General features: G+C 58.6%; 110 protein-coding genes and 1 tRNA gene (2 of these 111 cut by a window edge). 53 read left to right on the top strand and 58 right to left on the bottom strand.

Features of this window, described 5'->3' with window-relative positions; genetic code table 11:
* Positions 1-1,785: the 5' portion of a M1 family metallopeptidase gene (locus tag ACIGGE_RS07710; RefSeq protein WP_397489873.1), read on the bottom strand. It extends 120 nt beyond the left edge of the window; only the first 1,785 of its 1,905 coding nucleotides appear in the window; its start codon is at positions 1,783-1,785; the stop codon falls past the left edge of the window.
* Between the two features lie 180 nt (positions 1,786-1,965).
* Here ACIGGE_RS07710 and ACIGGE_RS07705 point away from each other — a divergent pair, with 180 nt between their 5' ends.
* From ACIGGE_RS07705 to ACIGGE_RS07690, 4 genes are all read left to right on the top strand, one after another.
* Positions 1,966-2,829, top strand: coding sequence for a family 16 glycosylhydrolase (locus ACIGGE_RS07705; protein ID WP_397489872.1), 864 nt, complete (start codon positions 1,966-1,968; stop codon positions 2,827-2,829).
* A gap of 75 nt (positions 2,830-2,904) precedes the next feature.
* The gene (locus tag ACIGGE_RS07700) at positions 2,905-4,362 is read left to right on the top strand and encodes a cytochrome ubiquinol oxidase subunit I (protein WP_397489871.1); all 1,458 of its coding nucleotides are present in this window, start codon (positions 2,905-2,907) and stop codon (positions 4,360-4,362) included.
* Positions 4,352-5,359 (top strand): cytochrome d ubiquinol oxidase subunit II, encoded by a 1,008-nt coding sequence (cydB, locus tag ACIGGE_RS07695; protein ID WP_397489944.1) that lies wholly within the window; start codon positions 4,352-4,354, stop codon positions 5,357-5,359. The genes ACIGGE_RS07700 and cydB overlap by 11 nt, the downstream gene beginning before the upstream one ends.
* Positions 5,317-5,466 (top strand): DUF2474 domain-containing protein, encoded by a 150-nt coding sequence (locus tag ACIGGE_RS07690; protein ID WP_221597386.1) that lies wholly within the window; start codon positions 5,317-5,319, stop codon positions 5,464-5,466. The genes cydB and ACIGGE_RS07690 overlap by 43 nt, the downstream gene beginning before the upstream one ends.
* Here the strand turns inward: ACIGGE_RS07690 and hemF are convergent, their stop codons facing one another.
* Complete coding sequence (hemF, locus tag ACIGGE_RS07685; protein ID WP_397489870.1) at positions 5,467-6,324, bottom strand: oxygen-dependent coproporphyrinogen oxidase; 858 nt, start codon at positions 6,322-6,324, stop codon at positions 5,467-5,469. It abuts the gene before it with no gap.
* A 45-nt stretch (positions 6,325-6,369) separates the two neighbouring features.
* Between hemF and pdeM the strand changes: the two genes are divergently transcribed.
* The 5 genes from pdeM to ACIGGE_RS07660 all read left to right on the top strand — a co-directional run bounded on the left by pdeM (position 6,370) and on the right by ACIGGE_RS07660 (position 10,779).
* Positions 6,370-7,074: a ligase-associated DNA damage response endonuclease PdeM gene (pdeM, locus tag ACIGGE_RS07680; protein ID WP_397489869.1), complete on the top strand. Its 705-nt coding sequence runs from the start codon at positions 6,370-6,372 to the stop codon at positions 7,072-7,074.
* Between the two features lie 135 nt (positions 7,075-7,209).
* On the top strand, positions 7,210-7,728 hold the full coding sequence (gene infC, locus ACIGGE_RS07675) for a translation initiation factor IF-3 (RefSeq protein ID WP_103024566.1): 519 nt from the start codon (positions 7,210-7,212) through the stop codon (positions 7,726-7,728).
* Positions 7,729-7,797: 69 nt separating this feature from the next.
* Positions 7,798-8,382 (top strand): hypothetical protein, encoded by a 585-nt coding sequence (locus ACIGGE_RS07670; RefSeq protein ID WP_397489867.1) that lies wholly within the window; start codon positions 7,798-7,800, stop codon positions 8,380-8,382.
* Between the two features lie 196 nt (positions 8,383-8,578).
* Complete coding sequence (locus ACIGGE_RS07665) at positions 8,579-9,886, top strand: cystathionine gamma-synthase family protein (RefSeq protein WP_222827961.1); 1,308 nt, start codon at positions 8,579-8,581, stop codon at positions 9,884-9,886.
* A gap of 113 nt (positions 9,887-9,999) precedes the next feature.
* A complete protein-coding gene (locus ACIGGE_RS07660; RefSeq protein WP_397489866.1) occupies positions 10,000-10,779 on the top strand; it encodes a RimK family alpha-L-glutamate ligase in 780 nt (259 codons plus the stop codon).
* An 81-nt stretch (positions 10,780-10,860) separates the two neighbouring features.
* Here the strand turns inward: ACIGGE_RS07660 and ACIGGE_RS07655 are convergent, their stop codons facing one another.
* Entirely contained in the window at positions 10,861-11,394 is a 534-nt protein-coding gene (locus ACIGGE_RS07655; RefSeq protein ID WP_397489865.1) for a J domain-containing protein, read from the bottom strand.
* Positions 11,395-11,549: 155 nt separating this feature from the next.
* Between ACIGGE_RS07655 and ACIGGE_RS07650 the strand changes: the two genes are divergently transcribed.
* On the top strand, positions 11,550-11,699 hold the full coding sequence (locus tag ACIGGE_RS07650) for a hypothetical protein (RefSeq protein WP_397489864.1): 150 nt from the start codon (positions 11,550-11,552) through the stop codon (positions 11,697-11,699).
* 62 nt (positions 11,700-11,761) lie between these two features.
* Here ACIGGE_RS07650 and pal read toward each other — a convergent pair whose 3' ends face one another.
* The 7 genes from pal to galE all read right to left on the bottom strand — a co-directional run bounded on the left by pal (position 11,762) and on the right by galE (position 17,339).
* The gene (gene pal, locus ACIGGE_RS07645; RefSeq protein WP_103024562.1) at positions 11,762-12,271 is read right to left on the bottom strand and encodes a peptidoglycan-associated lipoprotein Pal; all 510 of its coding nucleotides are present in this window, start codon (positions 12,269-12,271) and stop codon (positions 11,762-11,764) included.
* A 74-nt stretch (positions 12,272-12,345) separates the two neighbouring features.
* Positions 12,346-13,743 carry a Tol-Pal system beta propeller repeat protein TolB gene (gene tolB / locus ACIGGE_RS07640; RefSeq protein WP_234003233.1) on the bottom strand — a complete coding sequence of 466 codons (1,398 nt, stop codon included), beginning with the start codon at positions 13,741-13,743 and terminating at the stop codon, positions 12,346-12,348.
* On the bottom strand, positions 13,740-14,594 hold the full coding sequence (locus tag ACIGGE_RS07635) for an energy transducer TonB (protein ID WP_397489943.1): 855 nt from the start codon (positions 14,592-14,594) through the stop codon (positions 13,740-13,742). The genes tolB and ACIGGE_RS07635 overlap by 4 nt, the downstream gene beginning before the upstream one ends.
* Positions 14,595-14,604: 10 nt before the next feature.
* Positions 14,605-15,081 (bottom strand): biopolymer transporter ExbD, encoded by a 477-nt coding sequence (locus ACIGGE_RS07630; protein WP_196847776.1) that lies wholly within the window; start codon positions 15,079-15,081, stop codon positions 14,605-14,607.
* The gene (gene tolQ / locus ACIGGE_RS07625) at positions 15,081-15,779 is read right to left on the bottom strand and encodes a protein TolQ (RefSeq protein WP_103024559.1); all 699 of its coding nucleotides are present in this window, start codon (positions 15,777-15,779) and stop codon (positions 15,081-15,083) included. Before tolQ ends, ACIGGE_RS07630 begins: the two co-directional genes overlap by 1 nt.
* On the bottom strand, positions 15,776-16,240 hold the full coding sequence (locus tag ACIGGE_RS07620) for a YbgC/FadM family acyl-CoA thioesterase (RefSeq protein WP_103024558.1): 465 nt from the start codon (positions 16,238-16,240) through the stop codon (positions 15,776-15,778). Before ACIGGE_RS07620 ends, tolQ begins: the two co-directional genes overlap by 4 nt.
* 88 nt (positions 16,241-16,328) lie before the next feature.
* Entirely contained in the window at positions 16,329-17,339 is a 1,011-nt protein-coding gene (gene galE / locus ACIGGE_RS07615; RefSeq protein ID WP_397489863.1) for a UDP-glucose 4-epimerase GalE, read from the bottom strand.
* 135 nt (positions 17,340-17,474) lie between these two features.
* Between galE and ACIGGE_RS07610 the strand changes: the two genes are divergently transcribed.
* Together ACIGGE_RS07610 and ACIGGE_RS07605 are read left to right on the top strand one after the other, a co-directional pair.
* Positions 17,475-18,083 carry a hypothetical protein gene (locus ACIGGE_RS07610; RefSeq protein ID WP_397489862.1) on the top strand — a complete coding sequence of 203 codons (609 nt, stop codon included), beginning with the start codon at positions 17,475-17,477 and terminating at the stop codon, positions 18,081-18,083.
* Positions 18,080-19,219 (top strand): M14-type cytosolic carboxypeptidase, encoded by a 1,140-nt coding sequence (locus ACIGGE_RS07605; RefSeq protein ID WP_397489861.1) that lies wholly within the window; start codon positions 18,080-18,082, stop codon positions 19,217-19,219. Before ACIGGE_RS07610 ends, ACIGGE_RS07605 begins: the two co-directional genes overlap by 4 nt.
* Before the next feature lie 9 nt (positions 19,220-19,228).
* On the opposite strand, the gene ACIGGE_RS07600 is transcribed toward ACIGGE_RS07605, so the two are convergent.
* The 5 genes from ACIGGE_RS07600 to ACIGGE_RS07580 all read right to left on the bottom strand — a co-directional run bounded on the left by ACIGGE_RS07600 (position 19,229) and on the right by ACIGGE_RS07580 (position 22,146).
* Positions 19,229-19,402: a hypothetical protein gene (locus ACIGGE_RS07600; protein WP_173830077.1), complete on the bottom strand. Its 174-nt coding sequence runs from the start codon at positions 19,400-19,402 to the stop codon at positions 19,229-19,231.
* 71 nt (positions 19,403-19,473) lie between these two features.
* Complete coding sequence (locus tag ACIGGE_RS07595) at positions 19,474-20,493, bottom strand: LD-carboxypeptidase (protein ID WP_397489860.1); 1,020 nt, start codon at positions 20,491-20,493, stop codon at positions 19,474-19,476.
* Positions 20,490-20,894 carry a cytidine deaminase gene (locus ACIGGE_RS07590; RefSeq protein ID WP_397489859.1) on the bottom strand — a complete coding sequence of 135 codons (405 nt, stop codon included), beginning with the start codon at positions 20,892-20,894 and terminating at the stop codon, positions 20,490-20,492. Before ACIGGE_RS07590 ends, ACIGGE_RS07595 begins: the two co-directional genes overlap by 4 nt.
* Positions 20,895-20,904: 10 nt before the next feature.
* Positions 20,905-21,633, bottom strand: a complete 729-nt coding sequence (locus ACIGGE_RS07585; RefSeq protein WP_103024553.1) for a glycoside hydrolase family 25 protein — start codon at positions 21,631-21,633, stop codon at positions 20,905-20,907.
* Positions 21,634-21,642: 9 nt separating this feature from the next.
* The gene (locus ACIGGE_RS07580; protein ID WP_397489858.1) at positions 21,643-22,146 is read right to left on the bottom strand and encodes a UPF0262 family protein; all 504 of its coding nucleotides are present in this window, start codon (positions 22,144-22,146) and stop codon (positions 21,643-21,645) included.
* Between the two features lie 139 nt (positions 22,147-22,285).
* On the opposite strand from ACIGGE_RS07580, the gene ACIGGE_RS07575 reads away from it, so the two are divergent.
* Positions 22,286-23,806, top strand: coding sequence for a replicative DNA helicase (locus tag ACIGGE_RS07575; RefSeq protein ID WP_196847771.1), 1,521 nt, complete (start codon positions 22,286-22,288; stop codon positions 23,804-23,806).
* Position 23,807: 1 nt separating this feature from the next.
* Here ACIGGE_RS07575 and ACIGGE_RS07570 read toward each other — a convergent pair whose 3' ends face one another.
* Positions 23,808-24,989, bottom strand: a complete 1,182-nt coding sequence (locus ACIGGE_RS07570) for a phosphatidylserine/phosphatidylglycerophosphate/cardiolipin synthase family protein (protein WP_397489857.1) — start codon at positions 24,987-24,989, stop codon at positions 23,808-23,810.
* Between the two features lie 108 nt (positions 24,990-25,097).
* Here ACIGGE_RS07570 and rpoZ point away from each other — a divergent pair, with 108 nt between their 5' ends.
* The gene (rpoZ, locus tag ACIGGE_RS07565) at positions 25,098-25,442 is read left to right on the top strand and encodes a DNA-directed RNA polymerase subunit omega (RefSeq protein WP_103024549.1); all 345 of its coding nucleotides are present in this window, start codon (positions 25,098-25,100) and stop codon (positions 25,440-25,442) included.
* Between the two features lie 108 nt (positions 25,443-25,550).
* Complete coding sequence (locus ACIGGE_RS07560) at positions 25,551-26,624, top strand: DUF3667 domain-containing protein (RefSeq protein ID WP_397489856.1); 1,074 nt, start codon at positions 25,551-25,553, stop codon at positions 26,622-26,624.
* 12 nt (positions 26,625-26,636) lie between these two features.
* Here ACIGGE_RS07560 and ACIGGE_RS07555 read toward each other — a convergent pair whose 3' ends face one another.
* The 8 genes from ACIGGE_RS07555 to ACIGGE_RS07520 form a co-directional block, all read right to left on the bottom strand.
* Complete coding sequence (locus tag ACIGGE_RS07555) at positions 26,637-27,347, bottom strand: 2OG-Fe(II) oxygenase (protein ID WP_397489855.1); 711 nt, start codon at positions 27,345-27,347, stop codon at positions 26,637-26,639.
* Between the two features lie 32 nt (positions 27,348-27,379).
* On the bottom strand, positions 27,380-29,338 hold the full coding sequence (gene ftsH, locus ACIGGE_RS07550; RefSeq protein WP_397489854.1) for an ATP-dependent zinc metalloprotease FtsH: 1,959 nt from the start codon (positions 29,336-29,338) through the stop codon (positions 27,380-27,382).
* Positions 29,339-29,431: 93 nt separating this feature from the next.
* Entirely contained in the window at positions 29,432-30,055 is a 624-nt protein-coding gene (locus tag ACIGGE_RS07545; RefSeq protein ID WP_397489853.1) for an exopolysaccharide biosynthesis protein, read from the bottom strand.
* 53 nt (positions 30,056-30,108) lie between these two features.
* Positions 30,109-30,558 (bottom strand): MaoC family dehydratase, encoded by a 450-nt coding sequence (locus ACIGGE_RS07540; protein WP_397489852.1) that lies wholly within the window; start codon positions 30,556-30,558, stop codon positions 30,109-30,111.
* On the bottom strand, positions 30,558-31,976 hold the full coding sequence (locus tag ACIGGE_RS07535; protein WP_397489851.1) for an aldehyde dehydrogenase family protein: 1,419 nt from the start codon (positions 31,974-31,976) through the stop codon (positions 30,558-30,560). Before ACIGGE_RS07535 ends, ACIGGE_RS07540 begins: the two co-directional genes overlap by 1 nt.
* Positions 31,977-32,001: 25 nt before the next feature.
* The gene (locus ACIGGE_RS07530) at positions 32,002-33,081 is read right to left on the bottom strand and encodes a CaiB/BaiF CoA transferase family protein (RefSeq protein ID WP_397489850.1); all 1,080 of its coding nucleotides are present in this window, start codon (positions 33,079-33,081) and stop codon (positions 32,002-32,004) included.
* 12 nt (positions 33,082-33,093) lie between these two features.
* A complete protein-coding gene (locus ACIGGE_RS07525; protein ID WP_397489849.1) occupies positions 33,094-34,260 on the bottom strand; it encodes an acyl-CoA dehydrogenase family protein in 1,167 nt (388 codons plus the stop codon).
* Between the two features lie 51 nt (positions 34,261-34,311).
* Positions 34,312-34,385: transfer RNA gene (locus ACIGGE_RS07520), tRNA-Gln, on the bottom strand.
* A 189-nt stretch (positions 34,386-34,574) separates the two neighbouring features.
* On the opposite strand from ACIGGE_RS07520, the gene ACIGGE_RS07515 reads away from it, so the two are divergent.
* The gene (locus ACIGGE_RS07515) at positions 34,575-35,792 is read left to right on the top strand and encodes a Ppx/GppA phosphatase family protein (protein WP_397489848.1); all 1,218 of its coding nucleotides are present in this window, start codon (positions 34,575-34,577) and stop codon (positions 35,790-35,792) included.
* On the top strand, positions 35,785-36,444 hold the full coding sequence (locus ACIGGE_RS07510) for an RlmE family RNA methyltransferase (RefSeq protein WP_196847727.1): 660 nt from the start codon (positions 35,785-35,787) through the stop codon (positions 36,442-36,444). Before ACIGGE_RS07515 ends, ACIGGE_RS07510 begins: the two co-directional genes overlap by 8 nt.
* 60 nt (positions 36,445-36,504) lie before the next feature.
* On the opposite strand, the gene ACIGGE_RS07505 is transcribed toward ACIGGE_RS07510, so the two are convergent.
* Positions 36,505-37,185, bottom strand: coding sequence for a cytochrome c family protein (locus ACIGGE_RS07505; RefSeq protein WP_103024541.1), 681 nt, complete (start codon positions 37,183-37,185; stop codon positions 36,505-36,507).
* A gap of 136 nt (positions 37,186-37,321) precedes the next feature.
* Between ACIGGE_RS07505 and ACIGGE_RS07500 the strand changes: the two genes are divergently transcribed.
* Positions 37,322-38,215, top strand: coding sequence for a prephenate dehydratase (locus tag ACIGGE_RS07500; protein ID WP_397489942.1), 894 nt, complete (start codon positions 37,322-37,324; stop codon positions 38,213-38,215).
* A 47-nt stretch (positions 38,216-38,262) separates the two neighbouring features.
* Here ACIGGE_RS07500 and ACIGGE_RS07495 read toward each other — a convergent pair whose 3' ends face one another.
* Positions 38,263-39,264 (bottom strand): isoaspartyl peptidase/L-asparaginase family protein, encoded by a 1,002-nt coding sequence (locus ACIGGE_RS07495; protein WP_397489847.1) that lies wholly within the window; start codon positions 39,262-39,264, stop codon positions 38,263-38,265.
* A 108-nt stretch (positions 39,265-39,372) separates the two neighbouring features.
* Between ACIGGE_RS07495 and ACIGGE_RS07490 the strand changes: the two genes are divergently transcribed.
* Positions 39,373-40,617: a mechanosensitive ion channel gene (locus ACIGGE_RS07490; protein WP_397489846.1), complete on the top strand. Its 1,245-nt coding sequence runs from the start codon at positions 39,373-39,375 to the stop codon at positions 40,615-40,617.
* 129 nt (positions 40,618-40,746) lie between these two features.
* Here the strand turns inward: ACIGGE_RS07490 and ACIGGE_RS07485 are convergent, their stop codons facing one another.
* Positions 40,747-41,748, bottom strand: a complete 1,002-nt coding sequence (locus tag ACIGGE_RS07485; RefSeq protein ID WP_397489845.1) for a zinc transporter ZntB — start codon at positions 41,746-41,748, stop codon at positions 40,747-40,749.
* 69 nt (positions 41,749-41,817) lie between these two features.
* Between ACIGGE_RS07485 and ispG the strand changes: the two genes are divergently transcribed.
* From ispG to ACIGGE_RS07470, 3 genes are all read left to right on the top strand, one after another.
* Positions 41,818-42,960, top strand: coding sequence for a flavodoxin-dependent (E)-4-hydroxy-3-methylbut-2-enyl-diphosphate synthase (ispG, locus tag ACIGGE_RS07480; RefSeq protein ID WP_397489844.1), 1,143 nt, complete (start codon positions 41,818-41,820; stop codon positions 42,958-42,960).
* A gap of 44 nt (positions 42,961-43,004) precedes the next feature.
* The gene (locus tag ACIGGE_RS07475) at positions 43,005-43,556 is read left to right on the top strand and encodes a TIGR02281 family clan AA aspartic protease (RefSeq protein WP_397489843.1); all 552 of its coding nucleotides are present in this window, start codon (positions 43,005-43,007) and stop codon (positions 43,554-43,556) included.
* Between the two features lie 61 nt (positions 43,557-43,617).
* Positions 43,618-44,325, top strand: a complete 708-nt coding sequence (locus ACIGGE_RS07470) for a murein L,D-transpeptidase catalytic domain-containing protein (RefSeq protein ID WP_103024600.1) — start codon at positions 43,618-43,620, stop codon at positions 44,323-44,325.
* A gap of 6 nt (positions 44,326-44,331) precedes the next feature.
* On the opposite strand, the gene ACIGGE_RS07465 is transcribed toward ACIGGE_RS07470, so the two are convergent.
* Positions 44,332-45,759 (bottom strand): L,D-transpeptidase family protein, encoded by a 1,428-nt coding sequence (locus tag ACIGGE_RS07465; protein WP_222828389.1) that lies wholly within the window; start codon positions 45,757-45,759, stop codon positions 44,332-44,334.
* Positions 45,760-45,899: 140 nt separating this feature from the next.
* Here ACIGGE_RS07465 and ACIGGE_RS07460 point away from each other — a divergent pair, with 140 nt between their 5' ends.
* Entirely contained in the window at positions 45,900-46,793 is an 894-nt protein-coding gene (locus tag ACIGGE_RS07460) for a DMT family transporter (protein WP_397489842.1), read from the top strand.
* On the opposite strand, the gene ACIGGE_RS07455 is transcribed toward ACIGGE_RS07460, so the two are convergent.
* The gene (locus ACIGGE_RS07455) at positions 46,790-46,960 is read right to left on the bottom strand and encodes a hypothetical protein (protein WP_196847718.1); all 171 of its coding nucleotides are present in this window, start codon (positions 46,958-46,960) and stop codon (positions 46,790-46,792) included. The genes ACIGGE_RS07460 and ACIGGE_RS07455 overlap by 4 nt on opposite strands.
* Before the next feature lie 215 nt (positions 46,961-47,175).
* Between ACIGGE_RS07455 and acnA the strand changes: the two genes are divergently transcribed.
* The 4 genes from acnA to ACIGGE_RS07435 are packed head-to-tail and all read left to right on the top strand — an operon-like array spanning position 47,176 to position 51,586.
* Entirely contained in the window at positions 47,176-49,851 is a 2,676-nt protein-coding gene (acnA, locus tag ACIGGE_RS07450) for an aconitate hydratase AcnA (RefSeq protein ID WP_397489841.1), read from the top strand.
* Complete coding sequence (locus ACIGGE_RS07445; RefSeq protein ID WP_397489840.1) at positions 49,848-50,267, top strand: rhodanese-like domain-containing protein; 420 nt, start codon at positions 49,848-49,850, stop codon at positions 50,265-50,267. Before acnA ends, ACIGGE_RS07445 begins: the two co-directional genes overlap by 4 nt.
* Positions 50,268-50,284: 17 nt before the next feature.
* Positions 50,285-51,004, top strand: a complete 720-nt coding sequence (locus ACIGGE_RS07440) for a prolyl hydroxylase family protein (RefSeq protein WP_397489839.1) — start codon at positions 50,285-50,287, stop codon at positions 51,002-51,004.
* Positions 51,005-51,064: 60 nt separating this feature from the next.
* The gene (locus ACIGGE_RS07435; RefSeq protein WP_397489838.1) at positions 51,065-51,586 is read left to right on the top strand and encodes a hypothetical protein; all 522 of its coding nucleotides are present in this window, start codon (positions 51,065-51,067) and stop codon (positions 51,584-51,586) included.
* A 592-nt stretch (positions 51,587-52,178) separates the two neighbouring features.
* Here the strand turns inward: ACIGGE_RS07435 and ruvB are convergent.
* The 3 genes from ruvB to ruvA are packed head-to-tail and all read right to left on the bottom strand — an operon-like array spanning position 52,179 to position 54,197.
* Positions 52,179-53,204 carry a Holliday junction branch migration DNA helicase RuvB gene (gene ruvB, locus ACIGGE_RS07430; protein ID WP_196847713.1) on the bottom strand — a complete coding sequence of 342 codons (1,026 nt, stop codon included), beginning with the start codon at positions 53,202-53,204 and terminating at the stop codon, positions 52,179-52,181.
* Positions 53,197-53,595: a GFA family protein gene (locus ACIGGE_RS07425; RefSeq protein WP_397489837.1), complete on the bottom strand. Its 399-nt coding sequence runs from the start codon at positions 53,593-53,595 to the stop codon at positions 53,197-53,199. The genes ruvB and ACIGGE_RS07425 overlap by 8 nt, the downstream gene beginning before the upstream one ends.
* Positions 53,592-54,197, bottom strand: a complete 606-nt coding sequence (gene ruvA, locus ACIGGE_RS07420) for a Holliday junction branch migration protein RuvA (protein ID WP_103024529.1) — start codon at positions 54,195-54,197, stop codon at positions 53,592-53,594. The genes ACIGGE_RS07425 and ruvA overlap by 4 nt, the downstream gene beginning before the upstream one ends.
* Positions 54,198-54,492: 295 nt before the next feature.
* Here ruvA and aroC point away from each other — a divergent pair, with 295 nt between their 5' ends.
* The 4 genes from aroC (at position 54,493) to katG (ending at position 60,513) form a co-directional block, all read left to right on the top strand.
* A complete protein-coding gene (gene aroC / locus ACIGGE_RS07415) occupies positions 54,493-55,560 on the top strand; it encodes a chorismate synthase (protein ID WP_397489836.1) in 1,068 nt (355 codons plus the stop codon).
* 240 nt (positions 55,561-55,800) lie between these two features.
* Positions 55,801-56,367 (top strand): alkyl hydroperoxide reductase subunit C, encoded by a 567-nt coding sequence (ahpC, locus tag ACIGGE_RS07410; protein WP_103024527.1) that lies wholly within the window; start codon positions 55,801-55,803, stop codon positions 56,365-56,367.
* Positions 56,368-56,535: 168 nt separating this feature from the next.
* Positions 56,536-58,125 carry an alkyl hydroperoxide reductase subunit F gene (gene ahpF, locus ACIGGE_RS07405; protein WP_397489835.1) on the top strand — a complete coding sequence of 530 codons (1,590 nt, stop codon included), beginning with the start codon at positions 56,536-56,538 and terminating at the stop codon, positions 58,123-58,125.
* A 195-nt stretch (positions 58,126-58,320) separates the two neighbouring features.
* Positions 58,321-60,513, top strand: coding sequence for a catalase/peroxidase HPI (gene katG / locus ACIGGE_RS07400; RefSeq protein WP_397489834.1), 2,193 nt, complete (start codon positions 58,321-58,323; stop codon positions 60,511-60,513).
* A gap of 99 nt (positions 60,514-60,612) precedes the next feature.
* On the opposite strand, the gene ACIGGE_RS07395 is transcribed toward katG, so the two are convergent.
* Genes ACIGGE_RS07395 through ACIGGE_RS07385 form a run of 3 tightly spaced genes read right to left on the bottom strand, consistent with a single transcriptional unit; the run spans position 60,613 to position 63,042 of the window.
* Entirely contained in the window at positions 60,613-61,173 is a 561-nt protein-coding gene (locus tag ACIGGE_RS07395) for a Smr/MutS family protein (RefSeq protein ID WP_397489833.1), read from the bottom strand.
* Positions 61,170-62,363, bottom strand: coding sequence for a murein transglycosylase A (locus ACIGGE_RS07390; RefSeq protein WP_397489832.1), 1,194 nt, complete (start codon positions 62,361-62,363; stop codon positions 61,170-61,172). The genes ACIGGE_RS07395 and ACIGGE_RS07390 overlap by 4 nt, the downstream gene beginning before the upstream one ends.
* A gap of 25 nt (positions 62,364-62,388) precedes the next feature.
* Complete coding sequence (locus tag ACIGGE_RS07385; RefSeq protein ID WP_397489831.1) at positions 62,389-63,042, bottom strand: Tim44/TimA family putative adaptor protein; 654 nt, start codon at positions 63,040-63,042, stop codon at positions 62,389-62,391.
* A 253-nt stretch (positions 63,043-63,295) separates the two neighbouring features.
* Between ACIGGE_RS07385 and secB the strand changes: the two genes are divergently transcribed.
* From secB to ACIGGE_RS07365, 4 genes are all read left to right on the top strand, one after another.
* Entirely contained in the window at positions 63,296-63,829 is a 534-nt protein-coding gene (gene secB, locus ACIGGE_RS07380; protein WP_103024521.1) for a protein-export chaperone SecB, read from the top strand.
* A 30-nt stretch (positions 63,830-63,859) separates the two neighbouring features.
* Positions 63,860-65,470: a murein biosynthesis integral membrane protein MurJ gene (gene murJ, locus ACIGGE_RS07375; protein ID WP_397489830.1), complete on the top strand. Its 1,611-nt coding sequence runs from the start codon at positions 63,860-63,862 to the stop codon at positions 65,468-65,470.
* Between the two features lie 10 nt (positions 65,471-65,480).
* The gene (gene trpS, locus ACIGGE_RS07370) at positions 65,481-66,494 is read left to right on the top strand and encodes a tryptophan--tRNA ligase (RefSeq protein ID WP_397489829.1); all 1,014 of its coding nucleotides are present in this window, start codon (positions 65,481-65,483) and stop codon (positions 66,492-66,494) included.
* A 166-nt stretch (positions 66,495-66,660) separates the two neighbouring features.
* Positions 66,661-67,353, top strand: a complete 693-nt coding sequence (locus tag ACIGGE_RS07365) for a DUF4136 domain-containing protein (protein ID WP_397489828.1) — start codon at positions 66,661-66,663, stop codon at positions 67,351-67,353.
* A gap of 127 nt (positions 67,354-67,480) precedes the next feature.
* Here ACIGGE_RS07365 and dut read toward each other — a convergent pair whose 3' ends face one another.
* Positions 67,481-67,966 (bottom strand): dUTP diphosphatase, encoded by a 486-nt coding sequence (gene dut, locus ACIGGE_RS07360; protein WP_397489827.1) that lies wholly within the window; start codon positions 67,964-67,966, stop codon positions 67,481-67,483.
* A 676-nt stretch (positions 67,967-68,642) separates the two neighbouring features.
* Positions 68,643-70,409: a glycosyltransferase family 2 protein gene (locus ACIGGE_RS07355; protein WP_397489826.1), complete on the bottom strand. Its 1,767-nt coding sequence runs from the start codon at positions 70,407-70,409 to the stop codon at positions 68,643-68,645.
* A gap of 269 nt (positions 70,410-70,678) precedes the next feature.
* Here ACIGGE_RS07355 and rfbC point away from each other — a divergent pair, with 269 nt between their 5' ends.
* The 6 genes from rfbC to ACIGGE_RS07325 all read left to right on the top strand — a co-directional run bounded on the left by rfbC (position 70,679) and on the right by ACIGGE_RS07325 (position 75,927).
* Positions 70,679-71,254 (top strand): dTDP-4-dehydrorhamnose 3,5-epimerase, encoded by a 576-nt coding sequence (gene rfbC / locus ACIGGE_RS07350; protein WP_397489825.1) that lies wholly within the window; start codon positions 70,679-70,681, stop codon positions 71,252-71,254.
* Positions 71,245-72,309 carry a dTDP-glucose 4,6-dehydratase gene (gene rfbB, locus ACIGGE_RS07345; RefSeq protein WP_397489824.1) on the top strand — a complete coding sequence of 355 codons (1,065 nt, stop codon included), beginning with the start codon at positions 71,245-71,247 and terminating at the stop codon, positions 72,307-72,309. The genes rfbC and rfbB overlap by 10 nt, the downstream gene beginning before the upstream one ends.
* Positions 72,306-73,196, top strand: coding sequence for a dTDP-4-dehydrorhamnose reductase (rfbD, locus tag ACIGGE_RS07340; RefSeq protein ID WP_397489823.1), 891 nt, complete (start codon positions 72,306-72,308; stop codon positions 73,194-73,196). The genes rfbB and rfbD overlap by 4 nt, the downstream gene beginning before the upstream one ends.
* 29 nt (positions 73,197-73,225) lie before the next feature.
* Entirely contained in the window at positions 73,226-74,101 is an 876-nt protein-coding gene (gene rfbA, locus ACIGGE_RS07335) for a glucose-1-phosphate thymidylyltransferase RfbA (RefSeq protein ID WP_397489822.1), read from the top strand.
* Between the two features lie 49 nt (positions 74,102-74,150).
* Positions 74,151-75,044, top strand: a complete 894-nt coding sequence (locus ACIGGE_RS07330) for a hypothetical protein (RefSeq protein ID WP_397489821.1) — start codon at positions 74,151-74,153, stop codon at positions 75,042-75,044.
* A 112-nt stretch (positions 75,045-75,156) separates the two neighbouring features.
* Positions 75,157-75,927 (top strand): class I SAM-dependent methyltransferase, encoded by a 771-nt coding sequence (locus tag ACIGGE_RS07325; protein ID WP_397489820.1) that lies wholly within the window; start codon positions 75,157-75,159, stop codon positions 75,925-75,927.
* An 18-nt stretch (positions 75,928-75,945) separates the two neighbouring features.
* On the opposite strand, the gene ACIGGE_RS07320 is transcribed toward ACIGGE_RS07325, so the two are convergent.
* The 9 genes from ACIGGE_RS07320 to ACIGGE_RS07280 form a co-directional block, all read right to left on the bottom strand.
* Positions 75,946-76,593, bottom strand: a complete 648-nt coding sequence (locus ACIGGE_RS07320) for an ABC transporter ATP-binding protein (RefSeq protein WP_397489819.1) — start codon at positions 76,591-76,593, stop codon at positions 75,946-75,948.
* Positions 76,590-77,372: an ABC transporter permease gene (locus tag ACIGGE_RS07315; RefSeq protein ID WP_397489818.1), complete on the bottom strand. Its 783-nt coding sequence runs from the start codon at positions 77,370-77,372 to the stop codon at positions 76,590-76,592. The genes ACIGGE_RS07320 and ACIGGE_RS07315 overlap by 4 nt, the downstream gene beginning before the upstream one ends.
* The gene (locus tag ACIGGE_RS07310) at positions 77,373-78,488 is read right to left on the bottom strand and encodes a capsule biosynthesis protein (RefSeq protein WP_397489941.1); all 1,116 of its coding nucleotides are present in this window, start codon (positions 78,486-78,488) and stop codon (positions 77,373-77,375) included.
* Between the two features lie 65 nt (positions 78,489-78,553).
* Positions 78,554-79,600, bottom strand: a complete 1,047-nt coding sequence (locus tag ACIGGE_RS07305) for a hypothetical protein (protein WP_397489817.1) — start codon at positions 79,598-79,600, stop codon at positions 78,554-78,556.
* Positions 79,597-81,501 (bottom strand): hypothetical protein, encoded by a 1,905-nt coding sequence (locus tag ACIGGE_RS07300; RefSeq protein ID WP_397489816.1) that lies wholly within the window; start codon positions 81,499-81,501, stop codon positions 79,597-79,599. Before ACIGGE_RS07300 ends, ACIGGE_RS07305 begins: the two co-directional genes overlap by 4 nt.
* A gap of 23 nt (positions 81,502-81,524) precedes the next feature.
* Positions 81,525-83,702 (bottom strand): hypothetical protein, encoded by a 2,178-nt coding sequence (locus ACIGGE_RS07295; protein ID WP_397489815.1) that lies wholly within the window; start codon positions 83,700-83,702, stop codon positions 81,525-81,527.
* A 221-nt stretch (positions 83,703-83,923) separates the two neighbouring features.
* Positions 83,924-85,072: a hypothetical protein gene (locus ACIGGE_RS07290; RefSeq protein ID WP_397489814.1), complete on the bottom strand. Its 1,149-nt coding sequence runs from the start codon at positions 85,070-85,072 to the stop codon at positions 83,924-83,926.
* Positions 85,073-85,934: 862 nt separating this feature from the next.
* Positions 85,935-86,612 (bottom strand): DUF5672 family protein, encoded by a 678-nt coding sequence (locus ACIGGE_RS07285; protein WP_397489813.1) that lies wholly within the window; start codon positions 86,610-86,612, stop codon positions 85,935-85,937.
* Between the two features lie 121 nt (positions 86,613-86,733).
* On the bottom strand, positions 86,734-88,314 hold the full coding sequence (locus ACIGGE_RS07280) for a glycosyltransferase (protein ID WP_397489812.1): 1,581 nt from the start codon (positions 88,312-88,314) through the stop codon (positions 86,734-86,736).
* A gap of 339 nt (positions 88,315-88,653) precedes the next feature.
* Here ACIGGE_RS07280 and ACIGGE_RS07275 point away from each other — a divergent pair, with 339 nt between their 5' ends.
* Positions 88,654-89,844, top strand: a complete 1,191-nt coding sequence (locus tag ACIGGE_RS07275) for a polysaccharide biosynthesis/export family protein (RefSeq protein WP_397489811.1) — start codon at positions 88,654-88,656, stop codon at positions 89,842-89,844.
* Positions 89,845-89,869: 25 nt separating this feature from the next.
* A complete protein-coding gene (locus ACIGGE_RS07270; RefSeq protein ID WP_397489810.1) occupies positions 89,870-90,184 on the top strand; it encodes a hypothetical protein in 315 nt (104 codons plus the stop codon).
* A gap of 11 nt (positions 90,185-90,195) precedes the next feature.
* On the opposite strand, the gene ACIGGE_RS07265 is transcribed toward ACIGGE_RS07270, so the two are convergent.
* Together ACIGGE_RS07265 and kdsA are read right to left on the bottom strand one after the other, a co-directional pair.
* Positions 90,196-91,239 carry a phytanoyl-CoA dioxygenase family protein gene (locus ACIGGE_RS07265; RefSeq protein ID WP_397489809.1) on the bottom strand — a complete coding sequence of 348 codons (1,044 nt, stop codon included), beginning with the start codon at positions 91,237-91,239 and terminating at the stop codon, positions 90,196-90,198.
* Between the two features lie 13 nt (positions 91,240-91,252).
* Positions 91,253-92,098, bottom strand: coding sequence for a 3-deoxy-8-phosphooctulonate synthase (kdsA, locus tag ACIGGE_RS07260; RefSeq protein WP_397489808.1), 846 nt, complete (start codon positions 92,096-92,098; stop codon positions 91,253-91,255).
* A 215-nt stretch (positions 92,099-92,313) separates the two neighbouring features.
* Here kdsA and ACIGGE_RS07255 point away from each other — a divergent pair, with 215 nt between their 5' ends.
* The 5 genes from ACIGGE_RS07255 to ACIGGE_RS07235 are packed head-to-tail and all read left to right on the top strand — an operon-like array spanning position 92,314 to position 97,728.
* Entirely contained in the window at positions 92,314-93,300 is a 987-nt protein-coding gene (locus tag ACIGGE_RS07255; protein WP_397489807.1) for an SIS domain-containing protein, read from the top strand.
* Positions 93,301-93,344: 44 nt separating this feature from the next.
* Complete coding sequence (locus ACIGGE_RS07250; protein WP_397489806.1) at positions 93,345-94,154, top strand: 3-deoxy-manno-octulosonate cytidylyltransferase; 810 nt, start codon at positions 93,345-93,347, stop codon at positions 94,152-94,154.
* A gap of 45 nt (positions 94,155-94,199) precedes the next feature.
* Positions 94,200-94,808 (top strand): histidine phosphatase family protein, encoded by a 609-nt coding sequence (locus ACIGGE_RS07245; protein WP_397489805.1) that lies wholly within the window; start codon positions 94,200-94,202, stop codon positions 94,806-94,808.
* A complete protein-coding gene (locus tag ACIGGE_RS07240) occupies positions 94,805-96,514 on the top strand; it encodes a beta-3-deoxy-D-manno-oct-2-ulosonic acid transferase (protein WP_397489804.1) in 1,710 nt (569 codons plus the stop codon). The genes ACIGGE_RS07245 and ACIGGE_RS07240 overlap by 4 nt, the downstream gene beginning before the upstream one ends.
* On the top strand, positions 96,511-97,728 hold the full coding sequence (locus ACIGGE_RS07235; RefSeq protein ID WP_397489803.1) for a glycosyltransferase family 4 protein: 1,218 nt from the start codon (positions 96,511-96,513) through the stop codon (positions 97,726-97,728). Before ACIGGE_RS07240 ends, ACIGGE_RS07235 begins: the two co-directional genes overlap by 4 nt.
* Here ACIGGE_RS07235 and ACIGGE_RS07230 read toward each other — a convergent pair.
* Positions 97,713-98,369 (bottom strand): sterol desaturase family protein, encoded by a 657-nt coding sequence (locus ACIGGE_RS07230; RefSeq protein ID WP_397489802.1) that lies wholly within the window; start codon positions 98,367-98,369, stop codon positions 97,713-97,715. The genes ACIGGE_RS07235 and ACIGGE_RS07230 overlap by 16 nt on opposite strands.
* A gap of 86 nt (positions 98,370-98,455) precedes the next feature.
* On the opposite strand from ACIGGE_RS07230, the gene ACIGGE_RS07225 reads away from it, so the two are divergent.
* Positions 98,456-99,247, top strand: a complete 792-nt coding sequence (locus tag ACIGGE_RS07225) for an SDR family NAD(P)-dependent oxidoreductase (protein ID WP_397489801.1) — start codon at positions 98,456-98,458, stop codon at positions 99,245-99,247.
* Between the two features lie 6 nt (positions 99,248-99,253).
* Here ACIGGE_RS07225 and ACIGGE_RS07220 read toward each other — a convergent pair whose 3' ends face one another.
* Positions 99,254-100,780: an LTA synthase family protein gene (locus ACIGGE_RS07220; RefSeq protein ID WP_397489800.1), complete on the bottom strand. Its 1,527-nt coding sequence runs from the start codon at positions 100,778-100,780 to the stop codon at positions 99,254-99,256.
* Positions 100,781-100,972: 192 nt separating this feature from the next.
* Here ACIGGE_RS07220 and ACIGGE_RS07215 point away from each other — a divergent pair, with 192 nt between their 5' ends.
* Positions 100,973-102,226 carry a capsule biosynthesis protein gene (locus ACIGGE_RS07215; RefSeq protein WP_397489799.1) on the top strand — a complete coding sequence of 418 codons (1,254 nt, stop codon included), beginning with the start codon at positions 100,973-100,975 and terminating at the stop codon, positions 102,224-102,226.
* Between the two features lie 27 nt (positions 102,227-102,253).
* Here the strand turns inward: ACIGGE_RS07215 and ACIGGE_RS07210 are convergent, their stop codons facing one another.
* Complete coding sequence (locus ACIGGE_RS07210) at positions 102,254-103,948, bottom strand: bifunctional phosphopantothenoylcysteine decarboxylase/phosphopantothenate synthase (protein ID WP_397489798.1); 1,695 nt, start codon at positions 103,946-103,948, stop codon at positions 102,254-102,256.
* A gap of 185 nt (positions 103,949-104,133) precedes the next feature.
* Between ACIGGE_RS07210 and ACIGGE_RS07205 the strand changes: the two genes are divergently transcribed.
* A complete protein-coding gene (locus ACIGGE_RS07205; protein WP_103024509.1) occupies positions 104,134-104,523 on the top strand; it encodes a hypothetical protein in 390 nt (129 codons plus the stop codon).
* On the opposite strand, the gene ACIGGE_RS07200 is transcribed toward ACIGGE_RS07205, so the two are convergent.
* Genes ACIGGE_RS07200 through ACIGGE_RS07185 form a run of 4 tightly spaced genes read right to left on the bottom strand, consistent with a single transcriptional unit; the run spans position 104,486 to position 108,972 of the window.
* Complete coding sequence (locus ACIGGE_RS07200; protein ID WP_397489797.1) at positions 104,486-105,571, bottom strand: hypothetical protein; 1,086 nt, start codon at positions 105,569-105,571, stop codon at positions 104,486-104,488. The two genes, ACIGGE_RS07205 and ACIGGE_RS07200, sit on opposite strands and share 38 nt — an antisense overlap.
* On the bottom strand, positions 105,568-106,701 hold the full coding sequence (locus ACIGGE_RS07195) for a hypothetical protein (protein WP_397489796.1): 1,134 nt from the start codon (positions 106,699-106,701) through the stop codon (positions 105,568-105,570). The genes ACIGGE_RS07200 and ACIGGE_RS07195 overlap by 4 nt, the downstream gene beginning before the upstream one ends.
* A complete protein-coding gene (gene ubiB, locus ACIGGE_RS07190) occupies positions 106,668-108,236 on the bottom strand; it encodes a 2-polyprenylphenol 6-hydroxylase (protein ID WP_397489795.1) in 1,569 nt (522 codons plus the stop codon). Before ubiB ends, ACIGGE_RS07195 begins: the two co-directional genes overlap by 34 nt.
* A 4-nt stretch (positions 108,237-108,240) precedes the next feature.
* Entirely contained in the window at positions 108,241-108,972 is a 732-nt protein-coding gene (locus ACIGGE_RS07185) for a class I SAM-dependent methyltransferase (protein WP_375246989.1), read from the bottom strand.
* A gap of 56 nt (positions 108,973-109,028) precedes the next feature.
* On the opposite strand from ACIGGE_RS07185, the gene mutM reads away from it, so the two are divergent.
* A complete protein-coding gene (mutM, locus tag ACIGGE_RS07180) occupies positions 109,029-109,844 on the top strand; it encodes a bifunctional DNA-formamidopyrimidine glycosylase/DNA-(apurinic or apyrimidinic site) lyase (protein ID WP_397489794.1) in 816 nt (271 codons plus the stop codon).
* Between the two features lie 44 nt (positions 109,845-109,888).
* Here mutM and ACIGGE_RS07175 read toward each other — a convergent pair whose 3' ends face one another.
* The gene (locus ACIGGE_RS07175) at positions 109,889-110,560 is read right to left on the bottom strand and encodes a glutathione S-transferase family protein (protein WP_397489793.1); all 672 of its coding nucleotides are present in this window, start codon (positions 110,558-110,560) and stop codon (positions 109,889-109,891) included.
* Positions 110,561-110,824: 264 nt separating this feature from the next.
* Positions 110,825-111,478, bottom strand: a complete 654-nt coding sequence (locus ACIGGE_RS07170; protein WP_397489792.1) for a Crp/Fnr family transcriptional regulator — start codon at positions 111,476-111,478, stop codon at positions 110,825-110,827.
* Positions 111,479-111,717: 239 nt separating this feature from the next.
* On the opposite strand from ACIGGE_RS07170, the gene ACIGGE_RS07165 reads away from it, so the two are divergent.
* Entirely contained in the window at positions 111,718-112,509 is a 792-nt protein-coding gene (locus ACIGGE_RS07165; RefSeq protein WP_397489791.1) for a response regulator, read from the top strand.
* Between the two features lie 64 nt (positions 112,510-112,573).
* Here ACIGGE_RS07165 and ACIGGE_RS07160 read toward each other — a convergent pair whose 3' ends face one another.
* Positions 112,574-112,779, bottom strand: the 3' portion of a protein-coding gene (locus ACIGGE_RS07160; protein WP_234036506.1) for a CHASE domain-containing protein. It continues 1,405 nt past the right edge of the window; only the last 206 of its 1,611 coding nucleotides appear in the window; the start codon falls outside the window, past its right edge; the stop codon is at positions 112,574-112,576.

The raw sequence follows: 112,779 nt of genomic DNA, 5'->3' as shown, positions 1-112,779 counted from the left end.
CTGAAACAGCGGGCGCACGAATTTTGCCCTGCCGACCTCAGCGAGAAACTCCTCTGCTGTCGGAACTGCGGGCTCGTATCGGTTCATCAGTCCAAGTTCGAGCCAGAGGAACAGGATCTCGTTGTTTCCAGCGTCAGACAGGCCGAGCGCGCTGTCGAGTGCGGCGAGTTGTTCGGCACTGCGTATTTTTGGAATGTTGTCTAGGAACCGCATCTGCTCCGCCGCGCTCCAGCCGCTATAGGCGGCAGGGATCGACCCATCGGCTGTATAAGCCGATACGGCCGCATCGACTTCAGCGAAAGCGGCAGGATCAGGGCGCACGACATTCGATGGCAAGCCTGGTTCGAAAATCCACTCACGAAGCTTCAGCGCTTGTGCTTCGGCTGGCGAAGTAACGAGGTTTGCAAGCATGTCTTCATAAATGAGCTCGCTCGTAGCAGGCTGGAAAGCGTGGTTGTCGAACCACTGGCGCAACCAGGCATCGAAGCGTTCGCGGCCTATGGTGCGTTCCAAGGTCCGCATGAAGAAATGGCCCTTGTCGTATGTGATCGCACTGCCGAGTTCGTCGGCACCGGGTTCGTGATGCAACGCACTACCAGGCGCGTCCATGCCGACTTCGGCCAAAGTCTCTTCGATCGCAGCGAATGAAAGAGCGGCCTCCTGCTCGGCGCGCTTCTTGCCGTAGACCGCCTCGACGATCCGGTTTTCGAAGTATGAGGTTACGCCTTCGTTGAGCCAGCTATCTTCCCATACGGCATTCGTCACGAGGTTGCCGGACCAGCTATGCGCCAATTCATGGGCAACGAGGCCGTTATTCGAACGGTCGCCCGCAATGAAAGTCGGTGTCAGGAAGGTCATGACCGGATTTTCCATTCCGCCATAAGGGAAGGAAGGCGGAAGCACGATCATGTCGTAGCGGCCCCAGCGATAATCGCCGTAAAGCTGCTCGGCAGCGACAACCATGTCTTCCGTATCGCCAACCTCTTTCCATGCGCGATCCAGCGTTGCAGGCTCTGCCCAGACGCCTGTGCGCGGTCCGATGGCTTTGAAATCGATATCACCGGCCGCGATAGCGATCAGATAAGGGGGGACCGGCTTGTCCATCACGAATTTGAACGCGCGGCGGCCATCGCCGAGATCTTCGGGCTCGCCCTGCCGCACGCCGCTCATCACAACGTCGAGCGGCTTGGGCGCGGTGATGCGCGCTTCCCAAGTCTGACGGATCCCGGGGCTATCCTGAGTTGGTATCCACGTGCGATTGAGAATGGCCTGACCCTGGCTGAACAAAAACGGATGAACGCCGCCCTTGGTCTGTTCGGGGCTCAACCATTGTAGCGCGTCCGCATCAGCAGACGCACGGTACTCGATGCGCAGCTTTTGCGCGCCGTCCAGCGCGATTGTCAGCGGCGCGCCCTTGCCTCCTTCGGCGATCGTCTCGCCGATCTGATATTGAAGCTCACGCCCCGCACCATCGGTTACGCGGGCGATTTCCAACCCGTTCGAGTCGAGCACAATCTCTTTGGCGCCGGGCTGTGCGAGCACATCGAGTTCGGCGGTGCCACTTACGCGTTTGGCATCGAAATCGAGCTCCAGATCGAGCGCAACGTGGGTAACTCGCGCTATCTGGGGCTTTGCATACGTCGCGCTGTCGACGGCATCCGGACGGGTCAGGATCGGTGAAACCATACGATCCGATGCAGGGTTGGCCATGGGCGGTGCGGTCTCCATCGTAGTGCAGGCGGTGCTGGCAAGTAACAGGGCGAGCGGGGCAGCTAGACGACGCATGGGGAAACTCCGGCTTGTTATAATACCGGATGCGCGATCCGGCCTCTTTTCGGTTCCGGGACTCTATTGCCGATCTGTCGAATGCGCGCCAGCCCTGCAGCCGAAATCATATCGAAGACACTGGCCAAATCCCTGATCCCATGCGATGAGAACGTTAACAAAGAACGAGGGAGAAATGTTGTGATCCGAACTGCACTCATATGCGCAGCGGCAGCCTGCCTTGCTGCACCATCGCTGGCGGCGCAGGAGCCAAGCGGTGATCGTACGCTCGTATGGTCGGATGAATTCAACCAGGCCGAACTCGATCGCACGAAGTGGGGCGTTATCGGCACGGACTTCTGGGTCAATAACGAACAACAGGCCTATGTGGATGACCCGGCCGTACTGTCGATCGTCGATGGGGTGTCGGGCGCCGATGGAGGCGCGCTGATGCTACGCCCCGTATTCGAGCCGGGCGTAGATCCCCATCCCGAACGCAAGGCGGATTTTCTATCCGGCCGGGTGGAAAGCCAGAACAAGTACGAATTCACATATGGCCGTGCCGAAGCCCGCATCAAAATGCCAGACGCGGATGGCGTTTGGCCAGCTTTCTGGCTGCTCGGCAACGATGCTTGGCCCGGCACCGGCGAAATCGACATCATGGAATATGTGGGCGAGAAGGACTGGGTTGGTGTAGCCCTGCACGGCCCTGGTTACTCCGGCGAAACTCCGCTGGTGAACAAGTTCTACTTTCCCGAAGGTGAAGATGTAACGGGCTGGCACGTCTATGCGGTTGAATGGAAAAAGAATGAGATCCTGTTCCAGGTCGATGGCCACACGCTGTACCGCGTGACGCGCCCTATGGTCGAAAATTACGGAAAGTGGGCATTCGACAATCCCAAATACCTGATCCTGAATTTCGCGATGGGCGGGGCCTATCCGTTCAAGACAAACGGCATAGAAAAACCCTACAACGGCGTTCCGCAATCTACGGTCGACAAGGTCAAGTCGGGCGAAGTGGCGATGCTCGTCGATTGGGTCAGGGTTTACGCGCCTGAAGAATAAGGTTGCGTTGCGCGCAACATGAGGTGCGTGCACATAGCTGGAAATGATTGGGGCGACCGGCTAGGGCGATAAACCATGTTCGATGGCTTTGACGCTTTGCTGCTCGCCCGGATCCAGTTCGCCTTCACGGTGAGCTTCCATTTCATATTTCCGGCCTTGTCGATCGGGCTGGCGAGTTACCTCATGGTGCTCGAGGGCTTGTGGCTGAAAACCGGCAAGCAACTCTATCTCGACCTGTTCAAATACTGGCTCAAGATCTTCGCAATCACTTTCGCGATGGGCGTCGTGTCCGGCATCGTGATGAGTTATCAGTTCGGGACGAACTGGGCCGTGTTTTCAGACAAGGCCGGCCCGGTAATCGGGCCATTGATGGCTTACGAGGTGCTTACGGCATTCTTCCTCGAAGCGGGTTTTCTCGGAGTCATGCTGTTCGGTATGAACAGGGTTGGGAAAGGCCTGCACTTCGCGGCCACATTCATGGTCGCGTTCGGCACCTTCGTTTCTGCATTCTGGATCCTCTCGGTCAATAGCTGGATGCAGACCCCGGTCGGGTTCGAGATAGGCGCCAATGGGCAGTTCCTGCCCGGCGAGAGCTGGTGGGATATCGTATTCAGCCCGAGCTTTCCCTATCGCCTGGTCCATACGGTGCTGGCTGCCTACCTTACCACCGCGTTCGTTGTTGGTGGTGTCGGCGCATGGCACCTGCTGAAAGATCGGACGAATGCGCACGCACGCAAGATGTTTTCGATGGCCATGTGGATGGCAGCATTGGTGGTGCCGATCCAGATATTTGCGGGCGACATGCACGGCCTCAACACTCTGGAGCATCAGCCACCAAAGGTGATGGCGATGGAAGGGCATTTCGAAAGCCATCCGGACGGTGCCCCGCTGTATCTCTTCGGCATTCCGGATCAGGATGCGCAAGAACTCAGATATGCCATCGGCATCCCCAAACTCTCCTCGCTCATCCTCAAGCATGATCCGGACGCGCCGCTGGATGGGCTGGACACCGTGCCGCGCGACGAACAGCCGCCAGTGGCTGTGGTTTTCTGGACCTTCCGCATCATGGTCGGCTTGGGATTCGCCATGCTTGGCGTAGGCCTATGGAGCCTTTTCGCCAGAATGCGGGGCAAACTATACGACTGGAAATGGTTGCACCGTGCCGCCCTGCTCATGGGGCCGAGCGGTTTTATCGCTGTCATCGCCGGCTGGGTCACCACCGAAGTCGGCCGGCAGCCGTGGGTGATTTACGGTCTTTTGCGAACAGCCGATGCGGCCAGCCCTCTTGATGCCCCGGCAGTCGGTGCATCTTTGCTCGCTTTCGTTATTGTCTACTTCACGGTTTTCGGGGTGGGCGTCTGGTATATCCTGCGACTAATGAAGGCACCACCTCATGCCGGGGAAAAGGGCGTGAAGCGAACCGAGAAGGGGCCCGTGCGGACCGCCGGTATCACACCCGGACCGACGCAGAATCCGGGTCATAATCCCGACACCCTTCCTTCGAACCATGAAGAGGCAGATGATGGCCGTTAACGTCGATCTTACCGTCGTCTGGGCCTTTATCATCGCCTTCGCGGTTTTCGCCTATGTGGTCATGGACGGCTTCGATCTTGGGATCGGCATCCTGTTTCCAAGCTTCGAAGTCGGACGCGAGCGAGACCGTGCGATGAATTCGATCGCACCGGTGTGGGACGGGAACGAGACGTGGCTTGTGCTGGGCGGCGGCGGCCTGTTCGCGGCCTTCCCCCTCGCCTACGCCGTAATTCTTCCCGCAACCTACCCACTCATCATTGCGATGCTACTGGGGTTGGTCTTTCGAGGGGTGGCTTTCGAGTTCCGGTGGCGCGATCCTTCGCATCGACGCCTCTGGGACTTCGCTTTTACCGGCGGCAGCCTGGTGGCTGCGATGGCCCAGGGGATGACCCTAGGCGCGCTGCTGCAAGGCATTGACGTCGTCGACCGGGCCTACGCGGGCAGCTGGTTCGACTGGTTCACCCCATACACGCTCCTTACCGGGATTGGCACGGTAGCCGGCTATGCGCTGCTCGGTGCTTGCTGGCTGGTATGGAAACTCGATGGCGATGCGCAGGCGCACGCCCGCACGCTGGCGAAGCGCGCAGCATGGGCCACTCTCGTGCTCATGGGCGGTGTAAGCATCTACAATCTCGGTCTGCGCCCCGAATATGCAGACCGCTGGCTGACCGCACCCGAAATCTATTTCGCTGCTCCCGTGCCGATCCTGACAGGACTTATAGCGCTCGCACTGCTTCGCTCGCTGTCGGTGGAGCGTCATTCAAAGCCATTTTGGCTCAGCCTTGCGCTGTTCTTTTTCGGCATGGCAGGACTGGGCGTTACCATGTGGCCGTACGTGGTCCCACCGGGGCTTACCATATGGGATGTTGCCGCGCCCGAACGCAGCCAGATATTCATGCTGATTGGCGTCAGCATTACCATGCCGCTGATTATCGCCTATACCGCCTGGGCCTATTGGGTGTTTCGTGGCAAGGTCGGAGACGAAGGCTACCATTGACGCAGGCTCCTCTCTGGAAGCGCCTCGCCTGGATGGCAGCGATCTGGCTGGCGAGCGTAAGCGTCCTCGGCGCGGTCGCTTACGTCCTGCGCTTTTGGCTTAGCTGATCAGCTCCACACCGCTTCGGGCGGCAGGCTCATCAGAATGGCGTCGATATTGCCCCCGGTCTTCAGTCCGAACAAAGTCCCGCGGTCGTAGACCAGATTGAATTCGGCGTAACGGCCGCGCCATTCCAGCTGAGTCTGCTTGTCTTCAGGTGTGAATTCGGTTTCCATTCGGCGGCGGACAAGCGAGGGAAAAACATCGAGAAAGGCCTCTCCCACGTCCTTCGTGTAAGCGAGATTGCGTTCGAATGCAGCCTCGTCTTCGCATTCCAAGTGATCGTAGAAGATGCCGCCAACCCCGCGATGCACACCACGATGCGGAATGTAGAAATAATCGTCGGCCCATTTTCTGAAGCGTTCGTAATAGGTCGGGTTATGTGCTGAGCAGGCGGCACGAAAACGCGCGTGAAATTGTTCCGTATCCTCTTCATACGGGATCGGGGGATTCAAGTCGGCCCCGCCCCCGAACCATGCCTTCCCTGTGGTCAGGAACCGCGTGTTCATATGTACCGCGGGAACATGTGGATTGGCCATATGAGCTACCAGACTGATACCCGTCGCAGTGAAGCCGGGGTTTTGGGCGCTGGCGCCATTGATCGTACCTGCAAACTCGGGCGCGAAATTTCCGCGAACAGTCGATACGTTCACGCCGACCTTTTCGAAGACCTTGCCTTTCATCAAACCGCGCGTACCGCCGCCGGGATCTGAATTGCCTTCTTCCTCACGGCTCCAGCTGTCGTATCGGAAACTTGCCTCCGACCCTGCCTCGCGCTCGATCGCTTCGAACTCGGCGCATATGCGATCGCGCAGGTTTTCGAACCATTTGCGGGCGGTGTCGGTTTGCTGTGTCCAGTCGGTCATGCCAAAGGCCTTGCCATCGCACTTTGGCTACGGCAATAGCGCGCTATGGTTCCCCTTTCGTTCGCCGGTGAGGAATGGCTCCTGACAGAGGGCCGCACGCTGTATTGGCCGCGTGAACGCGCGCTACTAGTCGCCGACCTGCACCTCGAGAAAGGGAGCTTCTTTGCAGGCCATGGGCAGATGATCCCGCCTTACGATAGCAGAGAGACACTGGAACGTGTTGCACTCGCCATTCGCGAAACAGGCGCGCGCCGCGTTATTACGCTTGGGGACAATTTTCATGATTCCGACGGATCTACGCGGCTCGAGCCTCATGCCTGCGGGATGCTCGAAGCTTTGACGAAGGCCGTGGACTGGGTGTGGATCACTGGCAATCACGATCCGCACATGGATGCGCGATGTGGCGGTGTTCTGGTGGAAGAACTCGAATTGGGAGGCGTTGTCTTGCGCCACCGAGCGCACAAGGGTGAAACCCGACCTGAGTTGTCGGGCCATTACCATCCGCGTCTGCAACTCAAAATCCGCCATCGCAACATCCGTCGGCCATGCGCTGTCGTAAGCGCGAACGACGGGGCGGACGGGAAGCCATCCGGTCGGATGATATTGCCGGCCTTCGGCGCTTATACGGGTGGAATGAATGCGGCCGATCCAGCCATCCTTGCGGCGCTTCAACCGGCCGAGCGGATCGATGCCGTGGTACCCGCAAAAGGCCAGTTGGCCCGGTTCAATTTGTGGAATCGCGCTGCTTAAGCGCAACGCCGCAGCGATAAACTGCGCCCCATTCGCATAACACACTTCCGAATCCTCGGAACAATGCCTACATGCGCCCTTTCTAGTACGGCCACCAAAGGAGATTGCCCCATAGCCCGTCCACCCCGCCGTAGCATGCAGATGCCCGTCAAAAGCGGCCCTCGCTACGATAACATGATCAATGTGCCGAAGGTCCGCGTGATCGATCACGAAGGTGAGAACCTCGGCGTTATGTTCACCCGCGAAGCTGTCGAGCAGGCCAACGAACTCGGCCTTAACCTCGTCGAAGTGTCCCCCAACGCGGACCCGCCGGTGTGCAAATTCCTCGACGTCGGCAAATATCGCTACGAGGCGCAGAAAAAGGCGAACCTCGCGCGAAAGACGCAAAAGACGCAGGAAATCAAAGAGATTAAGATGCGCCCGAACATCGATGATCACGATTACGATGTGAAAATGCGCAACGTCGTCAAGTTCCTCGAGAACGGTGACAAGGTAAAATGCACTCTGCGTTTCCGCGGTCGTGAAATGGCCCATCAGCAACTCGGCATGGACCTGCTCAACCGCGTTCGTGACGATGTGGAAGAAATCGCCAAAGTCGAAGCCTTCCCGCGGCTCGAAGGCCGCCAGATGGTAATGGTACTGGCGCCCAAATAGTCAGCCGACAACGCAATCAAAAGCGACGAACCGGGGAACGCGAATGCCGTCTCCCCGGTTTTTCTTTGCATGAAACAAGCCTCCATTCTCGCCATGGCCTGCAGTCTCGCGCTAACGGCATGCAACCAGTCCGAAACAGATCAAGACAGCCCGGCGACCACCCTGGCAAGTGGATCTTCCGTGGAGGTCGCCCTTCCTGCTCCGACCCAGGCTACTGGGCAGATGACAGGTGGAGAGAACGATGGTTCGCCCGATCTCTCCCCCGCCCCCCTGACTCCCAAAGCGGAACGCGGTGAAGCAGGCGCCCGCAACGTTCTGCTGTCCTTTGCCCGCGCCATTGAGCTGCGCGAGTTTGATCAAGCGTGGGAAATGCTTGATGAGGGTGATCAGCAAAGGTGGAGCAAGGCTCAATGGCGCGCCTTATTCGCCGATCTCGGCAAGATCACGGTCGCAGTCCCAGATGGCTCCATGGAAGGCGCGGCCGGATCATCCTATTACACCAGTGAAGCGACAATAACGGCAACCGACAAGGATGGTCGTCCCGTTCGATATGAAGGACCCGTCGTCCTTCGCCGCGTCAACGACGTCCCCGGCGCCAGTGCCGCCCAACTGCGCTGGCATATCGACAGCGTCCAGCTCGACTGGACACACTAGACTGTTGCAGATGCAATCCCGATCCTGCTCGCCATGCGCGGGCCTAGTTGAACGCGCTCACGAAGCAAACTAGTGGGATCGCTACAAGCGACGGTTGGCGGAGAAGCGTTCCTGCGGAGGTTAGGAGCGGGTGCCGCTATCCATTCGATCAGCTCCCGCCTTCCTGGGAGCGTGTTTTAGGAAGGATGCTCCCACAATGAGCGATCACGATATCGACCCCACCTCGCCCCGCATGGCGCCCAAGCCGGAAGTGACCAAGATCGGTGGCCGCGAACTCAAGCCCAGCACACTGATGATGGGTCACGGCTTTGACCCGGTGCTGTCGGAAGGTAGCCTCAAACCGCCGATCTTCCTGACGTCCACCTTCGCGTTCCCAAGCGCTGCCGATGGGAAGCGCCATTTCGAAGGCATCACCGGCAAGCGCCCAGGCGGTTCGGACGGTTTGGTATATTCGCGCTTCAACGCACCCAACCAGGAAATTCTCGAGGATCGCCTTTCCGTTTGGGACGGCGCCGAAGACGCGCTGAGTTTCTCGAGCGGCATGACGGCGATCTGTGTCCTGATGCTGGCCTATGCCAATCAGAATGATGTCATCGTGCATTCCGGTCCGCTCTATGCAGCGTCTGAAGGCTTCGTTGCCAAGGTGCTTGCACGCTTCGGCATCACCTATGTCGATTTCCCTGCCGGTGCCACGCGCGAAGACATCGACGCAGTGCTCAGCAAAGCGAAGGCGCAAGCTAAATCGCAGGGCGGCAACGTCTGCATGGTGTATCTCGAAAGTCCTGGCAATCCGACAAATGCTCTTGTCGATGTCGAAGCCGTCCGTGCGGCCGTCGACGAGGCTGGGCTCGAATGTCCGATTGCCATCGATAACACCTTCCTTGGTCCGCTTTGGCAGCGTCCGCTCGACCAGGGCGCGGACATCGTGGTCTATTCGCTGACCAAATATGTCGGCGGCCATTCCGACCTCGTCGCGGGCAGCATCGCCGGAGCGAAGAAATGGATGGACCCGGTCCGCATGCTTCGCAACACGATGGGCGGCATCTGCGATCCCAACACCGCATGGATGCTTCTGCGCTCGCTCGAGACGGTCGAACTTCGCATGCAGCGGGCCGGAGACAATGCAGCGCGGGTTTGCGATTACCTTGCCAAGCACCCCAAGGTCGAAGGCCTAGGCTATCTTGGCATGATAAAGGATGCCCGCCAGCAGGATATCTATGATCGCCATTGCAAGGGCGCCGGCAGCACTTTTTCACTACTGCTAAAAGGCGGAGAGGCCGAGTGCTTCCGCTTTCTCGACAGCCTGAAAATCGCCAAGCTCGCCGTCAGCCTTGGCGGAACAGAAACTCTGGCAAGTCACCCGGCTTCGATGACTCACCTTTCTGTCGCGGAAGGACGCCGCGCGGAACTCGGAATTTCCGATAATCTGGTACGGATCAGTATCGGGATCGAGGATCCGGACGATCTGATCGCCGACTTCGAACAGGCGCTGGAGGCAGTCTGACACGCATCGGCTTTCTCGCCTGCGCGGAAACGCTTCCCAATGGCGGCCCCCGTCGCGGAGATGCATTCGAACATGATCTCGAAGTCGGCGCCCTGCGGCCGGCCTTCGAGACCGTGGGGCTCACGCTGGTCGAGATCGACTGGCGGGCCCCGCTCGAAGATTTCGACGACATTGCCCTGGTGCTGCTCGGAACGGCATGGGACTATCAGGATCACGCTCAGGATTTTCTTGCCAAACTGGATGCTCTTGCGGATCGCGGCGTCCTAATATGCAACTCCCCCGAGATCGTTCGCTGGAACGCGAACAAGCGGTATCTGGAAGAGCTAGCGGATGGAGGCGCCACGACGGTCCCGACACTCTGGCTCGACGATGTCGATCGTGCCGGCATCATCCGCGCGATGGATGAATTCGACACCGATCGCATCGTCGTGAAGCGACAGATTGGTGCTGGGGCTCTCGGCCAGCATAGCTTCAGCCGAACTGAACTGCCCCGAGAAGATTGGGCAATGAGGCATGCCTGCATGGTACAGCCCTTCCTCCCGAGCATTGTGCAGGAAGGCGAATATACCTTTGTCTTCATCGAAGGGTGTTTCAGTCACAGTGTGCTGAAGCGCGCAGGAGAAGGGGACTACCGGATCCAGTCGCTCTACGGCGGCATCGAATGCGATTATGTGCCGAGCGAACAGGATCTCGCGACAGCAGAGGCAGTGGTAGCTGCGCTACCCTTCGACCGCCCACTCTACTGTCGCATCGATATGGTCCGGCTCGCTTCGGGCGAACTTGCGGTCATGGAAGCGGAAATGATCGAACCCTATCTCTACCCCGAGCAGGGACCGCAGTTGGGCGAGAAGATGGCCAAAGCGATTCTCACGCGCCTGACTGACCTGCCCTGAAAGAAGACGCCAGGAACCGAACCCCAAAGATACCTAAGTAACACTAGGCACTAACTCAGCTTGGCGCCGAGCGCCAACGTATTAACCCCGCCATTCGCGGCGCTCTTCCGCCGATTTCAGCACTTCGTAAGCCAACTGCAGCTTCTGGAACTCTGCCGCGGCCTGCTTGTCGCCGGGCTTCACGTCGGGATGCACCGTTTTGGCTTTTTCGCGCCACGCTTTCTTGATTGCACCGAACTCGACATCGGCTTCGAGTTCGAGAACTTCGAGCGCGCGCATTTCGTCCGCGCTGCGCGATCCGTCGCCGCTGCCGCTCCAGCCATAATGTTGGGCTTCGGCATAACCTGCGTTCTCACTGCGCTCGGTCTGCGCGCGTGCTTCCTTCTCGGCTTTGTCGAGTCCTTCGAAATAGTCCCACTTCTGATTGTATTCGGCGGCATGCTTCTGGCAAAACATCCATCGTTCTGGGCTGTTCGGCGCCTTCGGGGCGGGACAAGTGCCAGGCTCTTCACAGCCATGCCGATCGCACAGCCGCACGGTGGTAGCTTCGCGGGCGGAGCCATATCCGCGCCAGCGCGGAAATCCCCAATCGTTGGACCTACGCGGTTTAGCCACGGCGAATATATGTCGTTTGTCGATTGGGCATCGCGGTCAATCTAAGGGCGCTGGCAAAAGGTACAAGATCGGTTAATTCAGTTTCATTATGAAATGTTGCAATGCAACCAAGACAAATTATATGATTGGCAGCAACGCATCGAACGGATGATACAATGAGCAGACAGCTGACGATTTCCGCACTGGCGGCGTCGATATCGATGGCATTGTTCGCACTAAGTGCAGGTTTCGGCGCATTCTCCATCGAAAATCCGGCGCACATTGCCGGCAAAGCGCCGCTAATCGAACTTTACGCCGGTCAGTAACCCGGCATTACAATTCAACCGGATGTAAAAGGGCTCCCAACTCGGGAGCCCTTTCGTCTTAGTCAGTTGATCGTGACCGTCGCTGCGCGGCGGTTCTGTGCCCAGGCAGCCTGGTTCGACCCCAGGGCAACCGGACGTTCCTTGCCATAGCTGATCGTGCGGATGCGGTTGGCCGGGACGCCGACCGAAACGAGATAGTTCTTTGCGGCATTTGCGCGGCGTTCACCCAGCGCGAGGTTGTACTCACGCGTGCCACGTTCGTCGGCATGTCCTTCGATGGTGAAGTTCACCTGCGAATACTGGCTGAAATACTGCGCCTGACGCTGCAGTTTGGCCTGGTCTTCGGCATCGATATTATATTGATCGGTATCGAAGTAGACGACCGTGTTCTGCTGTCCCACTGCATCGATGAAATGCTGCTGCGAACCAACACCCGGACCAGAGGGTGCCGGTGCCGGAGCCGGCGCAGTTTCTGTCGGCGGCGGCGGAAGTTCTTCCGGTGCTTTCTTCTGGCAAGCGGCAAGCGCGATGGTCGATGCAAGCATCAGGCCGGTGGCAACACGAGTATTCATAGGCTGTCCCCTTTTAAACAGCTTGGTTGATCGTTATCCGCCAAGGATCCATTCCCTGTCATAACTCAATGCAGTTATGGCAGAATCGGTCCCCAAGCCGGATCGGATGCATCGACGGGCGTCGGGAGCTGGCGTAGGTTTTCACCCGTAAGATCGACTTGATACAGCGCTGCCTTGCCGCTGTTGCGTTCGGTACGGAAGAACTGGATGATGCGGCCGTTCGGCGCCCAGGTCGGGGCTTCATCCTGCCAGCCATTGGTCAACACCCGAACATTGCCGCCGGATGGTGTCATGACCGAAATGTTGAACGTGCTTGAGTTGGTGAAAGCAATCTGGTCGCCGCGCGGGCTCCACTCCGGGGTCGCGCAGCGCGAACCGCCGAAGCTGATCCGGCGTTGGTTCGTCCCGTCGGCATTCATGACATAGCATTGCTGTGCGCCGGACCGATCGCTTTCGAAAACGATCTGGCGACCATCGGGCGAATAGGAGCCGCCGATATCGATGCCCGGCGTGTCGGTCAGGCGAATGCTCTCGCCCCCACGAGCGGAAACGCGATAAATGTCGGTATTGCCGCCCACTGCCATTGAATAGAGCAACCAGTTTCCATCAGGGCTCCAGCGCGGGGCGAACGTCGGGTTGTCGCTCTGCGTGATCAACGTCTGACGACCGGTTCCGATGTCATAGACGTAGATGCGCGGATTGCCGTCGACATAGCTGAGGTAGGACAGCTTCTTGTAGTCTGGCGAATAGCGCGGCGTCAGCGCCGTCGAACGACCGGTCGTAATGAACCTGTGGTTGGCGCCGTCGCTATCCATGATCGCCAGGCGTTTGCTGCGATTATCCTTCGGTCCGGTCTCCGCGATGTAAGCAATCCGGCTGTCGAAGAACGGGCTTTCGCCGGTCAGACGTGAATAGATAAGGTCGGAACACTTGTGCGCCGCGCGCCGCCAATCTGCTGGGGGAACCACCCAGCCTTCACGAACGAGTTCGCTCCGCAGCGCCATGTCGTAGAGATAACAGCCGACCGTAAGCTTGCCGTCGGTGCGTCCGCGCACATAGCCGTGAACGAGCATTTCTGCCCCGCGGTTCGACCAAGTCGGAAAATTCGGCGAAGTGATTTCGTTGAACGTGGGTTGCGGAAGGGAATCAGGACCTGTTGGCTTGAATAGCCCGTTGTTACGCAAGTCGGCCGTGATCACCCGGGCCAGTTCCTTGCCGAGAGCTGCCGTTCCGGACGAATTGGCAGGCGTCGATACATCGCGATCGGTCGCGAAGCCCGGAATGGCTATGCCAAGATCGTCGAGATTACCCTCGAAACTGACCGATCCCGAAAGGCCTTCTCCCTCATCGATGGTTTCGACCACTCCTCCTTCGGGAAGCGGTTGCCCAAGATCCTGGTTCTGAACCGCTTGATCCTGGGCGGAAAGGGGGGCGGCGAGAAGCGCCGCGGCGGCAAAGAGAACATACTTCACTGGGCCAATCTCCAGTCGAAATCCACGGTGATGACTTTCCATGCCTCATAATACTCTTGAGGCAGATCGAAGGGTGCAGCCAATTGAACGGCTCTTACAGCTTGCTCTCCATGGCGGCCGGCCTGAGCGCGGTTGATGTCGGTGACACCCCGTTGCCCGGCGACGCTCGGGGCACCGGCCAGCGAACCGTCCGGATTGAGGCTGAAGCGTACCTTGGTGACAATCTTTTCGACATCGGGACCGCTCGGCGGCTGCCAGTGTGGCCGAAGCTGCCGGGCGACAGCCTGGAACAGCGAAGCCTTCGTGCTGGCGCCGATTTGCGATGCGGGGGCTCGCGTTTCGTTTGTGCGGCTGCTGTCCCCGGCGCCTTCAAGGAAATTGTCGCCCAGACGCGAGCCGCCACTGCGCTGGCTGGTCTGGCGTTGAGGCTGCGGTTGCGGCTGCGCGCGCGGCGGTTGTGCCTGGGGCTGCGTCCGTTGCGGTTCCGGCCGACGCGCCCTTGGCGCTTCCGTACGAGGTTGCGGCGATGGCGCCCGCGTTTCGCGCTGCGGCTGCGGCGCCGGAACCGGACGTTCCACCCGAGGCGGCGCAGGTTGTTGCTGCTCCGGTGCCGGAGCCGGATTGACGTCCATGGTCGGCGCCGTCGAGGCGCGACTTTCCGTTACCGGGTCGGGCGCCGTTGCTTCCATGCCGACTTCTTCCGCCAGACTTACGGTCATTCGCTGCGGTGGATCGATAGCTGGTGCCGGAAACAGGCCTTGCACGATAAGAATGGCGAGAAGCGCGACATGCAGCACGACCGCGACGATCAGCCCGGTCCGCTCCTCTGCTCTGATGCCCACTCTCTCCATCGGCATGCGGCTATTCCGCGCCAGATGAACGGTTGTTGACCGATGCGGGGGTTGCGCTGTTTGTGATCAGCGAAATCCGATTGAGACCCGCACGGTTCAATTCCCCCATCACTGCCATCACCCGCCCGTAATCCAGCGCACGATCGGCACGCAGGGTAATGTCGGGGCCTTCCCCGCCCGCACGAGGCAGACTTTCGAGCGCCTGCGGCAAACCGCCGAGTTCGACCGGTGCGTCGTCGATATAGACATAGCCGGCCTCGTCGATGCTGATGGTCACCTGCTGCTGCTCATTGGAAAGCTGGGCGGCGCGGCTGTCGGGCAGGTCGATCGGCACCCCGGCCGTCAATAGCGGGGCAGTGACCATGAAAATGATCAGTAGAACCAGCATGACATCGACGAACGGGGTGACGTTGATCTCGCTCATGGGGCGACGGCGACCGCCGCGCCCGCGTCTCGCACCGCGAGATGAGGCTAGCCCCATCGCCATCAGCGCGCCTCCAGCTGGCGGCTGAATGTTGCGTTGAGTTTGTCTGCGAAGCGCTGCAGACGCGCTTCGTAACGATCAACGCGGTGGCTGAAGCGGTTGTAGGCGATGACAGCCGGTATTGCGGCGAACAGGCCGATTGCGGTCGCGAACAGGGCTTCCGAGATACCGGGAGCGACGACGGCCAGCGAGCTGCTTTCCTGCGCGCCGATCTGGAAGAAGCTGTTCATGATGCCCCAGACCGTACCGAAGAGGCCCACGAACGGCGCAACCGAACCCACGGTCGCGAGGAAATTCAACCGCTCGGCGATCTCGTCGGTTTCATGGGCGATCTGGCTGTCCATGGCGGTCGTGATACGACCCCGGAGCGCTTCGGGATCGCGCACCGCCGTCTTGGTAGAGCGGCGATATTCGGACACGGCGGCCTGGGCCACGCGGGCAACCGGGAGATCCTTCTTTCCGCGTTCGGACGCGAAGCTGTCGAAGCTGTCCGCCTGCCAGAACTCGCTCTCGTATTCGATGGTTTTGGTGCGCAGCTTGGCGACGCGCAGGCTGAAGCTGACTATGATCATCCATACCCATATGCTGGCGAGCAGCAGGCCGGTCATGACCAGCTGGACGACGATGTCGGCATCGAGAAAGAGACGGATCGGGTCGAGCCGGGTCGGTGCCGCGGCGGCCAATAGTGTAAGCGAGCTCATTGTTCCCCTTGCTCGGCAAATTGCGCGAAAGCCGCGCGCCATTCCTCAGGCTGGCGTTTGGGCCGGCCTTCGGGTGAAACGAAGCCGACGCGCAAATGTGCCTCGGCCAGAAGTTCGCGCTGTTTACCCGCCAACCTGAACGCAAGCTGGTGCATGCGGCAGGAGGCCGCCTTCAGCTCGGTACAGCGCGTTTCGATGAGTACATCGTCATCGAGCCTGGCGGGGCGCAAATATTTGAGATTTATCGCCGAAACGGCATACGCCCCCTCCCCCGCCTCGATCGCGGCGCGCTGATCGATGTCGAGGCGGCGCAGCAGATCGCTGCGGGCCCGTTCGAACCAGCGCAGGTAATTGGCGTGGTAGGTGATCCCGGACAGGTCCGTGTCTTCGTAATAGACGCGTACGGCATAAAGGTGGGTATCACCTTCGAGCGTTCCGTCCGGGAGATTGGGCAGTGTCATGGGCAAGGGCGCCCTTTAGACGAGGCTGGAGTCCTGCGGCAATGGAGAACGACGAACCGACGTGTTGGCGCGGCCAAGCGGGAATCCATCACTTTCCGCGCAGGTCGGAGAGCTTGCGTTCCCATTGCAGCGCATGCGTGATGATATCGTCGAGATCGGCGTATTGCGGCTGCCACGGCAGGACCGAGCGGATGCGCGAAGGGTCCGAAACCAGTTCGCCCGGGTCCCCCGCGCGACGCGGCACCAGATGTCGATCAAACGTATGATTGGTCACCCGAACAACGGCATCGAGCACTTCGAACACCGAAAAACCGCGCCCATAACCGCAATTCATGGTCAGCGAACGGTCGGGCTCGCTGATGAGAGCTTCGAGCGAGAGCAGATGAGCGGCGGCCAGGTCGCTGACGTGGATGTAGTCGCGCACGCCAGTGCCATCGCGCGTTTCGTAATCGGTGCCGAAGACGGACACGCTGTCCCGCTTGCCCGTTGCCGCTTCGCAGGCGACCTTGATCAGATGTGTTGCCCCAGCCGTCGACTGGCCGGTGCGCCCCTGAGGATCGGCGCCCGCGACATTGAAATACCGCAGCGCGCAATAGTTGAAACGATGCGCCGCGCTGGCATCTGCGAGCATCTGTTCGGTCATCAGCTTGGACCAGCCGTATGGGTTGATCGGCTGTTTGGGGCTGTCTTCCGAAACCGGCGAGACTTCGGGCGTGCCGTAGGTCGCAGCAGTGGAACTGAAGATGAAATGCCGGATGCCGCCAGCAACCGCCGCTTCGATCAGCGCGCGGCTTTTGACGGTGTTGTTGTCGTAATATTTCAGCGGATTTTCGACCGATTCCGGGACCACGACGGACCCTGCAAAATGCATGATGGCCGCGATGCCCTGTTCTGCGAAAATGCGCGTCAACAGGGACGCATCGGCAATGTCGCCTTCGTAAAGTGGCACATCGTCAGGCACGGCAAAGGCAAAGCCGGTCGACAGATTGTCGATCACCGCCACCGGCCAACCAGCATCGCGCAAGGCAAGGACCGCGTGACTGCCGATATACCCGGCCCCGCCGGTCACCAGGACGGGCACTTTTCGAACGTCGTTCATGGCGCGCGGAGTTAGCACAAGATCAGGACGCGGCAACGCTTCACGCAAGCCTCGACGGTTGGCGGTGCAGATTTGCCTGGCCATGCGTTGCAGGGAAAGACAGAAATCTCAGACAGACGTGAGAAGGATCGCCACATGAAACCTCTACCCATTGCTCTTGGCCTTGCCGCTGCACTGACGCTCGGCGCCTGCACCACCACGCCCACGGGTCCCGTCGAGGTAACCCGGTTCGTTGCCGCCGATCGCACGGCCGAGCTGGGCCGCGGGAGCATCTTCGTAGAGAGCGCCGCCGGGCTGGAGGGCGATAGCCTGACGCTGTCACCCTACAAGGCGGCCGTTGCCGACGAGCTGCGCCGTCTCGGCTATACCGAAAGTGCGCGCGAGCGCGCAGGTCAGGTCGCGCAGGTTTCGGTGGAACGCTACATGCTGGGCAGCGGTGGACGCCGCAGTCCGGTCAATGTCGGCGTGGGCGGTTCCACGGGCAGCTACGGGTCGGGCCTGGGACTTGGGATCGGCATCAATCTGGGCGGCGGACAGAAGGATCGGCTGGGTACGGAAATGGCCGTAACCATCCGCGACAAGGCAACCGGCGAGAGCATCTGGGAAGGCCGCGCCGATTTCCAGGCGCCTGAAGATTCGCCCCTTGCACGCGGACCCGCGAACGCCCAGACGGTCGCCTCCGCGCTGTTCCGGGACTTCCCCGGCAACAATGGCGAAACAATAGAAGTAGAGGTTTCCGAGTGAGTGATATCCGGATCGATTCCGCGTTCGACAGCGGCAATATCGAAGTGCTGTCGGTAAACGGCGCCAGCGCCAGGCTGGCGATCCCGAAAGACACGAACAGCGATTTCAAACAGTGGTTCCACTTCCGCGTTTCGGGCGCGGCAGGCCGCGAACTGGAACTGAACATCACCGGGCTGGAAGAAAGCGCCTATCCCGGCGGCTGGCCCGGTTACGATGCCTGCGTGTCCGAAGATCGCGATTACTGGGGGCGCGCAGCGTCCAGTTACGACAAGAATGTGGACGGCGGTACGCTGACGATCCGCTATCTGCCGGCAAGCGACGTGGCGTGGTTTGCCTATTTCGCGCCCTATTCGATGGAACGCCATCACGATCTGATTTCGGAAGCGGCCGCTTCGGAAGGCGTCGACTACGTTCACCTCGGCACCACGCTCGACGGGCAACCGATCGATTGTCTCGAGATGGGCGAAGGCGAGTTCAAGGTTTGGCTCTATGCCCGCCAGCATCCCGGCGAAACGCAGGCGGAATGGTGGATGGAAGGTGCACTGGAGGTGCTGACCGACCCCGCCGACAGCGTGGGCCGTCTGCTGCGCGAGAAGTGCCGCCTGCATCTGGTGCCCAACTGCAACCCCGATGGTTCGAAGCGCGGCAATCTGCGCGTCAATGCCGCCGGTTCGAACCTAAACCGCGAATGGGCCGAGCCCAGCGCGGAAAAATCGCCGGAAGTGCTCGCCATTCGCAACCGGATGGATGAAACGGGCGTCGATTTTGCCATGGATGTCCACGGCGACGAGGCGATTCCGGTCAGCTTCCTGGCCGGTTTCGAAGGCATCCCGAGCTGGACCGACCAGCAGGGCGATGGATATTACCGCTATGAGGCGATCCTCGACCGCCGCACACCGGATTTCCAGACCGAACAGGGCTATACCAAATCGGCCCCCGGCAAGGCCAATCTGGCGATGAGCACCAATCAGGTGGCCGAACGTTTCGGCGCCACGTCGATGACGCTGGAAATGCCGTACAAGGACAATCCGGCCAGTCCCGAACCGGAACAGGGCTGGAGCCCCGAACGCTGCAAGATGCTGGCGCGCGACTGCCTGGCCAGCCTGCTCGAATGGCTGGAAACCCGCGAGGGCTGAGCGAAATGCTCAGCCTTCGAGGATTTTCTGGGCGACCTCTTCGATCGAGCCGGTAACGAGAAGCGGCTGGCCACCGACGATCCCGACGGTGGTCTGGCCGTTCTCGGCCGCGCGCAGCCACGCGATATTCGAGGCGACGACGAGATAGTTCCCGCCGCGCGAATTGAGGGCAACGAATTTCATAATTGGGGGGTCTCCTGATACAGCGGGAATATCCTGCATCGCTCAAGGAGCGGTTAACGGGGATACCGTAATCAGGCCACGGCGGGATGGAGCATCCGCAGGGTTCGCGCCGTAGCATCGAATTCCACGTCGACGCCGACCGGCAGGCTCAACTGGTTACCGACGTGGCCGGTGTCGAAGCCGGCAATTGCCGGTTTGCCAAGCGCACCAAGGTATTGGTCGACGACGTCGTCGAGCGTGAAGGTATCGCTGCCCGGTGCCGGGGAACCGCAGCGGGTGCACTGGCCGAAGATCACCCCACCCACACGGTCCAGGATTCCGCCAAGCTTCAACTGCTGGAACATGCGATCGACGCGATAGGGGTCTTCGTTGATGTCTTCCACGAAGAGGATTGCACCGTCAAAGTCGGGCAACCAGCCCGTGCCCATCAGGGTCGACAATATGGTGAGATTTCCCCCGAGGAGGCGCCCGCGGGCCGTGCCGCCGGTCAGCGTGCGCGCCGGGCGACCGACGGCATCTTCCACATCCGCCCCGCCGAGGACCGGCGTGCCCGCGGCAAATGCGATCTGCCACAGGCTGTCCCAGCTTTCCTTCTGCCAGCTGCTCGCCCCATTGGGTGCGTGCAGGGTCGCAAAGCCGGCCCGGGCAGCGATGGCAAGATGCAGCGCAGTCGTATCGCTGTAGCCGATCAGCAGCTTGGGATTGTCACGAATCCCGTTCCAGTCGAGCATGGGCAGGATGCGCGCCCCGCCCCAGCCCCCGCGTATAGCGAAGATGGCGCGGACATCCGGATCGGCGAACATTGCATCGAGATCGCTTGCCCGTGCGGCATCGGTCCCGGCAAGGTAGCCATATTGTTCGCCGACATGCTGCCCCAGCTTCGGCACCAGCCCCATGCCGGTGATCCAGTGGATGGCACGGTCCAGTTCGTCCGGCAGGGTCAAAGCACTGGCAGGAGCGACCAGCCCGACCGTATCGCCTGCCCGCAGGCGCGGCGGTTTTCGGCCAGCTTTCGCAGACAAGGAACCCGGCATGAGCGCCGCCCCCGCCAGCCCACCCAGCAGGCCAAGCGCGGTGCGGCGCGCGATCATGCGAGGCTCGCAGGGCCGAATGCGTGCGGCAGCAGATCCGACAGGCGCAGCCTGCGCACTTCGTCCGGACCAACACAGAGAATTTCCGGATCGGTCCCGCCAAGCTGTGCAAGTTCGTTCAGCACCTGGCGGCAACGACCGCAGGGCGTGATCGGTTCTGTACCGGGGCCGGTCACAGCGACCGCTTGCAGCGCGCCGCGCGCGCCATCGGCCATGGCCTTGGACACCGCGACCGTTTCCGCACACAGGGCCAGGCCGTAGCTGGCGTTTTCGATATTCGTTCCGGTGACGATGCTGCCATCTGCAAAACGTAGCGCCGCGCCGACGGGAAATTTCGAATAGGGCGAATAGGAGTGTTGCGCAGCCTGGCGCGCGGCATCGATAAGTTCCTGGTCGGTCATCGTTCAGTCCTCAGGGCCGGACAACGACCCAGCGCAGCGGTTCCTGCGCAGCTTCGGTCTTGTACCAGCGATTGGCGGTCCACATCAGCCACGGCCTGCTTGCATAATCGGGTTCGACCCAGCTGCGGGTAAGCCATAGCTGACGGTCGAAACGGCGCGACGGCGCATAGGCGGCTTCGAATTCTTCTACGGGCGCGAGGATGGCGGGTTTGCCGCTGTGCGCCTCGATCTGGTTGACGAGCGTGGTCAGCTCGCTCTGCACCGCGGCATCCGACACGCGCGACGGGCACTGGTCGGCCGTCGTTTCCAGCAGAATGACCGGAGGCAGGAGGTCGCTGTCGCGCGGTACCATGGTGACGAAATTGGCCGACTGGCCATCGGCCACGGCGCAGGGATCGAAACGGTGCGTCGCCCCCACCGCGAGCCCTGCGGTGCGTGCACGGGCGAGGTTCTGCCCGAAGGCGATATCCTTGCGCCCGGCCCCGTCGCTTGCTTCCAGATAGACGAATTTGGCGCCAAGGCCCGCAATGGTGCCGAAATCGACCGCGCCATCGGCGGCGCCTACCAGCGCGCCCTGATCGGGCCAGACCGCCTCGTCCGGCCGCCAGCTGCGACCCTTGTGCCAAGCATAGGCACCGGCGACGAGAAGCAGGACCAGCACCAGCAGCACGATCTTTCCCACCCGCGGGAACAGTCTTTTCGCCCCGGCCCTGCGCCGTCCGCGTCCGCGCTTAGCCATACTTACCCCTCAGCCCTTGATATGCAGTACGCAGATGAGCGTGAAGAGGCGCCGCGCAGTGGCGAAATCCGTTTCGATCTTGCCCTCCAGCCGCTCGACCAGCAGCTCTGCCGCGCGATTGTGAATGCCCCGGCGCGCCATGTCGATCGTCTCGATTTCCATCGGCGTCGCTTTGCGAATGGCCTGGTAATAACTGTCGCAGATGGCGAAATATTCGCGGATCGGCCGCCGGAAGCGCGCCAGACCGAGCAACAGTTCTTCCAGCAGCTGATCGTCGTGATCGGCGATCCGCATAAGCAGGCGCCCATCGCGAACCGCAAGGGTCAGGCGATAGGGCCCGGCCGCGCCGCGCTCTGCCGCGCGCACCGGCTTGAACAGGTTTTCCTCGATCAGATCGAAGATGGCGATCCGCCGTTCCTGCTCGATATCGGCATTGCGCCAGATGATCGTCTCTTCATCGAGCTCGATATGCGCGATGCTATGGTCGCCCGGAGAAGATGCTGAATCGGTCATGCCTGCACGCTGCTTTCGCAGAGATAGGCGGGTTGCGGCAAGGGGCTCGCGAAGTGTCCCCACTATCCACAGGGCGAAATGAAAATTTAGCGGCCTAATTTCCTTGTCACCACGACCCCGCGGCAGGCATCAGACACGCATGGCCGATACCGATCTCCTCTTCCGCACCGACGATTCGACCGATGCCAGATCGGCGAAAGGTCCCGTGCTGCCCGCCAACCTGGAAGCGGAAGCGGCCTTTCTGGGCGCCGTGCTGATCGACAACAAGGTGATCGAGGAACTGACCACGCCGCTGATGGCGGATCATTTCCACGAGCCGGTGCACCAGCGTATCTATGAACGCGTGCTCAAGCTGCTGGACCGCAATTCGGTGGCGACGCCGGTTACGCTCAAGCCCTATTTCGAGAGCGACGAGGCGCTGAAGCAGCTGGGGGGCACGACCTATCTGGCGCAGCTGACGGCCGACGGCCAGGGCCTGCTGCACCCGCGCGAACTGGCCGACCAGATCTATGACCTCGCGCTGCTGCGCGAACTGGTGAGCGTGGGGCGCAATCTCGTGGAAGGGGCGCTGGACACGTCGGACGAGGTCGAACCGCTGCGCAAGATCGAGATGGCCGAGGCCGATCTCTACCGCGTGGCCGAAGGCGCGACGACGGGCAGCGAGGCGCAGACCTTCCGCAAGGCGGCGTTCGGCGCGCTGGAAGTGGTCCAGGCGGCGATGAATTCGGGGGGGCGCTTTTCGGGCAAGACCACCGGCCTCGACACGATCAACGACAAGACGAGCGGACTGCACAATTCGGACCTCGTGATCCTGGCCGGGCGCCCCGCCATGGGCAAGACCTCGCTCGCCACCAACATCGCCTTCAATGCGGCGCGGCGGCTGATGGACGATCTCAAGACCGGGATCGAGGCCGACAAGTCGCCCGGCGCGGGCGTCGCCTTCTTCAGCCTGGAAATGAGCGCCGACCAGCTGGCCACGCGTATCCTGGCCGAACAGGCGGAAATCTCGAGCGAAAAGCTGCGTTCGGGCAAATTGAGCCGGGAGGAATTCCAGCGCCTGTCCTTCGCCAGCCAGGAGCTGACCGATCTGCCGCTCTATATCGACGATACCCCGGCGCTGACCATCGGCGCGCTACGGACGCGGGCGCGGCGCCTGAAGCGGCGCCACAATATCGGCCTGGTGATCGTCGACTATCTGCAGCTGCTGCAGGGTTCGGGCCGTGCCAGCGACAACCGCGTGAACGAAATCTCGGAAATCAGCCGCGGACTGAAAACGCTGGCGAAGGAACTGCACGTTCCGGTGATCGCCCTGTCCCAGCTTTCACGCCAGGTCGAACAGCGCGAAGACAAGCGCCCGCAGCTGGCCGACCTGCGCGAATCGGGTTCGATCGAGCAGGACGCCGACATGGTGTGGTTCATCTTCCGAGCCGAATATTATCACAACGCGACCAAGCCCGACACGCCCGACGAAACCAGTTCGGAAGAAGTGCGGATGAAATACGCCGAATGGGAAGCGCGCCATCTGGAACTGGTCAACAAGGCAACCCTGATCGTGGCCAAGCAGCGGCATGGTTCGACCGGCAATGTTCCACTGCTCTTCCACAGCGAGTTCACCAAGTTTTCCAGCCCGGAAGTGCGGAACTACGAGGAATACGAGTAACTCAGATCCCCAGGTTGAGGCGCCTGGTAACGGTGTAGTCGATCACCGATACCAGCAGCCAGCTGAGGTTCCAGCGAATGCGGTTCCAGACCGTCGCGCGCTGCTTGTGAAGCGGTATCGAAATGCGTTCGGACGCCTCGATATGCCAGCTGATGAATTCGCGCATGCGATCAGCGAGGGCGGCATCGTCCACCTTCAGCACCAGTTCGAGATTGATGTAGAGGCTGCGCATGTCGAAATTCGCGCTGCCGAGATAAACCGAATCGTCCAGCACGATCAGCTTGGTGTGCAGCTTGCACGGCGCGAATTCCCAGATCTGCGCCCGTTTCGAAAGCAGATAGCCATAGAGCGAGCGGCTGGCGCCGATCGTGGCGCCATTGTCCGATTTGCCGGCCATCACGAGGCGCGTCGCACCTTTCTGCGCGATCCGGCCCATCCTGCGCAGCAGCTTCCTGGGCGGGCTGAAATAGGCCATGAACATATCCAGGCGATCGCCGGACACGAGATCGTCCGACACGCAGCGCGCCCAGCTGGATAAACCACGCGTCGGACCGCCGACCAGCCATGTCGTGCGGGCCTGTTTCCATTCCCAGTCGCGGACCGTGCGTGCGATTTCCCGGGCGTGCTGTTCTTCACGTTCGGTCCATTGGCGCAGTTTGGAATACCAGTCGTTCAGGCCTTCGACGGCAGATCCTTCGATGACGATGCCGAGATCGTTCCACCCGTTCTCGGCCGGAGGAGCAAAGTAATCGTCGGCGATGTTAAAGCCCCCGAACATCGCTTTCCTGCCATCTGCGATGACCATTTTCTGGTGGTTGCGGATGAGATAGCGCCGGGTCCACTTCGCCGAGAAACACAGGAATTCGCCGCCCGCTTCGACCAGAGGCTGCAGAAATGCATCGGTCGCATCGGCACCGAAGCGATCAACGATGAGGGTGACCCGGACCCCGCGCCTTGCCGCCGCAACGAGCGCATCGCGAAATTGCGTGCTGACCGTATCCTCGGCAAATATGTAAAAGCAGACGTCGAGACTTTTCCGTGCGCCCGCAACGAGATCGAACAACGCCTTACGCCTGTCCTCCCCGCCCGGATAGAAAGCGAGATGCTGGCCCGCTGCATCCATTTCGAAAGGCTCCGGATCGGTAAAGTCCGCGCCGGGGCTGGCCGTTTCGATGTCTCCCATACTTCCGGCCTTACTCGCTTGCTGACGGGTGGCAATCCTTGACTGCCGAGCCCCGAACGCTTAAGTGGCGCGCTTTCCCGGAATCACTTGATTTGCATCGGAGTGCCAATGGCGCGCGTTACTGTCGAAGACTGCGTAGACAAGGTCCCCAACCGTTTCGATCTCGTCCTGCTGGCTGCCCAGCGGGCGCGTGAGATTTCTGGTGGTGCGGAAATGACCGTCGATCGCGATCGCGACAAGAATCCGGTCGTTGCCCTGCGCGAAATCGCCGAACAGACGGTCAAGCCGAAGGAACTGCACGAAGCTGCAGTGACCAACCTGCAGAAAATCCTTCCGGACGACGATGACGAGATGGATGAAGTGGGTTCGCTGAGCCAGTCCGCAGAAGCACTGCGGATCACCGCTTCGGCACCGACCCGTTCGACCTCGATCGGCGCCGACTACGACGGCTGATCCGAGCAGGCTTGCTGAAAAATAGTGGAAAGGCCGCCCTCTGGGCGGCCTTTTTGCGTTGCAGCGAGGATGTCGCTGGCCTTATCCTGCAACCGGACAGGAGGGCATATGAGCGAGTTCGGCGACGCATTCGGGACTGCAGTCGAAGGCGGCCTTTTCGCCAAGGCCGTGGGCCGCGGAAGCAAGGGCCTGCCAGAAGCTGCAGAGCTGCAGGCTGGCCACTTCGACGAAGGGGCATGCCTCAATTGCGGAACGGCGCTGACGGGCAACTATTGCCACGCCTGCGGCCAGAAAGCGCATCTGCACCGTACGCTGGGCGCCTTCTTGCATGATCTTCTGCATGGCGCCCTGCACTTCGAAGGCAAAACCTGGAAGACCCTGCCGAAGCTGGCACTGAAGCCCGGCGAGCTTACCCGTCGCTACATAGAAGGCGAACGGGCAGCCTTCGTTAGCCCGATGGGCCTGTTTCTGTTCTCCGTCTTCCTGATGTTCGCGGTTTTCCAGATTGCGGGGATTGGACTTTCTACCCCGGCGCAATTCGGTTCTGCCAGCCGCGACATCACGCACGCCATCGAAAATCTCGAACGCGAGCGCGCCGACTTGCGCGCAGAGCTTTCGGCGATGGAGCCCAACGACCCCGAGCGTTCCGAAACACAGGCGGATCTGGCCCGAGTGGAGGAACAGGTGACGACGCTGAACTCGCTGCCGGTTATGGGCGCCGGCGCGAAAGGACAGACGCAATGGAAATCCGGCATCGGGTGGTTCGACAAGACGATCAAGAAGTGGAACGATAACCCGAACCTGATGCTCTACAAACTGCAGAGCAACAGCTACAAATTCAGCTGGCTGCTGATCCCGCTGTCATTGCCGTTCGTCTGGCTTCTGTTCTTCTGGAAGCGCCGCTTCCGCGCCTATGACCACGCGATTTTCGTGACATATTCGATCGCGTTCATGTCGCTCCTGTTCATCGTGATTTCGATCTTGGTGAAGGTCGGGGCGCCCGAGTGGTTATCGGCAGGCCTGGCGTTTATCGTGCCACCGATCCACATCTACAAGCAATTGCGCCATGCATATGATCTGAACCGCTTTTCGGCTTACTGGCGGCTGGCGTTGCTACTGATCTTCATCACCATCATTGCCAGCCTCTTCATCCAGCTGGTGTTCTTCCTCGGCGCATTCTGACCCAAGCCCCGATTACCGCCGCAACCATCCCGTGAGCGCATAGCGGCGGAAGGGGCTGGCCTGACTCACTTCGCTAACACTATGAACTTGGGGGACACGGAAGAGATTGAGGCGGTTGAAACCCGGAATAATAGCAGCCGCACCATGGCCCTCTGCCTCATGCATCAACAATAGCCCGCCCCATTCGACCCGCCATTCAGGGCACAGCGATAGAACATAAGCAGCGCTTCGGTTCTTACCTGCAACATCATCGTCGTGACGTGTCAGGAAATCGCCAGGGGAATAAGCCGTTGCTTGTGCATCGGCAAACCCGATCGTGTTATCGCCAGTGATCTCACGTAACAAATCCCGCGCTTCTCCATTAGACAACCAAGACGCATATTTAGCCAGAACGTCCGTAGACCGCGACCGGACTTTGGGATCATCTGAGATACGGATCGTCTCGTAGCGAAATTGGAAGCCTCGCCGAGCGCCAGCGTAAACCGCTTGATCAAGCGACCTTATTCGACCTGCGCTCATGCTGCGCCGAGTATTGCGATCCAGCTCAAATAGCTTTTCCCCGCTGTTAATGACCTGGCACCAATCAGAGCGGGAGCGTAAATTTTCGTGCAGCAATTCAGCACCCCCGCGCGCCAAGAACCGTTCGATCGTGACACGCCCGGTGGCGGCGAAGCGTCGCGCCAATTCAGAGGTGTCGATAGAAGGATCTAGCGCAAAAGGCATTGCCGTGAAGGTAACATTAAACGAGAAAAGAATTACGCACTCTGCGGCGCAGTGCCCCCGCCGAATTTCCTGCCGGCCTTAGGGACAGCGGCCCCTGCCAGCGGCTTGATCGTGACGGAACTCTTGGGTTCGTCCGGCCGGTCGATCTTGCCATCTTTCATCAGCTGATCGATTTCTTCCCCGGTCAGCGTCTCGTATTCGAGCATAGCCTGAGCAAGCAGGTGCAACTTGTCCTCCTGATCTGTCAGAATTTCCGTTGCCCGCTTCAGACCGTTTTCGACCAGATCCTTGATTTCGGCATCGATCAGCTTGTTCGTTTCAGCACCGCCCATGGTACGCGCGGTCTGTCCCATGCCGAGATAACCTTCCTGGCTCTGTTCGTATTGCAGGGGACCGAGCTTGTCGGACATGCCCCACTTGGTGACCATATTCCGGGCGAGATCGGTGGCGTACTGAATGTCGCCGCTGGCACCGCTCGATACCTTGTCGTGACCGAAGATGATCTCTTCTGCGACGCGGCCGCCCATAGCGACCGCCAGGTTCGCGTGCATCTTGTCACGGTGGTAGGAATAGCTGTCCCGTTCAGGCAGACGCATGACCATGCCCAGCGCGCGACCGCGCGGAATGATCGTTGCCTTATGAATGGGATCGGATGCCGGCTCGTTCAGCGACACCAGCGCGTGGCCGGCCTCGTGATAGGCGGTCATCTTCTTCTCATCCTCGGTCATGACCATGCTGCGGCGCTCCGCACCCATCATGACCTTGTCCTTGGCGTCTTCGAACTCCTGCATGGCGACCAGGCGCTTGTTGCGGCGCGCGGCAAGCAAGGCCGCTTCGTTACACAGGTTGGCGAGATCCGCGCCCGAAAAACCGGGTGTTCCGCGCGCGATCGTGCGAGGATTGACGTCGGGCGCCAGCGGCAGCTTCTTCATATGCACGGCGAGGATTTTCTCGCGGCCGTCGATATCCGGCACCGGCACCACGACCTGACGGTCGAAACGACCCGGACGCAGCAGCGCAGGATCGAGCACATCGGGGCGGTTCGTGGCGGCGATGATGATGATGCCTTCGTTCGCCTCGAACCCGTCCATTTCGACCAGCAGCTGGTTCAGCGTCTGCTCGCGCTCGTCGTTCGAATTGCCCAACCCATGGCCGCGTGAACGGCCAACGGCATCGATTTCGTCGATAAAGAGGATGCACGGGGCATTCTTCTTCGCCTGTTCGAACATGTCGCGCACGCGGCTTGCACCAACGCCGACGAACATTTCGACGAAGTCTGACCCGGAAATGGTAAAGAAAGGCACGCCCGCCTCGCCCGCAATGGCGCGAGCCAGCAGTGTCTTACCGGTACCGGGCGAGCCGACAAGCAGCGCACCCTTGGGAATCTGGCCGCCGAGCTTGGAGAAGCGCTGCGGATCCTTGAGGAATTCGACGATCTCTTCCAGCTCTTCGCGGGCTTCATCGATGCCGGCGACATCGTCGAACGTAACCTTGCCCTGGCGTTCGGTCAGCAGCTTGGCTTTCGATTTTCCGAAACCCATCGCCCCGCCAGCGCCGCCGCCCTTCTGGACCTGTCGCAAGGCGAAGAACGCGATACCGAGGATCAGCACGAATGGCAGGATCTGGATCAGTGCGTAGAGCAGGATATTGCCGTTATCGGCTTCCGCGCCCGAATAGCGCACGCCATTGTCTTCGAGCAGCTGGGGCAGCGATGTGTCGTTGGCCACGGGAATGGTCGAAAACTGTTCGCCATTCTTCATTTCACCCACGATCTGCGTTTCGGAAATCTGCACATTGGCAACCGAGCCTTCGGCGACCTTGTCGCGGAAGTCGGAATAAAGCAGCTGCGTGCCATTGCCGCCGCTGCTGCCACCAAAGAACGAGACGACCATCAGCAGGGCGAGAAAAATGCCGCCCCAGATCATCAGGCTCTTCACCCAGGGGTTGGGTCCGTTGCCTTCGGGCTCGGGGGGAGAATTCTGCTCGCTCATTCGCGGGTTCCTTTCATTCCCGAGTATGTAGGATACCACAGGTGAATGGCAAGTTGACCCGTGCCCGCAATTTTACGTGTGCCGCAGCACGGTTCACAGGAACGGCAGACCGCCGCCATTGCCCGAAGAATTCAGGAACATGTAAACGCCCGCTCCGGCCGCAATGGCGGTGAAGACAAGCGCAGCAAGGACGAGTGCACCGTCCCGCACGGTAAGAGCCAGTCCCAACACCGCGATGGCGAGCATCGGGAAGGAACTGGCGAAGGGCAGAAATTCGAGGGGCGGCACCGTACAGCACAGTGCGATGATGAGGATCGCGACCAGTTTGATAGCGATGCCTTCGGTCAGTATTTCGAGGCGACCTTCGCTGTGCCGGTCGAGAAATTTGCCGATACCGCGAAGCTTGCCGACCGCCTTGTGAAGTTTCCTGGAGCCGACCGCCCGATTCTGCACGAACTGCGGCATCCAGACATGGTCGCGCCCAATGAGGAGCTGAACCGCTATCAGCGCGATGAACAGCGCGAGAGCGGTTGGCAGTCCCGGTATGCCGCCGATCGGCGAAAGTTCGAGCAAGGCCGGAAGCATTATGAAGGGGCCGAAGCTGCGTTCGCCGAAATCGTCCAGAACATCCGCGACGCAGACCTTGTCGCCGTGCGAAGCAAGCTCGTCGAGCTCGCTGAGCACTTCGGTTACGCTGGATGGTTCGTGATGCGCCAACTGCAACTCCCTCGCGCACGAAACGCCCAGACGGCGAAAAGGTTACGCGCGGATCATCCCGTTTTCTTCAGCAAAGCCGAACGTTCGCAGCGGCATACCACTTCGCCGCGCTGGTTCACGGCTTCATGCAGGAAAGTGACGATCCCCGTGTCCGGCCGCGATTTGCTTTCGCGCAGAGCGATGATTTCGCTGGTCGCATGAAGCGTGTCGCCGATGAAGACCGGCTTGGGCATGACCAGCTTGTCATAGCCGAGATTGGCGACCAGCGTGCCGAGCGTGGTATCCCCCACGCTCAACCCCACCATCAGCGAAAAAGTGTAGGTCCCGTTGACGAGGATCTGCCCAAATTCACTCTCCTTGGCCGCTTCGACATCGAGATGAAGTGGCTGGGGATTGTGAGTCATCACGGTGAAGAAGAGGTTGTCCGCTTCCGTCACCGTGCGCCGTATTTCATGCGTCAGCTTGTCGCCGACCATCCATTCATCGAAGTGCCTGCCTGCCATCAGCTATGACCCATGACGGCCTTCACCTCGAGGAAGTCGTGGAAGCCCCATTCCCCCCATTCACGGCCATTGCCCGATTTTTTGTAACCGCCGAAAGCCGCGTTCATGTCGTAACCGCCATTGATCGCGACCCGCCCGGCACGGATGCGCTTGGCGAGGCTGCGGGCGAATTCGATATCTTCGCCGGTGATCGCGCTGGCGAGGCCGTATTCGGTATCGTTCGCGATGCGAATGGCATCATCGTAATCGTCGTAGCCCAGAATGCAGAGCACGGGACCGAAGATTTCTTCGCGCGCGATGGTCATGTCGTTATCGACATCGGCGAAGACGGTCGGCTTGACGAAGTGACCTGTTTCGAGGCCCTCCGGCTTGCCGGGACCGCCAGCGACCAATGTCGCGCCTTCCTCGATGCCTTTTTCGATCAGGCCCTGGATTTTGTCCCATTGGGTACGGCTGACCACCGGTCCGATCGCGGCATTGCCCTTGGGATCGCCGGGAATGACACCCTCTGCCGCCTCCCTGGCGGCAGCCTTGGCTTCCTCCATGCGCTTGTGCGGCACGAGCATGCGCGAAGGGGCGGTACAGGTCTGGCCCGAATTGCCCATCATCGCGACGGTGCCCTTGGCGACAGACTTTGCAAACGCCCCGTCATCGAGGACGATGTTCGGGCTCTTGCCGCCCAGTTCCTGCGCCACGCGCTTGACCGTATCGGCCGCGTTCTTGGCAATCAGCACGCCGGCACGGGTCGAGCCGGTAAAGCTGACCATGTCGATGTCGGGATGACCCGAGATCGCCTCGCCGACACCTGGACCGTCGCCGTTGATCAGATTGAAGACACCGGCAGGCACACCAGCCGCGTCGAGGATTTCAGCGAATATGTAAGCGTTGAAGGGTGCAATCTCGCTGGGCTCGAGGATCATGGTGTTGCCCGTCGCAAGCGCCGGGAAGACCTTGCAGGCGATCTGGTTGAGCGGCCAGTTCCACGGAGTGATCATGCCGACGACGCCGATCGGTTCCCACACGTGAAGCGTCGGGCCATCCTGGCGTTCAAACTCGAAGCCCTCGAGAATCTCGATGGCCTTTTGGCAGTGGCCGGCCAGCAAGCCGACATGCGGGCCGTTGGCGAGGCTCATCGGGGCGCCCATTTCATCGCTGACGGCAGTGGCGAGTTCTTCCTTGCGGCTTTCGATCTCGGCCTGGATCGCGCGCAGCAGCGTCAGCCGTTCTTCCCTGCTCGTCTGGCTGAAGCTTTCGAAAGCACGGCGTGCTGCCGCCACGGCCTTGTCGACATCGGCCTTCGTGCCGAAGCTGATCTGGCCGATCGTTTCCTCGGTCGCCGGGTTTTCGACGTCGACGGTGTTTGCAGCCTCGGGGGCGACCCATTGGCCATCGATGTAGAATTTGGTGCAATCGCGCATGGGAATCTCTCCTTTGCGCGGTTCACTAGCCTCCTTCGGACCAGCGCGCCACCACTGCATCGCCATCCTGAACACTGTCACGGATGGTCGCAGGCGTCCGGTCGAAACGCGGCGCAGGTGCCGTATGCCATCGCCCGCCATGTTCGACGAACGCACCTCGCGCCTTCATATGCGGATGGTCTTTCGCGTGATCGAGCGGGACGACCGGCGCGAAACAGGCATCGGTTCCTTCGAGCAATTCACACCATTCGTCCTGCGTTTTCGTGGCGAACAGATCCGCAAGATCCTCGGCGTAGCTGCCCCATTTCGACGGATCCATCTGCGCTTCCCGCAGGTGATCGGGCGCATCGGCACGCTGAAGCAATTCGGCATAGAATTGCGGCTCGATGGCCCCCACGCTGATTTCCTTCCCGTCCTTGCAGGTATAGCAGCGGTAGAAATGCGCGGCCCCGCCCAGCAGGCCCGCGCCGCGATCGACCGTGCGCAAGGCGCTGTGCGGTTGGCCGTAGAAGAAACTCATCAAGCTGGTGACGCCATCGACGATCGCCGCATCGACTACCTGACCCTTGCCGCTGCTGGTCCGTTCGAACAACGCCGCAAGGATGCCCATGGCGCAATACATCGACCCGCCGCCGAAATCGCCGACGAGGTTCTGTGGCGGCACCGGCAGTTCTCCGCGCTTGCCGATCGCATCCAGCGCGCCGGTGATGGCGATGTAGTTGAGATCATGCCCGGCTGCTTGCGCCAAGGGGCCGTCCTGTCCCCAGCCGGTCATGCGGGCGTAGATGAGAGCCGGATTGGCCGAGAGCAGATCATCGGGTCCGAGACCGAGCCGCTCCATCACTCCTGGACGAAAACCTTCAATCAGCACATCGGCGTGCTTCAGCGCTGTCTTGACGAAGGCCTGACCATCCTCGCTCTTCAGATCGAGCGCGACCCGGTGGCGCGCGCGTTCGACTACGGGATTCATCGGCTGATGGCCGGACCGTTCGATCCGCACGACTTCCGCCCCCATGTCGGCCAGCATCATTGCGACGTGGGGCCCCGGGCCGATGCCCTGGAATTCGACGACCCTGAGGCCGGTCAGCGGACCGTTGCTCGGCATATTGTTCTCTCCCTAGAAGCTTTTCGGCAGATCCAGCACATGCGTTGCCACATGGCTCAGGATCAGATTGGTGCTGATCGGCGCGACCTGGTACAAGCGCGTCTCGCGAAACTTGCGCTCGACATCGTATTCCTCGGCGAAGCCGAAGCCGCCATGCGTCTGGATGCACATGTCGGCCGCAAACCAGCTCGCCTCGCTCGCCAGCATCTTGGCCATGTTCGCCTCCGTTCCGGCGCCTTCCCCGGCGTCGAACATACGCGCGGCCTTGGTCACCATTTCGGCAGCTGCGGAAAGCTGGACGTACGCGCGCGCAATAGGGAACTGGATGCCCTGATTTTCGCCGATCGCGCGGCCGAAGACATTGCGATCCTTCGCGTAAGCCGAAGCGCGGTCGATGAAGAAGCGGCCATCGCCAATGCATTCGCTGGCGATAAGGATCCGCTCGGCATTCATGCCGGAAAGGATGTAGCGAAAGCCCTTCCCCTCCTCCCCGATCAGTGCGCTGGCTGGTACGCGCAGATCGTCGAAGAACAGCTCCGTCGTCGCATGATTGAGCATGGTACGCACGGGCCTCACGGTCAGCCCGTTGCCAACCGCCTCGCGCATATCGACCAGAAGCACGCTCATGCCATCGGACGGCTTGGCGCATTCGTCGCGCTGGGTGGTGCGGCATAGCAGCACCATCAGGTCGGAATGCTCGGCGCGGCTGATCCAGATTTTCTGACCATTGACGATGTAGTCGTCGCCCTCCCGCCGAGCGAAGGTCGAGATACGGGTGGTGTCGGTACCGGCAGCCGGCTCGGTCACACCGAAGGCTTGCAGGCGCAATTCCCCGCTTGCGATCTTGGGAAGATAGGTGCGCTTCTGTTCTTCCGATCCATGCTTGAGAAGCGTACCCATCGTGTACATCTGCGCATGGCAGGCCCCGCCGTTCGAGCCTGAACGATGGATTTCTTCCAAGACGGCGCATGCCGCCTCCAGGCCAAGGCCCGATCCGTCATATTCTTCCGGGATCAGGACCGACAGAAACCCTGCCTCGGTCAGTGCAGTGACGAACTCGGTCGGATAGGCGCGCTCACGATCGAGCTGTTGCCAGTACTCGCCTGGAAACTTCGCACATAGTCGCCGGACCGCATCGCGGATTTCCGGAAAGGTCTCGCTCAAAACTCCGTCTCCCATTGCAACCTGTCTGGCGCGGGAATTCGGCTTTGGCAACGGTGATGGGAAGAATGGATGCCCCGTGAGGATTCGAACCTCAATTGACGGAGTCAGAGTCCGTAGTCTTACCATTAGACGACGGGGCATCAGCCGCCGGGGCAGCGAGAATCGCATGCTGCTCCGGGACGGGAGGCCGCGCATCTAGTTTCGTCGCGGAACAAGGTCAACCCCGTGCAAGACGGGTGCCCTTGCCCTGCCAACTGTTCACCGCTAGCATCTCGGTCAAGTCCCCGCGTACGGTGGTTTATGCGGGAGGAAAAAAGAAAGCTCTCGAAATGGCGGATCATTCTCCGCCGGACACGACAAGAGGGCACGGGACACAACGGGGCGGCAAGTCCGGCAAGGTAGCCGATTTCCGCTACAAGCGCCCCTCCCGGCCCGAAGCCAAGCAAGGCGACAGGCGCAATGCGCCGCGCCGCGATGGCGGTTTTGTATCCCGGCCAACGTCCAAATTGCACGATCAAACGGGGCAGCTTCCGCGCAAACAGGCCTATGCTGCACTGGATCTTGGGACCAACAATTGCCGCCTTCTGATAGCGCGCCCTTCGGGCGAAAATTTCACCGTGATCGACGCTTTCAGCCGCGTCGTAAGGTTGGGCGAAGGTCTCGCCGCAAGTGGCAAGCTTTCCGATGAAGCAATGGAACGCACTCTGGCCGCGCTGCACGTTTGCGCGGAAAAGCTGCGCCGCCGCAATGTTCGTCTGGCGCGTTCCGTAGCGACGGAGGCCTGCCGCAGAGCATCGAACGGGCCGGCCTTCATCAGGCGCGTGAAGCGCGAAACCGGCATCATGCTCGACATCATTTCAGCCCAGGAAGAGGCCCGGCTCGCGGTTCTAGGGTGCCACGTCCTGCTGGAAGAAGGTAACGGCCCGGCTATCATCTTCGATATCGGCGGTGGCTCCACGGAACTGGTTCTGGTTCAACCGGGCGAAAAGGTGCCCCGCATCCTGGATTGGCTGAGCGTGCCCTGGGGCGTCGTGTCGCTTACCGACACGGTCGCTGGATCGGACGAGACGCACGACCTGCGGCTCGATCGTTACATGAACATGCGCCGCACAGTGGGGCGCAGCTTCGCCGAATTCGCCGAACGCATCCGCGATTACACGCGTTCGACCGAGCCGATCCGCCTTTTGGGTACGAGCGGCACCGTGACCACCCTTGCCAGTCTGCATCTGGAACTGCCCCAGTACGACCGCCGCGCGGTCGACGGCCTGATCGTTCCGTCGATCGCCATGCGCGACATTTCCAACCGCCTCTCACGCATGAGCGGCCCGGACCGGAAACGCTTGCCTTGTATCGGCGACGACCGAGCGAATCTGGTCATCGCCGGATGTGCTATTCTCGAATCCATTCTCGACATCTGGCCGGCAGAGCAACTCGGTGTTGCCGACAGGGGAATTCGCGAGGGTATCTTGCGCAGCCTGATCGCCGCCGATGTAGAAGGCGACCGCAGCCGCGCAACTGTGCAAAGAATGCGAGAACAGGATGTCTAGGTCAGGAAAAGACCGCGAAACGCGCGTGCGAACTGCAAAAAAACGCACCGCGAGTTCGACCCGGTGGCTGCAGCGACAACTCAACGATCCTTACGTCAAACAGGCCAAGGCCGAAGGTTATCGCAGCCGTGCCGCTTACAAACTGATCGAGCTGGACGAAAAGTTCGGTTTGCTCAAGGGCATCGAACGGGTCGTAGACCTCGGCATTGCGCCGGGCGGATGGAGCCAGGTCGTGCGCAAGGTAAAGCCCAAGGCGCATGTGGTCGGCATCGATCTGCTGGAGGTCGAGCCAATCGAAGGCGTTACCATTTTCCAGATGGATTTCATGGATGACACTGCACCGGCGGTCCTGGAAGAAGCTCTGGGCGGAAAGGCCGATCTGGTAATGAGCGACATGGCCGCCAATACGGTCGGCCACAAACAGACGGATCACCTGCGAACGATGGGCCTAGTCGAAGCTGGCGCATGGTTCGCGGTCGAAAATCTGGCGCCCAACGGCACATTCCTCGCCAAGGTTCTGGCTGGCGGTACCGATAATGATCTGCTGACGCTGCTCAAGAAACACTTCAGGACGGTGAAGCATGCCAAGCCCCCGGCTAGCCGGAAAGGCTCGAGCGAATGGTATGTCATCGCGCAGGGGTTCAAGGGCTGAAGCACAAATGAAAAGGCCCCGCAGAAGCGGGGCCCTTACTTACCGTAGACTGTTCCGGGCTTATGCGCCCGGCTTGACGCCGCCAGCCTCCGTAGCGGCATTGTCCGCCGCAACCGGTTCATCGGCTGCCATCGCGCCCGCGGCTTCGGCATCGGTGGGCGTTTCGCCGCCAAGGTCCACAGCATCGTCAGCTTCGTCGGCCTCGGGAGCTACAGGGGCCGGCTTGGCCGGAGCACCGCCGTTGGCTGCCAGATATTCCATGACGTTGGCGCGATCTTCCGGCTTGGACAGACCAGCGAAGCTCATCTTGGTGCCGTTGGCGAATGCACGAGGGCTGGTCAGCCAAGCATCCATATTTTCCCAAGTCCAGGTTCCGCCATGATCGCTAAGCGCGCTGGAGAAGGCGAACCCGCCGTGCCCCGTGCCGATCGTTTCGCCCATGACGCCGTAAAGGTTCGGACCGATGCCATTTGCACCGCCCTGTTCGATGGTGTGGCAAGCCGTGCACTTCGCAAAAACCTTTTCGCCGGCTGCCGCATCGGCACTGGCAAGCAAGGTGCCGAGATCGGGCCCGGCATCGGCACCACCATCTTCGGCTACGCCCTCGATGAAAAAGCCCGGCTCTTCGACATGCGCATGCTTATCCGCAGTGAAATACATGCCTGAAACGATGGAACCTCCGAGCGCAACGATCCCTGCGAAGAGGACCCAGCCCGCGGCGGTGTTGAAACGATCATCCATTACGTAAAATACCCGGCGAAAATCGGTTGGTCTGATGGTTGCGCGCCGCTCTAGTGTGCAAGGCGGGCTTTCGCAAGTGCGCAAGCAGCAATAGCGCTTGATGCGCGAGAAAGGCCGCCTTAACGCGCCGGACATCATGCGTCAGTTCGCCAAACCTGCCCTCGCCCTTGTCGATTCGATGCGCTCCGCTGCGGCGGAGCAGCCCGGACAGGCGATTGCTTTTGGAGGGGCGCCGGGTTCCAATTCGCATCAGGCGGCGATGCAATTTGCACCCGATGCACTGCCCCTGCCCTGTTTCAGCTTCGAAGATGCGCTGGACGCGGTTGAAAATGGCGTAGCGGGTTGCGCCATGATCCCGATCGAAAACAGCCAGCATGGCCGGGTGGCCGATATTCACTTCCTGCTTCCCGAAAGTGGCCTGTCGATAGTGGCAGAACATTTCATGCGCATAACGCATTGCCTGATGGCACTGGGCAAGGGACCATTCGAGGCCGCCTATAGCCATCCGCAAGCGCTCGGCCAGTCTCATAAATTCCTGTCAGACCGCGGGATCGTCGGCCTTAGCCATGCAGACACGGCAGGTGCCGCTGCCTTCGTTGCGGAAAGCGGAAAGACCAATGTCGCTGCGATCGCCCCGTCACTGGCAGCAGACCTTTACGGCCTCGAGATCGTGGAGCGGGAAGTCGAAGATGCTCCCGACAACACGACCCGCTTTGTCGTTCTGGCCAAAGATTCACTGGATCCGGCCAACCTTGCCGGCGCCCAGGCGATGACCACCTTCATTTTCGAAGTGAAGAACATTCCAGCCGCGCTCTACAAGGCGCTCGGTTGTTTCGCGACCAATGGCGTGAACATGACCAAGCTCGAAAGTTACCAGAAAGGCGCCAGCTTCGCGGCCACGCAGTTCTTTGCAGATATCGAGGGCGCGCCGGGCGAAGCGCGGGTCGATGCGGCGCTCGAAGAGCTGGCCTTCCAGACCAATGGCGTCAGACTGCTCGGCAGCTATGCGCAGGTCCGCAAACGCGGGTAGAGACCGACTTCAGCCGGTTTTAATCCGCCGCTTCAATCATGACAGCTCTATTCGTCGGCGTAGATCGCCACTTCGGACGAGCCTTCGCTGGTCGCACGACCGCGATACATGCCGCTGGTATTCATCGAGAATAGCGCGGCGCCGCTGCGATCCACTACGATGACGCCGCCGTCACCGCCCATTTCTTTTACTTCGGCGATGACCGTATCCGCTGCGAGTTGCGCGTCCTCACCTCCGAGGTCGATACGCGCGCAAATCATCCGGGCGACGCCAGCGCGAATGAAGAATTCACCCCACCCTGTCGCAGACACTGCACAGCTGCGATTGTCGGCATAGGTTCCTGCGCCGATGATGGGTGCATCGCCGATGCGACCCCAGCGCTTTCCGGTCATTCCGCCGGTCGACGTACCTGCCGCCATATTGCCATCCTGGTCGAGAGCCACTGCCCCGACGGTGCCGAACTTGACGTCGACGTCTATCGCCGAAAGCTTTTCTGCCTTCATGCGTTCGAGCGATTCCCGCCGGCGCTCGGTTTCGAACCATTCGCTGGGCATGTTTTCGATCCCCTGCTCCGCCGCGAATGTCTCCGCGCCTTCGCCGGAAAGCATGACATGCGGGCTGTCGGTCATCACCTTGCGCGCAAGCTGGATCGGATGCCTGATCCCGCGCACCCCGGCGATTGCGCCTGCATCGCGTGTGCGCCCGTCCATAATCGATGCGTCCAGCTCGATATCTCCGTCCCAGGTGAACACCGCACCGCGCCCGGCATTGAATAACGGATCGTCTTCCATAGGCTCAATTGCGGCTTGGATCGCATCCATCGCCGTGCCGCCTTCCCGTAGGACCTTGGCGCCGGCGTCGAGTGCCTTGCGCAGCGCTTCGCGATAGGCTGCATCCTGTTCCGGCGTCATGTTATCGCGCGCGATGGTCCCGGCACCGCCGTGGATGGCGATCGACCACCGCCCATCTTCCTGTGCCGCTGCGGGCATGGACAGAACGATTGAAAATGCGGCCAGCAAACGGACCAGGGGCGCGAAAAATCCACTCATGGGAATGGGATAGCAGCCGCAGTTATCCACTCAACCCCTCGACCGATTTTGTTCACGCGGCTCGGCATGATACGCTCGTCCGACCGAGCACCAACGGGGAGAGGCTTGATGATTTTCGACCGTTATCGTTTCAACGAACAGTTGGCGATGGATCTGGGGGAGAAAATTCTTCTCGCCCTGATCGCGCTTGTCGTGACTTGGCTTGCCGCACGCGCGGCTAAATGGGCATTCGCCAAGCTCGTCGACACTGTGGATTTCTTCAGACGCGGAACCGGTAACGGCCAGTCGCTAGGAGAATCCCTTGGGAAAATCGTCAGCCTACTGATCTGGCTGTTCGGCCTGCTGGTCATTCTCAACATCCTCGATCTCGGCGGCGTGTCCGGACCGATCGACAGCCTGCTTCAGAATGTCGTGGCATTTCTACCTAACCTTCTTTGGGCGGGACTCATTTTCTTCATCGGCATGATGGTCGCACGAATTGCGCGCGACCTTGTGGTCACGACCTTGCAGACCGTCGACTTCGACAAATGGGCCAATCGCGGCGGGGTCGACAATGTCACCGGCAACCCCGCCATCAGCAAAACCATCGGCACGATCGTCTACGTCCTGATCGCAATTCCCGTTGCTATTGCAGCGCTTGAGCAGCTCGGTATCGAATCGATCAGCAACCCTGCATCGCGCATGCTCGAAATGATCTTCTCGGCCATTCCCAACATAATCGGGGCCGCCGTTCTGCTGGGCATCGGTTATCTGATCAGCAAGTTCGTCGTGCAGATCCTGAAGGAAGTTCTTCCGGGGCTTGGCGTCGATAGGGCATTGGCGGAAAGCGGTCTTATCACCGAGGGCACCACAGCATCGGCAATCATCGCCCGCGTCGCCCAGGTTGCGATCCTGCTGTTCTTCGCCATCGCGGCGACGAGGCTGCTCGGCTTTCCCGAACTGACGGCGATCCTCGACCAGCTCCTCGAATTGGGCGGACGGGTCATCTTCGGAGCGGTGGTCATCGCCTTTGGCTTCCTGATCGCCAATCTGCTTGCCCGCCTTATTGCGGGCGATGCAGGCGGAACGACCGCGGCGACCATCGTGCGATGGGCAACGATCATCCTGTTCGTCTTCATGGGCCTGCAGTTTACCGGCATTGGCGGTATGATTCCGGCCAATGCGCTGACGATCCTGATTGCCGGCGTGTCTGTCGCAGGCGCTCTGGCCTTCGGCCTTGGCGGTCGCGACTGGGCCGCACGGAAGCTTGAGCAGATGGATAACGATCTGGGCGGAACTAGTTCTGCGCCAACGCCGACACCGCGTCGCAAGGCTGCGTCGAAGTCGACCGATCCCTTGCCGCCGGGCGCCTGATCCAGCCGACCTTTCTTGAATACACGCAAAGGACGCGGGGCCAACCACTCCGCGTCCTTTTCCTATTCAGTCTCGTCGGGAAATAGCCGGTATGGCGTCACCCCGTTGCGGGCCGCCCCCGCGAACGCATCAGAGCCAACGCAGGCGTCGAAAGACGACGAGCAGCCCTACGAAGAGCAACGCGCACAAAGCGACGACAGCCCAGAAAGCCTCCGGGTTATTCATGCCCGGCATGCCTCCCACGTTGATGCCAAGGAGGCCAGTCAGGAAGCTCAGTGGCAGGAAGATGCCCGCCACGATCGTAAGCATGTAGGTTGCGTGTTCGCTGCTGGCGAGGCTGCGCGCGCGCAGTTCGTCCTGCAGGACAACCGCGCTCTCCTTGCTGATATCGATATCGTCCAGATAGCGACGCAGGCGCGCGATGCTTTCGGCTATCTCGCGCCGATCGTGATCCTCGAACCAGGCTGGTGCATCGCGGCTGATCTGTTCGAGTGCCTCGTGTTGCGGGGCCATGTGCCGCTTGAGGGCGAGCGAATTGCGACGAATGCTCGAGATCTTGGTGAGCATCTGATCCGCGTGCTCGTCGGGATCGTCGTCTTCCAGAAGATCGAGAACCTCGTTCATATCGACGATGGACTGGCTCATGCGGGTGATTAGCAGTTCGGCGAGCAGCGTTATGGTGGCGCCCGCGTCTGGCGGGCCTTCACCGCGATCGAGCAACGATACGATTTCGCGCGGTGTCTGGAGGGGATGACGGCGCAGCGTCACCAGCCGTCTTCCGTCGCACCAGAACTGCATGGAGATCATGTCTTCCGGCTCTGCGCCCGGGTTGAAGTTGATCCCCCTGAGCGTGCCGACCAGATTGGTGCCTTCGCGAAACGCGCGCGGCCGGGTCTGGTCGCTGGTCAGCAGTTCTGCGGTGGGCTCGGGAATCCGGAGATGATCTTCGAGCCAGTCCTTCACGCCATCCCGAGTGCGGCAAATGTGGATCCAGAGCACTTCGTCGGGAGTGGACGGTTGCCAGCTTTGGACCTCGTCCCAGTGGATCGTCCGTGCGCTGCCCGTTCCATCGAGCACACGCCCGAACAGCAGGGGAGTATCGGTGTCGGCGGCATCGGTTTCCTGACTCATCGGCCCATCATGCAACAAGGAGCCGCCGCTGTCATTGCCCCTTAATGATCGGGCGACTATATCCGTGTCATGTCCTCCGTACGCCCATGGCGCGATATCATGCGCCGCCAGTCCCGCCAGATCATGGTCGGCAATGTCCCCGTGGGGGGCGATGCGCCGATCACCGTGCAGACCATGACCAACACGCCGACCGAGGATGTGGGCGCGACGATCGACCAGATCCGCCGCTGCGAGGATGCCGGCGCGGACATCATCCGCGTGTCATGCCCGACGGCGGAAGCGACCGAACATTTCGACAAGATCACCAAGGCGGCCAACGTTCCGATCGTCGCCGACATCCATTTCCATTACAAACGGGCGCTGGAAGCGGCGGACAAGGGCGCAGCGTGCCTGCGCATCAATCCCGGAAACATCGGTTCGTCCGAACGCGTCGCCGAAGTCGTCCGCGCAGCCAAGGCCAATGGCTGCGCGATCCGCATTGGCGTCAATGCGGGCAGTCTCGAGAAGGACCTGCTCGAGAAATATGGCGAACCATGCCCCGAAGCGCTGATCGAGAGTGCGCTCGACCATATCAAGCTGCTGCAGGATCACGATTTCCACGAATTCAAGGTGGCCGTCAAAGCCAGCGACGTGTTCCTGGCAGCGGCGGCCTATCACGGCCTCGCGGACGCGGTGGATTGCCCCTTGCATCTGGGCATTACCGAAGCGGGCGGTCTCGTGGGCGGGACAGTGAAAAGCTCCATCGGGATCGGCAGCCTTCTGTGGGCCGGTATCGGCGATACGATCCGCGTTTCGCTTTCGGCAGAGCCCGAGCAGGAAGTGAAGGTCGGCTACGAAATCCTCAAGAGCCTGGGCCTGCGTACCCGCGGCGTGCGGGTCGTCTCCTGCCCCAGTTGTTCGCGCCAGGGCTTCGATGTGATCCGTACGGTCGAAACGCTGGAGAAGCGGCTCGAACATATCAAGACGCCGATGAGCCTGTCGGTGCTCGGCTGTGTCGTGAACGGCCCGGGCGAGGCTCGGGAAACCGACATCGGCATTACCGGCGGCGGTAATGGCAAGCACATGGTCTATCTGTCGGGCGTGACCGATCATCATGTGAAAAGCGACGACATGCTCGACCACATCGTCCGCCTCGTCGAAACCAAAGCCGCCCAGATCGAGGCGGGCGAAGCCGTAGCCTTCGATCCGCATGCCAGGGAAGCGGCGGAGTAACCCGCTTTACACGAAATTAAGCTTGATCGGCCATCCTTGCGTTTATGCGTGAGGCCGCCCTTCTTGCCGTTGCAGTACTGGCTTTCATCGGCAGTGCCTTCGTTCCCGGAGGTGCGTTCGATGCGGCGACGCACAGCGCGAACGCCGAACCCACTGACAAAACCACGGCCAGGGATTTTGCGCGTGAGCAGCCGAAGCCCGAAACGCTCGACTACGCATCATGGGTGGCTGGCACGACGGAACTCGCCCGCGCAGGCGATGGACATTTCTATGCCGATGCCATGGTCAACAATTCGCGGATCCATTTCCTGATCGATACTGGGGCCAGCGTCGTGGCACTGACTGGCGCCGATGCCCGCGCGGCAGGATTGCACTGGTCGGCTGCCGATGTCCGGCCTATCGCGCGCGGCGCATCCGGTCCGGTTTTCGGGGTCGCACTCACGCTCGATCATATTTCGCTGAACGGGCACGAGGCGAATAATGTCAGTGCGATCATCGTGCCCGAAGGCCTGGACACATCGCTTTTGGGTCAAAGTTACCTTTCGACCATTCAGCCGGTCCGGATCGAACACGACAAAATGGTGCTTGGCGAATAGGTCTTTCGTTCCGGCGCAATGTTCATGGCGCGGCCAGAACCGTGCTGATAGGGTGACCGACATGAAACGACGGGACCTTCTCAAAGGATCGCTGGCCGCCGGCGCAGCCGTAGCCCTACCGAGCCGACTGTTCGCACAGTGGAATCCCACTGCCACGCGCGATGCCAAGCTTATGGACATCGCCCGCGAAGAACTGGCCAGGGTCGGCGGAAATATCTGGCGCAAGGACATCGTCGCCATCGCAGATTTCGGACTGCATTCGGCCCGGCGACGCTTCCATTTCGTAGACCTCGAGAACGAACGGGTGGCAAGCTATCACGTCAGCCATGGCACGGGTTCGGATAGCGAACACGACGGCTGGCTGAAACGGTATTCCAACATCGAAGGCAGCGAAGCATCGAGCCGCGGCGCCTTCATGACCCGCAGCTGGTATGTCGGCCGATATGGCACGTCGATACGACTGGACGGCCTCGACCCGACCAACTCCAACGCCCTCCCCCGTGCGATCGTCATGCACAAGGCAAATTATGCGACGCCTGAGCATGTCGAACGATACGGTCGCCTCGGGCGGTCCAACGGATGCTTTGCCATGGGGCCGGACCAGTTCGACCGCGCGTTGATCGATCTTGCCGGGGGGCGCCTGCTGGTATGTGGCAGTTACGGTCTGGCGGAAGACGGCACCACCGTTACGCCGCCGATCGCGCAATACGATCTGCTGCGTAACGAATATGGCGGAACCTACGAACGGACCAATCCCGGCGCGTTCTAGGCGGCGTCAGCTGGTCTGCAGGTCGTCGACGATTTCGACCACTTCTTCGCTTGTCTGACGTGCACGATCGCTCTGGCGCGGAGCGTCCAGTGCCGCGAGAACCGGCGCATCACGATCATATATGTCGGCAAACTTCGTCAGGTTTCCGTTCACATCCACCCCGTAGGTGAAATAAGTGATGTAGACCGGCCACTGCTTCGCCATCGGATAGCGCGTGTATTCCCTGCCGGCGGTGATTTCAGACACTTCCTGCTGAATTGCCGGCAATTCGTCACGATTGGCGGCATTACCGAGCATCGACATGGTCATCGCCAGTTCGCGAGCGCCCTGCACCCGGATACAGCCGTGACTGAGGGCGCGGCTGTCCTGATTGAACAACGCCTTGGCCGGCGTATCATGCAGGAAGATCGCGTGTTCGTTAGGCATATCGAGCTTCATCAGACCGAGCGAATTGCCCGGTCCCGGCTGCTGAACGACGGTTACCCAGCCGTTGGCGCCCTTGGTCGCTTTGTATCCGTTGGCACGCGCCCACCCCGGATTGTTGAGTACCTTCGCACCCAGACCTTCACCCTTCACGATGGACTGCGGAACCGTCCAGGTGGGATTGAAGATCACGGCCTCGACCATTTCGGCCAGCTGAGGCGTCGCGGTACGTCCGGGCTTGCCCACTACCACGCGGTAGTTCTTGATGATCTTGTTATTTACCGTGAGGCGAAGCTGATATTCGGGCACGTTGGTCAGCAGATATTGCTTGCCAAGATCGCGCCCCAGCCAGCGCCAGCGATCCATGTTGGCGCGGATCAGCTTGCGCTTGGCCGGATCGGTCGTTTTGGCGAGTTCTTCCTTCAGCCGCGCATAGTCGGGCGATACCGGGTTGAGTGCGGTCAGCGTACCGGCAATATCGCCCGTCTCTACAGCCGTCAGGAGCAAGCGATCCGAAGGCAGGACGTCGGGATCGGGATCCACGACAAACCATTGACGGCGAGCGTCCATAGGGGTGCGTCCGTCGCGCAGGTCTTCCACCAGCCATACGAAAATCTCGCTGGCTGTTTCATTGAGCGCGGTGCCGGGACCGTTTGCAATCGCTGCGGAAAGCTCGTCGGCACGATAATCGGCGGGCGACAGGCCTTCGGCCTCCACCGTGGGGATGAACGCGAGCAGTTTTTTCGCCTGTGGAACGGACCATTCGCGAACATAGACAGGAAGCTGCTGGACGATTTCGCGCGACGATGTGCGGATATCGTCGAAGCTTTCATCGACACTTGGCGTAGCAGGCTGCTGCGGGGCTTTATTGCGGTAATCGGGAAGCTTTTCCGTCACCTTGGCCGGTTCGGGAGGGACGAGGTTTTCCGGCGCGTTGTCCTGAGCCAGGACAGAAGTCGCGCAAAGGGCCGCCCCCATTGCAGTACCGAAAATCAAACGAAAACGTGTCATAAGTCCTACCAGATGCGCCCCGCGCCGTTCAGCGCGTTTGGCCGGATAATAGCCCAATGCACAGGGCTAATCCAATATCCCTTCTTTCGCAGGCCTGAATTGTCGGTGACTATAGCAGAAAGGGCGCATAGGGCGTGGCGATGAACCGGGACCATGCCTTGCTGCCAGTCTTTGCGGCTGCGTTCGCGGTCGCCTGCCTGTCCCTGATGGACGCCTTCATGAAAAGCGCGGCCCTGGCGGTGGGTGCGCTGACGGCAGCATGGCTGCGTTCGGTCATTGCAACCGGCATTGCGCTTCCGCTATGGCTTGTGCGCGGCCGCGCCCGCTCGCCGCGTCCCGAGGTACTCAAACTTCATCTGCAGCGCTCGGTCATAGCGACATTCATGGCGCTGACGTTCTTTTACGCGATCACCAAACTGCCGCTGGCCGAAGCGATTGCGATCAGTTTCGTGGCACCGCTGATCGCGCTCTATCTTGCGCGCGTAATGCTGGGCGAGGCGATCCGGCGAGAGGCAATCTATGCCTCTATCCTCGGCTTTATCGGCACACTGATCATTATCGGCGGCAAGATCGGCCAGGCGGATTTCGATGCCGACACGGCGCTGGGGCTCACATCGATCCTGGCGTCCGCGTTGCTCTATGCCTACAGTTTCATACTGATCCGGCGGCAATCGCAGGTTGCCGGGCCCGCCGAAATCGCGACCTTCCACTCCGGGGTATCGGTAATCATCCTGGGGCTGGCGGCGCCGTTCCTGTTCGAAATGCCAAACCTGGAAATATTGGGCGATCTGGCCGCTGCTGCCTTCCTGACCGTGGCCGGGGCGATGGGTCTTGCCTGGGCTTATGCGCGCGCCGAAGCGCAGGTGCTGGTGCCGCTGGAATATTCGGGCTTCTTGTGGGCATCGCTGTTCGGCTGGCTGTTCTTCGCCGAACCGCTGACCATGCCGACGACCATCGGCACCGCAATTATCATCACATCATGTTGGGTAGCGACCCGGAAACGTCGCGTCGCGATCGTGCCAGAGGTTCCCTAGCGGCTTGGTCGCTGTTCGGTAGATCGCTCGGTCTCGCCAGCCTGGGCGGGCCCGTCTGCAAAAGTGAAAGCAGCAGCAAAGCAACCGACAATGCCAAGCGCGGCAGCGATTACTGCAAAACGAAGCGGACCACGTGAGCGTTCGCCCGCATCCGATAGCGGAGACATGTGAAACTCCCTCATTCAGCCTTTTGGCCAATACGGCCTTATTGCCATGATTTAGCCTTAATAACCAGAGAAAGCTGCGCGAAGTTCCGTCAAAGCCGCACACCACCCTGCCGCGCACTTGATTTTTGCGCAGGTTCAGCGCAGGTGCGCGGCACATTCTGCCGCTCTGTCCATTGGTCAGATGACGGCTCTCAACTGAAAGGACAGACGCGCGCATGACTCAGGTCGGCAAGGACACGCTCGGAACCCGCTCAACCCTCACCGTGAACGGCAAGGATTACGCCTATTACTCCTTCGCCAAGGCGGAGAAGACAATCGGCGACGTGTCGAAGCTGCCCTTCAGCCTGAAGGTCCTGCTCGAGAACATGCTCCGCTTCGAAGATGGCGGCTTCACCGTGTCCACCGACGATGCGCAAGCGATCGCGGACTGGCAGAAGAACCCCGCCACCGGCAAGGAAATCCAGTATCGCCCGGCACGCGTGCTGCTGCAGGATTTCACCGGCGTCCCCTGCGTGGTGGACCTTGCCGCAATGCGTGACGCCATCAGCAAGCTGGGCGGCGAAACGTCCAAGATCAATCCGCAGGTTCCGGTCAATCTGGTGATCGACCACTCGGTCATGGTCGACGAATTCGGCCACCCCAAGGCGTTCGAAAAGAACGTCGAACTCGAATACGCCCGTAACGCGGAACGCTACGACTTCCTCAAATGGGGTTCGAAGAGCTTCCGGAACTTTACCGCAGTGCCCCCGGGTACCGGCATCTGCCACCAGGTGAACCTGGAATATCTGGGCAAGGGCGTGTGGTCGTCCGAAGGCGATGATGGCAAGCTGGTCGCCTATCCCGACACCTGCGTCGGCACGGACAGCCACACCACCATGATCAACGGTCTCGGTGTGCTGGGCTGGGGCGTCGGCGGTATCGAAGCCGAAGCCGGAATGCTCGGCCAGCCGGTTTCCATGCTCATCCCCGAAGTCGTCGGCTTCAAGCTGACCGGCGCCATGGCGGAAGGCGTGACCGCCACCGACCTGGTGCTGACCTGCGTTCAGATGCTGCGCGAAGTCGGCGTGGTCGGGCGGTTCGTGGAATTCTACGGCGAAGGCGTCGCCAACCTCACGCTCGCCGATCGCGCGACGATCGCCAACATGGCGCCTGAATATGGCGCAACCTGCGGCTTCTTCGGCATCGACGAGAAGACCCTCGAATACATGCGCCTGACCGGGCGCGACGAAGAAACGATCGCGCTGGTCGAAGCCTATTCGAAAGAACAGGGCATGTGGTTCACCCCCGAGAACGAGCCGGTCTTCACCAAGACACTCGAACTCGACATCGCGAAGGTCGTGCCCAGCCTTGCCGGGCCCAAGCGCCCGCAGGACCGCGTCGCGCTGCCGCAGGTGGACGAGCTGTTCAACAGCGATCTCGCCACGGTGTACAAGAAGGACAAGCCGGCGCGTGTCGAGGTCGACGGCAAGGACCATGACATCGGCGACGGCGACGTTGTCATTGCTGCCATCACCAGCTGTACCAACACGTCGAACCCCGATGTGCTGATCGCAGCCGGCCTCGTGGCCAAGAAGGCTAATGAAAAGGGCCTGAAGCCGAAGCCCTGGGTCAAGACGTCGCTGGCCCCCGGATCGCAGGTCGTCACCGACTATCTCGAGAAGAGCGGCCTGCAGACCGATCTCGACGCGCTCGGGTTCGATCTCGTCGGTTATGGCTGCACCACCTGCATCGGCAATTCGGGCCCCCTCGCTCCGCCGATCTCCAAGGCGATCAACGGCAACGATATCGTTGCGGCGTCCGTCCTTTCGGGCAACCGCAATTTCGAAGGCCGCGTATCGCCCGACGTGCGCGCGAACTTCCTCGCCAGCCCGCCGCTCGTGGTCGCTTACGCCCTCAAGGGCACGGTGACGGAAGACATCACCGACACGCCGATCGGCCAGGATCAGAACGGCAATGACGTGATGCTGGCCGACATCTGGCCGACCAACGAAGAGGTGCGCGAGCATCGCGCGGCCAATATCGACCGCGAAATGTTCGTCACCCGCTATGCCGACGTCTACAAGGGCGACGAGCACTGGCAGGCGATCAATGTCGAGGCGTCGGATACCTACAGCTGGAACCCGACCAGCACCTATGTAGCGAGCCCGCCGTATTTCGAAGGCATGGGCATGGAGCCTGCGCCGGTCACGGATATCGCCGGTGCGAAACCGCTGGCAATCCTCGGGGATTCGGTAACGACCGATCACATCTCGCCTGCCGGTTCGATCAAGGAAGACAGCCCGGCCGGCGAATACCTGAAGAGCCATCAGGTCTCGAAGCAGGACTTCAACTCCTACGGTTCGCGTCGCGGCAATCACGACGTGATGATGCGCGGCACCTTTGCCAACATCCGGATCAAGAACGAAATGGTTCCGGGCGTCGAAGGTGGTTACACCACCTACAATGGCGAGCAGATGGCGATCTACGACGCCGCCATGAAGCACAAGGCCGATGGAACGCCTCTGGTGGTCATCGCCGGCAAGGAATATGGCACTGGCTCAAGCCGCGACTGGGCGGCCAAAGGCACCATCCTTCTGGGCGTTCGCGCGGTTATCGTCGAAAGTTTCGAGCGCATCCACCGTTCGAACCTCGTCGGCATGGGCGTGCTTCCGGTGCAGTTCAAGGATGGCGAAACCCGCGCTTCGCTCGGCCTGACTGCGACGGACAGCTTCTCGATCACAGGGCTGGCCGATCTGAAGCCGGGCCAGGATATCGAAGTCGATGTGACCCGTGAGGACGGATCGACATTCACCTTCACCGCGCTGTGCCGCATCGATACGGCGAACGAGATGGAATATTACCGCAACGGCGGTATCCTCCAGTACGTCCTGCGCAACCTGGCAGCGGCTTGATCGCACGGTCGCTCCTTGCAGTAGCGGCGGCGGGCGTGCTCGCCGCCTGCTCTGCGGGCGCACCAACCGATGCGGACGCCGGATCGCCCCAGGACGAGGCTGGCGTTCTCCTGATCGAGCCCAAGGCGCTCGCGCTGCGGCTTGATGCCGGTGACGCAATCCAGCTTATCGACGTGCGCACGCCGGAAGAGTTTGCGGATGGCCACATCGAAGGGGCGATCAATATTCCGGTCGATCAATTCGATCCAGCCACCCTGCCCGATCCGCAAGGTGCCGAGCGCATCCTCTACTGCCAGTCCGACCGTCGTTCCGGTATCGCGGCAGAGAAGCTGGCGGCAAATGGCGATACGGCCGTGCATATGAAGGGTGGCATCCGGGCCTGGGAAGGCAACCACCTGCCGGTAACGCGTGACTGAGCGGCCAAGTATCTGACATGGCGATCCTTGGCCGCCTGTCCCGGCTATTGAGGCGCGAGCCTGTTGATGAAAGGGCCGATCCGACGATCCTTGCTGCGATCGGAACCGAGGTTCGCGAGAGGGTACAGGCCCATCCGAAAACTCAGGCCATAGGCGGCGACAAGGCCGATCTGTTTCTGCTTCCAGGACTGTTGTCTCCCAAGCAGTGCCGCAAACTCATCGCAATCATCGACAGTCGCATCCAGCCGTCAGTTCTCTTTTCGGAAACAGTCGCGCCGAGGGGACGCACCAGTTCCACGCACTTCTTCTCGCAGGATCTGCCGGAAACGAGGGCACTTGCCGCCAAAATCAGTGAGATAACGGGTATCGGTCCGCACCATGCCGAGCCGCTGCAGGGTCAGCGATATCGTGTGGGCGAGGAGTATCGCCATCATCGCGATCACTTCCGGATCGACAAGCCGCATTGGCAGATCGAGCGGCGGCGCGGTGGCCAGCGCACATGGACCGCCATGGTCTACCTCAACGCGGTCGAGGAAGGCGGCGAAACCAACTTTCCCGAACTGGATTTGAAGATCGTACCCGAGCCCGGCTTACTGGTGTTGTGGGACAATATGGACCGCCAGGGCATGCCCAATCCTGCAACGCGGCATGCCGCCCTGCCCGTTCTGGCGGGACGCAAGCATGTGGTGACGCAGTGGTATCGTCAGGGCGAATGGAGCATGCAGCAGCGCGGCTGACACTGCCGCCGGGCGAAGTGTCAGCTGGCGCGCTTGATCCGAAACCTGCGGCGGCCGAGAATGGCTGCAGCGGCCATACCGAAAAGAGCCATCATCGGCGGTGCCGGAACATCGGTACCGCTCGTTGTTCCACTGGTCGTACCCGAACTGGTCGAGGTGCTGGTCGACGAGCTGCCCGACGTCGACGAACTGGTCGATGAACTGGTGCTGCTGCTCGTGCTACTGCTGGTCGACGAGCTCGTCGAACTGCTGCTGCTTGTGCTGCTGGTGATATTGCCTGAGGTCGACGTGCTGGTCGAAACATCGCCGGAGGTCGAGCTGGTCGAGCTGACTTCGCCGGTGGACGTGGAGGACGACGTCGTGGTGCTTACTTCACCGCTGGAGGACGACGAAGAGCTGCCGCCACTCGAGGTCGAGCTCGAACTGCCCCCGGTGGAGGTGGATGTCCCGCCGCTTGAAGTCGAAGTAGAGCTGCCCGAGGTGGTCGAAGTGACGACGACGCTTCCGCCGCCGCTGGAGCCGCTGAAGAATCCGCCGAAGAACCCGCCGCCAAAGCCGCCGCCGAAACCGCCACCACCATAGCCACCGCCCGGAATGGAGCGCGCGGAGCCGCCGCCGCCGATCGGTGCCGCTGCAGGCAACGGCGGTACCGGTACAGGTACCATCGCCTGACGATAGACGGGCGGACAGATGTTATTGGGATCGTAGGCCGCTTGCGGAGAATCTGCGGGCACGCATTCAGCCTGCCGCGGAGGAATGGTGCGAGCGCGCGGCACGGTCGGCCGGGGGACGGCGCGCGGCTTCTGCTTCACATATTTGGCCTGCTTGACCGACTTGGTCTTGTATTGCGGACTGTCGGAAATCGGCTTCTCGGCAACGTGGACCGCGCCGCCTGCAAGCAGGGCGCCGCCCGCTGCAGTGGCCGATAGTTTGGCAAGAGCTGACTTGACCGACATCGCTTCGAATTCCTTTTACGACCGGGCGAGGATGTTTGGGAAGCCCCCATCCCCGCCGCGATCCTATAGTGTTTTCGCGAATCCCCCCGGGTCTTCACGCATAATTACTGATCGCTATTGCGCCCAGAAAGTGAATTTTCTCGACAAATGCGAGGCTTGAAGACGACCCGTCCCGTTTCGGGACCAAATCCACCCCTTGGTTAAAACCGCCGATGCGCTCACTTGTCGAACATGTCGGACTGCGGTTTCGATGGTGCCGCGAGGCCCAGGTGCAGCCATCCGCCATCGTTGAGGCAGCGCCCCCGCGCCGTGCGAGCAATGAGGCCGAGCTGGATGAGATAGGGTTCGATCACCTCCTCCACCGTATCGCGCGGTTCGGAGAGGCCCGCCGCCAGCGTCTCGACGCCGACCGGCCCACCCTTGTAGGTCGTTGCGATCATGGTGAGATAGCGCCGGTCCATCGCGTCGAGGCCGAGACTGTCGACCTCGAGCCTGGTCAGTGCCTCGTCGGCCACTCTGGTGGTTACGACCGGCTCTTTAAGAACCGATGCGAAGTCACGCACGCGTCGCATAAGGCGGCCTGCCACGCGCGGCGTGCCGCGCGATCGGCGGGCGATTTCACGGGCGCCGCCTTCGTCGATGGCCATGCCCAGCAATCCTGCCCCGCGGCTGACGACCTTGAGCAGTTCGTCTTCGGTATAAAAATTGAGCCTGACGGGAATGCCGAACCGGTCGCGCAAGGGAGTGGTCAGCAAGCCCTGACGCGTGGTCGCCCCCACGAGCGTGAACGGGGGCAAGTCGATCCGCACGCTGCGCGCGCTCGGTCCTTCGCCGATGATGATATCGAGCGCGCGGTCTTCCATCGCCGGATAGAGCACCTCCTCGACCACCGGATTGAGCCGGTGAATTTCGTCGATGAACAACACATCGTTGGGTTCGAGATTGGTCAGCAGAGCCGCAAGATCGCCCGCCTTGGCAATCACCGGGCCGCTGGTGGCGCGAAAGCCCACGCCGAGTTCCTTGGAGACGATCTGCGCCAGCGTGGTCTTGCCCAGTCCCGGCGGCCCGAAGAAGAGCACATGGTCCATTGCTTCGCCGCGCCCGCGTGCGGCCTCGATGAACACCCGAAGGTTCTCGCGCGCCGCTTTCTGGCCGACGAACTCGCTGAGCGACTTGGGCCGCAGCGCCGCGTCCGGATCTTCCGGCTGCCGCTCGGGCGAATGCAGGGGGACGGGTTCAGTCAAAATGTTCGGTACCCTCGCTGGTGATCGCTACCCAGCCGTGCTTGCGTTCTTCGTAAACGGAATATTCCGGCGGCGGAAATGAAGGATCGGCGAAGCGCCCGATCGGAATCGCCATCATGTCGGTAAAGGGCTGCGCGATATACCACAGTTCCGACCCGCAGACCGGGCAGAAATGATGTTCGCTGGTTCGGCCGCTTTCGGCTTTCCGGGTGAATATCTGAGCCTTGCCGGACGTCGTCACCCTGTCAGCCGGAAACCGGGCCTGAGCGGCAAAGGACGATCCGCTGCGCTTCTGGCAATCTAGGCAATGGCATACGGAAATGCGGAATGGCTCACCATCGCAGGTCGCGGTAAGCTGACCACACATGCAAGTGGCGGTGCGGACGTTCATCCGGCTGCCTTTTTCAAAGCGACGCGGATCAATTCGCCCTCGCCAGCGCCCTCGCCCAGCTCGCCCTGAGCTGCGGCGACTGCACGGGCAGCTACGGCCGGTTTGAAGCCGAGGTTTTCCAGCGCGCTCACCGCGTCGGCGCTGGCGCCGCCAGCAGGGGTTGGTGCCAGGGCGGCGCTTCCCATGCCGCCGCCGGGCAAGGCTCCTGCCTTGTCCTTGAGTTCGTTCACGATGCGGCCCGCCAGCTTGGGCCCAACCCCCTGGGCCCTTGCGACCATGGCAGCATCGCCATTGGCACAAGCCTGCTGCACCTCGCCCGTAGAGAGTGCGGAAAGGATCGCCAGCGCGACTTTGCTGCCGACCCCCTGCACCTGCGTGAGAAGGCGGAACCAGTCCCGCTCTGCCGCCTCGGCAAAGCCGAGCAAGCGCATGTCGTTTTCCGAAACCTGAAGATCGGTATAGACCGTGCACGCTTCGCCCACATTGCCGAGCGCGTTCAGGGTCCTGGCCGAGCAATGGACAAGATAGCCGACGCCGGAGACGTCGATCACCGCCCAGTCGACACCGGTTTCGTCCAGCAGGCCCTTCAGCTTAGCAATCATGTTTTGTTCCTGCCGAATCGCCACCAATTTGGCTAGCCCTGCCGCGCATTTGTACGCGGCATAGTATCTGTCGATTGTTCAGATCCCTGCACGTGGAGCCGAGACATGGACCACGTGTTACACTGTACAAGGCGAAAAAACTCCGCTGGCGTGAAAGCCCTTTCGCGCGATGATACCGAAGGACGAATGGTGCGACGAGGAAGGCATGGCGGCATCATGCCAGGTTGACGGGATGTAGGAAAATCTTCGCTGCTCCACCGCTCGACAGCGGCCACACTTGCGCTAAGACAACCGCATGAGCTGGAACACCTTCGGACGCGTGCTGCGCTTCACCACCTGGGGCGAAAGCCACGGCCCCGCCATCGGAGCGGTGGTCGACGGGTGCCCCCCCGGCATCGCACTGGCTGAAAGCGACATCCAGCCCTTCCTCGATGCGCGCAAACCCGGGCAGAACAAGTTCACGACCCAGCGTCAGGAACCCGATGCGGTCCGGATCCTGTCGGGCGTCTTCGACGGCCAGACGACGGGCACGCCGATCAGCCTGATGATCGAGAACACCGATCAGCGGTCGAAAGACTATTCGGAGATCGCCAACACCTATCGCCCGGGCCATGCCGATTATGCCTATGACGCGAAATACGGCTTTCGCGACTATCGCGGCGGCGGACGCAGCAGCGCGCGCGAAACCGCAATGCGCGTGGCGGCGGGCGCGGTGGCCCGCAAGGTCATCGGCGAAGTTTCGATCATTGCCTATGTCGCGGAGATCGGCGGTGACGCGATCGATCCGGCCAATTTCGATGTGCAGGAAATACAGCGCAATCCCTTCTGGTGCCCGGATGCGGATGCGGCCAAGCGCTGGGAAGCGCTGGTCGACAATGCGCGCAAGGCCGGGTCATCGCTTGGCGCGGTAGTGGAATGCGTGGCAACGGGTGTCCCGGCAGGATGGGGCGCGCCGATCTATGCCAAGCTCGATGCCGATCTTGCTGCTGGCATGATGAGCATCAACGCCGTCAAGGGCATGGAGATCGGCGACGGCTTTACCGCTGCGCGCCTGACCGGCGAACAGAATGCCGATCCCATGCGGCCCGGTAACGACGGGCCGCGGTTTGAAGCCAATCACGCCGGCGGCATTGCAGGAGGCATCTCCACCGGACAGCCCGTGACCTGCCGCGTAGCGTTCAAGCCAACCAGTTCGATTTTGACGCCCGTCGAGAGCGTGACGCGCGAGGGCGAGGCGACCAAAGTGCGAACCAAGGGCCGTCATGACCCCTGCGTCGGCATTCGTGGTACGCCCGTAGTGGAAGCCATGATGGCTCTCGTACTGGCGGATCACAAAATCCTGCATCGCGCGCAATGCGGGTGACCGACGTCTAAGCCCTGAAGCGAGAAAGCCGTTCTGCAGCGCGATAAAAGACCGCGGAAACCGGGTGCTCGGTTGCGCTAAACGCAACCGACTGACGACAAGCTTGCGCTTTATGAAAGTTCCATCGGATTGATCGATTATTCCGATGCTCGCAATCGCAACATATCGCTTTTGTGCATCGCAACACACCCTATCTGTGGTTCGAGAGTTTCAACCCGAACACACGGAGAATCAGATACTATGGGTATTATCGGAAGCCAGATTAAACCGTTCACCGCCACCGCGTTCAAGGCCGGCGAAGACTTCTACGACGTCACCGACGAAGACGTGAAGGGCAAGTGGGCAGTCTTCTTCTTCTACCCTGCCGACTTCACCTTCGTCTGCCCGACCGAACTTGAAAATCTTGGCGAGCAGTACAGCATGCTCCAGAAGATGGACGTCGAGGTCTATGCCGTGTCGACCGACACGCATTTCAGCCACAAGGCATGGCACGATACGTCGGAAAAGATCGGCAAGCTCAACTTCCCGTTCCTGGGCGACCAGAACCACGTTCTTGCCCGCAACTTCGACGTGCTGCGTGAAGGCGTGGGCCTTGCCGACCGTGCGACCTTCGTGGTCGATCCCGATGGCGTGATCCAGATCATGGAGCAGACCTGCGAAGGCGTTGGCCGTAATGCCAATGAACTTGCCCGCAAGATCAAGGCTGCACAGTATGTCCGCGCCAACCCTGGCCAGGTCTGCCCGGCAGCGTGGGAAGAAGGCAGCGACACGCTTGCTCCTTCGCTCGACCTCGTCGGCAAGATCTAAGCGTTAATTCGCCAGACAGATCGGAAGGCCTAGCGGCCTTCCGTACAAAAACCCGAGCCTGACTCGGGTCGCTGGAAGGCCCGGGGCATCCCCCTCCCCCCCGCCCCGGGCCTTTTCACTCTCCCCGATTTTCAAATCCATTGTCCATCCGACACCCGGAGTCCGCCCATGCTCGATGCAACGATGACCCAGCAGCTCAAGACCTATCTGGCCAATTTGCGCGAGCCCGTCGAACTGGTCGCCTCGCTCGGCGAAGACGCCAAGAGCGTTCAGACCCGGGAACTGCTCGAGGAAATTGCGCAACTGCACGACCTCGTCAGTGCCAGCTTCGACGGGACCGATGCACGCAAGCCCAGTTTCGTGATCCGCCGCGCAAGCGATGCGGAAAAATGGGTGCGCTTTGCCGGTCTGCCGATGGGCCATGAATTCACCAGCTTGGTGCTTGCACTGCTGTGGGCCGGCGGACATCCGCCGAAAGTCGATGCCGATCTGCTCGAACAGGTCCGCGGGCTGGAAGGCGATTTCAATTTCGAGATGTATTTCTCGCTCAGCTGCCACAACTGCCCGGACGTGGTGCAGGCCCTGACGCTGATGGCGCTGGAAAATCCGCGCATAACGGCCACGCTGATCGAAGGCGGCACGTTCCAGGAAGAGGTCGACGAGCGCGAGGTGATGGCCGTGCCTGCCACGTTCCTGAATGGCGAGCCCTTTTACAACGGCAAGATGGAACTGGCCGAGATCCTCGCCAAGATCGACACCGGAAGCGAAGAGAAAGCGGCAGAGAAGCTTTTGGCCAAGGCGCCGTTCGAAGTTCTCGTCGTCGGCGGCGGCCCTGCGGGCGCGGCGACAGCAATCTACACCGCACGCAAGGGCTTCAGCACGGGTATCGCGGCGGAACGGTTCGGCGGGCAGCTGCACGACACGCTCGGCATCGAAAACCTTCCGGGTACTCCCTACACCGAAGGCCCGAAGCTTGCGGGCGAATTGAAGCGTCATGTCGGCGAATACGACATCGATCTGATGGATCTCGCCAAGGCGGTGAAGCTCGTTCCTGCGAAGGAAGAAGGCGGGCTGCACACGGTCGAATTCGGCAATGGTGCCAGCCTGAAAGCCCGCAGCCTGATCCTTGCGACCGGTGCGCGGTGGCGCAATCTGGGTGTTCCGGGCGAAGCGGAATACCGCAACAAGGGGGTTGCCTATTGCCCTCACTGCGACGGACCATTGTTCAAGGGCAAGCGCATCGCAGTGGTTGGCGGCGGTAACTCCGGGGTTGAAGCGGCGATCGACCTGGCGAAGATCGTCGGCCACGTCACGCTGATCGAATATGACGAGAAGCTGCGTGCCGACGAAGTGCTGCAGAAAAAGCTTCGCAGCATGAGCAATGTCGATATCGTCACCAGCGGGCAGACCACGGAAATCACTGGCAAGGACGGCAAGGTGAACGGCCTTGTCCTGAAGGACCGCAAGAGCGGCGAAGAACGCCGGGTCGAGCTGGAAGGCGTGTTCATCCAGATCGGACTGGTCCCGAACACCGAATGGCTGAAGGATTCCGGCCTCGAGCTGACCAAATTCGGCGAGATCGCAACGGACGAGGAAGGGCGCACCAGCCTGCCGGGCGTATTCGGCGCCGGCGATGTGACCGATGTGCCTTACAAGCAGATCGTCGTCGCCATGGGCGAAGGGTCGAAAGCGGGCCTGTCGGCGTTCGACTATCTCATCCGCACCGAACCGGTCGAGGATATCGCGCAAGCCGCGTGACCCGTCATCCAACGGCCATGAAAGCGTCGCCAATCCATGTGGATGGCGGCGCTTTTCGCATGTGGAGCACTACTGGCCGCTTCATCGCTTAAGGCTATCAATTCGACGCATTTAATCGATTGGACGCATTAGCACCGAGGGCGCATCCTTTCTCCACAATATCACCCTGAGTCTTGTAGAGTGGAGAGACGAACGATGGATGCGAAGACAGGCGAAATGAGCGGTTGCCCGATGCATGGCGACGGCGGGATGCGGGCGCTTCTGGGACGTACCAACAAGGATTGGTGGCCCGAGATGCTGGCAACCGAAATCCTCAACCCCAATGGTCCGTCGAACCCGATGGGCGACGATTTCGATTATGCCGAGGCCTTCAATGCACTCGATTACAAGGCGCTGAAAGAGGATCTCCACGCGCTGATGACCGACAGCCAGCCATGGTGGCCGGCAGATTACGGCCATTACGGCCCGTTCTTCATTCGCATGGCGTGGCATGCGGCAGGCACCTATCGCACGGCCGACGGACGCGGCGGCGCCAATAGCGGGCAGCAGCGCTTCGCGCCGCTCGACAGCTGGCCGGATAATGGCAATCTCGACAAGGCGCGCCGCCTGTTGTGGCCGGTGAAGCAGAAGTACGGCCAGCACATCAGTTGGGCCGACCTGTTCATCATGGCAGGCAATGTCGCGATCGAAAGCATGGGCGGACCGATCTTCGGCTTTGGCGGTGGCCGTGCCGACGTGTTCGAACCGGAACGCGACATCTACTGGGGAAGCGAAGACAAATGGGTCAACGAAGGCGTGCAGACACGCATTGCACCTGAACACGGTTTCGAACAGATCGAAGGGCCGCTCGCCGCGATCCAGATGGGTCTCATCTATGTCAATCCCGAAGGCCCCGGCGGCAACCCGCATGACGATGAAGGCGCTGCGCGCGACCTTCGCGAAACCTTCAAGCGCATGGCAATGAATGACGAGGAAATCGTCGCCCTGACCGCCGGCGGACACACATTCGGCAAGGCCCACGGCAATGGCGATGCATCGACGCTGGGTGCAGCACCAGCGGGCGGAGATCTTGCAGCGCAAGGCTTCGGCTGGGTTTCGGGCGAGGAACACGGCGGCATCGGCGAGCATACCGTGACCAGCGGTATCGAGGGCGCCTGGACGAACACTCCCGACAGGTGGAGCGAGAATTACTTCCGCCTGCTGCTCGATTACGATTATGAGCTGGTGCAATCGCCTGCTGGCGCGAACCAGTGGCAGCCGATCGACCAGAAGGAAGAGGACATGGCCCCCGCGGCCTGGGATTCTTCCAAGAAGGTCCCCACCATGATGACCACTGCCGACATGCAGATGAAGCGCGATCCGGGCTTCCGCAAGATCAGCGAGAAATTCCGCAACGATCACGAAGCATTCCGGGATGCCTTTGCCCGCGCGTGGTTCAAGCTGACCCACCGCGATATGGGTCCCAAGATCCGCTACCTCGGCCCGGAAGTGCCGCAGGAAGACCTGATCTGGCAGGATCCCGTGCCCGAGGGCACCATGCCATCGGACAGCCTCATCTCCGAAGTGAAGGCCAAGATCGCCGATAGCGGCCTGACCGTGAGCCAGTTGATCAAGACGGCCTGGGCGTCTGCAAGCACATACCGCAAGTCCGATCATCGCGGCGGCGCCAATGGCGCGCGGATCGCTCTCAGCCCGCAGAAGGACTGGGACGTGAACGAGCCTGCGAACCTGCAAAAGGTTCTCAGCACGCTCGATAGACTGCGCGGCGACATGAGCCTTGCCGATGCGATCGTTCTGGGCGGTGTGGTTGCGCTGGAAAAGGCTGGCGCCACGGATGTGCCTTTCACCGGCGGGCGCGGCGATGCAACGCAGGAACAGACCGACGTCGAAAGCTTCGACTGGATGGAGCCGGAAGCCGATGCCTTCCGCAATTACCGTCCGAAGAAGATGGGCGTGAAGACCGAGGAAATGATGCTCGATCGCGCCAGCCTGCTGGGTCTTTCAGTACCTGAGATGACGGTATTGATCGGCGGCCTTCGCGTGCTTGGTGCCAACCACGGCGAACGCGGCCATGGGCACCTCACCGAACGTTCCGGTCAACTTACCAACGACTTCTTCGTCCATCTCTACGACATGACGAATGTCTGGAAATCGACTGACGACAGCGACGAGGAATATGTCGCAACCGACCGGGCTGAAGGCCGCGAAAAGTGGCACGCGACCCGTGCCGATCTGGTCTTCGGTTCGAACGCCGAACTCCGTGCGGTGGGCGAAGTATATGCCCAGAAGGGCGGCGAAGAGAAATTCAAGAAGGATTTCGTCAAAGCCTGGACCAAGGTGATGGATGCCGACCGTTTTGACATTTCCTACCGGAAATATCATAGTTAATTCCTAGACGGCCTGATTGGTCGACCACCGAGGAGCCCCCGACACCGCGTCGGGGGCTTTTCTGTTTCAGGAAGCACTCGTAAGCCGATCCGACCCCGGTCAGCGTTCGCGTTTGAGGACGATGTAAAGGGCCCCGTCACCGCCATGGCGCTGATGCGCGCGCCGGACTGCCGCGATCGCGGAATGATGACTGGAGGCGGCCAGCCAGTCCAAGACCTTGGCACGAATTGCGCCGCGCTTCGCCCCTCTATCGGCAGCTTCGACAGGGCGCGGCTTGCCCGTCACCAGCAGGATGGTTCGCGCCCCGATTGCGCGTGCCTGTGCGACGCCGCTCATCAGGCGGTCGTATGCTGCATCGAGATTGTGGCCATGAAGGTCGAGCGTGAGCTCCGGCTGCAACTGGCCTGCCTTGAGCCGGCGATCCCAATGCGAGTCCAGCCCACGGTCCTGCACTTGCGCAACCTTGGATGGTGGTGGCTTCGCGGCACGCGGCACGCGGGGTGGTGTGGCGATATTCGTTGGTGAAGAACGGACCGGCGGTTGGGGCCGATGATCGGGTTTCGGCTGGATAGGCTTGAGCGGGTGCAGGCGCTTCACCGTTGCGGCGAGCTTGTCCCATGCCTCGACTTCATCGGCAGACAGGCCCCGCGGCGCGTTCACCTGCCCGTTTCGTGACGCTGGACGGTGCCCTTGGGGACGAGAATGAGAGCCGACCCGCGCGAACTCATGCCGCCAGCGATCCGGCGTGCATCCTCACCATTGCCCCAGAAGGTGTCGAACCGATTGGCCCCTTTGATCGCCCCGCCAGTATCCTGCGCGATCCAGAGGCCATCTGCCACATCATGTTCGAGATCGAGATAGACAGGCGCACCGTAGGGTACATAATTGGGATCGACCGCGACCGAGGATTCCCGGCGAACCGGTACGCCGAGCGACCCGAGCGGACCGTCGGTGTCGAGGGGGCGGAAGAAAATCCAGCTCTTGTTGAGCCGCATCACTTCCTGTCCCTGAACGGGATTATCGCGAATGTATGCCATGATGCCCTGCATCGAGGTGGCGTAGGGGGTACCGGGACCGATCATTCCGCGTTCCCGCATGACACTGCCGATACCGACATATTCACGCCCGTTCTGCCCGGCATAACCGATCCGCATCAGCGAATTGTCTGGTAGCCGGAGCAAGCCGGACCCCTGAATCTGCAGGAAGAAGAATTCCACCGGATCCGCCGCCCAGGCGATTTCCAGTCCGCGATTGGCGAGCGCCCCCTGTTCGATCTCCGCCCGTTCGTAAAACATCACGAATTTGCCGCTCGCGTCACGGCGCCCGAGCGGGGGACGGCCCGTGCGTTCACTCTGGGCCATGTCGTCCGGCCAGTCACGCACGAGTTCGGGAGGCATTGCATAAACGGGAACGTCGTAACCCGGTGCGCGCGCGCGGCTGCCACGGATTTCCGGCTCGAAGTAGCCAGTAGCGAAGGCCGCTCCATCGCCGACCCGCGCCGTTTCGAAATAGCTCGTGAAAAAGCGCCGCGCGTCTGAGACGGGCCAGGAAGTCACGGCCTGACATGCTGGGCGCCAATCGTCGGTACGGGTCAGCCCGCTCTGATCTTCGCGCTTCAGAATGGCAGGGCAGGATTCGCGAAACGATGCAAGCGCCGTTGTGGCATCATTGGCGCCGATGCCGAGCGAACCGATTTCCGGCCCGCGCGAAAGCCGCGCCAACGAGGCGCTCGGCACGGTCGTGGTGGGGGGAGGAACGGGAACCGTGCTTTGTGGTGGGCGAGCATCGGGCACGACCCGGCCACATGCGGCAAGAGCGATCGTTGCCGCAACCACGAGCAGATAACGCATATTCCCTCCCGGAATGCGAAAGGCGTCAGCCTTCGTCGGTTTCGTCGAGTATCCAGTTGGGATCGGAAGAACCGACATTACGGGTGAATGTCCAAACGTCGCGGCTCTCGATCGCATCGTCGAGCGATCCGGCAATGACATTGCCTTCCGCATCGCGAGTGACCGCTGCGATATCGGCGACAAACAACACGGCGATGCGCGCGGTCCGTCCATCGAGTTCCGCCGAACGAACGGTCGCATCCTCGATCCGGATCAAACGATTTTCAAGCGTTTCGCCCGCTTTGTCGCGTGCGTCGATCGCCCCTGCAAAGCTCCGATACACATCGTCATCGGCCAATTCGCGCAGCGTTTCCCGGTCGCCTTTCCAGAAAGCTTCGAGAACCATGGCATACGCGCCCTTGGCCCCTTCGAGGAAGCCAAGCAGATCGAAGCCCTGGTCCGCCGCAGCGATGGCGCGAATACCGGTTTCGTTAGCGGGCGCGCGCTCGTCACCCGAACGCAGGACCACCGGCTGCCGTACAGCCTGCGGTGCATTGTCCGACTGCGGCGGTGTCTCGCTACGTTCGAAACGGCGCGGCACGATTTCTTCCTCGTGCTCCGAACGACGCCCGAGCACAGAATAGAGGCGCAGCCCCAGAAAGGCTGCGATCATGGCAAGGATGACGATCTCGGTGATCACTTAAATAACCTGCTTCCCGACTTGATTTGCAGAGGGGCAATCCGCCCCGACAGTCCAATCTGCGTCCTGCCCTAAAAAGGGAAGAATTACAAACCGACAATGTTCCTGCGATGAACGATGTCGATGACGCGGGCGTGATGCACGGCGCATTGATACGCGTGCCCGACAGTGCTAGGCGCGCGCCGCACTGGTCCCGCGCTTCATCAATAACGCGCAGGTCCATCGAATTCGGAAATTTGGAAAGCGACTGCACATGGCCGACGAAGGCGACGTTCTCACCGACATCAACCCCGATCCCGCAGCAGGAGCCAATGGCGCCGACAATCTGCCGAGCGCCGGTGTGATTTCGCAATACATCAAGGATCTCTCGGTCGAGAATCCCAACGCACCGCAGTGCTTCCAGTGGAACGAGCAGCCGCAGCTCGATGTGCAGGTCAATATCGCTTCGGAAAAGGTTTCGGACGAAGTACATGAAGTGACCCTGAAGGTCACCTGCGCTGCCAAGACCAGCCAGGGCAGCCTTTATCTCATCGATCTGGACTATTGCGGCCTGATGGGTATGCGCAACCTGCCCGACGAGCACGCACACGCGTTTCTGTTCGCCGAAGCGCCGCGCATCCTCTTTCCTTTCGCGCGCCGCGTAATCGCCGATGCCAGCCGCGATGCAGGCTTCCCCCCGCTGATGCTCGACCCGATGGATTTCGGCGCTCTCTACCAGCAACAGCTGGCCGCCCGCGCTCAGGAACGGCAGCAAGGCGAGGGTTCGCCCCCCGCTGGCGAAGCCTGAGTTAACGACATGCAGCAAAGGCTCTGACAGATGAGCCTGGTCAAGAATGTCGGCACCATCGGCGGACTGACTGCAGTCAGCCGTGTGTTCGGCTTCGTTCGCGACATGCTGCTGGCCCGCGTCCTCGGCGCGGGTCTGGCGGCCGACGCCTGGCAATTGGCCTTTACCCTGCCGAACACGTTTCGCCGCCTGTTCGCAGAAGGCGCATTCAGCGTTGCCTTCGTGCCGATGTACACGCGGAGGCTGCATGCCGAGGAAGATGGCGGCGACGAAGCCGCGGACCGGTTTGCCAGCGATGTACTCTCGGTATTCGTTTGGGTTCTGCTGGGCTTTTCGGCGCTGTGCATGATCGCCATGCCAGGGATCGTCTGGCTCCTCGCGCGCGAGTATCAGGATGTCCCCGGCAAGTTCGAATTGTCGGTCATGCTCAGCCGGGTGACTTTCCCCTATCTCGCACTGGTTAGCCTGGTGGCCATGCTGTCGGGTGTGCTCAACGCCCGCTCGAAGTTTGCTCCGGGCGCAGTGGTGCCCGTGCTGCTCAACATCGTAATGATCGGCGGCATCCTGACCGGATGGTATTTGCGCGGAGATAGCGCAGACGACCTTCCCGTGGCCTGGGCGCTGGCGATATCGCTGGCGTTCGCTGGCGTGGCTCAATTGATCTACATGTGGTGGGCAACCCGGCGCGCAGGCGTGAAGCTGCAGATCAAGATGCCGAAGATCACGCCCGACGTTAAACGCTTGATGATGCTGATGCTGCCGGCGACCTTCGGAGCCGGAATTTACCAGATCAGTCAGCTGGTCGACACCTTCTTCGCCACCAGTCTGCCGCAAGGATCGCTCACGCTGCTGAAACTTGCCGACCGACTGAACCAGATGCCGCTCGGCATCTTCGGGATTGCACTGGGCACCGCGATCCTGCCCATGCTCGCGCGTCATATCCAGTCGGACAACCATCGCGAAGCGCAGCGCCTGCAGGGCAATGCGGTCGAGATAGCCATGCTGCTTTGCCTGCCCTGTGCCGTGGCACTTTCGATCTGCGCAGAAGCATTCACCGCCGGCATATTCCAAGGGGGACGCATGGCGCCCGAAGACACCGCGATCATGGGCAATATCGTAATTGCGCTGGTTTGCGGTCTGCCTGCCTATGTGCTTGTGAAAGTGTTCCAGCCGGCATTTTTCAGCCGTGAAGATACTCGCACTCCGGTGTTCGTTGCGGCCGGTGCACTGGCGATCAACATCGCGCTGAATTTCTATGTGGTGCCTCGTTATGGCATTGTGGGCCTCGCGGCAGCGACCGCGATCACCGCGACGCTCAACGTGCTGACGCTTTACGCCATTCTACAAATCCGTGGCTGGTTTCATGTGACCGGCAAGCTGGCCGGAAGAATCGTGCGCCAGATAATCGCAACGGCGGTGATGGGCTCTCTGCTGTGGTGGATGACGCCGGCGTTGGAGCCATACTGGCGGGGCGGCGCATTCGACCGTATCTGGTCGCTTGTAGCCCTCGTTATTGCAGGTGCAGCCGTATTCTTCGCCACGGCGTATCTGGTTGGCGCCCTCGACAAGGACCTCATTGCGCAGCTACGGCGCAAACGCGCGGTGCCGGCGAGCGACGGACCGCCAAATCTTTCGGAATAAGTGAGTAAACATGCGCGTAGTGTCCGGCATTCAGCCCACCGGCAACCTTCACCTCGGTAATTATCTTGGTGCGATCCGAAACTGGGTGCGCATGCAGGATGAGATGGCCGAGGGACAGGAATGCCTGTTCTTCCTTGCCGATCTCCATGCGATTTCCATGCCGCACGATCCGGCCGAACTAAAGCGGGCAACGCTGGAAATGACCGCGGCGCTGGTCGCTTGCGGAATCGATGCGCAGAAAAGCGTGTTGTTCAATCAGGCACAGGTTCCCCACCACGCAGAGCTGCAATGGCTGCTGAACGGCACAGCGCGGATGGGCTGGCTGAACCGCATGACGCAGTTCAAGGACAAGAGCGGCAAAAACCGCGAGGGCGCCAGCGTGGGCCTGTTTACCTACCCTGTTCTTCAGGCTGCCGACGTGCTTCTGTATCAGACCACGCATGTGCCAGTGGGTGAAGACCAGAAGCAGCATCTAGAGCTTGCCCGCGATATCGCTCAGAAGTTCAATAACGACTTCGCATCCGATGACGCTCCCATCTTCACCCTGCCCGAACCGATCAGCCCGCCGCAGGCGGCGCGCATCATGAGCCTGCGCGACGGATCGAAGAAGATGAGCAAATCGGATCCGTCCGAAATGAGCCGGATCGAGCTGGTCGACGATGCCGACACGGTAATGAAGAAGGTCAAGAAGGCGAAGACCGACCCCGAACCTCTCCCCAGCGAGAGTGCCGGACTGTTAGGCCGACCCGAAGCCCTGAACCTCGTCACCATTTACGCCGCCGTTTCCGATATCACCGTCGATGACGTGCTGCGCGAATATGGCGGCGAAGGGTTCGGCAAATTCAAGCCGGCGCTGGCCGAATTGCTCGCCGACACGCTTCGACCAATATCGTCGCGTTTCAATGAATTGCTGACCGATCGCGAAGCACTCGACGCGATCCTTGCCCGCGGTGCTTCGCGGGCGCGCGAACTCGGCCGACCTACGCTCGACGCCACCTACGCCGCGCTCGGTTTCGTCAGATAACCCTTTCCGAACTTGCAACAAATGTGAATCGGGATATTCAATCCGGGTTCATCCCCGTTCGTCTAGAAAAGCGCACAGTAACTGGCAGTGTGCCTCAGGGGGGCGGTAGGCTGCATGATTCGGTGTAAGCATGATATGCACATCGATGTTCGAAAAAGGACTGAGCATGACCGACCGCAAAAAAGGTTGGGGGCGCAAACTTAAGCTCGCCTCCGTACCGATAGTACTAGCTAGCCTCGCTGCCTGCGCGACACCTTTCAACGCTGATGTGTCGCGTTTCCAGACGCAGCTTCCGGCACCGCAGGGCGAAAGCTATTTCGTCGTCGCAGACGATCCGGCCCTGGCTGGTGGGCTCGAATTCGCGCAATATGCCGATCTCGTGGAAGCACAAATGTCGCGCCTCGGCTATGCGCAAGCTGCCTCGGCTGAAAACGCATCGCTGCTGGTCCGTTTCGATTACGGCGTCAGCACTGGGCGCGAACGGGTACGGACCACCGGTTTCCGCGATCCTTTCTACGATCCGTGGTTCGGATCGCGCTGGGGAAGGTCGCGCTTCGGCTATGGACGCCCTTTCTACGGTAGTCGCTGGGGCTTCGGTTTCTACGATCCCTGGTTCGGCGGTCCGGACGTTAGCAGCTACACGGTGTATACCAGTGGGATCGACATGAAAATCGATCGCGCGGCAACCGGAGAGCGACTGTTCGAAGGCAAGGCACAGGCCATTTCCACCTCGAACCGTCTGCAGTATCTGGTGCCCAATCTCGTCGAGGCGATGTTTACCGATTTCCCTGGTAATTCGGGTGAAACGCTTCGCATCTCGATCGCACCGGAAAAAACGACGGTACGCCGCGTCGATTAATCGCGCGCTTCCGAGCGGTATGATGTTGAAGGGCGGCTCCGGATCGGGCCGCCCTTTTTCTTGTTCGGCCAAATCCAAGCCAGATTAAGACCAGTCCCTACTGATGGGCTGACTTTGCATCGCGCCCTTAGCTGTCCTTGCCGGAGACTCCGGTAGAGCCGAAACCGCCCTTGCCGCGTTCGGTATCGGCTGAAAACTCGGAGACGACATCGAATGTCGGTCGCAGGATCGGCACGAAGACCAGTTGCGCGATCCGGTCTCCCGGGTTGATCGTCAAGCTGTCACTTCCCGGCGGGGTTCTAAGCCACGCGCTGATGAAAATTTCGTTTGTATAATCGGCATCGATCGTGCCCACCGATTGCCCGAGGACCAGGCCCTTCTTATGACCCAGCCCCGATCGAGCGAGCAAAAATCCGACCATGTGAGGGTCGTTCATTAATAGCGCGATACCGGATCGCACCAGAACGGCCGGCGCCTGCGGCTCAAGAACCAGTGGTTCGTCCAGGCAAGCATAGAGATCGATCCCGGCGGACATCTCCGTCTGATAACGAGGCAGCCCCCAGTCATGCAGTCGCTCATCGAGTATTTTAAGTTCGATTTTATTGGTGGGCAAGGTTTGCGTCCTTCTAAAGGCAAAAATTGCTGATAAGAACTATTGTGTAGCAAAATATTACATTAGGATAACGGCCCTTAATTCTGAACGACGGGAGTTGGGGTTGAGGTAATTACTGAGGCTTTCGAACATAGCCCGGACACCACATCCATTAGAAATCTATTTGTTTAGAAATAACTCAGAAGGACAACCCAGCAATAATTCTCGAGATTTGGCCGGGCCGGCCGCAATTGTCGAAGGAGTGGGAACAAAGCATATAGTAGCCCATTGAGCACAGATATTGCGGTTATTGCTCCGCTATCTGGTTTGCATCGCGCCGAGCATTTCTCGCTAGCTCGGCCGCCCCTCGCCTAAAAATAAATTGCCCTATCACCAGATCATTCCCACAAATGCGCAAAGAGAGACTAACAAAAGTGGTTTCCACTCTTAGCTAGCCATACGAAATGCACCTTTGCACCCAACTTAATCGTTTGCTTGGCCGATAGTTTCACGCCTTATCGAGCTTGGCTGACGCGCAAAGTGGGCGTGATTTATCCTATCGCCCGTCGTGTCACGCATATACGACCCTATTCCGAAAACTGAGATTATACATATACCTATGGATAGAATTCCGGGCCGCTACCGCCATCGTAATGGCTAATTTTTTAACCTGGCACATCAGGCGATCATTTCAACCTTAAAAACGCGGAAAGCGAAGGGCATAAGTTTCGCTCGCTCTGTCAAGATAAACATGGTGCAGGGGATCGCAGAACGTCTCGCTGCTCCAGCGTTGCTGGAAACGGCGTAATTCCGCCATATAGTCTTCAAGACGCTCCGGAGAAAAGTCATTAGAGCGCGATTTGCTTTCATGATGCAGGAGTTGGGCTTGAGCGGCAAAATAATTACGCCAACCTTTTGCCTTAAGTCGCAAACACAGGTCCGTATCGCTATAGGCGATGGCAAAGTTTTCAACGTCAAAACCGCCGATTGCCTCAAATTTCTCTTTTCTGACTAGCAGGCATGCTGCAGTCACTGCGGTCACCTCATGCGAACAGTACGGGCGGGCAAAATAGCCCGCTGCACCATTTGGAAGAGCACGATGTGCATGGCCGGCCGCAGCCCCCAAACCAACTACAACTCCCGCATGCTGAATGCTTGCATCAGGATATAAAAGTCGAGCACCAACCGCCCCTGCCTGGGCCTTCACGGCGTAGCGCATCATTTCCCGCAACCAGTTATCATTAATTATCTCAATGTCATTATTCAATAAACAAACATATTCTCCTGCTGCATGCGAAACACCAAAATTGTTAATTTCGGAATAGTTATATGGATGTGGCCAAGAAATTACCCTAACTCGCTCATCTCGCACAATTTTTTCAAAATAATCTAAGGTTGGCTTCTCAACACTTGAATTATTCACGATAACGACTTCTAGGTTGTGATAAGCAGTTTTGTCGAGCACCCCTTGAACACATGTTGCAAGCAGTTCAACATGATCGCGGGAGGGGATGATTATGCTGACCATGGGCAGAGATTGCGGCAGCGGCCACCTGACATTCACCGTGCCGAACGGTCCAGGCACAACGGTCCCACCTTGCCGCGCGACGAACTGGTCCACCGCACCAACCCAATCTTGAGAAGACCTTCGCCAGCGCCCTTCTGGCGTAGTTGACACTATCGCGGGGAGGTGGCGAACTTCATTATGGTCACTGTGAAGCAATTCGAAAAGGAGCGCTCGGAACGTGCAAGATCCAAACGCCATCTTGCGCAAGCAAGTTCTAGCTTTAGCAACGGGTAGGGCACAGGCATCTGAAATAAAATCCTGTGCGAGGAAGAGTTCTGCATTCCATTTGGGTTTAAGCCATGGGTTCTTGCGGGTACCGTCATGACTTTGTTCATCCTGATCCCCAAATACGACCCCCAGAAATTCTCTTTGAGAAGTTGCGCGGTCGATAACCGCGAGGTATTGCCCAACAGCGCTCTTAGCGAGTGTATTTCCAGGCTCAAGCCAAATAAACCATTCACCCATCGCACGTTCCAAAACGATTACGAGTGCCTGTAAAACGGTCGTATCCGCGTTCGTTAAGATCGTGACCCTCGGGCTTTTACCGATCTCCTCCGTTACGACCTTCGGTACCCATCCCGTAATAAAAAGGTCCCAGTTCTTGCACCGTTGTGACATAACTGAACGGATTGTTCGCAGGGCTGCCGCTGAGTCCGTACCAGCTTCGATGTGAACCGCCACCGTTATCGACGCGTTAGGATCCGTGTTATCTAAGTACCTTTCGTGCTCGTGCGCGCGGAGCCACTCTATATAGGCGAATGGTGCTGAGGAAGCGGCCGACCACAGCTGATTTGCCGCGCGCACCTTGCGCCCAGTAAGCCACCACCACGCCACGACCAATGCCGCAAACGGACGCCACAAAACAACTTTCATAAAAGTGTAGAAAATCGGACGCATGCAGAAAACTCTATTACTCACACCATTTGCGTAGTTAATGTAATGCCACCATAGCATCTAGCGAATTTGAAAAGCCAGACGCGCTCTCCCCAATACATAATCTTTCTGATAAAATCGAAATTGCTCAAATCGACCGGTTTGAAAGATAGCGGCGTTTGCCGAAGATGGCTGCAGGCTACAACTTGGTAAGCAATTGCGTAACACGCAAGTGCGATGTTAAAGGCTGCCAGCAAGGTGAGTTTGCGTAGTTTTTAGAGGTCTTCAAGCGCATGCAAGTTAAATCATTCGACATCCCGGGTTTAAAACTTCTTGTCCCGCGCCAAATCGGGGATGAAAGGGGGTACTTTGCTGAAACATTCCGTGAGGACGTCTTTCTCAGGGAATGTGCCGAAATGACGTTTGTACAGGACAACGAATCTATGAGCTGCCGCGTCGGCACAATTCGCGGCATGCATTTTCAAAGCCCGCCGTATGCACAGGGTAAGCTTGTTCGTTGTACCCGTGGCGCATTGTTTGACGTTGCCGTGGACATCCGCGACGGTTCGCCTACGCACGGCCGCTGGGTGGGCGAGATTCTATCTCCCGATAATGGTAAACAATTGTGGGTTCCTCCTGGCTTCGCACATGGATTCTGCACTTTGGAGCCCGATACAGTAATCAGCTATAAGGTCACCGGCTATTATAGCGCTGAGTGTGACAGAGGGCTCCGTTGGGACGATCCAGCAATTGGCATCTGCTGGCCAAACGTGGCGGACAACGAAACTTTGTCACCCAAAGATCGAAACCAGCCCATGCTAGCCGACCTGCCTGCTTATTTTTCGTGGGAGTTGGACACATGCGCGTAATCGTCACCGGTGGTGCCGGCTTCATCGGATCCGCACTCGTGCGCTATCTTGTGCTTGAGAAAGGCTATGATGTCCTTACAATCGACGCGCTGACATATGCCGGTTGCGAGGCGTCGCTGCAGGCGGTGGACGGCAAGGCAAATCATCACTTCATCAAGGCTGACATCTGCGACCGAACGGCAATGGATGCAGCCATAGGCAGCTTTCGGCCCGATCGGATCATGCATCTCGCGGCAGAGAGCCATGTAGACCGTTCGATCACGGGCGCTGCGGATTTTATCCAAACCAATATCGTCGGCAGCTTTACTCTCCTGGAGGCGGCACGCGGCTACTGGAGCGGGCTTGAAGGTTTGCACAAAGCAGCCTTTCGTTTCCTGCACGTCTCCACCGATGAGGTTTATGGATCGCTCGACGATGAAGGCCTGTTCGAGGAAAGCACCCCCTACGATCCGAGTTCGCCCTATTCCGCCTCCAAAGCCGCCTCGGATCATTTGGCTAAGGCTTGGGAACGAACCTACGGCTTGCCGGTAGTCGTCTCCAACTGTTCGAACAACTACGGGCCTTATCACTTCCCTGAGAAGCTGATCCCGCTCATCATTATCAACGCGTTGGAAGGTAAGGCGCTGCCGGTTTACGGCAAGGGGGAAAATGTACGCGATTGGTTGTTTGTGGAAGACCATGCCCGGGCACTGGACATTATCATAGAGCGTGGGCGTGTGGGCGAAACCTACAACGTCGGCGGACGCAACGAACGCCGCAACATTGATGTTGTGCGCCGTATCTGTTCGGTGCTCGACTCACTTGTCCCTGCCGACGTGCCCCGCGAACAGCTTATTGAATACGTGACCGACCGGCCCGGCCACGATGCACGCTACGCGATTGATGCCACTAAGCTCGAAACCGAGCTAGGTTGGCGGGCGCAGGAGACTTTCGAGACCGGCATAGAAAAGACCGTTCGCTGGTATCTGGAAAACGAGTGGTGGTGGGCGCCGCTGCGCGGGCGGTACGACGGAGAGCGTCTCGGTCTTTCTAACACCAAGCCAGAGCAGGTATGAGGATCGCGGTAACCGGCACGAACGGACAGGTAGTTAGTTGCTTGCAGGATCGCGGTAAGGCCGCCGGACACGAGATCATTGCCCTTGGTCGCCCCAAGCTCGATCTGGCGGACCCGGTGTCGATACACCATGCGATCATGGTGGCCCGACCAGATGCTGTTGTGTCTGCTGCTGCTTATACTGCCGTTGACAAAGCCGAGAGCGAAGCAGCGACGGCCAATTCCATCAATGGTGTAGGGGCTGGCGCCGTCGCCGATGCTGCGCGCGAACTGCAGGTTCCGTTAATCCATCTGTCGACCGACTATGTTTTCGACGGCAGTCTAAATCGCCCCTATGTCGAGGCCGATCCCATCGGTCCCACCGGTATTTATGGTGCGTCGAAGCTTGCCGGAGAGGAGGCGGTTTTTCGCTCCTACCATCACAATTCCGCAGTTCTCAGAGTTGCTTGGGTCTACTCCCCCTATGGAACAAACTTCGTCAAGACAATGCTGCGTCTCGCAGCTGACCAGAGCGAAATATCAGTCGTGGCCGATCAGATTGGCAATCCCACCAGTGCGTTCGATATTGCCGATGGCGTTCTTCAAGTCGCACACAACCTCACGACACGAAGCGACAGTTCGTTGCGTGGTACTTTCCATATGACCGCCTCCGGCGAGGCAAGCTGGGCTGATTTTGCCGAGGCAATTTTCGCCGCGTCTGCAAAACGCGGCGGCCCTTCGGCCGGTATAAAACGCATCAGCACTGCGGACTATCCGACTCCTGCAAAACGCCCGGCGAATTCGCGACTAGAATGCTCAAAAATCTTCGAGTCCCACGGGGTCATGCTGCCACAATGGCAGGGCTCTCTGGAGAAAGTCATCGACCAACTACTGGTTGGCTCAGCCTGAGTAGGCCATCAAACAAGGAAAGTGAAGACGTGAAAGGTATCATTCTTGCCGGAGGTAGCGGCACTCGGCTCTACCCAATGACATCGGCGACATCTAAACAGATGATGTCGGTTTATGACAAGCCTATGATCTATTACCCGCTCAGCACGTTAATGTTAGCTGGTATCCGAGAAGTGCTAATCATTTCCACCCCACGCGATCTGCCGGCATTCCGTGCACTGCTGGGTGACGGATCACAATGGGGCATGAACTTCGAATACGCAGAGCAGCCCAATCCGGACGGATTAGCGCAAGCCTACGTCATTGGTGCTGAGTTTGTTGCCGGCCAGCCATCTGCCCTAATCCTTGGTGACAACATTTTCCATGGTCATGGCCTTCCAAAATTAATGGATAACGCGAAGAACCGCGGAAACGGTGCCAGCGTCTTTGCCTACCACGTTCAAGATCCAGAACGTTATGGCGTTGTAGCGTTTAACCCTGACATGAAGGCTCTTTCTATAGAGGAAAAGCCCAGGGAGCCTCAGTCCAACTGGGCCGTGACAGGCCTTTATTTTTACGACGGGAAAGTGGTCGACATCGCTGCTGACCTAAAGCCGTCTCCGCGCGGCGAGCTTGAGATTACCGATGTTAATCGCGCTTATCTTGAGCGAGGCGAGTTGTCTGTTGAAATCATGGGCCGCGGCTATGCGTGGTTGGACACAGGGACTCCTGACAGCCTGCTGGATGCTGCGGTCTTCGTCCGTGTTTTGGAAAAACGCCAAGGTTTCAAAATCGCCAGCCCCGAGGAAATAGCATTCCGTCAGTGCTATATAGATGAGACCCAAATGGGACGCGTCATCAATAAGCTCGGCAAGTCAGATTATGGCCTTTACCTTAGGTCAGTGGTAGAAGAGAATGAGGCATGAGGACGTAAGTTCGCTTTACCTTAATGTGATGAAAAGTACAAAATACCGAATGGCCCAAGAATCTGTTTCACCGTCCGCAGAATATCTCAGAAGTATTGCCTGCATGCGAAAGTTTGTCGAAGGAGAGGGGGGATGGCTTTTTCTAATCGGTGACACTAACGATCAAATGGCTCAGCAATTCGGTTTTAAGGTGTGGACCGATCAAGATGCGTCACACGCCAATAAAATTATCGACGATCGTATTTTGCAACTACCGCGCTACAACAAATTCGTCGTTCCACAAAAGAGTGTTGCGTATCGCGAGTATTTACCCAAGCCGATCAATACTTGGCAGGACAGTAATCAGCGCCCCGCATTGCGGCTAGGAAAGGCTTACTATTTGCTCGAAGCCATCCAAGCTGCAAAACCCTTGGGGCATCTATACTTCCGCGGGGATACCCATCCCAATTGGTTAGGTTCATACGTTCTTTATCGCGAGATATGTAGCAAATTAGAAATTACTCCGCTTCGACTGCACGATTTTAATCATACTCTCGCAGGTTACGACGGTGATCTATTTGGCCATCATATGACCGATGAAGAGCGAAAAGATTTCCTCAACAGAATTGATCACCCACCGTTCACGCTTGACGTTACCGATCGAATTTCTCTGTCATCGCCAGAGGCAAAGCATATTGGCGATGAGGGTTATTCAGCGTTCTCCCGAGAGACTCTCGTGTTTGAGCATATCGACAAGCGACTTCCTAAAGCAGTGGTTTTCCGAGATTCAACATGTCAATTCATGACAGATTGGCTTGCGGAGCATTTTTCTCGAACTGTTTTCGTCTGGCACTTAGGCGATGTGCTACAAAAAGTGATTGAACGGGAACAACCAGACATTGTTATCCAGATTATGGCTGAACGATTTGTCTGGACCTACCCCAGTCGAGCGGCAATCGTTTGATTAATGGGACACGTGGTTGACACCCTTATTAAGGGTCTCGACTAGTTGCCCACGACATGTCAGATTTTAGCCGGTCCGTTAAATTCGACGGCGGCAAAATCACAGGGGTCGAATGATGCGCCGTATTAATAAGTGGATGGGTGCTATATTACCATCTCGATTGAAAAAGCCGGCGACTGATCTCAGTCATTCCATTGCCGATTACCAAAATTTGGTTCGCAATAAACTTCGGCTGGCTCCCGAAAATCGGTCTTTAGCACTGGCGCAAGCTATCGGCGCGGACACGATGGATAGTTTCCGCAGTCAAGGCGACGGGCATGTGGCAGTGCTCAAAGTCCACGGTTTGCGTGACGGGATGGCTATTTATGACCTTGGCTGCGGTTGTGGCCGAACGGCTCAGGCACTCCAACGCTCTGGATGGTGTGGGTACTATAAAGGTGCTGATGTAGTGCCAGAATTTTTGGCTGAGTTGTATGACAAATGCCCCGATTTTGATGCTGTCCTCAACTTCACACCACGAATTGTAGCAGAAGATAACTCTTTAGATATTATCTTTCATTGGTCAGTCTTTACGCATCTTTATCCAGCAGAATGTTACGCTTATACTCTGGATGCGTTTCGGGCCCTAAAACCTGGAGGCAAAATGATTTTTTCATTTCTTGAACTTGAGGATTCAGCTCACGGTCGCGTTTGGGACGCAAATTTAAAGCGCATAGAGGCTGGTCTCAGAGCTGAGCAGCTCGATGCCTTTCTTCACCGTGATTGGATTTGCAAATTTGCTCAAGATGCGGGATTCACAACACCGTTGTTTACGAACGGCTCAGATGCTTCTGCTCATCCCGCATTCTGGCAGACCCTCGCTGTATTGCAAAAGCCTGGTTAAGCGGCATCAACTTCATGATCAAAGCTGATCATAAATATCCAAAGCCTCATTTATATCGGAATATACGGTGGCTTTGCCTCTGTGAACGATAATGGCTTTATCACATATCTCACGAACAACGTGCGTATCGTGGGAGGCAAGTACCATCGCCCGATCCTCACGCTTTTCAAACAATTCAAACCTACACTTGCGCTGAAAGCTTTGATCGCCGACCGCGATAATCTCGTCAATCAAGTAACAATCGAACTCAATCGCCAGTGATAAGGCGAAAGCTAATCGTGCCCGCATACCCGACGAATATGTCTTGACTGGCATACGTAATTGGCCGCCAAGCTCGCTGAATTCTGCAACGAAATCTCTAATTTCTTTGTATTCTCGCCCATAAATGCGCGCTATGAAACGGGCGTTGTCGTAACCGGTTAGACTTCCTTGAAATCCCCCTCCGAATCCAAGGGGCCAAGATGTACTCATGGACCGCCTGATGCGCCCCGACGAGGGTAATTCAACGCCTCCTATGAGTTTTATCAACGTGGATTTTCCGGCACCGTTACGACCCAACAATCCGACTTTCTCACCCGGGTACAAAGCTAGATTTAGATCCTGGAGAACCTTCTTAGTCAGCCCACCATGCTTGTAAGCTTTACATATATTCTCACAACGGATCATTCAACAACCAGATCTCGCCGCACATGACGGCATAACATTAATCCGATCATCATGCAGATAAGGGAAAAAGCTAACGGATAAACGAAATCATAGGTCGCCGTGACGGCATTCCCAAATAGCCCGTATCGCATCATTTCCATAGCATGTACCGGAGGAGAATAATATAGGACATCCTGCGCAGTGGGTGTCAACCATGACACCATGTAGAATGTTCCGCTGAATGGCACCATAATGTATGTCGTGACTGGAATTATTTTCTCTACAAACTCGGACACTTCGCTCAACGGCGTTAAGACAAAACAAACACCAAGTGTGAAAATCGAATAATAAAGATATCCTAGAATTAGCATTCCAGGATATTCTGGAATTGCAAAAAGGCCAAAGGCACCTAATGCCAGCCCGATAAAAGCGTACGCCATTAGATGGCCCACACTCTCGATAACAAAACGTGCAAAAATAAAATCATAAATTTTTATTTGTCGATGGTACATGAGCGCGCCGTTCGCTGTAAACAACATCACACAACGGCTAATAGCATGTCGAAACATCACCAATGGTATGTAGCCTGATACAACAAAAGCAAAGACACTCACGCCATGATGTTCTGGACCTTGTATGGCTCGATACATAATGCCAACCAAAAGAGCGAAAAGGACGGGCTCAACCATGATCCAAAGAAAGCCAATATTGTCTCGGCCGAAGCGGGTGCTCATTTCACGAACTAACAGGGCATGGATTACCCTGCCTTGGACTTTCAGTGATGGAAGTAACTTACCCACTCAATCTTCCTCGGGAGCATGTTCCAGAATTCCAACGGTTAGCATCCAGCCCACGAGAAACAGGCAAAGTGCCGAACCCGCGACCACAAGTATCGACCTAAACCTCGACGGATAAAGAGCCACGTCGGGTGCATTCGGTTCAACAATACGTTCAAGATAGAATTTTTGCTTTGCTGCCTCAGCACGTGCTTGCTCAAGTGAGCCCATATTTATTGCCAAGTTCTTTTCCGCCAGTTCCTGTTCGAAAGCCAGGTTTTCATACCCACCAATTTTTGACGCAATACCTTCTCGGGTCCCAACAGCTCGCCCAGTTTGCGCCGATATTTGCGTGTTCAAAGCCGCAATTCGACTGCGCAGGGCTGGAATTGCTGGATGCGAGGGTGCTGTCCTTTCCATTAGTTGCAATTGAGACTTCAGCCCAGCCTCTTCGGTAATTAGCTTCGAAGTAATGTCTAGAACACCCACGGCCTGTTCGGCGGGATCAATAAGCGCCTGAGCATTTCGATACTGCCCCATCGCGAGCCGCGCCTCTACTGCCCGACGAGACGCCGTTTCCACCTGACTCATGGCCTCAGAAATGGCTCGTTTTTCTGCCCTGGCATTTAAACGATTAACCAAGTTTTCGCTGAGATCGAGAAGCGTGTTATTAATTTTTTGCGCGTCTTCTGCAGTAAAGGCTCGCACAGTCAGCACGGCAGTACCTGTCTCCTTATCTAAGTCGGCATTAACGACGTCACCATAATAACGGTACAAATTTTCAAATTTTGCTTCGCGAAACATCGACGGATAAACAGATAGAAAGTCAGCTTCGGCAATATTGTACCGCTGACTGAAGCCTATCCGCTTTTGAACATCTCTCAGAGCATTCCGCGAACGGACGTAATCAAGAATTTCGTTAGTCTGCTCTTGCCCACCGGACAATCCCGTCGTCTGCACTAAATTCGCAAGAGTACTCATTTGTGAGCTTTTTTGATTAACGCTTTTAACGACAAACCGAGATTCAGAGTAATACTGATCACTTGCGATAAGACCGTAATACAATATAGAAATAAGAGTTGGAATGCCGACAACAATGACAAACCAATGCTTTGTTCGCAATTTGGTAAAGAAATTCATTCTCACGGGGGAAGTTCCACGTCTGCAATTCAAAAATAATTGAAACTCAACTAATATGTCAGTGGTTATTGCCGCTCCAAGAGACCTTCTCCTTCGAGCCACTCAGCAAAGTCACTCTTACCATCCGCTCCAAACGGATTGGGAAAAGCTGCTTGGAGGTCTTCGCGTTCCCGGTAGAGTAATCGGTGCGCGCGGGCAATCGGCGTCCCATCGGCAAAACGAGCAAATGCCCAATAGCGTTCGGGAATGCCCGGCGAAGTAGCGACGGCGACTTGCTCGCGATACCACCGCCAAAGTTCATAGACCACGATCTGGTCGCGGGCATAGCGGCGCGTCATCGTATCACCCAGCGGCCCCAGCTTCGTGAAGTGCCAGAAGCGCAAGACACTATCGTTGGCGCGGACATTGCCGTCTTCATCGATAGTGATCTTCCGCTGGTTCACGTTCCAACTTGCCGTGTTATAGCCCGGATCCTTGAGGATATGCACCTTGTCGAAGAAAACCGGTACATGGTCGCACCATTTTTGATCCACAAAGAGGCCCTTTGCAGGATCGTCATGACAGAACTCGCGAAGACGTTCCGCCCACCAGGACGCAAAGCGCGCGCCCTCGCCAGTCGTACGGATGGCTACGAAGCCCAGATTGAAGACACCCGCCCACATCGGGCAAAGCTCGTTGTCGATGATGGCCATCCGCTCATCTTCTGGTTCAAGAAGGTGTGGCGTGAGGACGATATCGAAGTCCTCCAACTTCTCGAGCACCGGCGTGAGCGGATTGAAAAGGCAGGTGTCGGGGTCGAGGTAGATCACGGCATCGAAATCGCGCTTAGTGGCCATTTCGAGAAACGGCCCTTTAACCGCCGTGCAGATTTCGACAATATCGTGTTTGAAAAGCCAACCATTGACCTCGTCAATATCGAGCTCATCCTGCCACACGACTTCGTCGAACGGCTCATCCAACACATCGAAGTGAAAGGTGTCAGGCGTCCGATCCGTCATCAAAGCAACCAGATGCCAGTCGGGATGATGTTTGCGCAGGCTCTGGTAAAGAACCCGAGCCCGATTAAGATAGCTGAAGCTGAAGCTCGAGAAACACAAAACGCGCATGATCAATCCAAAACTTCCAAGGTGACAGAACTGTAATTAAGATCGTAGCGGCGGACCGTTCGACGAGCACGGGAGTACTTCATGACATTTCCAGATGTGAACGCGTGCTGAAGCGCGTTTTCGTCTGCAAAAATTTCGCCCTCTCCCGTTTGATCGATTACGTCCACAATATTTCCTGCGCATGGGTTAGTAATCAGCGCAGCCCCACCTGCCAACGCCTCATAAGCGGTGAGGCAGAAAGTTTCGGGCCAAATTGACCATGTAAGCGCGATGTCAAGTTCCACAGCCGCCACTGCAGTTCGCATCAAATCAGGCTGCGCTTCGCTCGCGGAAACCTCACAGAATTCCACAGGCAAGCCGCCCCGGCGGCTCTTACCCAGATGGTAGAACTCATAGCGGGTATCTTCTGCCAATTTGAGAACAAGATTCTGGAATACAGACCATCCTTTATGGTCCGCCGGATAGCCAAGGAAGCCGATCTTGAGAGGGGTGTACCCAGATCCCCGCCCTGGAGTTGAAGTGATTTCTTTCAGTTCGACATGGCGCACAATTCTGCTGGCATGGACATCGTGCAATCCCGAATCCTTCCAGATTTTTAATGCTGCTTCTGAAGGCGCAAGCACTTCAACTTTGAACTGACCAAAGAGCTTTGCGAATTCGTCGGCTTGACTAAAATCCGCGCGCGCAAATTCACATAGGTCCCAAGCTACAGTACCTTCGCGAGGCAAGCCGCAATACTCAACATCATTACGCAGCAATTTATAATTGTTGTATAAAGCGGCATAATCATGGATCCAATGATAGCCAAACTCGGCGCCTGCTTCTTTCAGGATGGAGATCGTTTGCTCAACATTATGCCCGAGTAGACTATGAATGACAAATGTCGTTTCAGGAAGTGTTAGATCGGCGAATACGGCGCAAATATCCTTCGCAGTAAAAATGCCGACCTCCATGCCATTTAAAAGCACACCGAGCTCGATAGTATCTCCCGAAACGTCCAAAAATGGCAAAGGATGAATAGGAAAGAAGTGTAACTGGAGAAGACCTCGCGCCTGTAGCTCTCTCAGCTCACGGCGCAACAACAACTGAACCCCCCCTATATTATGAGTGTAATCATCATGCGAAAACGAGAGAATAAGCTTCGCGTACTGACCAAGTTGATCGGTAAGCGCCTTGGCCAGAATACGCCTATCAGACAATCTCGCAGGGTTTCGAAATGACTTGTATTCTGCGATCTGCTCGGCGACTGGTTTGAGCTTGGACAATATATCCCACCGAAATCCTAACTCATGCCGGCCAACGCGGCCCTCGGCGCGCCCCGTAACAAGAAAGTGATAAAACGGATTGACCCCAGCATCGACGACATCAGGATTATTATCCAAATAATATTTTGTTGAGAATGTGAGGGACGGGTCGCGGTTTTCCAGCCATCCGTTGCGGAGATAATGCTGAATGGGCTCAACACCAGCCTGTTCAACATCAGGATAGTTTGTAAGGTAAAAATCTTTATCGAAACTTTGTTGAACGACCTTGAAAACTTGGCTTTCGATTAATGGATCGGCCTTGCCAGATTTACCTGTTAATTTCGCTTTGGAATTTTCAGCCATGCGCGTCGCCAAGCCTATAGCCCGCTCGACCTTAGGCCTTACCTTTTCAAACCTGGTCGCCGAGCGATCTTTCTTTGTAGTATCTGCAGCGGGAGTGACAGCGTGTTGTTCGCCCGTAAAGGATACTACATCCCCGTCAGGTAATGAACGGCGATTAAGCCTTCGGCCAATCCAAAGAAAGTGCAGTGCCGGCTCGATACCTGACAATTTGACGTCAGGATATTCGTTAACATACCATGCCTCATCAAATTGCCCTGAAGCTCTAAAAGCTTCGACATCATCTTTTGAGATATCTGTCATTCGTAAGCTCTGCGATGTAGAAGTCACCAAGATCTTCCTTCAAAAATTCCGTGTCGAATATAATGCTCAAGGGCACCTATTCCCGATTCCGCAACATCTTCATTGTTTTGATAATAAGAACAGGAATCGAAAAGACCCATACGCTCGATCCTCTGCGTCACTCGCTTTGCCTTCTGCTTCCTTGATAGAAAGACCCACCAACGAGGCTGGCCCTTCTCAGCTTCCGACAACTTACCCAGCCACTCCATTCGTGCTTTCAGATCAAGCACACGTTCAACCTCTTCTGCCGCGAGGCGGGCCAGTTTAGCCATTTCTTCGTGCTGCAGATCTATCCGCTGCATTGCGTCGTCTGGTACGTTGGCCTTGTTGCGGAGCGCACTTGCTTCATCGAGATCCCTCTCCAGTTGCGCTACTGCGCGAACTAACTCAGCAACTTCCCATTGACGGCGGGAAAGGACACCGTTTGCTTTAGCGATCTTTGTCGTGGCCTGCTCCAACTGATGCTCATGCCGAAGGTTTAACTGAACAATCTCACTCTCATGATGGGAAACTTCGGCGAGTACGGCATCATATTCGTCGCGTAGTTTTTCAAACGCTGCCTCGCTGGTCTTTAGAGCCTTTTCAACCATATTATTATGCAAAGTCGCTTCTTTCGCTTCCCAACGGGCTTTAAATACTTCTGACTCACTTATCAGATACTGCTGGGTTCGGGCTTGCAGACGATCTTCCAAGAGGTTTATCTTACCCTCTAGCGATTTGTTTGAGGCCTCTAAGCGCTCTATTAGCATACTCAGCGCTTCTCCTCGTTGCTTTTCGGCTGCGACTTTTCCCCAAGCCTGGGTCGCCTCCTCCTCGCGTTGCCGCAAGGCACTGGAAAGTTGATCTATACGTGCTTCAAAGTTGGTGGATTGAACGCGCAGAACTGCGGCCTCCCCCTCGCTTCGGGCGCCGGCCCTAACGGCAGCTTGGCAATCGATCTGAATGGCATTAAGCTGCCGCCGCAAATCACTCTCGCGCTCCGTAAATTCATCCCGCAATGCACCAAGTTCATCTTTTGCGCGGTCCAAGTCCGCAGAAGCTACAAGCCTTTCACTACGAAAATTTTCCAATTCCACAGTCATTTCGCTATTGGAGTGCAGAACTTTATCGCGTTCTTCAACGAGGACCTCAATGCGGTCGCGTAAAGATAGAAGTTCGTCGCGCTCTTCATCACGCTCACCTAATTTTTTTCTTAGAAGTTTGATTTCTTCGCGAAGCTCATTCCGATGACGTTCCGCATGCCCCACTGCTTCGCCAGCCCCAGTTCCTTGCATGATGATTTGAGCGAATGACGGAGAAGCCGCATTGAGTTCGGCGAGCACTGTATCAAGTTCGAGATGATCTGCGGGATTTTCACCATCTCTGGACCAGCGCAGGAAAATCGAATAAACGCGCCTTATCCATTCAGGACTGCTATATCCAAGCGCAAAATCATCGTCCACTCGTTGGTGACGAGCATCTGCCTTGATAAATCCATCAATTTCTTCTGCCGAACGCAAACTTTGGCGAGGCCATACAAGCCCTGTCTTCTCTTCGAATTTTCTAGTAACAGCAGTCCAATTCTCAAGTATTTGTTCGTAACTGAAAATCAATCGCGGAACGTCACGCGTAGCTCTTTCAGCTTCAAGAACATTGCGAAGCCAGATCAAAAGTCCCAAACCTTGTTGCGATCCATCCCGCGCGCCAAGAGATGCAGAGACTTCAAAGGGGTTCCGGATCGGAATAGCGACTACCGTTTGTGCATTCAATTCTTTTAGCGCTTCCAGCCAAAAAGGCGCCAAACGGCAGATACGTGGATCTTTTAAAACGAAAAGCGGCGAGTTTCCATATTCATCATTCAAAACCTTAATGGCCCGGTCGAGAAAATTCTCGCGAATGATCGAAGCGCTCCAAGCCGTATTAATTGGGAGCCAGTCATCCCAATGGCTTCCGGCCGACGCCAATAACTCGTCATTTAGGGCAACTATTACGTTAGATTCCCAGTGCCCATAATGATTGCCCTCGCTCGCACCCATGAGATTGGACGGCAGGTCACAGCCCAATATATTCGCAATGCGCGAAAAGGCGCTAGTTCCTGAGCGATGCAAGCCCAAAACTAAAACACATGCTCGAGAAACCGTCACGCGCCCTCCCTTGGTTTGATCTCGTTTTCTGGGTGCCAATTCCTTCTTCCCTGCAATTGCCTGGTGCGCTCACATCCAGCTTCATTACCATCAACTCCAGGCATACGGTGTGACCTAATCAAAGGCCGTTCGCTTACGCCTAGAACCCTACCGTACCTCTTGAAAGCAAACTTATGGCAGCCCTTCAAATACGAAGGCTAAAACGCGGTCCGTGGTCGATTCGCAACTCTTTACATCCCACGACTAACGAAGAAATTACGTCACCGAGCGATCCAGTCAGAGCCGTTACAATACGCCATGATGTGTTTGTCGCCACCAGCGATAACAGGCTCGCCATAAATGCTATATTTTGCGTTGCGAACGCCATATAGGGTGCCCTCACTCTTATCATCACACGGAGGTAGGGCGCCCACGTCAATAACGGTTAAGCGCAGCCCAGCCGCGGATATCGCGACAACATTTTCTCCAACCCCTAAGCAAGCCTTGCCATTACAACGATCCAGTGATTTCGATGCTCTTGAGTAGCTGTCAAATGCATTGCCAAGTCGATTGCCGTACCAAGCAATGCCGTTCATTGCTGTGGCTTGGGAATTGTAAACAACCGCCTGCCCCCCAGACATGTTTAAACTTACAGGTCGACCGTCATTAAAACTTGGATCAGCCGTTGCCAATGTCATATCCAAGCCGATATTGACTAAGCCTGCGTTGGAAATTCCGGCATCTATAGCCTTGCTCCCGCTAGACTGGTTTCGAATGCCGAACCAGATCTCACCTTGTGACGCTGCATTCTCTGTACGACCAAATCGATAGACTGTGCCAATGCCCGCGACATCGCGGCCATTGTCAGAAAGGGAGAATTCCTGAACATTAAGGTAAGAATGCGGGACGGTTGTCGCGACGTCGCCATTCAGTATCACGCAAGCCGGTTGCGCTAGCCAATGAGATGCACCTTCTCGCCCAGCGCCCCCGATCTGGCACATCCCATAATAGGCTCCGGCGTCGCCATTGCCATTTTGCTCTACCGACGTGCGAACCGCTGCTACGCCCGTGCGCCCATCGTTTCCGGTAAGCGATTGGTTCCACCCGCTGAAATTGAGCAGCCTCGAGGAGTACTGCGCTGCTTTCGGTGACCAGATGTAGCCTGTAAGTGGCCTGCCAAGTGCATCGCTGCCGTCGATAATCGAACTAGCGGCGATTACTTGGGCATTTACGCCGTCAAGATGTTCATCGTTTAACTCTTGGAGCCTGCCGTCTGGCGGTATTGCGCGAACGACCTCATGCACCTTGACATTGGTTTGAATATTATTGGAAAGCACATCCGATGCGTTGATACCTACCGGCCCAGCGATTGCATGATCGAACGTGACAAGCGCCAATCCGAATATTGCGTAACTGAGAGGCCGCATCATCTACTTGTTCCTTTCCCTTGGCGACGGCGCACTTCAATAAGACAAATAATCAAAGTTCCGGCCAGCGTTGGGTTTTGTCGATGTTTCCGCATGAAAGCTAAACTCCCTCCGCTGATTTGAGCGTATACGGGCACCGCGATGCAAACTTCTGTTGATAGTCCAAATATTTACAATCTTTATGATACAATTTCGGATGCAATATCTTCTATCTAAGACCAACGCTCAACCTGAGCGAACGGTATTGATGACGCAAGGCATTCTGGAGATCGAGCATCCCTCAGTCCTAGCATGTTAGATCAATGGACATCCAATCATCTAAATTTGATGACCAACCGACGATCGCGCAACCAATGTTAGGTTGCTAGGATCCTCTTTGCAGACACTCGATATTTCATATCAAACCGAAAGCTTGCACGCAATGAACGGCTTGCAATAGCACGTAATGCCGGCATTTGTAACGTTGGCCAGCTCTTAAAAAGGGCTTTTTGCGGATGGCAAATCATGGCAATGACTTTTTAGCGGACATTAATGGTTTAGTCGGGATCGGCTTGTGCTTGGAATGCAGGAGCAGAACAGTCTGAATGTGCGATTCGATAGCATCCATCGTAAGCCACACAACGCAAAGATAACGTCCATGCGGTCTGTAAAACCGCATTGGTAAGCATGACGATGATCCATGCTTTGCCTCTGTTGAGCGGGAAAGCTGCGCTGCTCAGCGTAAATTTAGCCTTCAGAGGATAAATTGTCGGAGAGAGGGTTGGTAGAACCGCTATTTTCCTTGTAAATGACTTTTCTCGTAAATGACAAATGTTTGCCTCGCTTACTGCTAGCTTGAACATCGCAGCATGCGACTCACAAGGCGCTAGCGCTCATTCCAGCTTAAGAACCGGTAAGCGATCATTTGTGTCGCGCGTAAAACACCGCGTGGGCCGCGCACGACTTCTCGCAACAGTCTTCTGAAATCCCGCTTCAGCGTTTCGCGTTCATCCAGCTGGCGGTATATATGCCAAAACCTTCCAACGCCTATTGCGCGGGGCATATTCCACACACCGTGATAGCCAAAGGTCTGGTGTGGATCGCCGCATCGCTCGGCTGCGAAGGCGTCCGCCACGTCGCTGGGTGCGAAGCGCATCCCCTGCCCTTCCAGCCAATCTCGGTTTGTGCGCCCTATCGCGACATCTTCAGGGTGGAGCATAACGAAAGCGGGATCCCGACAAAGTTCCATCAGTCTTCGAGTGCGCAGCGAAAATCCACCATTGCCGACGTTGTACCCATCATCAAACTGTGGCCAGCTCGCCCCAATATAGTCGTAGTCGAGGAATTCAGCTTGCCAGCGTCGGGCGTCAAGCAGATGCCCATCCCATTGTGCGACAAGGCAGTGCGTGGTTGAAATATGGTCGGGAAGGCTTGTCAGCATGAAGTCCGAGTAGGCGGTTGAAGTGCGTAGCGGCTTGATCGGCACGACTTCCACCTCTGGTGATACGCAGCGGACGTCGGCATCGGTCAGCAGCTTACATGCCCCGAAGCGGATCTGGCTCAACGAAAACTCCAAAGCGCGCAAAGTCGCACAGACATTAACCGAGGTCACTGCGCATAGCGTAACTTGCGGGAGAAAAAGGCGGGCTTGAGCTAGCGGGATCGGTATGGTCATTGTCATTGCCTCATCCGTTTAAGCGGATCGCAAAGCGCTCGCTGTATCGGCTGAGCTGTGGGTGGTGAAAAGGGTCGACCTGCCGATCCATGTCCCCTGTTCCCCACCGCGCCTTGAGCGCCTCCAGTTCGCCAGCGAGTCTTGCCGCGCCCACCGGGTCGCGATCAAGGCCGCGCGAAACGGATTCATGATGAACCAGTGTGGCGCGCGGTTCGTAAAGCGACTGCCAGCCCCGCCTGTTCAATCGCATGCAGAGATCGACGTCGTTAAAAGCCACGGCGAAACTCTCTTCGTCAAGTCCGCCGACTGCCTCAAATTTTTCACGGCGCACAACAAGACAGGCTGCGGTGACGGCTGAGACGAATTGCGGCAGTGCGTGGCGACGAAAATAGCCCTCCTCGTCCGGACGTAGGAGCCTATGCGCATGCGCGGCGCCGCCGCAAATACCCAACACTACGCCGGCATGCTGGATCCGTCCGTCCGGATAAAGCAGACGTGCGCCAACCGCCCCCACTTCAGGCCGCATGGCTTGGCGCGCCATGATCTCGAGCCAATCAGAAGCGAGCACTTCGATGTCGTTGTTGAGCAGACACAGAAGCTCTCCCGTCGCCAATTCGGCGGCGCGGTTGTTCAAACGCGAAAAGTTGAACGACCCATCTTCGCGCATGACCTGAAACCGGTTTGGATCGAGCATAGCAAGATATTCGAGCGCGGTTGGATGGTCACTGCCATTGTCGACGACTATCACTTCCATCGATGGGTAATTAGTACGCGCAAGTCCGTCGATACAGACCCGTAGGAGATCCACTCGGTTACGCGTCGGCACGATGACGCTGACTTTAGGCGCCCCAACCTTTGGCTCACGATTGTCAAAGCTCGCGGGACGAGCAGTAATCCGGGGCTCGGGTCGAATGCAGCGGTGATGAAAAACGTAGGGCAGTCGCACCACCTCGCTTGGGGAAGCACCTCCAGCAGTCTTCGCAACCAGATTGGCGACCGTCCCTTGAGCGATCGCCTGGCGAAGCTCATCCGGATCAACGCGCACAATGCCCGCGCCCGTCACGTAATCGTGATGGCGCAACAATTCGAGATTCCATTCCGGTTTGAAGTGTGGTCGAGCGCGGCACCCCCGTGCATCAAGCTCATCGTCGTCGGCATAAATTACTTGCGCGTTAGTAGACGCCGCGGCGGCACGATAGGCTGCCCCTGCACGAGGCTCCAACACGTCGCCGGCTTCGAGCCAAATCAGCCACTGCGGTCCATCGTGCCCCAGTTCTTTCTGATCGGTACCGCAACTCGCGTCTAAGACTAACAGTCCCTCGCTCGTCGCGCTTTCAATGGTTTTAGCCCGTCCCCGCCCGTTTCCCACAACGGCAAAGATTTTCGGGCAGTCATGAACATCTATCACCCCAGGCGTAGTTTCGCCGCGCAGCCAAAGGCGATAGGCGCGCGGGGAGGCGCTCAACAATGGCGCCAATTGCGCGCGTGAACGCACCCGCTTTCCCAGCACCCGCCACCAAAGCGCAGTCAACCAAGGACGCGGCGAAAGCCGCGCGGCATCCAAATGAACCAACAGCCTGAGCAAATCCATCGTCATAGCACCATAAGCTGAAGACCTAGCGAAAAGCCGTTTTGGTTGTTTGTATCATATCTCACCCAATAGCGGCCTATTCGCCGGCGACAAACGGACAACCGGCGGCGGCATCATCAATTGCGCCATAAACGGGGCACGGTTGGAGGCATGCCACAAATTGGAATTGTCTTGCCAAGCTATAGCGCGCGACATCGTACTGCACGGTCTCGACAACCCGGCCCGTTTTTACCGAACAATCAGACAGACAAGCAAGACCTATAGTTCGAAGGCGCCATAAGAACTGTAAGCATTTTCGCCGCGCATCCGTAGTTTCTCGGAAGTTGGTCGCAATGGGCTATGCCTGAAACTGCTTATTGGTTAGAGGGTGCGCCTCATACGGAAATTTCATACGAATTTGCAATGAACCTGAAACTGCTTTTATCGACTTTTGCGCTCATCTCCCTAAGTGCGTGCTCCACTTTGCCATCCAGCGGGCCTACTGGCAGCCAAATTACCGACACCGCATTGAAAGCGAAGGTCGATGGGGCGACAATAGAGATCGTTCCGGTTGAATCGGTTGTCGATGTACCGCCGGCAGCAGTTCCCGTGCAGTGGGATTTGCCAGATTACGACCCCCCGCCTTCCGATATGATTGGTCCCGGTGATGTGCTTTCGGTCATCGTGTTTGAAGCTGGTGTCACGCTGTTCGGTGGCAGCGGGCCATTGTCGGCAAATGGAACCGGAGGGTTTGACCCTTCAGCACGGGCCCAAACCCTTCCCCCGCTGCGTGTTGACGATAATGGAATGATCGACATTCCGTATGTCGGCACGATTCAAGTGGTGGGCAACACGGTGGCAGATGTTCAAACGAAAATACGAGATGGGCTTCGAAGCCTTTCGCAAAATCCTCAAGTTTTAGTGCGCCGCGAGGAAGTTATCGGTAATTCTATTATAATTGCTGGTGAAGTGGCTCGGCCGGGACGTCTAGTCTTGCAAACCAACCGAGAAACTATGTCTGATGTTATCGCTCTTGCTGGTGGGTATAGGGGAGAGGCAAAAGACCTCACACTTCTGATCGAACGGGGAGACGACCTCGCTCGATTGCGGCTTTCCAATGTCTTGGCGGGCTCTTACGAACGCGTGCGCGCCTATCCTGGAGATCGCATCACTATTCTTGATGAACCGATGCTCTATTCGGTGCTGGGAGCATCCGGCCGCGTTCAACAAATGCCCTTTGTACGCGAGCGGATGAATATCATTGAGGCAATTGCTGCCGCAGGCGGACCGAATGGTGATACTGGGGATCCAAAAGCGGTCTTCCTTTTCCGCTATACCGGGCCCAATCAAACCCAGCCGACAGTCTATCATTTCAATCTGATGCAAGCGCCGACCATTTTTCTAGCGCAACGGTTTGCGTTGCGTGATGACGATGTCCTCTACTTCGGTAATTCCGAAAGCAATCAACCCCGCAAGCTTATCCAGACGATCGGTCAGCTGTTCTCACCGATTGTCACTGCGACCGCGGTCGCGAATAACGTGAATAATTAAGGGACATTCGAGACCGCAGGGAGGGTTGCGCATCGAACTTGCCGAACATGCATTGGTCGCGCTCGCGATTCAAATCATCGTCGGGCTCTTGACCCGGAACTGGTGGGCGGGAGCGTTGCTCGCGTGTGGATATTTCATTGGGCGGGAATTGGCGCAGGCGGAATACCGATGGATCGAGCAATTCGGGCATGGCCTCCGGGCCAACGCCCCTTGGTGGGCAGCTTTCGATCTGAAGGTTTGGACTAAAGCCGACCAGTTCGCCGATGTTGTAGGCCCGATCATTGCAACGTCGGCGCTGACCTGGGTCATGCTGAGACGTGATAGACGCCCGCGCACCTAGGGCGAATTCATTCAGCCGGTAGCACTATCGTCCACAGGTCTACGCCTGCCAACGTCCTGCCACGGCTGTCCGATGGTCTTTTCGAAGCGGTCACGGAAGGACCAGAGCCAACCTACGCGCTTCTCGGCGATTCCGGGAATGCTCAGGGGATCCCCGCCCAGCCAAGGCAAGAACGGATTGCGTCGCGCATAAGACCAGATCTCGACCCGCTCTCCTGCCTTATCTGCTGCGCCGCGAGCGTGGAAACCGCCGGTATCTGCTACGACGAGCGTGTTCTCCGGCAGTGCCAGAGCCTCTGCTGGGGGCAATCCCATTTGCGACAAACCCGACGCATCGACGCGTGGCGAACCGCGGGCAGACAAGCGGTCGATCGACTGAGGATCAGCGAGGCTCCTTTCGTGCTCCCACTCCATGCGTTTCGGCGTAAAGCGGTGCGAACCTCGAACATAGGTGAAAGGGCCGTCTTCTTTTGCGACCGGATTGAGGAACAGCCAAGCCTTCATGGAGGCGTGAAAGCTGTCGGCATGAAGGACCTGCTGCGGATCGGTGCCGCCGCCGACGAGGTTGGAAACGATCGTCTGAACGTAATGGAGCGGCGTAATGCGAAAGCTCGCCACGTAGTGGAATAGGGCGTTGATATCTTTTCGTGCCAAGAACCGCCTTAGGTCCGGAGCCGCCTGGAGCATTTCGGTATCGATTGCGATGCGACGCGTGATGGCATCGCCTTGGCGCATCTCCCGGGCGGCCCATTCGGAGTGCAGGATGGCCTCGCGGAGCTTTCTGAATTCCGCCGCTGGAACCACGTTTTCGATTACGACGAACCCGTCACGATCGAATGCTTCGCGCCAGTCGGTACGGACATGTTTTGCAAGACGGCGCCTGCGCCACCTGCACATCGCATCCGCAAAGCGTACGCGAGCGCGGTGAAGGCCCATCTGATTGAGGCGCTGCGACCCGATCAGGGGATGGTCGAGAAAGCTCTTCGCCGAGGTTCCCAATTGAAGAACGTGGATCGGCGCCAGCGCGATGGCCTTGGCTTTGTTGATCAAACTCATGCGGGGAAGGCCCTTACACCTCGGCCCGCAGCGCATCTTTGGCGATCTCGTCGATGGCCATGAGTTGGGACACGAGAGATTCGAATCTCTCGAGCGGCAGCGCATTCGGGCCGTCCGAGAGCGCCGAAGCCGGATCAGGGTGCGTCTCCATGAATACACCGGCGACGCCGGCCGCAACGGCAGCGCGGGCCAGGAGGGGCACATACTGGCTTTGCCCCCCAGAGCGCGAACCCAGCCCACCCGGCTGCTGAACCGAATGGGTCGCATCGAAAATCACCGGGCAGCCTGTTTCCGCCATGATCGAGAGGCCGCGCATGTCGGATACAAGCGTGTTGTATCCGAACGACGTGCCTCTGTCGCAAAGCATGAAATTGTCGGTTTCTTTCCCCGCTGCAGCCGCCGCCTGGCGGGCTTTTGTTACGACATTCTGCATATCGCCTGGCGCCATGAACTGTGCCTTCTTGATGTTGACCGGCTTTCCGCTGGCGGCAACGGCGCCGATGAAGTCGGTCTGTCTAGCGAGAAAGGCAGGAGTCTGCAGAACATCAACGACTTCGGCCACGGGGTTGGTCTGATTCGCTTCATGTACATCGGTGAGGACCGGCAGCCCCGTTTCAGCACGAACTTTTTCGAGAATGCGAAGCCCCTCGTCCAAGCCAGGCCCGCGAAACGAGTCGCCCGACGTACGGTTGGCCTTGTCGAAGGAACTTTTAAAAATCAGCTGCACATCAAGGCGCCGGGCAATGGCGGCCAAGGTATCCGCAACATGAAGAGAATGTTGTTCGCTTTCGATCACGCACGGCCCGGCAATCACGAATAGCGGGGTTTCTGCCGTTATCTTGCGACCACACAGTATCATTTGTTCAAATCCATTCTCATCGACCGCTCTTTGAGGTGTTTTTACAACGCCCTACCGTAAATCTTGTAGAGTCCGCCCCAAAAATACATGCTGCTAGAAGTGACCGCTTGACATCACCAGCACCAAGAGGTGAACGAGCCGTTACGGGCGCCAAAGCGATTTCAAGATACGCGCCCCCTACATCGTTTTCCAGAGTTGCGCAGAAATTCCTTTCTATGATCAACGATACAATAGCCTCCGACCACATGGTCTCCGCCCTCAAAACGCTCGAGATCGAAATCGGTGGCCTGGAAGATCTGAAAAGTGCTTTCAAGCAGACCGGCCTTGGCGATGCTTTCGAACAGGCAGTGAACGCTTTCGCATCTGCCAAAGGGCGGATCATTGTCACCGGGATCGGGAAAAGCGGCCACATCGCCCGCAAGATTGCGGCAACTTTCTGTTCGACCGGTACCTCCGCGCTCTACCTGCATCCGGGAGAAGCCAGCCACGGCGATCTCGGCGCGATTTCGCGCGATGACGTGGTATTCGCGATTACTTGGTCGGGCACGACACGCGAACTTGGCGACATCGTCAATTATTGCAGCATGCATCGACTGCCGTTGATCGTGGCGACCGCGAACGGGGCGAGCTGGGTCGGTGAAGCGGCCGATATCTGTCTGACCCTACCCGTCGTGCGGGAAGCGTGTCCGAACGAGCTTGCGCCGACATCATCGACGACCATGCAACTGGTTCTTGGCGATGCGCTTGCTGTCGCCCTGATCGAAGCTCGTGGTTTTTCGTCACACAGTTTCGGCCTGTTTCATCCCGGCGGTCGCCTGGGTGCGCAGTTGACGACGCTCGAGAAGGTCATGGGTGCGGACGAGGCTTTGCCGCGAGTCACTCTCGATGCCACTCTGCGCAGCGCAACGATCGAGATGAGCCGCAAACGCTATGGCTGCACTGCCGTGATCGATGCCGACGAGAAGCTTGTGGGCGCATTTACCGATGGCGATCTGCGCCGCTGTATCGCAATCCACGATCTCGACGATCCCATCGGAAGCCATATGTCGCCGCGTCCGGTGACCGCCGAGCCGTCCATGCCGGCAGCACAAGCTCTGACCTTGATGAACGATAACGCCGTTTCGGTCCTGTTCGTAACGGACAGCGAAAAGCTGGTCGGCATCGTTCACATGCACGATCTGGTTCGACTGGGAATCGGTTGAATTTTCCGTCAGCCGGAGCCGCGGTGCTGGCTGAAAGGATGAGGATGGAAAGCCGCGATCTCATAGTCATACCGGCGCGGTTCGGATCAACCCGGCTGCCCGGTAAGCCCCTAATGGCATTGGCCGGGCGCACTCTGCTAGAGCGAGTGATTGCCAATGCCCGCGAAGCCGCCGACCTTTGCGGCAATTGCGATTTTGTCGTGGCGACCGACGATGAACAAATTGCAGAACACGCCAATGCGCTGGACTCGAGATCCGTCCTGACCGATGCGGCGCTGGATTCCGGAACGGCCCGGGCACACGCCGCGGCGTTGAAATCGGGTAAACCGGAACGCGTGATTTGCCTGCAGGGTGATGCTCCTTTCATTGCGCCGCAGACTATTGCATCGTTGATACAGATATTACGCGAAGGCAACGCGTCGGTTGCGACGCCGGTATATCAACTGGACTGGGCGAGGCTCGATCGGCTGAGGGCACATAAGAAGACCGCTCCGTTCAGCGGTACTACCTGTGTGAGGGATTCAGAGGGTCATGCTCTCTGGTTTTCCAAATCCATTCTGCCAGCAATGCGTAACGAGGCCGATCTGCGCAAAATGGATACATCGCCCGTCTGGCAGCACATGGGTCTATATGCGTACACGATTGAGGCGCTGGACTGGTTTGTCGGAAAATCGCCCGGAACTTACGAGATCCTGGAAGGGCTCGAACAATTGCGATTTCTCGAACATGGTTGGAAAATTGCGACTGTGCCCGTTGCACCGCCCGAGCACGCGCTGTCGGGTATCGACACTGCAGCGGACCTTGCCCTCGCGGAAGAAGCGATTGCAAAACTGGGCGACCCTTTCCCCGCGTAAGCGGGATGGTTGCGGCACCGGCGGCAAGCGCTAGAAGCCAGCACCATGTTCGTCATCGTTCGCCACGGCAACACATTTGAAACCGGCGATCAGCCGCGCAGGATCGGGGCCCCCACCGATCTGCCCCTAACAGGGCAGGGCATCGAGCAGGCCCGGGCGCTGGGCAGTCATTTCGCCGACATGGGATGGCAGTTTTCGCGCGTACTCGTTTCTCCGCTCAAGCGGACCCGGCAGACGGCTGGCGAAATCCTCTCGACGCAGGCGAATGCGCCCGAGCAAGAGTCAGCCGCATTCCTGCGTGAAATCGATCATGGTCCGGACGAGGACCAGCCCGAAGAGGTAGTCCTTGCCAGAATTGGAGAGGACGCACTCAAAGCATGGGAAACTGGCGCGGTGCCGCCCACGGGATGGAGCGTTGATCGCGAAGGGCGAATTGCCGCCTGGCGCGACCTTTTCGAAGACGCCGATCCCGGCGAGGCGACATTGCTCGTGACCAGCAATGGTGCGGCGCGGTTTGCATTGATGGCGGCGCAAGGTCTTAGCGATGCAGCCAGCACACTACCTTCCCTCAAACTTCCGACGGGCGGCTATGGCGTTATTGGCTGCAGCGATTTGGGGCAATTACAGCTCGTAGCCTGGGGAGTGCGCCCATGACGCCCCTTCCCACCCCTGCCGCGTCCAGGTTGCTGCGTGCCCCCCCCTTCCCCGGCCTGGCGAATGCCACGTACATGTTTTCACCACCGCCCGAGGTGGATGCTCCGACCGGCGACACGCGGACGGCCTTGTTCAGATCCGTCAGCAACGCGCGTGTCGGGGGATCTTACTGGAGTGAGCCAATCGCTCCACTTGCTATCGACATGGCCATCAGGCCTCGTTCCGCGTCCGAGGCAGCGGAACTGCGCGCGCGTTTCGGGGCAGAGAAGACGATCTGCATCGGACACCCGCATGCATCCCCGCTGAGAACCGCCGCGCTCGATTACGGCGCAGATATCGATCCCTGGGCTGTCCTGTCGCAGACGGGGAAATTGGTTGCTCATGGTGATGATGAATGGGTCGCACTGGCCACCATCGCCGGTATTCACGTTCAAGTTTTATCGCCAGGCCGTTATGGCGAGCCGGGCGACGATGAGGAGACACTGAAGAATAGGGCTGCGATGGCGTTGGCAGAGCCGATGCGCGATCCGTTTTCAGATGGCTGGCTCGAACCGGCAAAGGCTATCGAACTGCTGGCAGACTGGCGCAGAGTGATCGATGCCAATCGCGGCACCGCGGGGCAGACCATAGTCGCGGCATGCGGGATCAGCTGGTGGAAGCGCGAAGAAATCCGCCGGTTCCTTTGGGTACCGGGCGAACCTTTGAAAATTGCGCGCACTTCAGCGGGCGCCCTGGCCGTTGCCGAGGCGCGTGGTGGTGCATTGGCTGTCTGGCCATCGCGCATCTCAAAATCCCTCCTCGCAAATGCAGAAAAGCGAGGGGTACCGATCGTGCGCGTCGAGGATGGCTTCGTGCGATCGGTTGGCCTTGGCAGCAATCTGGTGCCTCCATCATCCGTGATTGTGGACCGGCGTGGTATCCATTTCGACCCCGGCCATCCGAGCGATCTCGAGACGATTTTGCAGAATGAGGAATTCTCGCACGACCTGATCGAGCGTGCGCGCCTGCTGCGGAAGACGATCGTGGACACGGGCATCAGCAAATATGCGCGAGCAGCGAAGCGAATGGCCGCGCAGGTCATCGGGACGCGCGAAGGAAGGATCGTTCTGGTACCCGGACAGGTGGAAGACGACATGTCGGTGCTGGCCGGCGGCGGCGGGCTGACATCCAACCTCGAACTGCTGCGCCGCGTCCGCGCCGAAGAACCCGAAGCACAGATCTGGTGGCGCCCTCACCCCGATGTCGATGCAGGCCACCGCAATGGCGAGGTCGTGGATGCAGATGCCCTGCAATATGCCGACCGCATCGTGCGTGAAGAAGCGATGGTTGACCTACTCGATGCGGTAGACGCGGTTCATGTACTTACCTCGCTTTCCGGTTTCGAAGCGCTGCTGCGTGGCAGGGAAGTCATCTGCCATGGCATCCCATTTTATGCGGGTTGGGGGCTCACACGAGATATGGCGACCACGCCGCCGCGCAGGTCGCGCATGCTCTCCCTGGACGAGCTCGTTGCTGGTGTGCTGCTGCTCTATCCCCGTTATCTCGACCCGGTGACAGGCATACCGTGCCCGCCCGAAGTGCTCGTGAAACGCATGGGTCAACAACAGATGCCCAACCGTCTTGGATGGATCGAACCGGTTCGCCGGTTCCAAGGACGCGTCATGGCGCGCCACCGCTCACGCGGGCAGAAGAAGGTTCACCGATGACCCGTGTTGTTCTGGATATATCGCGGCTGATTTCGCGTGTGCGGCATTCCGGCCCTTCCGGCGTTGACCGCGTAGAGATGGCGTATGCGCGTGGACTGCTTCGCCTGTACGGGCCCAAGCTTGCTTTTGCCGCCGTCCATCCGACCGGCCTTTATGGGCGGATTCCTCGCGAAACGGCCATCGCTTATCTGGACGAACTCGACAGGCGCTGGACAGCGACCGATCGATCTTCAGGGCAGCGAACTATCGCATCGGTCCTCCCATGGATGGCACAGCTGCTTCCGCGGCGTGCGGGAATCGGGTCCGCCGACGTTCTGGTGCAAGTTTCGCCGCACCACCTCACGCACGCCGCCAAGATGCGGCGCATTCTGCAACGAGAAGAAGCCAGGTTCGTCTGCATGGTGCATGACCTGATACCGATCGAGTATCCGGAATATGCCCGGCCCGGTGGATCGGCGCTTCATGAAAAGCGGATGAGCACGGTGGCAGAGCTGGCCGATGCGGTGATCGTCAATTCGGCCGCTACGGGCGCTTCCTTAACGAGATGGGTCGAAAGCAAAGGCGGGATCCCGCCGCCGATCCACGTGGCGCTTCTTGGCACAGAGCCAATCGCGAAAGCGGCACCACGCGTTTATCCCGATGGGAAGCCCTATTTCGTGTGTCTCGGCACCATCGAACCACGCAAGAACCATCTACTGCTGCTTCACCTGTGGCGCAAAATGGCTGAAACGCTGCCTTTGGACGATGTGCCGCGCTTGCTGGTGATCGGGCGCCGGGGGTGGGAGAATGAGCAGATCGTCGACATGCTCGAACGCTGCCCATCGCTCGGCCCGGTGCTGGAGGAGGTGAATGGTTGCGGCGACAGCGACCTGGCTGCGGCCGTCCGCGGTGCCCGCGCGCTGCTGATGCCGTCTTTTACCGAAGGGTTCGGCATGCCGATTGCCGAGGCCCTGTCGGTCGGCACGCCGGTCATCGCGAGCGATATCGAAGCCCATCGCGAAATCGGCGGAAATGCTCCCGACTATCTGGATCCTCTCGACGGGCCGGGTTGGAAGCGGACGGTACTGGACCATACCCAGAATGGCCCGATGCGACGTGCGCAACTAACGCGCGTTGCCGCCTGGCAAGAGCCGGAATGGGATTCGCATATGGAGATCGCCGCGAAGGTGATCGAGGACGCCGCGCTTCTACCGAAGAATCATTCTGCGGAATGAACGGGTAACTCGCGCATGGCTTTGGCCGAAACTCGACCGGCGGAGCTAATTCGCGTGTCGAGCACATGGTCCCACAGCGGTGTCGTAACACCGAAGTTGCCGTTTTCACCCATGAAGTGATGACGCATGTGATGCTTCTTGATGACTTTCCCGATGCGCCCGCGCATGGACCATTGATGGCAGGCGTAATGGGTCAGATCGTACAGGACGTAGCCGACCAGGAATCCGAAGACGAACCAGGTGCCGGCATTCCCCGCCAGAGCGTAGCTGAGCGCCCATATGACCCCGGCGACGGGAAGGCTGACGATCGGCGGCATGAGATTGCGCAGATGATCGGTCGGCTGGGCATGGTGGTTGCCGTGGATCGCGAAGACCAACTGGCGCGCGGGAAGCCATTGCGGCTCCCAATGAAACAGATGTCGATGGGCGATATATTCGAACAGGCTCCACACGAGCAGACCGCCAAGGCTCAGGCCAACGGCCGTCGAAACGGAAACCGTGCCCCAGCCGACGAAGGCGATAAGCGGCAGGACGACGATCCAGACTGCTGCAAACAGCCAAATGGACGCGAGCGTCAGCATCTCGAGAAACGGATTCTCGAAAAGAACGAGGCGCTTTTCTTTGGTAGTCGGACCCTTCATCACACGAATATCCCGATAGAAAAGGCACCCGATTGTCAACAAACAAGCGGTGAAATGCAGCTAATTGAGGATTTGAGGATACTCCAATGTGGCACAAGGGTCACGAAATGACGAAAGATGCATCCGTGACCAGAATTTTGTGCACCGGCGCCTCGGGAGCGCTCGGAGGCGCGCTCGCATCACTGCATGCAGTGCCGGGGGTACACCTTAGCCTTTGGGGGCGCGACCGGACTAGACTCGGCTTGATAGCCGAAAAGGTCAGCCATGCTGGGGCAGAAGCGCAGGCGTTCTGCCTCGACCTCACGGACGGACAGGCGGCCATCGATGCCGTGCTGAGCCAGGACAAGGAAGCACCATTCGATCTGGCCTATCTCGTCGCTGGCATCGGCGATACGCGCGCCAAGGGCGATCTGGTCGAAAATCCCGAGCTGGTCCTTCGCGCAGCCCAAGTTAATTTTGCCACACCAGCTGCAATGGCGGCAGCCATCGCGGGAAGGATGGCCGAGCGCGGCCATGGCCGGATAGTGGTGATCGGCTCTGCGGCGGGCCATCATTCTTTGCCATTTGCTGCCGGCTATTCCGGATCGAAGGCGGGATTGGCACGCTTTACGGACGCGTTGCGCATTGCCGTCGAGCCGTACGGCGTGAGCGTGACCCTGGCAGCCCCCGGGTTCATCGACACTCCCTCCAACCGCAATGACTCATCAAGCCGGCCGATGGAATTAAGCGTGGAAGAGGCTGCGCGGCGCATCATCGAAGCGGGCAGACAGGGTAAGCGCCATTACGTGACGCCTTGGCAATTCTCGGCTCTGCGGATGGTGGACGCACTGTTGCCCGCCCGCCTTCGCGATCGGCTTTTAGCCAAGCTCAAACCCTGAGTAGGGCTAACCCTTTTTCCGCGATTGTTTGCCCAGTGATAGGATCGCGTGATGCAACTGCGCAGGCGTGAGGTCTTTGCGTTGGTTGCCGCCAGAAATGACCCTTCCAGCGGCATCGAAACGCAGAACCGCATATGGGGTATGTCGATCGCCGCCCGGCAGGCTTGCCCCCGGTATGCTCGGGCGATGATCTCCAAAAAAGGCCAGCAGCGCCGGCTTTCCCAGCTCAGCGATGCCATCGCGCAATTGGCCGAGCATGGAATCCCCGGCTTGCACCAGCCGATTATAGTGGGCGACGAGTGGCTCTCCCTCGCTCGACCATGGACCGTGGTTTTCGATCGTCACCGCGTAAATGAAAGTCCGCTCCGACGCGATCCGAGCAACCTCCAGTATTTTTGCCGCGAGCGCTGCATCCGAAATGTAGCGACCGTCGCCAGACGAAGGCGGATCGAACGCGCTGTCATCGATCAATTGGGAAAACCCAGCCTCAGGCAGTATCCGGTGGCGGCTGTAGAAACGCATATCGTGAGGGTGCACGAACACGCTCCGCCACCGATCGCCCCCCAATCTGTTTGGAAGCGCCAACTCGCCATCCTTCAATGCCGTCAAATACGGATCGTAGCGGCGAAAGCCTAATTCATCTTCCTCGCGTCCGAATAGAACCCCATATTCGGTTCGCATGGTGTAAGCCCCAAACCCGCTAACCAACAGGTTCCCCCAAAGGACCGCGTCCTTTTTGGCGGTTTTGAGATTTGAAAGTTCGACACCCCGTTTTCCGAATAGTTCGACCGGATCGGCGAAGGATTCGCACTGGATCACGATGATGATCTCGGGTTCGGCGTTGGGTGAGCATTCCGAGGCATCTACCAAGTCCGGGTCGCATGGGTCCGTTGCCGACGAGGTGCCTTTCTCGGCATCGCCTCGCCACCGAATCCAGTACAACAGCAAGGTGCTCACAAGCCCAAGTTTGGCAACATCTGCATGCGCATCGGGCTCCGATGCCAGCGCTTTAAAGGTCTTCGTCTCCAGAGAAATGCGCATGAGAATGACGGTAATCAGACTGATACCCAAACCAATCAGTCGAGTGACCAGATTTGCTTCGAACAGCCAAACGAACGCCGCAGCGAGCACAGCCAGAGCGACAAGGCCGAGTAGTTTTTGAGATCGCTCCAGAGCGGAAAGATAGAACTGTGGATGCCTGAACACCGCACCGATCAAGGCCAGATCGGAAAATAACAAGGGCTCGCCCAGCATGTCGTTCTTTGCGTTGGAAGCGACAACGAACAGAAGATTTAGTGCCAGAACGAGGACTGCCGCCAAAATAGCATTACCGCTTACAAAAAGCAGAACGCCGAAGATGAACAAAGCAATTTGGACCAGCAGCAATGAGCCTTGAGCAGAGCGCAGGCGTCTTACGCTTCTCGGACGCGCAAAAATATCGACCAGCAGTGCGACAGGTGCGATTACTAACAGGGAAACCACGAGATGCATCATGTCAAACTCATGCCATCCGGTTAGGGCGAAGAAACGCAAGTCGCAATTCATGAGATGTCAGTTTCAAGACTCTAGCCTGTTCATGTTCATAACAAGTCCGATAAGCGTCGCGTTTCACGCCAAGTGTCCTATGAAGGGGCGCAAGGATTGACGGTAGTGGTTGTTCAGAATTTCAAACATTTCAATGGTGATGCCCACCATGCAAGTGGCTCAGGCAATGAGCCCGAACCAATGACGGCGCGCGAACCGGATGAGAACCGAAAGCCGGATTCTCCGCGAACGGTACTTTTGCTGCAAGGCTTGATGGGCCGGGTATTTCGCCGCCTCGGTCAAGAACTCATCAAATCCGGCCACAAAGTCTTCAAGGTCAATTTCAACGGTGGCGACCGGCTATTCTGGCGCCTTCCCGGTGGTATCGAATATCGCAAGTCGCTTGACGAATGGCCAGATACGCTACGGACCATCATCGCTGAGAAAGGGGTCACCGACGTTGTCCTGTTCGGCGATTGCCGCCCCCACCATCTGGTTGCCACCGCGGTATGCCGGGAACTGGACGTTCCGGTTCACGTGTTTGAAGAAGGTTACATCCGTCCGGACTGGGTCACTCTAGAACTGGGTGGTGTAAACGGGCATTCATCCCTGCCCCGCGATCCGGCTTGGTACCGGCAGTTTGCTGCAGAGTTGCCTCCTGTCCCCGAACATCGTCAGGTACCGTCTTCCTTTCGCCGTCGCGCCACGGAAGGACTTCTTTTCAACGTCGCGGACATTTTCAGCCGCTGGTATTATCCGCATTGGGCCAATCATCGCCCCTGGCACCCCGTCATCGAGGGTATGGGATGGGCTCGCAAGCTCACTCGCGGGAAAGATCGTCGCAAAGAGGCTGTAGCGCTGACGGAAAGATTGCTGACTTCCGAGGAGCCGTACTTCCTGTTTCCGTTGCAGCTTGCTTCCGATGCCCAGATTCGTCTGCATTCACCGTTTGCGAGCATGACCGATGCACTGATGTTGGTCATTCGATCCTTTGCCGAGCATGCACCCAAGGACGCGCGCCTCGTAGTCAAGGAACATCCGCTGGATAACGGGGTGTACGACTGGCTTGAAGAGACCAGTTCGATCGCTGACTTGCTCGGCGTGTCCGACCGGGTGGATTATATGGCCTGGGGCGACATCGTGCCGGTAGCCGAGCGAGCGAAGGGGATGGTCACCATCAACAGCACGAGCGGTACGCTAGCGTTGGCCAAGGGAGTCCCGGTCATTGCGCTGGGACATGCCGTTTACGACATTCCCGATATCACGTTTCAGGATGGGATCGACCGGTTCTGGAGCGAAGCGAGCGCGCCCGACATGGAAACGTTTGGTGCATTTCGCCGTGTCCTCATTGAGCGGTGCCTCATTCCGGGCGGCTTCTTCTCCGAAGAGGCGTTGGACAAGGTCGTACGCCATGCCGTTGCCCGGTTCGAGGGGAAGGGATTGCTGCCCGAATAGCAGGCCAAGGGTTTGGGAATCTTTGGGTCAGTCAGCGTCGTCCTCTACGGGGGAAAGTACAGCTGCCGCGCGGCGCACAAGCTCGCGCGCCACATCCTCCTTCGGCATTTCCGGCAAGCTTTCGACCCCGTTGGACGTGACTATGTGCACCTGATTAAGGTCACCGCCCATCACGCTATCGCCTTCTGCGCCTGAAACATTGTTTGCGATGATCCAGTCGGCGCCCTTGCGTTTGCGCTTGGACTTGGCGTTTTCGACTACGTTCTCGGTTTCGGCGGCGAACCCGATCAGAAGTGCAGGTCGTTTACGACCGGCCGCTGTGCTGGCCAGAATATCCGGGTTTTCTGCCAAGATCAGCGCAGGCGGTGCAGAGCCGCGCTTTTTCATTTTTTCTCCTGCCACATGCCGACTTTTCCAGTCGGCAACTGCAGCCACCATGAATGCCACGTCTACCGGAAGTGCGCGGCGCACTTCTTCTGCCATGTCGTCCGCAGTTTCCACGTCGATGCGATCGACCCCGACCGGCGTGGGCAAATGTACCGGGCCGGCGACCAGAGTGACACGCGCACCGGCCGCGGCAGCCATTGCAGCGATGGCGAATCCCTGCTTACCACTGGACCGATTGGCAATGTAACGGACCGGATCGATAGGTTCGCGCGTGGGACCGGCAGTCACCAGAACGTGCTTACCAAACAGAGGTCGGTGATCGGGATCGGGGTCGAACTCTGCCTGACCAGCAAGCGGCGAATCTTCGAAAGCAATACCCGACGTCCGTGCTTCCTCAATGCCTGGTTGCGGCATGGCACGCATGTCCTGCCGTGCTACTTCGTGATTGAGCGCAGCAGGATCAGTCGGTGGTGCGGAAGATGCCTTCCCTTTGCTCGCCAGAAGCGGGCCGCCATCCGCGATCGGCTCTTTCACTTCACCAAGACTTTCACCTCCGAGCATGTCGGGCTCGGGCAGATCGTCCAATTCCGCTTCGATCTGCTCATGGCTGCGTTGCGTAGTCGAACGGGGAATTATCATCGACAAGAGGCCCCCAAGACCACCGCCACTTTTTACGACTTCCTCTTCGTCCCCTGGCTCGAGCGGTTCGTCCAGATTGTATTCGGCTTCTTCCCGAGGCGCGGGAGCCGAAAGCTGTGCCTGCTTGAATATAGCCAGTTCGGGCACCTCTATATCGAGGTCGAGTTCCTGACCGATGCGCGCAAGGATCGCGGGCGGCTCGGGCATGCGCCCGGGGCCGAATTCGCCACAAGCCATTGGCCCCTCGTCCGGATCCATAACTGCAACGCCGGCCTGGCGTAACCAATCTGCGTTTCGCTGGGTTGCCGAATGTTCCCACATCTTCACGTTCATGGCCGGAACAGCAAGGACCGGTTTATCGGTGGCGAGGATGAGCGTGGTCGCAAGATCATCGGCAATGCCGGCCGCCATCTTGGCAAGCAGGTCCGCAGTGGCCGGGCAAACGACCACGAGATCGGCTTCGCGACTGAGTTGGATATGACCCATTTCAACCTCGTCCTTGAGGTCGAAAAGCGATGTATAAACCTTGCTCTCACTAAGAGCGGCCAGCGCCATAGGCGTAACGAACTGCTGGCCGCCTTGCGTCAATACACAGGTGACGGAGCCGCCAGCCTTGCGGATCAGGCGGACGAGTTCGCAGGATTTGTAAGCTGCAATGCCGCCACCGATGACGAGCAGGATTCGCGGCCCGCTCATGCGAGGCGTTCCTGCGCTTGCATCATGTCCGTGCGTTGCCACTCGAACCGGCGAATGCATTCCCATAAAGCCATTGATGCGCTTGCTAGCGCCCCCCGTACATCAATGCCAGCGTTCAGCACTGGCGTTTTTCAATATTCACCCTAACGTCACATGGTGAAAAAAGAGAAAACGGGGAGGTCTTCATGCATGTCATCCTGAGCGCGATCCTGCTTGCACTGGCAATACTCGATCTGGTGATTGGTACCGGCTTTCTGATCGACCCTGGCAGTTCGGGCGCGGATTTCGGCCTTGCCATCGTTTCGATGCATGGAGAATCTACCCTCAGGGGCGACATGACCGCATTCTTCTACGTGACGGCACTGTCACTTGCATGGGGTGGCTGGAAGCGGCGGGGCGATGTCCTGTTACCTGCTCTCGGACTGTTCGGCATCGCTCTGATTGGGCGCATAATCAATCTGGTCGTTGAGGGACCCTACCAGGGTTGGATGGTCCCGATGAGCGTCGAGGCGCTTCACTGCATTGTCATCATAATTGCTATGCGTGCGTGGGGGTGGCCAGCGACGCGGACCTGATGGCCCGAATTAGATCGGTCACTGCACGCGGCGCGAAGGCCAGGCCTACCCCGTATGCGGGGACGAAAAGTCCCATCCAGTAAAAGTTTTCCTGCCGCGCAAAGATGGCAACGGCAGCGATGAAACCGGCAAACCAGGCGCTGGCGAAAACCCCCAGCCTTCCACCCACCGCCAACCAGCCCGGCAGCGGCAGCACACCGAGCGGACCTGCCAGCCAGACTGGTAATGTTTGCAGCAATGTTGTGACATGTATGCCGTACAAAGCGAGCGCCGGCCCGACCATTCCGCTCCATCCGGGAGAGGTCAGGTCCCCGGGTTCACGTACACCGGCAACGGCGAACGCATGAAACGCAAGTCCCAAGGCAATTATCATCAGCGTTCCGCAGATAGAGAAGACTTTCGCGCGTTCGCCTGCCAGTAATGCAGCGCTGCCCCACGCAAGGAGAAACGGCAACGCCAGTTCGCGCAGCGCAATGGCGCATGCTGTCAGGATTAGACCGCTGATCCACAAACGGCCCACCGATAGGGCAAGTGCGAGCGATAACATCAGGCCGGCAAGGAGTTCGTGACTGAAAGGGATGTCCGAGATGAATGCGACCATTCCGAACAATGCTGCCAATCCCGCGCCGACAGTTGCTTCCACGCGACCCCTGCCGCGCAAAGCCGCATACCAGGCAAGAACGTTGGCGCCCCACATAAATGCTGCGATTGCGCGCCACCCGTCGCTACCCCACAGCGCACTTGTCCAAGCCAGAACAGGAGTTCTTATCGTAACGAAAGGGCTGGTCGGCATGCCGAACTCACGGTGTTCTTTAGCCGCCGCTTCGTAATAATTCTCGCCCGCCGCGACCCGAGCGTCGATAGCGCGATAGAGGTCCATATCGACACGCTCGCCAAGTGCGAGCCTATGCTCTATATCTGCCTCGTGCGCAGAATTGCGCGCTTCCAGCGCGCGCACGTTCCATACGCACGCAAGGATCGTCGCAATCAGAAGCGCTGCTGCGCCCCAGTGTGGTAAAGCCGCGAGGGGACGGTCGGGCAAATTCATGCCTTCCCTCCCGCCGCACGGACCAGTGAGGGTAGCGCCATAGGCAGGAAAGCCAGGCCGATGAACATCGCCGGTGCGACGACTGCGCCCCAGTAGAAGTTGTTTGCCCTGCCCGCGAGCATGAATGCGAGACCATAGCCCAGATACAAAAAGGTACCCATCGTGCCAGCGGACGATTTCCATCCGGCCCAACCCAACGCCATCAGTATCACTACAGGACTGGCCAGTTCATGTGGAAGCAAACGCAGGTTTGAACTCAGAACGATATTCCCGAGCCATCCGGAAAGGCCGCGCAGGACAAGCCAGTCCGGCCCTACTGGATCGGAAGGCACCTCCTGCACAGCTATCAACGACAGATGCCAAGCCATGATCGCTGCGAATACAGCAACCAGCATGATCCAAGCCGTTGCTTCGCGCCAATCCTTGCGCCACGCCGCCATCGCCGCCATCAACAATACGAAGGGCAAAACCAGTTCGCGCAATGCCAGCGCCAGCGCAGCGACAAAGAGCGCCGCTCCCCAACGCCCCGGTCGATGAAGACCGAACGCCAAAGCGATCAGCATCCCCGCCCAAAGCTCATGCAGCACGAAGAAAGACCGATTGAGGCCGAGCGAACCGCCCATTGCCATCAGCGCCGTGCCGAGCAGGCGGAAGCGCGCACCGCCAGGCTCCTCGCCCAACCGTTTCCACCACGCCCAGATGCATGCGAAGAGTAGAGCGACCGCAAGGGCGATCATTGCAGGCTCGCCCAGCGAGACATGAATCCAGGCGAGTGTCGGCAGACGCACGGCGAGACCCGGTCGCACCGGGTAATCGCGCGCGCGTTGCTCTTCCACGATGAAGTCGTAATAGTTTTCGCCGTGGCCGATCCGCTCGATCACACGGTCGTAGAACGCAAGATCCTCGTCCCGCTCGGATTCAGTCTGCCCGTTCGGCGCCCCATCGCCAATGAGCGATGGAACTTCCGATGGCTTTCCATCCAAAGTCGCGCTGAGAGGTGCGATAGCGGCAAGAACAAGAAGCGCTGCCACGACGAACAGCAGTATACGTGCGGGCCACCTATCCCAGCCGGCGAAGCGATCCCACGGTGCCGCTTTTAGTTGATCCAGCCCTGCATTATCGCTGCCCATACTGCGAGACCCCCTGCCACCGCTGCTATCGTATAGCCCATCCAGCCGCGACCTGGTTCGGTGCGGCGCCGTCTTTCCCACATCAATTCGACATCGGGCAGAGGCGGTAGCTCCGGCGCGCCGCCTTTGGGCGGGAACCGATCCTCGATCCTGCGCACGAGTTCGGGGATGCGTAGCAAAGTCTGGGTGTCTTCGCGGATGCGATCGGCAATGGCTGCTTCCGGACCCAGTTCATCGCGGATCCAACTGCGAACGTATGGCGCGCTGACATCCCACATGTTGATTTTGGGATTGAGTTGCGTAGCAATGCCTTCGACCATGACCATGGTCTTTTGCAAGAGCAGAAGATGTGGCTGCGTCTGCATGTCGAAATCACGCGTAATCGCGAACAGCCCGTCGAGCATCTGGCCAACGGAAAGCTCACTAACCGGCTTGCCGCGCATCGGCTCGCCAACAGCCCTCAACGCGGTCGCGAACTCGTCCACGTTGTGATAGCTTGGGACATACTGCGCCTCGAAGTGAATCTCCGCAACGCGGCGATAGTTGCCGGTGGTCAGCCCATAGAGAATTTCCGCGAGCCACATGCGCGCGCGTCGATCGATCCGGCCCATGATGCCGAAATCGATGGCAGCGATGGTCCCATCCGCTTTCACGAACAGATTCCCTTGGTGCATGTCGGCATGAAAGAATCCAGCAGCGATGGCCTGCTTCAGGAAAGCGAGGACAAGCCTGCTGGCTATTTCGTCGGTATCGTGGCCCGCGGCCTTCAGCGCTTCGGTATTGCTGATTTTAATGCCATCGATCCAGTCGACGGTCATCACGCGCCCATTGGTACGATCCCAGTCGATACCCGGAATTTCGTATCCTTCGGTCCCGACCATATGCTCGGCGAGTTCAGAAGCGCTGGCTGCTTCGCGCCGCAAATCGAGTTCCCGATTGGTCCAGCGCTTGAAGTTGGCAATGACGAGTCTGGGGCGAAGGCGGGCAGCTTCCACACCGAAACTCTCCAGATGAGCTGCCGCCCATTCATAGGTATCTATGTCACGCGCGAACCGTTCGCGAACGCCGGGCCGCAGGACCTTTACGGCAACCTGCCTGCCGTCGGTGGTTGTTGCGCGGTGGACCTGGGCGATGGAGGCTGCGCCGATCGGCACTGGATCGAATTCCGACCAGAGAGCTTCAAGCGGTTGCTCGAAACTGGCTTCGATGCTTGCCCTGATCTTTTCGAAGGGAACTGGCGGCAGATCGTCCTGCAATTTCAGCAAATTGCGCGCCGGCTCTTCGCCAACAAGATCTGGCCGCGTGGCGAGGGTCTGGCCCAGCTTGATAGCAGCAGGCCCGATGTCCCGGAAAGCCCCCGCGTAATCGCGCTCCCCACTGGTGCCTGTGAAAGATACCCAGCGGGCGAGCTTCGCCATGCGGCGCACGGGACCCGGTGCGTTGGGATCGTGTTCGATCCCTACCAGCGCGCGGTGTCGTGCAAGGGTGATGCCCCACTTGAAGAGCCGCCAGATATGCGTTGCTGGTCGCGTCACCAGGTCAGACTTTCCATCCCGAATGGATGGCGACCAGGCCGCCCATGATCGGTTCCACGCGCGTGTTTTCGAAACCTGCAGAGCGAATCATACATTCGAAATCGGCCATGTTCGGAAAGCGCCGGATCGATTCGATCAGATAACGATAGCTATCCTCGTCGCCTGCAATGGCCTTGCCGATCTGTGGCACCAGCTTGTGCGAATAGAGATCATAGGCTTCTTTGAAGCCGGGCCATTCAACGCTGGAAAATTCCAGACAGTAGAACCGCCCGCCGAATTTCAGCACACGATGCGCCTCGCTCAGGGCCTTTTCGATATGCGTCACGTTCCGGATACCGAACGCGATAGTGTAGGCATCGAAGATGCGATTGGAAAAGCTCAGCTCTTCGGCATTCTGGCGGCTCCACACCAGACCGTCGATCCCGCGCTCCACGGCACGTTCAAGGCCGACATCGAGCATATCCTGGTTGATGTCCGACACCGTGACGCTGGCGCCACGGTCCGCCATGCGGAACGCGATGTCACCAGTCCCCCCAGCCATGTCGAGTATTGTTTCTCCATGCTGAGGCTTGACCCGAGCAACGAAGCGGTTCTTCCATAAACGGTGCATGCCGCCTGACATTGCATCGTTCATGATGTCGTATTTTGAGGCGACGTTCGAAAAGACTTCGCCTACGCGGCCGGTTTTTTCGGACGCATCGATGTCTTCGTAGCCGAAGGAAACGGTATCATTCATGGCTGGGTGCCTTAGGGGTAATTGTGTGCCGGGCAAAGAGTGTTAGAGCGCACGACATGCCGGAGCTACCTGAAGTCGAAACCACAGTGCGTGGGCTCGCCCGCTTTCTAGATGGCGAACAGATCGTCAGTGTCCGGGTGAACCGGCCCGATATGCGCCGCCCCTTCCCTCCCGGACTCGTTCAGGCGATGACAGGAGCGACGATTTCTGGCCTCTCGCGGCGGGCCAAATACGGCTTGCTCCACACTGATCGCGACCAAACGCTGGTTTTTCACCTCGGCATGAGCGGGCGCTGGCGTATTGATCCCGAAGAAGCCGACAAGCATGACCACCTCGTTCTGGCGACGCGCGATCATGTGTTTGCCCTCAACGACCCCCGCCGGTTCGGTTCGGTTGACCTCCTGCTAGCGCCAGAGCTCGACCTGTGGCCACCTTTTGCCGCGCTCGGACCTGAACCGCTGGGTGAAATGCTTACACCCGAGCATCTGCGGGAAGCCACGCGCGGACGCAAACAGGCCATCAAGCTGCTTCTACTCGACCAGCGTGTCGTCGCGGGACTCGGAAATATCTATGTTTGTGAAGCTTTATGGCAGGCGGGGGTCAACCCCCGCAAAGCGGGGGGCAAGATCACGATGCCGCAATTGCGCCGTCTTGTGCCGGCGATCAAGGATGTGCTGGAACGCTCAATCCGAGACGGCGGCTCCACCTTACGCGATTTTGCGCAACCCGATGGCAATCTTGGCTATTTTGCCACGCGCTTTCATGTTTACGGACGAGAGAGCCAAGTCTGCCATCATGAAGATGGGGGCACGATCCGGCGTATCGTACAGGGTGGGCGAAGTACGTGGTTCTGCCCGGTCTGCCAAAAGTAGCCGCTCTGCTCGGCGTCAGCCCCGACGACCGAGTCGCCTCCGCTCTATAAATCCAGCGAAGCGTATTCGCGAGGCGGCGGTATGCCTTCCATCTTTTCACTTAGCAGCGGCCTGAAGCTGGGACGGCTTTTCACGACCATATACCAGCCTTGGGTCTGCTCGTGTCCCTTCCAGTCGATCGCGCCCAGATATTCGACGACCGAAAGATGCGCGGCGCATGTGAGATCGGCCAGACTTAGCTGAGGTCCTGCAAGCCACTGCCGCGTGTCGACCAGCCAATCGATGTAATCGAGATGTCCGTGCAGCATTCGGCCGAGCTGGCGCAAAACCTGCGCATCTGGGGACTGGCGCAAGACTATGCGTTTCTTCATCTTTTCGTGAAGAGCAGGTTCGGTCACATCGGCGAAAAAATTATCATCGAACAGCGCGACCAGCCTGCGAATTTCCGCACGCTGCAGAGCCGACCCGTTGATCATCGGATTACGATCTACCGTTTCTTCCAGATATTCACAGATAGCCTGACTATCCGATAGCGCGGTACCCCGCCCCGCATCATGCAGAACAGGTGTGCGCCCGGCAGGGTTGAGGTGCCAGAATTCGTCTCGCCCTTCCCATGGATTTTCCCGAACCAGTTCGTATGCAACGTTCTTTTCGCCCATCAGCAAGCGCAGTTTGCGGCTGAAGGGACAAAGAGGAAATTGGTATAGCTGCCACATGGGTTATTTGCCTTGGCACAAGCTTAGGGGGCGCGTCTACTAGCGCAGGAATGCTCGGGTAACTTTTAAGATTTCCGACGGACCACGATTATTGACTTGGAATTAGAAAAAAAGGCCCCCGTTGATTTCAACGGGGGCCTTTCGGGATCGTATCACCAGCCGCTTGGACGGGAGGGGGGGTCTCGGCGGTGACATAGGGAATACGCGCCTTCTCAAGTAGAGTTCCCGGCCGCAATGAATTTTTTTAGCTGCCGAAAATGCCAGTCATAAGAACGGCCGGCTCTTTTCACGAGAGCGATCGAACTGTGCGAAATCAGCCGCCTTCGCAAGATCAGGCACATGGATTTTTCGGGATTTCCATTCCACCAGCCCTTCGCGCTGCAACTGGCGCAGTGTTCGGTTGGTATGGACAAGAGATAGACCAAGCATATCCGCTATTTGCGACTGCGTAATCGGCAACGCGAGAACATTGCTTTCATCTGCCAAGCACGTGGATTGTGCCCGATCGATAAGCCAAACCGCAAGGTAAGTGACGCGTTCGCGCGCGTTGCGTTGCCCAAGCGACAGAATATGCCCCTCAAGAGCGGTCTCCTCCTTCGCAGCCAGCCACGTGATGTCGTATGCCAGACTAGGATTTTTCGAAACGAAACCTGCGAAGTCGCCACGCTTGAGCCGACATAGGCGGGCGTCGATCAGCGCTTCGATGGTGTGGCTCGACGGCTCGTCGAATGCTCCTTGAAGACCGATCAGATCCCCCGGAAACATGAAGTTCAATATCTGACGCCGCCCGTCCTCGAGCGATTGCGATCGGATCAGCACCCCTTCCAGAAGCGTGTATAGGCGATCGTAAGAAGCCCCTTCGTCGATCAGCACGTCGCCCCGATCGAGCCTAATCTCGCCGGCCTTGAATTCCTGCATGTAGGAAAGCTGCGTTTCGTCCAGCGGCCGCAGCCCCGGACAGGATTGCAATGGGCATGCAGCACACGGAATGGGATTGGTTACTTCGTGCAAGACAATCGTTTCCCCGTTTAACGATATTTCGGCGTGCGCATGCGCTGTGAAAAGCGCGCTTGTCAAACCGTGGGTTGCGAGCACGCAGCTCGGAACCTAAGCGGTTTCGGGACGTTAGAAGCGCGCACCTTAAGGAAGGGGTCTAAATGTCACTAGGTGATCAGATTGCTCGTAACTTGCCGTATCTGCGCCGCTATGCGCGCGCGTTGACCGGCTCACAGGCCACGGGAGATGCGTTCGTCCGTGCCACGCTCGAAGCCGCATTGGCCGACAGTGAACTCAAACAATCGCTCGAAGGCGGCCGCGTGCCCCTTTACCGCGCATTCAACAAGGTCTGGTCGAGCGCCTACCTTGATGTGCCTGAAACCGTTGGTGGCGACGGGCACGAAGATGCGGCCCAGCACCGGCTCAAGTCGGTCACACCGCTCAATCGCCAGGCATTGCTTCTGACGACACTCGAAGATTTCTCGTCCGACCAGGCCGGTGAAATCATGAACATGTCGCCCGAGGATATCGAGCAGCTGGCGCAGGAAGCCATCTCGGAGATCGACAAGGAATCCGCAACCAGCGTTCTGATCATCGAAGACGAACCCCTGATCTCGATGCAATTGGAAGATCTCGTGACCTCACTTGGCCACGAAGTCTGCGGCACTGCCGCCACGCGTACGCAGGCGCAGGAAGTTGTCGCGGAAAAGACACCAGGTCTCGTCCTTGCCGACATTCAGTTGGCAGACGGCTCGTCGGGCCTCGACGCAGTCGACGATATCCTTGCGATCAGCAGCGTCCCCGTGATCTTCATCACGGCCTACCCGGAACGCCTCCTGACCGGAGACCGTCCGGAACCGACGTATCTGGTGACCAAGCCGTTCCAGGAACAGACAGTACGGGCTGCCATCAGCCAGGCACTGTTCTTCGGATCGAGCCGCCCTCTCGGCTGATCCGATCGGAAACATTATGAAATGAGAAACCCGGGCTTCGGCCCGGGTTTTTTAATGTCTTTTTTTAGTGACCGCGGCCGCGACCGCTAGGCCCCTTCTTCCGCAATTCGAATTCACTCGGCTTGCGCACCGGCACCAGCAAGGTGCAGCGTACGCCTTCCGGAGCGAAATCAAGCTCGACCGGATGCCTCAATTCGTGCGCCACGATCTTCTCGATAAGGTCGGTTCCAAAGCCGCGGCGCATGGGTTTCGACACGGAAGGGCCGCCAC

Source organism: Qipengyuania sp. NPDC077410, assembly GCF_044543405.1.
GTDB classification, from domain to species: domain Bacteria; phylum Pseudomonadota; class Alphaproteobacteria; order Sphingomonadales; family Sphingomonadaceae; genus Qipengyuania; species Qipengyuania pacifica.
The sequence above is the reverse complement of the archived record's forward strand: the minus strand, read 5'-3'. Positions and strand labels throughout refer to the sequence as shown.

Excerpts from the sequence above, each read along its gene's own strand:
- ACIGGE_RS07700 (WP_397489871.1), top strand. The coding sequence starts at position 2,905 with ATGTTCGATGGCTTTGACGCTTTGCTGCTCGCCCGGATCCAGTTCGCC.
- cydB (WP_397489944.1), top strand. The coding sequence starts at position 4,352 with ATGGCCGTTAACGTCGATCTTACCGTCGTCTGGGCCTTTATCATCGCC.
- hemF (WP_397489870.1), bottom strand. The coding sequence starts at position 6,324 with ATGACCGACTGGACACAGCAAACCGACACCGCCCGCAAATGGTTCGAA.
- pdeM (WP_397489869.1), top strand. The coding sequence starts at position 6,370 with ATGGTTCCCCTTTCGTTCGCCGGTGAGGAATGGCTCCTGACAGAGGGC.
- infC (WP_103024566.1), top strand. The coding sequence starts at position 7,210 with ATGCAGATGCCCGTCAAAAGCGGCCCTCGCTACGATAACATGATCAAT.
- ACIGGE_RS07670 (WP_397489867.1), top strand. The coding sequence starts at position 7,798 with ATGAAACAAGCCTCCATTCTCGCCATGGCCTGCAGTCTCGCGCTAACG.
- ACIGGE_RS07665 (WP_222827961.1), top strand. The coding sequence starts at position 8,579 with ATGAGCGATCACGATATCGACCCCACCTCGCCCCGCATGGCGCCCAAG.
- ACIGGE_RS07650 (WP_397489864.1), top strand. The coding sequence starts at position 11,550 with ATGAGCAGACAGCTGACGATTTCCGCACTGGCGGCGTCGATATCGATG.
- pal (WP_103024562.1), bottom strand. The coding sequence starts at position 12,271 with ATGAATACTCGTGTTGCCACCGGCCTGATGCTTGCATCGACCATCGCG.
- ACIGGE_RS07635 (WP_397489943.1), bottom strand. The coding sequence starts at position 14,594 with ATGGAGAGAGTGGGCATCAGAGCAGAGGAGCGGACCGGGCTGATCGTC.
- ACIGGE_RS07630 (WP_196847776.1), bottom strand. The coding sequence starts at position 15,081 with ATGGCGATGGGGCTAGCCTCATCTCGCGGTGCGAGACGCGGGCGCGGC.
- tolQ (WP_103024559.1), bottom strand. The coding sequence starts at position 15,779 with ATGAGCTCGCTTACACTATTGGCCGCCGCGGCACCGACCCGGCTCGAC.
- ACIGGE_RS07620 (WP_103024558.1), bottom strand. The coding sequence starts at position 16,240 with ATGACACTGCCCAATCTCCCGGACGGAACGCTCGAAGGTGATACCCAC.
- galE (WP_397489863.1), bottom strand. The coding sequence starts at position 17,339 with ATGAACGACGTTCGAAAAGTGCCCGTCCTGGTGACCGGCGGGGCCGGG.
- ACIGGE_RS07610 (WP_397489862.1), top strand. The coding sequence starts at position 17,475 with ATGAAACCTCTACCCATTGCTCTTGGCCTTGCCGCTGCACTGACGCTC.
- ACIGGE_RS07600 (WP_173830077.1), bottom strand. The coding sequence starts at position 19,402 with ATGAAATTCGTTGCCCTCAATTCGCGCGGCGGGAACTATCTCGTCGTC.
- ACIGGE_RS07595 (WP_397489860.1), bottom strand. The coding sequence starts at position 20,493 with ATGATCGCGCGCCGCACCGCGCTTGGCCTGCTGGGTGGGCTGGCGGGG.
- ACIGGE_RS07590 (WP_397489859.1), bottom strand. The coding sequence starts at position 20,894 with ATGACCGACCAGGAACTTATCGATGCCGCGCGCCAGGCTGCGCAACAC.
- ACIGGE_RS07585 (WP_103024553.1), bottom strand. The coding sequence starts at position 21,633 with ATGGCTAAGCGCGGACGCGGACGGCGCAGGGCCGGGGCGAAAAGACTG.
- ACIGGE_RS07580 (WP_397489858.1), bottom strand. The coding sequence starts at position 22,146 with ATGACCGATTCAGCATCTTCTCCGGGCGACCATAGCATCGCGCATATC.
- ACIGGE_RS07575 (WP_196847771.1), top strand. The coding sequence starts at position 22,286 with ATGGCCGATACCGATCTCCTCTTCCGCACCGACGATTCGACCGATGCC.
- ACIGGE_RS07570 (WP_397489857.1), bottom strand. The coding sequence starts at position 24,989 with ATGGGAGACATCGAAACGGCCAGCCCCGGCGCGGACTTTACCGATCCG.
- rpoZ (WP_103024549.1), top strand. The coding sequence starts at position 25,098 with ATGGCGCGCGTTACTGTCGAAGACTGCGTAGACAAGGTCCCCAACCGT.
- ACIGGE_RS07560 (WP_397489856.1), top strand. The coding sequence starts at position 25,551 with ATGAGCGAGTTCGGCGACGCATTCGGGACTGCAGTCGAAGGCGGCCTT.
- ACIGGE_RS07555 (WP_397489855.1), bottom strand. The coding sequence starts at position 27,347 with ATGCCTTTTGCGCTAGATCCTTCTATCGACACCTCTGAATTGGCGCGA.
- ftsH (WP_397489854.1), bottom strand. The coding sequence starts at position 29,338 with ATGAGCGAGCAGAATTCTCCCCCCGAGCCCGAAGGCAACGGACCCAAC.
- ACIGGE_RS07540 (WP_397489852.1), bottom strand. The coding sequence starts at position 30,558 with ATGGCAGGCAGGCACTTCGATGAATGGATGGTCGGCGACAAGCTGACG.
- ACIGGE_RS07535 (WP_397489851.1), bottom strand. The coding sequence starts at position 31,976 with ATGCGCGATTGCACCAAATTCTACATCGATGGCCAATGGGTCGCCCCC.
- ACIGGE_RS07530 (WP_397489850.1), bottom strand. The coding sequence starts at position 33,081 with ATGCCGAGCAACGGTCCGCTGACCGGCCTCAGGGTCGTCGAATTCCAG.
- ACIGGE_RS07525 (WP_397489849.1), bottom strand. The coding sequence starts at position 34,260 with ATGGGAGACGGAGTTTTGAGCGAGACCTTTCCGGAAATCCGCGATGCG.
- ACIGGE_RS07515 (WP_397489848.1), top strand. The coding sequence starts at position 34,575 with ATGGCGGATCATTCTCCGCCGGACACGACAAGAGGGCACGGGACACAA.
- ACIGGE_RS07510 (WP_196847727.1), top strand. The coding sequence starts at position 35,785 with ATGTCTAGGTCAGGAAAAGACCGCGAAACGCGCGTGCGAACTGCAAAA.
- ACIGGE_RS07505 (WP_103024541.1), bottom strand. The coding sequence starts at position 37,185 with ATGGATGATCGTTTCAACACCGCCGCGGGCTGGGTCCTCTTCGCAGGG.
- ACIGGE_RS07500 (WP_397489942.1), top strand. The coding sequence starts at position 37,322 with ATGCGTCAGTTCGCCAAACCTGCCCTCGCCCTTGTCGATTCGATGCGC.
- ACIGGE_RS07495 (WP_397489847.1), bottom strand. The coding sequence starts at position 39,264 with ATGAGTGGATTTTTCGCGCCCCTGGTCCGTTTGCTGGCCGCATTTTCA.
- ACIGGE_RS07490 (WP_397489846.1), top strand. The coding sequence starts at position 39,373 with ATGATTTTCGACCGTTATCGTTTCAACGAACAGTTGGCGATGGATCTG.
- ACIGGE_RS07485 (WP_397489845.1), bottom strand. The coding sequence starts at position 41,748 with ATGAGTCAGGAAACCGATGCCGCCGACACCGATACTCCCCTGCTGTTC.
- ispG (WP_397489844.1), top strand. The coding sequence starts at position 41,818 with ATGTCCTCCGTACGCCCATGGCGCGATATCATGCGCCGCCAGTCCCGC.
- ACIGGE_RS07475 (WP_397489843.1), top strand. The coding sequence starts at position 43,005 with ATGCGTGAGGCCGCCCTTCTTGCCGTTGCAGTACTGGCTTTCATCGGC.
- ACIGGE_RS07470 (WP_103024600.1), top strand. The coding sequence starts at position 43,618 with ATGAAACGACGGGACCTTCTCAAAGGATCGCTGGCCGCCGGCGCAGCC.
- ACIGGE_RS07465 (WP_222828389.1), bottom strand. The coding sequence starts at position 45,759 with ATGACACGTTTTCGTTTGATTTTCGGTACTGCAATGGGGGCGGCCCTT.
- ACIGGE_RS07460 (WP_397489842.1), top strand. The coding sequence starts at position 45,900 with ATGAACCGGGACCATGCCTTGCTGCCAGTCTTTGCGGCTGCGTTCGCG.
- ACIGGE_RS07455 (WP_196847718.1), bottom strand. The coding sequence starts at position 46,960 with ATGTCTCCGCTATCGGATGCGGGCGAACGCTCACGTGGTCCGCTTCGT.
- acnA (WP_397489841.1), top strand. The coding sequence starts at position 47,176 with ATGACTCAGGTCGGCAAGGACACGCTCGGAACCCGCTCAACCCTCACC.
- ACIGGE_RS07440 (WP_397489839.1), top strand. The coding sequence starts at position 50,285 with ATGGCGATCCTTGGCCGCCTGTCCCGGCTATTGAGGCGCGAGCCTGTT.
- ACIGGE_RS07435 (WP_397489838.1), top strand. The coding sequence starts at position 51,065 with ATGGCTGCAGCGGCCATACCGAAAAGAGCCATCATCGGCGGTGCCGGA.
- ACIGGE_RS07425 (WP_397489837.1), bottom strand. The coding sequence starts at position 53,595 with ATGAACGTCCGCACCGCCACTTGCATGTGTGGTCAGCTTACCGCGACC.
- ruvA (WP_103024529.1), bottom strand. The coding sequence starts at position 54,197 with ATGATTGCTAAGCTGAAGGGCCTGCTGGACGAAACCGGTGTCGACTGG.
- aroC (WP_397489836.1), top strand. The coding sequence starts at position 54,493 with ATGAGCTGGAACACCTTCGGACGCGTGCTGCGCTTCACCACCTGGGGC.
- ahpC (WP_103024527.1), top strand. The coding sequence starts at position 55,801 with ATGGGTATTATCGGAAGCCAGATTAAACCGTTCACCGCCACCGCGTTC.
- ahpF (WP_397489835.1), top strand. The coding sequence starts at position 56,536 with ATGCTCGATGCAACGATGACCCAGCAGCTCAAGACCTATCTGGCCAAT.
- katG (WP_397489834.1), top strand. The coding sequence starts at position 58,321 with ATGGATGCGAAGACAGGCGAAATGAGCGGTTGCCCGATGCATGGCGAC.
- ACIGGE_RS07390 (WP_397489832.1), bottom strand. The coding sequence starts at position 62,363 with ATGCGTTATCTGCTCGTGGTTGCGGCAACGATCGCTCTTGCCGCATGT.
- secB (WP_103024521.1), top strand. The coding sequence starts at position 63,296 with ATGGCCGACGAAGGCGACGTTCTCACCGACATCAACCCCGATCCCGCA.
- murJ (WP_397489830.1), top strand. The coding sequence starts at position 63,860 with ATGAGCCTGGTCAAGAATGTCGGCACCATCGGCGGACTGACTGCAGTC.
- trpS (WP_397489829.1), top strand. The coding sequence starts at position 65,481 with ATGCGCGTAGTGTCCGGCATTCAGCCCACCGGCAACCTTCACCTCGGT.
- ACIGGE_RS07365 (WP_397489828.1), top strand. The coding sequence starts at position 66,661 with ATGACCGACCGCAAAAAAGGTTGGGGGCGCAAACTTAAGCTCGCCTCC.
- ACIGGE_RS07355 (WP_397489826.1), bottom strand. The coding sequence starts at position 70,409 with ATGCGTCCGATTTTCTACACTTTTATGAAAGTTGTTTTGTGGCGTCCG.
- rfbC (WP_397489825.1), top strand. The coding sequence starts at position 70,679 with ATGCAAGTTAAATCATTCGACATCCCGGGTTTAAAACTTCTTGTCCCG.
- rfbB (WP_397489824.1), top strand. The coding sequence starts at position 71,245 with ATGCGCGTAATCGTCACCGGTGGTGCCGGCTTCATCGGATCCGCACTC.
- rfbD (WP_397489823.1), top strand. The coding sequence starts at position 72,306 with ATGAGGATCGCGGTAACCGGCACGAACGGACAGGTAGTTAGTTGCTTG.
- ACIGGE_RS07330 (WP_397489821.1), top strand. The coding sequence starts at position 74,151 with ATGGCCCAAGAATCTGTTTCACCGTCCGCAGAATATCTCAGAAGTATT.
- ACIGGE_RS07325 (WP_397489820.1), top strand. The coding sequence starts at position 75,157 with ATGATGCGCCGTATTAATAAGTGGATGGGTGCTATATTACCATCTCGA.
- ACIGGE_RS07320 (WP_397489819.1), bottom strand. The coding sequence starts at position 76,593 with ATGATCCGTTGTGAGAATATATGTAAAGCTTACAAGCATGGTGGGCTG.
- ACIGGE_RS07310 (WP_397489941.1), bottom strand. The coding sequence starts at position 78,488 with ATGAATTTCTTTACCAAATTGCGAACAAAGCATTGGTTTGTCATTGTT.
- ACIGGE_RS07300 (WP_397489816.1), bottom strand. The coding sequence starts at position 81,501 with ATGACAGATATCTCAAAAGATGATGTCGAAGCTTTTAGAGCTTCAGGG.
- ACIGGE_RS07290 (WP_397489814.1), bottom strand. The coding sequence starts at position 85,072 with ATGATGCGGCCTCTCAGTTACGCAATATTCGGATTGGCGCTTGTCACG.
- ACIGGE_RS07280 (WP_397489812.1), bottom strand. The coding sequence starts at position 88,314 with ATGGATTTGCTCAGGCTGTTGGTTCATTTGGATGCCGCGCGGCTTTCG.
- ACIGGE_RS07275 (WP_397489811.1), top strand. The coding sequence starts at position 88,654 with ATGCCTGAAACTGCTTATTGGTTAGAGGGTGCGCCTCATACGGAAATT.
- ACIGGE_RS07265 (WP_397489809.1), bottom strand. The coding sequence starts at position 91,239 with ATGAGTTTGATCAACAAAGCCAAGGCCATCGCGCTGGCGCCGATCCAC.
- kdsA (WP_397489808.1), bottom strand. The coding sequence starts at position 92,098 with ATGATACTGTGTGGTCGCAAGATAACGGCAGAAACCCCGCTATTCGTG.
- ACIGGE_RS07255 (WP_397489807.1), top strand. The coding sequence starts at position 92,314 with ATGATCAACGATACAATAGCCTCCGACCACATGGTCTCCGCCCTCAAA.
- ACIGGE_RS07250 (WP_397489806.1), top strand. The coding sequence starts at position 93,345 with ATGGAAAGCCGCGATCTCATAGTCATACCGGCGCGGTTCGGATCAACC.
- ACIGGE_RS07245 (WP_397489805.1), top strand. The coding sequence starts at position 94,200 with ATGTTCGTCATCGTTCGCCACGGCAACACATTTGAAACCGGCGATCAG.
- ACIGGE_RS07240 (WP_397489804.1), top strand. The coding sequence starts at position 94,805 with ATGACGCCCCTTCCCACCCCTGCCGCGTCCAGGTTGCTGCGTGCCCCC.
- ACIGGE_RS07235 (WP_397489803.1), top strand. The coding sequence starts at position 96,511 with ATGACCCGTGTTGTTCTGGATATATCGCGGCTGATTTCGCGTGTGCGG.
- ACIGGE_RS07230 (WP_397489802.1), bottom strand. The coding sequence starts at position 98,369 with ATGAAGGGTCCGACTACCAAAGAAAAGCGCCTCGTTCTTTTCGAGAAT.
- ACIGGE_RS07225 (WP_397489801.1), top strand. The coding sequence starts at position 98,456 with ATGTGGCACAAGGGTCACGAAATGACGAAAGATGCATCCGTGACCAGA.
- ACIGGE_RS07215 (WP_397489799.1), top strand. The coding sequence starts at position 100,973 with ATGACGGCGCGCGAACCGGATGAGAACCGAAAGCCGGATTCTCCGCGA.
- ACIGGE_RS07210 (WP_397489798.1), bottom strand. The coding sequence starts at position 103,948 with ATGAGCGGGCCGCGAATCCTGCTCGTCATCGGTGGCGGCATTGCAGCT.
- ACIGGE_RS07205 (WP_103024509.1), top strand. The coding sequence starts at position 104,134 with ATGCATGTCATCCTGAGCGCGATCCTGCTTGCACTGGCAATACTCGAT.
- ACIGGE_RS07200 (WP_397489797.1), bottom strand. The coding sequence starts at position 105,571 with ATGAATTTGCCCGACCGTCCCCTCGCGGCTTTACCACACTGGGGCGCA.
- ACIGGE_RS07195 (WP_397489796.1), bottom strand. The coding sequence starts at position 106,701 with ATGGGCAGCGATAATGCAGGGCTGGATCAACTAAAAGCGGCACCGTGG.
- ACIGGE_RS07185 (WP_375246989.1), bottom strand. The coding sequence starts at position 108,972 with ATGAATGATACCGTTTCCTTCGGCTACGAAGACATCGATGCGTCCGAA.
- mutM (WP_397489794.1), top strand. The coding sequence starts at position 109,029 with ATGCCGGAGCTACCTGAAGTCGAAACCACAGTGCGTGGGCTCGCCCGC.
- ACIGGE_RS07175 (WP_397489793.1), bottom strand. The coding sequence starts at position 110,560 with ATGTGGCAGCTATACCAATTTCCTCTTTGTCCCTTCAGCCGCAAACTG.
- ACIGGE_RS07170 (WP_397489792.1), bottom strand. The coding sequence starts at position 111,478 with ATGCAGGAATTCAAGGCCGGCGAGATTAGGCTCGATCGGGGCGACGTG.
- ACIGGE_RS07165 (WP_397489791.1), top strand. The coding sequence starts at position 111,718 with ATGTCACTAGGTGATCAGATTGCTCGTAACTTGCCGTATCTGCGCCGC.